The following is a 111,426-nucleotide window of genomic DNA, read 5'->3' on the forward strand; positions in this document are numbered from 1 at the left end:
GGCGGCGGCGGGCGGGGGGCGGGGGGGGGGCCGGGTTTGGGCCGGCCGGCCCCCCCCGGGGGGGGGGGCCCCCGGGGGGGGGGGCGCCCCCCGCCCCGCCCCCCCCCCCCCCCCCACGGCCGATCGGCGGCACGGCCCGCCTCCTGCGGCGGAGTGCCGGGCCACGTCCCCGCCCGTCCTGCCCTCGGCTTGCGAGGTCCGGGCGGCGGCGGAGACTGATACGGACGACGGCACTCCGGAGATTCCCGGACGGATGGGCACGTACGCGGTGCTTCCCCGCGCCGGGACGCGGCACGACCAGCAGGGCGGGGGCTCCGCCGCACCGGGCCCGCCCTGCTCGACGCACGGCCGCACCCGGACCGGAGGGGCGGGTCCGCTGCGGGGCTCGCACGGTGCGGCCGGGCGTCAGCCACTTCCCGACACGAAAGGCAGCCTCATGACGGACACCCCGCCTGCCACCACCACGGATTCCGGCGCACCGGCGGAGAGCGACGAACACTCGCTCACCGCGGGCCCGGCGGGTCCGGTCCTCCTTCAGGACGCCTATCTCATCGAACAGATGGCGCAGTTCAACCGGGAGCGGATCCCGGAGCGCCAGCCGCACGCGAAGGGCAGCGGTGCCTTCGGCCACTTCGAGGTGACGCACGACGTGAGCGCCTACACCAAGGCGGCCGTATTCCAGCCGGGCACCCGCACCGACCTGGTCGCCCGCTTCTCGACCGTCGCGGGCGAGCGCGGCAGCCCGGACACCTGGCGCGACCCGCGCGGCTTCGCGGTGAAGTTCTACACCAGCCAGGGCAACTACGACATGGTCGGCAACAACACGCCGGTGTTCTTCGTCAAGGACCCGATGAAGTTCCAGCACTTCATCCGGTCGCAGAAGCGCCGGGCGGACAGCAACCTGCGCGACCACGACATGCAGTGGGACTTCTGGACCCTCTCGCCGGAGTCCGCGCACCAGGTCACCTGGCTGATGGGAGACCGCGGCATCCCGCGCTCCTGGCGCCACATGAACGGCTACACCTCCCACACCTACATGTGGATCAACGCCGCCGGCGAGCGGTTCTGGGTCAAGTACCACTTCAAGACCGACCAGGGCATCGAGTGCTTCACTCAGCACGAGGCCGACCAGATGGCCGCGGCCGACACCGACTACCACATGCGGGATCTCTTCGAGCACATCCGCGACGGCGACCACCCGAGCTGGACGCTGCACGTCCAGGTCATGCCGTACAGGGAAGCGGCGGGCTACCGGTTCAACCCCTTCGACCTGACGAAGGTGTGGCCGCACGGCGACTACCCCCTCATCCCGGTCGGCCGCATGACGCTCGACCGGAACCCGACGGACAACCACGCCGAGATCGAGCAGGCGGCCTTCCAGCCCAACAACCTGGTCCCCGGTATCGGCCCGAGCCCGGACCGCATGCTGTTGGCCCGGCTCTTCTCCTACGCCGACGCCCACCGCTACCGGATCGGCGCGAACTACCAGCAGCTCCCCGTGAACGCCCCGGTCGTCGACGTCCGCACCTACTCCAAGGACGGTGCGATGGCCTACCGGAAGTCGACGGATCCGGTCTACGCGCCGAACTCCAAGGGGGGTCCGGCCGCCGACACCGAGCAGTTCGGCACTCCGCCCGGCTGGGAGACGGACGGAGCCATCACCCGCACCGCCTACGTCAGCCACGCCGAGGACGACGACTGGGGCCAGCCGGGCACCCTGGTGCGCGAGGTCATGGACGACGCGGCCCGTGACCGGCTGGTCGACAACGTGGTGGACCACCTCCTCAACGAGGTGACCGAGCCCGTACTGCAGCGTGCCTTCGCGTACTGGTCGAACATCGACGAGACCATCGGTGACCGCATCGCCCGGGGCGTGCGGGCGAAGGCGGGCGACAACGACCCCAAGGCCGCCGAGCAGCGCAACCCCGCCCGGCGGTCCATGCAGGAGAAGGCCTGACACCTTCCCCCTCTCCGTGGGAGACCGCTGGTGATTCTGCCGATGGCGCCGGTGCCCCGCCCCAGGAACCTGGTCGGGTCAGGCACCCGAATCCTCTCCTGGAGGGCCCCATGCGTCGTCGTTCCCCACGCCGGCTTCTCGGTGTTCTCGCGGCCGCCACGGTCGCGTTCGGCCTCTTCTCCGCGGGGCCGGCCGCCGGTGCGGCCGTCCCCGCGAGTACCGCAGCCGCCCGGCCGGCCGACACCGCCGCCCGGCCCCTGTCCACCAGCACGCCGGTCGTCTTCGTCCACGGCTACACCGGCAGCGCGTCCAACTGGGTCACCGCGATGAGTGTCTTCCGGCTCAACGGCTGGTCCGGCTCCGACCTCTTCGCCTACGAGTACAACTCCTACGGCGACAACGTCGCCAACGCCCAGGGCCTCGCCTCCTTCGTCAACAACGTGAAGGCACGGACCGGCGCGAGCAAGGTCGCCATCGTCAACCACTCGATGGGCGGTCTGGTCAGCCAGTACTACCTGAAGGTGCTGGGCGGGCATTCCAGCGTCAGCCACCTCGCCTCGATCGCCGGCGCGAATCACGGGACCACCTACGCGGGCGCCTGCCTGATCTACACCACCTGCCGGCAGATGTATCCGGGCTCGTCGTTCATCGACCGGATCACGTCGGGCGACGAGACACCGGGCAGCACCAGGTACGCGACCTGGTACTCGGCGTGCGACGGCATCATCCTTCCCTACACCAGCACCCGGCTGAGCGGCGCGACCAACAACAACGTGCTGTGCCAGACCCACATCGGCTACCTGGCGGACACGGTGGTGCTGGGCCGGATAGCGCGCTTCGTGGCGTCCTGACGCGCCTCGGGTAACTCTGTCCGGACTGCCGGGCACCCGCGCGGTGCTCAGACCGGTTCGGGCCGCGGCTCGGCGGGGCGTGGCGGTTCCGGCCGCCTTGCGGGCGCGGCCTTCGGCTCCCAGAGCCTGATGGTCCGCACGTAGGCGAGGATCACGGAGCCCATCGCGAGGACGAGCAGCGGCCCGGCGGCCCACGGGTGCTCGGCCATCTCGTCCGGCAGGTAGCGGTACGACACCAGCAGCACGGCGAAGACCGTCGTGCCATGGGCGACCAGCCGGACACCCGCGCGGTCCCAGCCGCGCGCGAACGAGCGCATCGCGGCCTCGACCGTGAGCGCGAAGACCACTCCGGCGATGAGATCGGCACCGTAGTGGTACCCGAAGCCGAGTGTCGCGGTCAGGGTGGCGACCAGCCAGAAGGCGCCCGCGAACCGCATGGCCCGCGAACCCCTGCGTGAGTGGATGAACAGTGTCGTGGCCCACGCCGTGTGCAGACTGGGCATGCAGTTGCGCGGGGTGATCCCGTCGAACGGCATCGAGTGCGCGGTGCCGGCGGGCGGCAGCGTGTCCGGCCACAGGTTGGCCGCCGCCCACTGTCCGCCGTCGGCGCCGTAGGCGAACACCGGCCCGACGACCGGGAAGATCATGTAGATGGCGGGCCCGAGCAGGCCGATGACGAGGAAGGTGCGCACGAGGTGGTGGCCCGGGAACCGGCGCTCGACCGCCACGTGACGCAGCTGGTACAGGCCGACGAGGGCCGCGGCCAGGGGAAGCTGACCGTAGACGAGGTGGAGGACATGATCGCCGACCGGCCCGGTGGCATCGACGAACCGGCCGACCAGCCACGCGGGGTCGCCCAGCGCATGGTCGGCGGTGGCCACGTACGGGTCGAGCACCGCCCTGCGGGTCTCCGACGTGATGAGCAGCCAGGTGTCGCCCGTCTTGTGTCCGGCGACCAGCAGCAGGCCGAGGCCGGCTCCCTTCAGCAACAGGACACGCTCACTGCCCGTGCGGCGCGTCGCGGCGAGGACCGCACAGCCCAGCACCACCCACAGCGCGCCGTTGCCGAAGTTCATGTCGGCGCCGACCGCCCAGCGCACCAGCCAGAAGACGACGTCGATGCCGATCGCGGCACCGGCCGCGACCAGGCGCTGCCGCCAGGTCAGCACCACCATCGTCAGGGCGAGGCCGGCGTACAGCAGCGGCCCCGAGTCGGGCGCGAAGACCACCTCACGCGCCTGATGGGTGATCGGGCCCCGCTCGCCGTAGTGGCGCGCGGCGAATTCCAGCGCGACGAGGAAACCGAGGGTCACCACACCCGCCGCGGTCCACAGCAGGGCCCGCGGCCGACGCCACGCGGCGAACAGGGAGCCGCGGTCCCCGCGCGACGATATTCGTGTTGGTATGGTTTTCACTTGTTTGGCCCGTTTGCTAGGGGTCGGACAATTAGGTCGCTCGTACGGATCGTCACGAGTTCGAACATGCTAACGGCACGGTGCGGGGGCCCGAATCGCCCGTTCCGCGTACTCGGTGTACTCGGTGTACTCGGCTCGCACAGGCACCGGATCAGCGCGGCGCGACCCCGGGCGACGCGGGAGTGGACGGTACCGACCGGGCAGTCGATCGGCCCCGCCGCTTCCGCGTAGGGCAGGCGGCAAGCGGAGTCGGCATGCGGGGGTCCGGATTCCGGGCCGGGCGGCAACGGAGTTGGCGACGGGTCCGGTGAGGGCGTAGGGGTGGCGGGCGTACGCGCGCGGCGGCGTACACCCGTTGCCCGGGACCGGCCTGGCGGGGGAGCCCGGCGCGGCGTCGGGAGACCGGCTGTCTCAGACCGCAGCGGTCCCCGTGGGCGGTCCTCCCCGGTAAGTGATCGCGTACACGAGGAACAGCCGACGCGGCCGGTGCGCCGCGCGGCCGCGCCGGGCGACGGCGCGTGGGCGGTGCGGTGGTGCGGGGAGGGTGAGGGACCATCCCCGGACCCGGCCACCGCGGCGACAAGGGCCCACCAGGACACGGGGACGCCCGCCATCAGGACCGCTCCGGGGTGGCGAGCAGCACGCGGACGGCCGCGAACACCGCGGCCCGGGTCAGGCGGAAGCACCGCCCCGCGTTCACTGCGGCCTCCCCGCGTTCCGGCCGTGCCGTCGTGAGGGACCGGAACTTCCTCGCCCGGCGGGCACCCCTTACCCTGTGACTCACACCACTGCCGTGGGGCTGGATCAGCACCGTTCTCAGCCCGCCACCGCGAGGATGCGTGGAAATGGTATGAGCAACTCTCACCCCGAGGTGCCGGCACCTCGCCAGGACGGCGGGGCCGACCGCCGCGGCGCTCCGGTGGGACGGCGCGTGCTGCTGGGCATGGTCGGGCTCGGAGCCGTGGGCGTCGTGACCGGGGGGCCGCTCGAACGTCTGGTCTCCGGCGGCCTCGACGTGGTCGCCCGCAAGGACCCGACCGGCCTGTCGGACCTGCTTCCGGGCAACCGTTTCCGGTACTACTCCGTGACCGGCTCCGTTCCCGAGCGGGACGAGACCGACTACCGCCTGAAGATCGACGGGCTCGTGGCCGAGCCGAGGACCTACCGTCTGTCCGACCTGGCGGCCCTCCCCCGGCGGAGGCTCGTCCGTGACGTGCAGTGCGTGACCGGATGGCGGGTGCCGCGGACACCGTTCGCGGGGGTGCGCCTGTCCACGCTCCTCGACGCCGCCGGAGTGTCGCCCGAGGCCCGGGCCGTCCGCTTCACCTGCTTCGACGGCGAGTACGCGGAGAGCCTCACCCTGGCCCAGGCGCGCCGAGCCGACGTACTGGTCGCCACGGCCATGGAGGACGAGCCGATCAGCCACTCCCACGGCGGCCCTGTACGGCTCTACGTGGCCCCGATGTACTTCTACAAGTCCGCCAAGTGGCTGTCCGGCATCACCGTGACCAAGGAGGTGGTCCCCGGTTACTGGGAGCGTCTCGGCTACGACGTGGACGCGTGGGTGGGCCGCTCGAACGGCCGTGACGATGCCCCGACCGTCTGACCGTGCCGGGCGGCCGGCGCCGCCCCGGCCCGCCCGGTTCCCTCGCTTCACGCCCGCCGAACGCTGGGTCCACCAGACCACCGCCCTCCTGGCCGGGGTGTGCATCGCCGCCGCGGCGTGCCTGTACGTCGCACCCCTCGCCGAACTCGTCGGCCGGCGAAGGCTGGTGGTCACGGTGCACGAGTGGTCCGGGATCGCGCTCCCCCTGCCGGTGCTGCTGGGCCTCGCCTCCCGGGCACTGCGCTCGGACCTGTCCCGGCTCAACCGCTTCGACGCCCACGACCGCCGTTGGCTCGGCGCCGCCCTCGGACGGCGGGGGGCGTCGAAGATCCCTTCGGGCAAGTTCAACGCGGGCCAGAAGGTCTACGCGGCCTGGACCGGGGGCGCCGGTCTCGTCATGGTGGGGACCGGACTCCTGCTCTGGTTCCCTGACCTCGTGTCACTGTCGCTCCGCACAGGGGCGACGTTCGTCCACGACTGGCTCGCTCTGGCCATCGGGGTGGCCGTGGCCGGTCACGTCTGGAAGGGGGCCAGTGACTCGGGCGCTCTCGAAGGCATGTGGCGCGGGTCCGTGTCCCGGGCCTGGGCGGATCGGGAGCACCGGTTGTGGCGGCAGGAGATGGAGCGGGACCAGGGCTCCGGCAGCCCGGCGGACCGTCCGGCTCCGGCGCCGATGTCGGAGCCGGTGTCGGCGTCGGAGCCGGCGTCGGAATGACCCCGGCGCACCGGCGCCGGAGTGCCGACCGCCCTCAGGCCGTGTGCTGGTACGACGCCGGGAGGCCCTGCGCTCCGCGGGCACGGCCGAACGGCAGGACACGGTTGCCTAATCCTGTTAGGCAGGCTCATAATCGTCCACGGCTGCTCGGCGAGCGATGCGGAGGACTGGTGTGGCTCGGGTAGGACTGACGACCGAGGGCCTGGTCAGGGCCGGTGCCGAGACGGCCGACGAGATCGGCTTCGAGCGCACCACTCCCGCGGAGCTCGCCCGGCGCTTCGGCGTCAGGACGGCGAGCCTGTACTCGCACGTGAAGAACGCCCACGACCTCAAGACCGGCATCGCGCTGTACGCCCTGGAGGAGCTGGCCGACCGGGTCTCCGAGGCGGTGGCGGGCAGAGCCGGCAAGGACGCGCTGATCGCTTTCGCGGACGTCTACCGCGAGTACGCCCTTGAGCACCCCGGCCGCTTCGCCGCCTCCCGGTTCCCCCTCGACGCGCAGACGGCGGCCTCCAGCGCCGGTGTGCGGCACGCCCAGATGTCGCGGGCGATCCTGCGTGGCTACGACCTGGCCGAACCGCATCAGACGCATGCCGTACGGCTCTTGGGCAGCGTCTTCAGCGGTTACGTCGGACTGGAGAGCGCGGGGGCCTTCAGCCACAGTGCTCCCGACCCGCAGGAGAGCTGGACGGAGATCCTCAACGCGCTGGACGCCCTCCTGCGGACCTGGCCCACCCGTTCCTGAGCCGTCCCGGGCGCGCTGCGGACGTTCGCCCGACCGTCAGGTCCGGGCAACCGTGAGGGAGAGCGCGTACAGAGCCGTCGAGGCGAAGTCGTCCGCCGGTTCCACCGTCTGCCAGGCCCGGACGTCGTCGACGTAACCGGCGCCGTGGCCGTCGAACTCCGACCACGGCATGCCGTCCGGAGCGAAGGAGCAGGACCGCCCCGCGTCGAAGGTCTCCGGTCTTCTCAGCAGGCCCGCGTCGTTCGGCCCGTTGACGACGGCTCCGCGCAGGATGTCGCCACGGCCGGTGTGGCTCATGGCCAGGTTGGCGACCTGGTGCTGGAGACAGTGCGGATACAGGTCGCCCGCGCCCACGACGAAGCTGGTGCCCCAGGCGTTGGCCCCGAAGACCCACGCCAGCTGTTGTGCGGCGAAGTCGTCGTAGCGGTGGTCGCCGGTGACGCGCGCGTACAGTCGGGCGGTCGCGAGCAGGCCGAAGGAGTTCGGCACGGCGTCGAAGTCGCTGGGTATGACGCCCGACCGGAAGGGGTCCCCGGCAGCCCGCTTCCTTCCGGTCTCCAACTGCCGCCTCAGCTCCGCCTCGAGTTCGGCCGTCAGGCCCGCGTCGGGGTCCGCCGAGGAGAGCACGTCGGCGTGGGCCAGGGCACTGACGTCCGCGGGGCCCAGGGTGCCGCCGTGCTCGTCCCGGAGCGCCGCGCGGGCCCAGGTGAGCGCCTCGTCGCTCCACCGCGAGCCGCGTGTGTCGCCCAGGGCGTCCGCGGCGCGGGCGAGTTCGACGGCCGCCCACTCCATGTCGTCCCGCCAGGAGCGCTCCTGGTAGTAGTCCGCGGGCGTGGTGGTGGCCAGGGCTCCGTCGTCGGGCCGGGTGTCGGCCCGTGCGTGGACGGCGGCCGCCTTGTCCAGCCACTCACGGGCCCGCGCCGGGTGCTTCTCGGCCTCGGTCTGCGCGGCGAGGGCGAAGGCCGCGCTCACCCGGCCCGCGAGGTTGGGGCTGATGGGTTCCCCCGGTTCGTTGACGCGGAACACGGGCCGGTACTTGATCAGGTAGTCGGCGTCCCCCGGCCGCACGGTGAGATGGTCGTCCTCCTCCGGCAGCCGCCACACGTCGTGATCACCGCGGACCTCCTTGCCGCCGGACCCGAGCCCGACCTGTGCGTAGAGGGTGCCGGTCTCCTCGTCCCACATCCTGTCCAGCCAGCGCAGACCGTGCTGTGCCTCCTCGCGCAGACCGGGCACCGACGGGGCGTCGCGGACGGTGCTCAGCATCTGAGCGACGACGTAGGAGGTGGTGTGCGTGAATTTCAGGAAGTCCCCGGCGTCGAACCAGCCGCCCGACACGTCCACGGGGCCGCCGGCCTCGGACAGTGCCGGGGCCGCCGTCGTTCCGTCGGCCGACTCCGGGTCGGGGGTCTCGTAGACACGGGCCCGCTCGTCGGCCAGGTGCGAGGGCACCCGCCCGGTCGCGTCGGGCAGTACGTCCCTGCCGTCGCGCTGGGTGCCGAAGAAGTGCACGGTGTCCGCGCGCAGCGGGTCCAGCAACTGCCTGGCCGGTGCCACACGGAAGCGGACCGGCGGGCCGGCGTCCGCGCCGACGAGCCGCAGTCGGTAGGTGCCGGTGCGGTCGAGCGGCGAGAGGTCGATCGGATGCACGGCGGTGTACGTGCTGTTCCAGTCACCGAGTGAAGGGCCCAGACTGCCGTGTTCGGCCGTCCTGCCCCGCTCGTCCAGGACCTCGAACTCCGCGTCGGCCAGCTTGTCCCCGTCCCCCATGACGTAGGCGAACTTCTTCTCGCCGGCCACGTATCCGACCTGGTTGACGCGTATGGCCGCCGGGGCCTCGTTCCTGCCCTCGGAGCACGCGGTGAGACAGCAGGCCGCCAGTACGGAGGCGGCCACGGCTGACACGGTGCGAGCCGACGGCGAGAGGGAATGGTTCATGGTGGACAGTCTGGTCGATGACACCACCCTGCCGTGGGCCGAGGTGCCGGCCGGGGTGCGGCGACGGAAGTGGACGTTTGTTCGTTTGTGCGGGGGCAGCGCCGAAGGGGGCGTCCTGCCCGGGAGATTCCGCTGTCCAGGTTCACCGCGCAGACGCGGCTGTTCGGCCCGATCGATGTCGCCTCAACGAACGGATCCACCACCGACGGGCGCCCCGCCGCCGCGAGCGCTCTGCCGATCCTGACCCAGGTGCCGGGGAGCTCCCCCGCCCAACGCCCGGCCGCCGGACGCGAGGTGCCGCACCTGGTCGACCCGGACGCCAAGGAGGCCCTCGACCTCTCCGACACCATCGACGAGCTGGAGACCCACCTCGACGCGATGGCCGGGCAGTCTCGCGAGGTACGGAGCGAGCGGGTCGTCAAGAAGGGCCGCAACCGGCCGGCCACGGCCGGCAGACGCCTGGAGAGGCTGGCACGAGGAGGCGGTGGGCGCGGGCCGGCCCACCCCCGCCGTCGGCCGGGCCGCCGGGTCAGCCCTGCGGGGCCGTCACGGCTTGCGCGCCACCGCCCCGTACATCGCGATGTCCTCGTCCCGGATGCCCTGCTCGCCCGCGCCGTCCGGATGCCATTTGTGGACCTGGACGATGCCGGGCCCGGCCAGCTCCAGACCCTCGAAGAACTCGTGGGCCTCTTCGATGGTCCGCAGCCGCATCGGCATGTCGCGGGCCGCGTACTCGCGGGCGACCCGTCCCACCTCCTCGGGGGCGAACTCGGCGGTGCCGATGGTCATCGCCAGATAGCTCCCCGGGGGCAGGGGCTCCAGGAGGCGGCGGACGATGCCGACCGCGTCGTCCTCGTCCAGGACGAAGTGGACGATCGCGATCACGGTGAGTGCCACGGGCTCGCTCAGATCGAGGGTCCTGCGGAACTCGGCGGATCCGAGGACTGCCTCCGGACGCTGGAAGTCCGCCTCGATGTACGTCGTCCGGCCCTCGGGCGTACTGGACAGCAGCCCCTGGGAGAGGGTGAGGACGATCGGGTCGTTGTCCACGTAGACCACCCGCGACTCGGGAGCCACCGACTGCGCTATCTCGTGCAGGTTGGGCGACGTGGGGATGCCGGTGCCGATGTCGAGGAACTGGCGGATGCCCGCCTCCTCGGCCAGCCACCGCACCGCGCGGTTCATCCAGTCCCGGTTGGCGCGCATGTGGACGGGCAGCGCGGGCCACTCCCCGGCCATCGCGTCGCCCGCCTCGCGGTCGGCGGGGTAGTAGTCCTTCCCTCCCAGGATGTAGTCGTAGATCCGTGCCGAGTGCGCGTGCTCGGTGTCGATTCGGTCGGCCGGCCATCCGCTGTCGGACAACGTTCGCCCCTCTCCGTCGGGTCGTGCGGTACGAGTGGACTGTCGGTCGCCGGAGGTCCTCACAACTCCTTGCGCAGCGCACCGAGGAGCCCCTCGGTGCCCCGGGCCGGCACCGCCTGGGCACCCAGCCGGTCCAGGGCCTCGCGGTAGACGACCACGTCGTCACCCTTGTCCAGGTAGACCGCGCCCACGAGCCCGCCGAGGTAGACGATGTCGGGCAGTTCGGGCGCACGGAACCGGAAGAGGTCGAACGCGCCGGCCCGCATGGCGGGGTGCGGGCCGCCGGCGAACGGCATGATCTGGACTGTCACGTGGGGCAGCCGGCCCACCTCGATCAGATGGTCCACCTGCTGCCGCATCACCTCTGAGCCTCCGACGGGCCAGCGCAGGACCGTTTCGTCCATCACGACCCACAGACGGGGCGGGGAGGGGCGGGTGAGGATCTCCTGACGCCGCATGCGCAGGGCCACCCGCCGCTCGATGGCCCCGGAGGAGGCGTGCGGGTGGCCGGCGCTCAGCAGGGCCCGCGCGTAGGCCGGAGTCTGCAGCAGGCCGTGCACCAGACCGGCCTCGTAGGCGCGAATGTGCAGGGCCGCCTGCTCCAGACTCAGGTAGGCCGCGAACCAGCCCGGCATGACGTCGCGGTAGGTGTGCCACCAGCCCCGTTTGTTCGCCTCGCGCGCCGATTCCAGGAAGGTGTCGATCTCCTGCTGGTCGCGGACGCCGTAGATCTGGAGCAGCTTCTCCACCTCCGGAAGCCGCAACCGGGCCACCTTCGCCGCCTCCAGACGACGGATCGTCGAGTGGCTCACCCCGATGGCCTCGCCGGCCTGCTCGAACGTCAGGCCGGCGCGGGTGCGCAACTCCTCCAGCTGTCTGCCGAGGATCATCCGCAGCACGGAGGGGGCGCCGCCCCAATGCGTCTCCGCGGTCACACCGTCTTCCCTTCGCCGTCCCGCGCCAGGGGCCGGACTCGCAAGTCTGCCATGAGCGCCGGTCCGTCCGAGGGAGCATGCATCCACGCGGCTGCAATTTTCAACTTGGCTGTTGCGCAGGGTTGTTGACGAATGACACAGTGGGTTCACCGCCCCCTGCATTTCGCAACCGACGACCAGACCCGTCCTGTTGGAGGCACCTCCCCACCCACGGGACGGTCCCGCATGACAACGTTCTCCCGCTGTCCGTCGATTGCGCGCGCCGGCAGACCGTCCGCGCGTCGAAGTGGAGCAGTTCGGCCACGCCGGCCCGCCCGGCCCGGCCGCTCCCCGCCCGGCCGAAGGACACCCCCCATGGACCTGCAGCACGCCCGTGACCCACGTCCGTCCGCAGCCACCGCCCGTGACCGCTCGCGCACCTCCGTCACCTCCGGCCCGCCCCGCCGACGCCGCCCCGACCCGGCCTCGCTCCCTCTTCCCGCCGGGCTCCGCGACGGCCTGGGCCACGACGCCGTGGGCATCCCCGCGGAACACGGTGAACGCATCCTGGCCTGCCTGCCCCGCGCGGGCTGTGTGTTCGCCGACGGGGGACGCTGGTGGTGGATCGTCCCCTCCGGATCCGACATCGGGGTCGCCTGGCCGCCCAGCACCCACTACGTCGCCGGCGACCCGTCCTGGACCCGGCCGCGCCTCGCCGACCGGGTGCCCGGTCCGCGCCTGATCCACGGCCCCGACGGCGACTCGCCCTACACCGCGCCCATACCGCTGTACTTCCTCGTCTGCCGGCTCACCGGTGTGCCACCCCGCTGGTCCCTGGCGCCCTGATCGGGTCGCGGGCCCGGCCGACGCGCTCTACTCGAAGAACTTGAGGCCCCAGCCGGTGTCGCTGGTCGGCCCCGGGACGTTGGCACGGCTGTAGGTGGTCCCGCCCCACCAGCAGAAGGTGCCGGTGTACCAGTACCGGTTCTCCCAGGCATACGGCGTCCCCTTCGCGACCGCGTGGAACATCAGGGGGAACCGGGGACCGGCGGGCGGGCTCGTGGCGATGTCGCCGTCGAGCAGGACGAAGCTGTGGTGGCCGGGCCCGTCGACGTACCGGGTGGGGTCCCAGCCGGCCATCATCGTGGCGCGGTGGGAGCCGAAGAGGCAGCCGTTGGACTTGTACCAGTCCCACACGTACGTCGGGTCGCCGCCGGCCCGCAGCCTGAGGTCGGCCACGCAGTACTGGTCGCTCCAGCTGCCGTTGGCGGAGTACGCGATGTGCAGCTGTCCGTTCGGGTCCCTGACGGGCTCGGGGCCCTCGTTGATGAACGGGGTACCGACCACCCGTTCCCAGCTCTCCCTCGGCTGCGAGATGACGTACCGCGGGCCGGCCGGCGTGGTGGGGCTGCTCATCCGCGCGATGTAGAGGTTCTGCTCGACGTTGGTGTCACCGGCCCAGCCCGACCAGACGAACCACCGCTGCCCCTCGAAGGTGAACAGGGTGCCGTCGATGGCCCACTTGTCGTCGGGCAGCGCGAGCTTCGTCTCGGCCGTGTACCCGCTGTCCGCGGCAGTGGAGCTGATCACGTACATCCGGTGGGCCGCTCCGCGTCCGGCCGAGAAATAGATGTAGTAGCGGCCGCCGTCCCGCACGATCTCGGGGGCCCACACCTCGCCGCGGGCGTGGGTGTCCGACCAGACCTGACGGGCGGGTGCCGCCGCCAGCGCGGCCGTGGACCCGGCCCGGCGTACGGCGATGCCACCTCCGGTGGACTGCACCGAGACGTAGGTGCCGCCGACCCTGATCACGCTCGGGTCGGCGGCCCGGAGACCGGTCCGGTCGGCCTGCGCCGAACCGGCTGAGGCCACGAGCAGCAGAAGGACGGCGAGGACGCCGGCCGACAGGGCGGCGACGGCACCGTGAAGGGAGCGGGAGAGCTTCCTGGTTCCGTTCGGTGGGCTTTCGGACCGGGTCGACATGTCCCTCCGCTTCCACGGGCCGTCACTTACATCGATGGAAGAAGGCAGGTCCAGCATCGTAATTGGCGGCGGACATGTCAAGAAGCAGGTCCGGGAGGCCGACGACCCGCTACGGGAAGCGCTTGACGTCGGCCCCCACCGGGCGGCCGGCGACGCTTCGCCGCCTGACGCGCCGGGGTCCCGGTCACCGCACCGCGAAGACTCCGGTCGTCGACGCGCCCTCCGCTGAGTCGAACGCCTCGCGCGCACGTAGGAAGGAAGGGAGGGATTACGGGAGGGCTCTCGCCCGGCCGTCCGGCCCGTGCCCGTGACCGTGCGAGCACGCACACCGTTCGACTTGAGGAGAGCGCACCGATGAGCACCGCACGCCTGAACGACCGCCTGACCAGGCAGCAGCCCCTGGCCCTCGGCCTGTACCGCATCGTCCTGGGCCTGCTGTTCACCAGTGAGGGCGCTGCGACGGTCTTCGGGCTCCTGGACCGACGGGCCAGCCCTGTAGGTGACTGGCCGTTCTGGTATGCCGGAGTGACGGAGCTGGTGGCCGGTGCTCTCGTGCTCGTCGGCGTGGCGACGCGCGGCGCGGCGTTCCTCAGCTCCGGAATCATGGCCTTCGCCTACTTCACCGAGCACCAGAAGGACGGGATCTTCCCGCTCCAGAACGGCGGACTGGCCCCCGCCCTGTTCTGCTGGGGCTTTCTGCTGCTGGTCTTCTTCGGGCCGGGTGCCCTTTCCCTGGCAGGACTGATCCGCCCCGGCCACACCGCCCGGCGCGCCCCTCGTCCCGCGGCCGGACGGGTCTCATGACCGGGCGAATCGTGTCCGTCACCCGCTCAGGGGAGCGTCGTCCCGGCGATGTCGGTGCCGGGAGCATCCTCCTCCGGGGCTGCCGGGGGCGGGAACATCAGGTCCTCGAGAGCGTCCGCGGCGAAGAGGAAGGCCATCATCACAACCGGTAGGAGCAGCGCGAGCAGAATCACAGGACCTCCCGGTAGGTCGGTCTGTGGGCTTCGTGGCCCGGCTTTCAGGATGGGCCCGAATGGCGGAACACGCACGGCGGAACCGGTGGGAGTGAGGCAGGCCAGGTGTGTCCGGGGCGCTCGCCCGGGTCGTCGATGCGCATACGTGTTCGCCGCGATGTGCCGGTCACGCGCCGGCCGAGCCGCGCGCCGCGCGTCCTGCGCGAGCCGGCTGGCGCTCGTTCCGTAACACCGGTACTACCTCCGGTGATCCTTTGGCCAGTCGTTCACGCATATGCAGAACGAATGTGCGGTGCCACCTCTGCCCAGGACATGCCGTTGGGTAGGTATGGAACCTCCCATCGAGATCAGCCACAGCGACGTCGGGGACTGGACCATCGTGGAGATCCACGGAGAGGTGGACGTGTACACCGTTCCGACGATCAAGCAGTACATGATCGAGCGGCTCGCGGACGGAGACCGCCGGTTCGTCGTCGATCTGCGCGGGGTGGCGTTCATCGACTCCATGGGCCTGGGCGTTCTGGTCGGCGCACTGAAACGCGTCCAGTCGGTCCACGGCGAGCTGAAGCTGGTCATCTCCGACGCCAACACCAAGCAGCTCTTCGCCCTGACCGGCCTGCGGCACGTCTTTCCCATCTACGACTCGGTGTACCAGGCGAGACGAACGTCCTAGGCGCGGATGGCCTTCGGGCCACGTCATCCGGCCGGCCTGCCGTGCACGACGGCGCCCTCAACGGCATCGGTGCCACGATGGTCGGGGGCTTCCTCGGGGAGCGGGGCCCCGGGGTCCCGGCCCGCCATCACCGGCTGGCTCCGGGTACGAGGGTGCGGATCGGCTGAGGACCTGATTTGTCCGCGACGGTGATCCTCGTCCTCACCGGTGCGTTTCCTCGCCACCGGTCCGCCCGCTCCCGCGCCCGGCCGGGAGAGTCGTGACAAGCAGATTCACCGCACCGCACCGCACCGCACCGCACCGCACCTGCCACAACGACCTGTACAGCGCGTCGGCGCCGTCCCTCGTCCAACCGCCGTCACCGCGGCGCCGGCCGCCCGAGGGGCCGGTGAAACCGGGACGACCCGCGTTGTTCCGCCGCGCACATTGACATGGACCCATCCCGGCGCAACGCTGAGAGCGCTCTCACAATCGGTACGGACCAATTCCCCCACACCCGCACGGAGGTGGAGAGTGCTCTCCCGACTCAGACACCGTCTGCTCGCCGTGGCCGCGGCCGCAGGCCTGACCGGCGCCCTGCTCACGTTCGGCGCCGCACCGCCAGCGGACGCCGCGGTGCCCGCCACCATCCCACTGAAGATCACCAACAACTCCAGCCGCGGCGACGCCGTCCACATCTACAACCTGGGCACCTCGCTGACGACGGGTCAGCAGGGCTGGGCAGACCAGAACGGCACCTTCCACGCCTGGCCCGCCGGTGGAAATCCCCCCACCCCCGCACCCGACGCGTCCATCCCCGGGCCTGCCGCCGGACAGACCAAGACCATCCGGATCCCGAAGCTGTCGGGACGCATCTACTTCTCCTACGGCCAGAAGCTGGACTTCCGGCTGACCACCGGCGGGCTGGTGCAGCCGGCCGTCCAGAATCCCAGCGATCCCAACCGCAACATCCTGTTCAACTGGTCCGAGTACACACTCAACAACGACGGGCTGTGGCTGAACAGCACCCAGGTCGACATGTTCTCCGCGCCCTACACGGTCGGCGTGCAGCGCGCCGACGGCAGTGTGACCAGCGCCGGGCAGCTCAAGACCGGTGGCTACAACGGGGTGTTCGCCGCGCTGCGGGCGCAGCCCGGCTGGGGCGGGCTGATCCAGACCCGGCCCGACGGCACCGTTCTGCGGGCGCTGGCGCCGCTGTACGGGGTGGAGACCGGGGCGCTGCCCGCGTCGGTCATGAACGACTACATCAACCGGGTATGGCAGAAGTACACGACGACCACGCTCACCGTCACGCCCTTCGGGGACCAGCCGAACATCAAGTACTTCGGCCGTGTCTCGGGCAACGTCATGAACTTCGCCAACAGCTCCGGCGCGGTCGTCACGAGCTTCCAGAAACCCGACGCCTCCAGCGTCTTCGGCTGTCACCGGTTCCTGGACGCGCCCAACGACCAGGTGCGCGGCCCCATCTCCCGCACGCTGTGCGCCGGCTTCAACCGCTCGACGCTGCTGACCAACCCCAACCAGCCCGACCCCTCGGCGGCGAACTTCTACCGGGACTCCGTGACCAACCACTACGCACGGATCATCCACGAGCGGATGGCCGACGGTAAGGCGTACGCCTTCGCCTTCGACGACGTCGGCAACCACGAGTCGCTGGTGCACGACGGCAATCCGGCCGAGGCCCGGCTCACCCTCGCCCGGCTCGACTGACCCGGCAGCGGGAGCGGGCCCGCCCCCTTCCTCCGCTCGTGCGGCGGGCGGGGGCGGACCCGCGGTGCGGCACACGACTGGCTGCTGTCACGTGCCGCACCGGCCTGGTCAGGCGCCGGGCAGTACGCCGGTGCGGGCGACCTCGGAGTACCAGCGGGCGCTGGCCTTCGGGATGCGGGTGCCGGTCGGGTAGTCGACGTAGACGGCGCCGAAGCGCTTGCTGTAGCCGTGGGCCCACTCGAAGTTGTCCAGCAGGGACCACAGGAAGTAGCCGCGCACGTCCGCGCCGTCCAGGATGGCCTGGTGGACGGCGGCCAGGTGACCGCGTACATAGGCGATCCGGGCGGGGTCGTTCACCTGGCCGGCCGGGTCGGCGTAGTCGTCGAAGGCGGCACCGTTCTCGGTGATGACCAGCGGCAGCCCCGGGAAGTCGGCGGTCAGCCTGCGCAGCAGGTCGTACAGGCCGGTGGGGTCGACGGCCCAGCCCATGGCGGTGGTGTCGCCGGGGGGCTGGTGGAAGGCGACCCGGTCGGCTCCCGGCCAGGGGCTGTGGGCACTGTTGCCGTGTCCGTCGGATGCGTGGGCGCCGCTGCCGTCGGTCTCCGAGACGACGGTGGGCGTGTAGTAGTTGACGCCGAGGAAGTCCAGCGGCTGGTGGGCCTGCCGCAGGTCGCCGTCCTGGACGAAGGACCAGTCGGTCAGCTCGGCGGTGTCCTTGAACAGATCCTCCGGATAGGCGCCTGTCAGCATGGGGCCGGTGAAGACCCGGTTGGCGAGCGCGTCGATCCGGCGGACCGCGTCGGTGTCGCCGTCGCTGCCGGTGAGCGGGCGGACGTGGTGGACGTTGAGGGTGACCGAGACCTGGGCGTCGGCGCGTACGCGGTCGCGCAGCGCCTGGACGGCCAGGCCGTGTGCCAGGTTGAGGTGGTGCGCGCCGCGCAGGGCGGCGACCGGGTCGGTGCGCCCGGGAGCGTGCACGCCGGAACCGTAGCCGAGGAAGGCGCTGCACCAGGGCTCGTTGAGGGTGGTCCAGGTCTTCACCCGGTCGCCGAGGGCGTCGGCGGCGAGGGCCGCGTACTCGGCGAACCGCTCGGCCGTGGCCCGCTCGGGCCAGCCGCCGGCGTCCTCCAGTTCCTGAGGAAGGTCCCAGTGGTAGAGGGTGGCCACGGGCTGGATGCCCTTCTCCAGCAGCTCGTCGACGAGGCGCCGGTAGAAGTCCAGGCCCTTCTGTACGGCGGGGCCGCGGCCGGTGGGCTGGATCCGGGGCCAGGCGAGGGAGAAGCGGTAGGCGCCCAGGCCGAGTTCGGCCATGAGAGCGACGTCCTCACGTCGGCGGTGGTAGTGGTCGGTGGCGATGTCACCGGTGTCGCCGTTGCGGACCCGGCCGGGGGTGCGGGCATAGGTGTCCCAGATGGACGGCGTGCGGCCGTCCTCCGCTGCGGCCCCCTCGACCTGGTACGAGGCGGTCGCGGAGCCCCAGAGGAAGCCCTTGGGGAAGGTGCGGGCGGCGTCCGGGGCGGACGCGGTCTGCTGTGCTGCGGTGACCACGTAAGTCCTTTCAGAAGGATGGGAGTGTTTCGCGAGGGCGCGAATGACACGGATACGGGGAAGACCGGCGGCCGGTGCGCACTGACCCGGGCCGCACGGCGGCGGGTCAGCCCTTGACGGCGCCCGCCATGATGCCGCTGACGATCTGGCGGCCGAAGACGAGGAACATCGCCAGCAGCGGCAGCGTGCCGAGCAGCGCGCCCGCCATGATCAGTGACTGGTCGCGGACATAGCCCGCGCTGAGCTGGGTGAGCGCGACGGGCACCGTCGGGTTGGTCATGTCGAGGACCACGAAGGGCCAGAAGAAGTCGTTCCACGCGTGCACGAACGTGATCATGAACAGGACGGCCATCGCCGGCCGGGCGACGGGCAGCACGATGCTCCAGAAAATGCGCAGCGAGTGCGCCCCGTCCACGCGTCCGGCCTCGACGAGTTCGTCCGGCAGTGCCTCCGCCAGGTACTGCCGCATGAAGAACACCCCGACCGCGCTCACCAGCGTCGGGAAGATGACGGCGGGCAGCTGCTGCGACCAGCCCAGGTCGGCCATCATCATGAACAGCGGCACCACGGCGAGCTGCGGCGGCACCAGCATGGTGCCGATCACCAGCATGAGCAGCGCGTTGCGCCCCTTGAACCTCAGCTTGGCGAAGGCGAACCCGGCGAGCGTCGCGAACATCACCGTGGACAGGGCGATCACCCCGGCCACGATGAGGCTGTTGATCATGGCCTTGCCCATCGCCGCCTCGTCCCAGGCCCGGGCGAGGTTGCTGAACAGGTTCGGGCCGGGCAGGAACGGGGGCGGCGTCTGGCTGACCCGGGTGTTGTCGGTGGAGGCGGCCACCATCGTCCAGTACAGCGGGAAGATCGAAAGGATCGCCATGATGGCGAGCAGCACGTAGGCGAGGGGCCCGGCGTGGTGCTGGCGGCCGGCGCGCTGGCGCAGCAGCCTGCGGCCACCGCGGCCGCCCGCCTGCACGGCGGGGGTCCGGGCCGGGGCGTCGGTCCGGGCCGGGAGACTTTGAGTGGTCATGGCGACTCCAGGTCAGGACGTGCGGGTTCGCAGGCGCTTGATGACGCGCTGCACGACGAAGACGAGGACCAGCAGCAGGAACATCGCCCAGGCGACGGTCGCCGAGCGGCCCATCTGGTAGTTCTTCCACCCCTCCTCGTACAGCAGCAGCCCCAGCGTCTGGTACTGGTTGTCCGCACCGCCGGTGACGCCGTTGGGCCCCTGTCCGAAGATCAGCGGCTCGCCGAAGAGCTGGGTGGCGCCGATGGTGGAGAGCACGATGGTGAAGACGATGGTGGAGCGGATCCCGGGGATGGTGACGTGGGTGAACTGCTGCCACCTCGAGGCGCCGTCGAGGGAGGCCGCCTCGTACCGGTCGGCGGGGATGGCCTGCATGGCGGCCAGGTAGAGCAGCGCGTTGTAGCCGGTCCAGCGCCAGATGACGATGCTGGAGATCGCGACCTGGGCGGGCCACTTGTCGGCCTCCCAGTCCACCGGGTCGATCCCGACCGAGCCGAGTGCCCAGTTGATCATGCCGAAGTCGCGCTCGAAGATCATGGTGAAGACGAGGGCGGCCGCGGCGACCGAGGTGGCGTAGGGCACCAGGGAGGCGACCCGGAAGAACAGCGACGCGCGCATCCGGTAGTTGAGCAGGTGCGCCATGCCCAGTGCCATGAGGAGCTGCGGCACCGTGGAGATGATGCCGATGGTGATGGTGTTCTGCAGCGCGTTCCAGAAGCGGGAGTCGCCCCACAGCTCGACGTAGTTGTCGAACGCCACCCACTCCATGACATCGAGGGTGGCCAGCTCCACGTCGTGCAGGGAGATCCACGAGGTGTAGATCAGGGGGTAGAAGCTGAACGCCGCGAAGACCACGAAGAACGGCGCGACGAAGACGTACGGGGCGCCCTTGATGTCGAGCCGGTGCAGGAGCGCGCCGCGCCGCCGGGCGGTGTCCTTGCCGCCCGTCTCGCGGGACGGACCCGGAGGCTCGTCCCCGGCCAGGGCCTTGGTGGTGGAAGTGGCCACCGGACTTCCTTCCTGAGAGCAGATGGGTGAGCCGGCCGTCCGGGCCCGCCGGCGAGACGCGGGCGGGCCCGGACGGCCTCGGGAACGGACGGTCAGCCGACCGCCTTCTCGATGCGCTCCCCGGTGGTCTTCCACGCCTCGTCACGCGTGGTGTCTCCCTGCTCGATCAGGGCCAGACCCTGGGAGAAGGTGTCCTTGATCGTGCCGTCCTTGCGGCCGAGGACCTGCTTGTCCGGGATCTCCTGGGCGGCGGCACCGAAGATCTGGCCGATCGGCGCGTCGCTGAAGTACTCCGACTTGGCGTTCTTCACCTCGGGGCTGTCCAGCGCCTCACGGGAGGACGGGATGTTGCCGATCTCCTTGAAGATGTGGGCCTGCTGCTCGGGCGCGGTCAGCCAGGCGACGAGCTTCTTGGCCTCCTCCTTCACCGGGCTCTGCTCGACCACGCCGAGGAAGGAGCCGCCCCAGTTGGCGCCCTTGGGGGCCTTGGCGACATCCCACTTGCCCTTGTTCGCCTCGCCGGCCTTCTCGCTGATGTGGCTGAGCATCCAGGCCGGGCACACCGCGGTGGCGAAGGTGCCGTTGGCCAGGCCCGGGTCCCAACCGGGCTGGAACTGGCGGAGCTTGGCCGTCAGACCGTCCTCCGCCGCGTCGGCGGCGAGGTTCCACGCCTCCTTGACGGCCGGGTTGGTGTCGTAGATCAGCTCGCCCTGGTCGTCGTAGTACTGCTCGGGGTAGCCGTAGACCATGGCGTTGAACAGGCCGCTGGCCGCGTCCATGTAGGCCACGTCGCCGCCCTTGTAGCCCTTCTTGAAGGTGCGGCCGACCTCGACGTACTTGTTCCAGTCGCCTTCCCACAGCTTGGCGACCTCTTCGCGGTCGGTGGGCAGGCCCGCCTTCTCGAAGTAGTCCTTGCGGTAGCAGACCGCCATCGGGCCGATGTCGGTGCCCAGACCCAGCACCTTGCCGTCCTCGGTGCTGATCTGGGACTCCTTCCACGGCAGGAAGTGGTCGGTGCCCGCGACGTCGGAGAAGTCCGCGAACTTGTCGGCCTGGGTCTCGGTGATCTCCTTGGCCCGGCCGATCTCTATGCCCTGGATGTCCTTCAGGCCCTTGCCGGCGGCGAGCCTGGTCTGCAGCGCGGTGTAGTACGTCTGCTCGTCACCGGCGATCTCGGCCTTGATGTCGACATCGGGGTTCTCCTTCTCGTACTGCTCGAGAAGGCCCGTCTCCTTGATGCCCATCACCCCGTACATGCCCATGGTGATGGTGACCTTGCCGTCCTTCTTGCCACCGCCGGTGGCCGAGTCGTCACTGCTGCCGCAGCCGACCACCAGAGCCAGCGCGCCGACGGCCGCGGCTGTCGCCACCGTCCTTCTGCGCAACGAACCGAGAGTGCCCATGAATCTCCTCCTAGCGACGGCGCTGACACATCGGAGTGACGAGTTGCGCGATGACTACTGCGATGGCTACAGCGATGAAAGACAGCGGCTCGAACATCGGGTGGGAACGTGCCCATTTTTTGTGGGCACGTTCCCACCCGGCGCATCGAAGACTCGTGGGAACGAGCCGATCTGTCAATGACTTGAAACCAAGTCGTCACCGCGACCCGCAGGCCGCGTTCGCCTCCCCGAGCCCCTGGGGTGCTTCGCCGGCGGCGGTGTCTGCAAGAATTGCCGCAGGTCACCTCCGCGGTAGGCACCGCCACCGCGGCCGCCGAGGGGGGAGTACATGACCGGCAACCGCCGTCCAACGATCAAAACGGTCGCCGCCCGCGCCGGGGTGGGCCGCACCACGGTTTCCCGTGTCGTCAACGGCTCGGACCTGGTCAGTGCGGACGCACGGGCCAGAGTGCTTGCGGCGATCAAGGAACTCAATTATGTTCCCAACTCGGTCGCCCGCGGCCTGGTGACCAACCGCACCAACGCCGTGGCCCTGGTGATCCCGGAGTCGGAGAGCCGGCTCGGTTCGGAGCCGTTCTTCGCCGCGCTCATCCGCGGTGTCAGCGGCGCCCTGGCCGAGAGCCGGACCCAGCTGCAGCTGATGCTCGTCCGCGACCAGGCGGAGCGCGACCAGCTGACCCAGTCCGTCGCCACCCGCCGCGTGGACGGCGTGCTCCTGGTCTCCGTGCACGCCGAGGACCGGCTGCCGGGCATGCTGGAGGAGATGGGCCTGCCCACCGTGCTGGCCGGCCGCCGCGACGCGGGCGAGCGGCTGAGCTACGTCAACTCCGACAACGCCGGCGGGGCCACCGAAGCGGTGCGGCATCTGCTGAGCAGCGGACGGCGGCGGATCGCCACCATCACCGGTCCGCTGGACATGGATGTCGGCCGCAGCCGGCTCGCCGGCTGGCACACCGCGCACCTGGAGGCGGGCGTACCCGCGACGGAACTCCTAGTGGAGACGGGCGACTTCACCGAGGAGGGCGGCGCGAACGCCATGCGTTTGCTTCTTGAACGCTCCCCCGACCTCGACGCCGTGTTCGCCGCCTCCGACCTCATGGCGGTCGGCGCCCTGGCCGAACTTCGCCGGCAGCGGCGACAGGTGCCGGGTGACGTCGCCGTCGTCGGTTTCGAGGACTCCGTCCTGGCCCGCCACACCAATCCGCCGCTGACGACGGTGCGTCAGCCGGTGGAGGAACTGGGCCGTACCATGGCCCGCATTCTCACCGACATCACGCAGCACGGTGCGCCCCGGCAGCAGATGACGCTGCCGACGGAGCTGGTGGTACGCGAGTCCTCGTAGGGCCGGTCGGAAAGGCTCCGGGGGCCGCGCGCTCAGCGCAGGGAGCGCTCCGCGGGTGTCCCTGTGGCCCACGCCCCGGTGGTACGCCCGCCGCGGCTCGGCGGCCACACCGGCGCCGCGGAGTTCGCGCATCGCGCCGTCACCGGCGTCCGCGGCCCTCTCGACGCCCCGCCCACGGCGGTCCTGCCGCCACAGGAGCGGTCACCCGACGTCGGGCAACGCCCCCGGACAGCCGCTCTCGTCCGTCTGCCGCCATGCCCGGCGGGTGTTCTCCTCGCGTACCGCGTCCAGCCACCGCCACGGTTTGATCTCGTCCAGGGTGAGGCCCGGGCAGGTGAGCTGGTGGGGGATGCGGCAGGTGGTGCCGGGCGGGGGCTCGCCCAGGCCGCCGTTCCAGGCCTGCCCGCCGGGGTCGACGTGCCAGCGGTGCCCGCCGGGGACGAGGTGGGCGGGGACGGTGAGCCGGGGTTCGAGCAGGACGTGCCGGCCGGTGTAGGTGAGGCGGCGTTCACCGGGCAGGCCGCAGTGCGGACAGACGGGACGGGCCGGCGGCTCGGGCCCGGTGGCGCCCTCACGGGCGGCCTGCCTGCGGTCGGTGCCCTCCCAGGGCCTGGGCGCCCCGGCGGGCGGCTGTCGGTGTCCGTCGGGGCCCGGCACCGGGAAGAGGTTCGGTTCGTGTGTGTCCCCCATGCCTGTGAGTGTGCGGCGCCGTACCGGGGCCGGGGCAGGGCGCAGGGCGGGCGCACCGGCTGCACGGTGGAGTCATGGCCGGCAGGCCGGATGGATACGGGATCGGGGAAGGGGCGGGTGGTGACGGTGAGCGGTGATGGTGAGCGGCCGGGAATGCGACGAGCCGCCGTTCCTCCGGTTCCGCCGCCTTCTACCGGCGCGGGAGACTCCCGTACGCCCCCGGCCTGGCGGACGTGTCGGCGAGGTGCTGGACCTGGACGGGCGCGGCCGGCTGAACGACCTGGTCTCACCGTCCGGCTGGCTTCTCCGAACGCCGGCCCGGTACCGAGGTGTTCGTCTGGCCACGCGCGGCGGACCGAGCGTGATGCGGCACCGCCGCCGGGACAGTTCCTGCGGAGGACGCGCTGGAGAAGACGCCCAGTGGACCCCGCGGGCCTTCCCGCGCTGCGCGGACGGTCGCGAGCTGACACCGGCCGCGCGGGACCTGATGGCCGAGGATGCGGACGGGGCGATGCCGGACCGGCGACCGGTTCGGTCCGGCCCGGGCGAGGGCTCACGTGCCCGGTGCACACGCCTCGGCGATGGACAGGCTGTTCTCGTAGAGGTGGTGCCGGGTGATCCGGCCGCCCTCGACGGTCAGGCGCAGTGCGAACGGCCCCGCGAAGGACTTGCCCGTCGCGCGTACGGTCCCCGACAGCCACCCCATCAGGACGGCGTCCGTGCCGTCGACGAGGAAGGTGTCGACCGAGGCCCGTGCGTCCCCGGGCACGGTGTACTCCGTCAACTCCGTGAACTGGGAAGCTGCTTCGACGCCCGTGGCACGGGGTCGGATCCACGGGACCGCGGGGTTCTCCGCGAGCAGCCAGTCGACCTGGTCGGCGAAGATCTCGACCAGCCGTCCGGTGTCGCCGGCCATGCGGGCGGCGAGGAAGTCTCGTACGACGGAGCGGGTGGACTCGGCGACCTGGTCTTCCGTGGGTGCGGTGGGGGTGGCGGGCATCGTGTGCTCCTCGCTGCCGTGGGCCGGATACCGGCGGAACGTTTCCGTCGACGTGCCTGATCCTGCCGAGCCGCGGGGGAATGGTCGATTACCCCGCGGGTAGGGCCGCGGGCGAGCCCGGCCGGACACCGGTCCGGCGTCCCGAGGTGTCACGACGGTTCCTGCTCCCGGTGGAGCCCGAGGTGATCGTGGTGGAGCGCTCCGGCGCCGACGTCGCCCGTCGCGGTGAAGCCGGTGTCGCCGACGTGGCCGGATGGCTCCCGGTCACCGTGAACAGGCGGCCGCCCGCGTCGCGGCCTCCCGGCGGGATCGCCGCGCTGGTGGTCCAGGCGTTCCGTGCCTCCCCCGAGCCCGCGCCGCTTCCGCCGGTTGCCTCGGTCGGCGCCCGTGTGCACCCGACTGGCCCAGCCGGCCCACGGCGAGCGTTTCCCCCGGGGCCGCCGTTCGTTGGGACGGGCATGATCAAGAAGCTCGCATGCGTCTCCGCCATGGCCACCGCTCTGCTGGTCTCCGCTCCCGTCGCCGAGGCGGCCCCCGTGCCCGGTCCGTCCGTCGGCGTTCCCGGTGCTCCGCTCCTGAACGGTCTCCTCGGATCGCTGGAGGTGGGGCATCCTGCCACCTCTCCACAGTCCCTCCTTCCCCAGGGCATCCTCGGCAGGTGAAAGGCACGGGGTGGGAGGGGGTGATCGCACGCATTCACCCCCTCCGCCTCTGATGACTGGTTCGTTGCTCCCGCCCGTCGGCCGGTCCCGGACCCGCCGGACCGCGGCAGGCTGCCCGTGACAGCGACGTCTGGACCGTCGACGAACCAGGCGCCGTCCGCACCATGACGGACCTCGGCGTCGACGGCATCATCACCGACTGCCCCGGTCCCTCACCCGGCGGCGACAGGGCACGGGGAAGCCGGTGCTTTGACACACACCGTCCTGGACCGTTGACTGTCAGTACGGCGCAGAGCCATGCCGCTCCGGGGAACCCGGTGATCCAGGCAGACCAGGAAAGCGGCACACGATGATGTACGACCAGACGCGCGCACAGCAGCCCTCGGACCAGCACCCGCGCCGCCCGGAACAGGGGTTCGCGGCGCCGGAGACACTTCTGCCGTCGGCGGAGCGGGGCGCGGTCATGGACCGCCTCCGCAAGGCCATCAACACCTTCGCCGACGCTCCGCACGAGGCGCTGGAGGAGGCGGAGGCCGCATTCGACGACGCCGCGGCCCACCTCGCGCACGCCCTCGCGGAGCGGCGTCGTGCCCTGCACGAGAGCTGGCAGGACAAGGCTCCCGAGACGCATGCCGAGGAACTCAGGCTCGCGCTGCGGCAGTACCGGGAGATCACGCAGCGACTGCTGCGCACATAGCGGGCGAGACAGACACCGGGCTCTGCCTCGACGGCCGGCCGGACTGCGGCACGGCCGGCACACTCCGGCACTCGCGGCCGCGGTGTCGGCCGTGCTCGGTCAGGCCACCGCCCCGGCGCCGTCGTCGGCCCCGGCGTGCGCCGCGTCGTTGACGCCGCAGCGGAAGCCGAGATCGCCGGACGACTCCAGCGCCTCGCGCACCGCGGAGGCCCGATGTGCCCGGTGCCGCACGGCTGGTGGGGCTCGGCCCGGCGGGCGGCCGGCTGTACGTGAAGCGCAGGCCCGGTGGCCCTGCACCCGGCGCTGAGCGGCGGCCCCCCGCGGCCGCGTCCTCGCATGCCGACGCGGCGGGACGGGCGTAGGGTCCAGATATGCGTGATGTTCGGGGTGGCCGACGTCGGGCAGTGGACGGCTGATGGACTCCACGATGACCGCCGTGGTGCGGGCGAGTGGTGCGTTCGGAGGGATTCTGTACGTGCTGCCGCCGGGCGAGAGTGCCCTGTGGCAGGTCCTGATCACGGGGGTCCCGCAGGAGATGGCCGTTCCGTGGCGGCGTGTCGGGCTGAAGGACCCGATGCCCGTGGCGGACGCCGTCCGCGAGCGTCGCCTGGTGTGGGCCGGCGACCGGGAGGAGATGGCCCGTGAGTATCCGCGGCTGGCGCTCGTACTGCCGTACGACTTCGGGCTGGCGGCCGCACCACTCGTCTCGGGCACCGCGCTCCTGGGCGGGCTGGTGCTGCTCTGGCCCGGGAACCACCAGGCCCGGCTGAGCACCGGTGAGCAGGAGGTCATCCGGGAGGGCTGCCGCCGCCTCGGCGAGAGCCTGCATCGGGCGGTCGACCGCGGCGAACCGCTGCTGCCCACGGAGCGGCCGCGGACCCTGCCACCACCGGCCCCCCGCACGCCCTCCCCCGCCGAGGCGGTCGCGCTGTCCGCCTTCGTGGACCGCCTGCCGGGCGGCTCCTGCACGCTCGACCTGGACGGACGCATCGCCTTCGTCACTCCGGCGGCGGCCGAACTCCTCGGTGCCGACCGCTCCGTCCTGGTGGGCGCGCTGCCGTGGGAGGCGCTCCCCTGGATGGACGTGCCGCATGTCGAGGACCGCTACCGGGCCGCGCTGGTCAGCCGGCGCCCACAGGCCTTCACGGTCCTGCGGCCCCCGGATACGTGGCTCGCCTTCGAGCTGTACCCGGACGCCACCGGGCTCAGCGTCCGCATCACTCACGGCAGCCCGGACGCGGACGCGCCCCCGTCCCGGTCCGTAGCGCCCTCCGGGCCCAGCCGCGCCACCGTGCTCTACCACCTGATGCACCTGGCCTCCACCCTCACCGAGGCCGTCGGTGTGCAGGACGTGGTCGAGCAGACCGCCGACCAGCTGATGCCCGCCCTCGGCGCGCAGGGCATGGTGGTGATGGCCCAGGAGGACGGCCGCCTGAAGATCGTCGGTCAGCGCGGCTACCGCCCGGATCTCCTGGAGCACTTCGACGGGGCTCCCCTCACCTCGCCCATCCCCGGCGCCGACGTCCTGACCACGGGCGTCCCGGGTTTCTGGGCGACCTTCGACGAACTCCACGACGCCTACCCCACCATGACGCACGAGGACGGGATGGCCGCATGGGCCGTGCTGCCGCTGATCGCCTCCGGCCGCCCCATCGGCTCCCTCCTCCTGTCCTACCGACGGCCCCACGTCTTCCCGCCCGGCGAACGGGCCGCCCTCACGTCGCTGGCCGGCCTGGTCGGTCAGGCCCTGGACCGCGCCCGGCTCTACGACGCCAAACACCACCTCGCCCACCGCCTGCAGTCCGCCCTGCTGCCGCACACCCTGCCCCGCGTGCCCGGCCTGGACGTGGCCGCCTGTTACCTTCCGGCCGCACGGGGCCTGGGCATCGGCGGCGACTTCTACGACGTCATCCGCCTCGACGACCACACGGCCGCGGTCACCATCGGCGACGTACAGGGCCACAACGTGGACGCCGCGGCACTCATGGGCCAGGTCCGCACCGCCGTGCACGCGCACGCCACCGTGGGAGCGCCCCCCGGGGACGTCCTGGCCCGCACCAACCGTCTGCTGACCGATCTGGACCCCGGGCTGTTCACCAGCTGTGCCTACGTCCACCTCGACCTGGCCACGCATCGCGCCTGTGTGGCGCTCGCCGGCCACCCACCGCCTCTGGTGCGCCACACCGACGGGCGCGTCCAGGCCCTGCGGGTACCGCCCGGCCTGCTGCTGGGCATCGAGCCGGACACCGTGTATCCCTCGCTGGAGTTCTCGCTGCCGCCGGGCAGCGTGCTCGCGCTCTACACCGACGGACTCGTCGAGGCCCCCGGAGTCGACCTCGACGACGCGACCGCGGCCCTCGCCGGGCTCCTGGAACACGGCGACCCGGGCGACCTCGACGCCATGGCCGACGCCCTCATCCGGCACGCGCCCACCCCGGGCGACGACATCGCCCTGGTCCTGGTCGGTCCCCACGCGGCGGCGTCGGGGCACTCCCACGGCCGGCCGATCGTTTTCACGGACAAGAAGGACGAACGCCGGTCGACGCGGGCCGGCAGCGGAGGAGAAGACCCCTGATGACACACCAGAGGGTGGGCGATCTGATGAGCGACGCCGTGGTCCGCGTGCAGCGGGGCACACCGTTCAAGGAGATCGCCCACCTGCTGCTGGAGTACGACATCACCGCGGTGCCGGTCGTCGACGGGGAGAACCGTCCCGTGGGGGTGGTGTCGGAGGCCGACCTCCTGCAGAAGATGTGGGGTGCGGAACCCGACGGCTCCTCCGAGTACGCCGAGTGGTCCCGGTCGGCGGGTGCCAAGGCGGGCGCCACGGACGCGGCCGGGCTCATGACCTCGCCCGCGCTCTGCGCCCACGAGAGCTGGAGCGTCGTGGACGCCGCCCGGGTGATGGCGCGGCACGGCATCAAACGGCTCCTGGTCGTCGACGAGGGCGGACGGCTGGCCGGGGTTGTCAGCAGGAGCGACCTGCTGCGGGTCTTCCTGCGCACGGACCGCGCGATCCGCACCGAGATCATCGAGGAGGCCCTGGTCAAGGTGCTCGGCCTGGCTCCCTCGTCGGTGCAGGTGGACGTGACGCACGGACATGTCGTACTGAGCGGCCGGCTCCCGGGTCATGTGTCCGCCCCGCTGCTGGAGGAGCACTGCAGGAGTGTGGACGGGGTCGTCGCCGTGGAGTTCAGACCGGCCGGAGAGGCCGGCGCCGAGGACCCCGCCGCCGTCGGTTCCTGATCTCCCGCCCGGGAGGCGGGCCCCCGCCCGTGCCCGCCTCCCGGGCGGGAGGGGGACAAGAGCAGAACGAAGGTGGTGAGGGCGACCAGGCCGAGGGCGAGCGGGAGCCGACCGCTGATGGAGTCCTCGGAGTCGATCAGCTGGGCGTCCCCGCCGCCCACCAGGGGCCCTGGTCCCGGCGGGCGGCGCGACGGCCCGCACCTCTTCGACCAGCTCCTGTGCCTGGTCCGACCGAAGGGTGAGGCCGCTCACCACGGTGATCCGCTGGGCGTCGGGGCGGCTGAGGGCCGCGTTGCCGGGACCGGCCGCCGCGAGCCGTCCCCCGACGTAGGTTCCCGTGCCGGTCTCGACGCGGACCACCCCTTCGAGACCGGACAGTCCGGCCGCGTAGGAGCCCAGCGGCGCCCCGTCCACGGGCTCGTCGATGACGACGTGGAGGGCGGCGTCGTCGTTGCCGTCGGACTTCTCCCGCCGCACGGAGGCCACCTGGCGGCTCTGCGCGTCCTCGGCCAGCACGCGTTCGTCCGGGGTGCCCAGGGTGATGCCCGGCAGCGGGCTCGCCGCCACCAGCAGTACGGCCAGCACGGGCAGCGCGGTGAGCGCCGGGGCGCCGCATCACGGTGCCGGCCGGCCGTCCCCACAGGGACGCCCGGGTGCCGGTGCGCTCTCGCTTCGCCCACGGCAGCCGCCCGCTGTTGACCCGGTGCCCCAGGACGACGAACAGAGCCGGCATCACCAGCAGCGTGCCGATGGCCGCGATGGCGACGACACCGACCCCGGCGCAGCCGAACGAGCGGAGGAAGGGGGCCGGGGTCTCGGGGTGGTCGCGGAGCGCGGCGACGACCGCGTTCACCGCGGGGCGCCGCGCCACGACGGCCGCACTGCGGTGCACCGGTGGGCTCGGCCGCCGGGTGACGACGGCGTGGCCCGCCGCGACCGCCGGGGCGGGCAGCGGGGCGATCGACCCGGCCGTCTCCACGTCGTCCTGGACGAGGCGCTCACCCGCCCCGCGCGGGACCTGTGAAGCGAAGGCCCCGGTGTCCTGGACGTCCAGGGCACCGGGGCCGTGTGCGCTGCCTCGGAGGGCCGTGTGCGCGGGGGTTCAGACGCCGGCCGTCTCCGGCTCGCGCGCGGGCTGCCCGGGCGGGGTCGTGTCGCCCAGCTCCTTGTGCAGCTTCTCGCCCTCGACGTCGACGTTCGGCAGGATGCGGTCCAGCCACCTGGGCAGCCACCAGGCCTTGGTGCCCAGCAGGGCGAGCACCGCGGGCACGACCGCCATGCGGACCACGAAGGCGTCGAAGAGGACCGCGATCGCGAGGCCGAAGCCCATCATCTTGATCATGGCGTCGTTCTCCAGGATGAAGCCGGAGAAGACGCTGATCATGATGATCGCGGCCGCCGCGACGACGCGGCCGCCGTGAGTGAAGCCCGTGGTGACGGACTCGGCGGCGGACGATCCGTGGACGTACGCCTCACGCATGCGCGTGACGAGGAAGACCTCGTAGTCCATGGCGAGACCGAAGACCACGCCGATCATGAAGATGGGCATCATCGACATGATCGGGCCCGGCTGGTCCACGCCGATCACGTCCGCGAGCCAGCCCCACTGGAAGACCGCGACCACCGCGCCGAGCGCCGCTGCCACCGAGAGCAGGAAGCCCAGGGCCGCCTTCAGCGGGACGAGGATCGAGCGGAACACCAGCATCAGGAGCAGGAAGGCCAGCCCGACGACCAGTGCCAGGTACGGGATGAGCGCGTCGTCCAGGGTCTGGGAGAAGTCGATCGTCATCGCGGTCGCGCCGGTGACCAGCATGGTCGCGCCCGTGTCGCCCCTGACGCCGCCGGCCAGCGAGCGGATGTCGTGCACCAGCGACTCGGTCGCGGCGTCGCTCGGGCCGGTCTTGGGCACCACGGTGAGGACGGCGGTGTCGCCGCTCTCGTTGAACCTGGCCGCGGTGACGGCCGCGGCCTTCCCCAGTCCGGTGATCTTCTCGCCGACGGTGTCGGCGGCGGCCTTCGGGTCGTCCGCGTCGCGGGCGTCGACGGTGACCATCAGCGGGCCGTTGAACCCGGCCCCGAAGGACTCGGACAGCATGTCGTAGGCCTTGCGCTGCGTGGTGTCGGGGGCGGAGCTGCCCTCGTCGGGCAGGCCCAGCTCCATGCCGGCGGCGGGCACGGCGATGACGCCGAGGCCGAGCACCGCGGTCAGCAGTACGGTGACCGGGCGCCGCTGTACGAAGCGGGCCCAGCGGGTGCCGAGCTTGGGCCTGGCGGACGCGGCCCGCGCTCCCGCGGGCGCCTTGCGGTCCTTGCGGCTCAGCGCCTTCCTGCCGGCGAAGCCGAGCAGCGCCGGGGTGAGGGTGAGGGCGATCAGCACGGCGATGCCGACCGTTCCCGCGGCGGCCAGGCCCATCTTGGTGAGGATCGGGATGTTCACGATCGCGAGGCCGGACAGGGCCACGACGACCGTGAGTCCGGCGAAGACGACCGCGGAGCCCGCCGTGCCGACCGCCCGGCCCGCGGCCTCCTCGGGAGTGCGGCCCTCGGCTATCTCCGCGCGGTAGCGCGAGACGATGAACAGGGCGTAGTCGATGGCGACCGCGAGGCCGATCATCATGGCGAGGGTGGAGGTCGTGGCGGACAGTTCCAGCGTGCTGCCGAGCGCCCCGATGGCGGAGATGCCGATGCCGACACCGATGATCGCCGAGATCAGCGGCATGCCGGCCGCGACCAGCGAGCCGAAGGTCAGCAGGAGCACGATCGCGGCCACCCCGATGCCGATCAGCTCGGCGGTGCCGCCCATCTCCTGCTCGGCCACGACCGCGTCGCCGCCGGTCTCCACGGTGAAGCCGTCGGTGCGCGCGTCATCGGCGGCGGCGGTGAGCGAAGCACGGGCCTGGTCGGTCAGCTCCATGGCGTTGACCTTGTAGGTCACGGAGGCGTACGCGGTCGTGCCGTCCTCGCTGACGGCGTCCGCCTTGAACGGGTCGTCCACCGAGGCGACCTGCGGGCCCGCGCCGAGGGCCTTCACCAGTTCCCCGACCTGCGCCTTTCCGGCCGGGTCGGAGATCTTTCCGCCCTCGGGGGCGCGGATCACGACGCGTGCGGTGGCACCCTCGGCACTGGCGGCCGGGAACTGCTCGTCGAGCAGGTCGAAGGCCTTCTGGGACTCGGTGCCGGGCATGGAGAAGGAGTCTTCGGGCGGGGTGGGCGCGGTGGACGCGGCGACGCCTGCGCCCACGAGTATGGCCACCCACAGCAGGGCGACGAGACCGCGGCGCCGGAACGCGCGCCGGCCGAGTCGATAGAGAAACGTAGCCACCTGGGACCAATCCGTCGGGTTACGGGCAGGACGAAGACCCGGCACATGGGGGGAGGCCGAGGCGCTGACCGGGGTACTCATCCATGCTCACCCGGACTCGTCCGCGATTGATCCGACCCTGGGTCTGGACTGGTGTACTGCATCGGGTGTAGTGCGCCCCCGTGCCCCTCTCCCCCTGGTGTAGGTCACGGAGATGGGTGTACGCCGCATTCCGTTGCCGCGGGCAGCCGACGGGTCAGCCGGTCACCGGGGCCGCGTTGCCGCCCGGACCGCAGCGGACCGTCCAGGAGGTGCGGGAGCGGGTCGGGTTCTCGTGGATGCGCCTGTCGACCCGGGTGGCGGGCCGGTCGCCCGGGACGGCGGCGTGGGCGGCGGCGCAGGCCAGTTGGCCGACCGCTGCGACGTCGAGCTCGCCGGCGCGTGGCCGCCGCAGCCGTGGCCGGTGCCGGCGTGTCGCTGACCCTGATGGTCCTGCTCACCACCCCGGCCGACACCGCCAGGATCTACGAGGGCACCGACACCCGCGCGTTCTCCCTCCTCCTCGGTGCGTGACGGCGCGCGGCTCCGGGTAGGGCACGGTCCACCCGCCGGTCAGGGCGGGGCCGTCCCCACCCGGGCCCGGTCGCTGTCACCCTCGGAGAGGAAGGACGCCAGGGCCCGCCCCTCCTCGCCGACTTCGCTGCGCTCCGCCCGGGTGAGCCGGCGCAGCGGGGTGACGGTCACCGTGTCGTCCTCGACGGTCCAGGTCGCCGAGACCCGGCCGTCGACGAGGACGACACGGGCCCCGGTGACCGACAGACCGCGGTGCGCGTCGTCGATGACGCGGCCGCGGTCCCGGTAGCCGAGGATCGCGTTGTCGAACGCCGGCAGGAACCGCACCGGTGCCGGGGTGCCGGGATCGGGGCGGGGTGCGCCGGGGAGGTCCAGCAGTGCCCTGCCCCGTTCGTCGCGGAAGGCGACCAGTTCCCCGCGTACCGCGGCGACAGCGGCGGGCAGTCCGGCGAGCCCGCACCAGGCGCGCAGGTCCGCCGAGGCGGCCGGTCCGAACGCGGCGAGGTAGCGGCGCACCAGCGCCTCGCCGACCGGATCGGTGCCCGGCGGGGCGGGCGGGTCGACCTCACGGCCCAGCCAGGCCTCGACCGGGGCGTAGCGCACCCCCGCTCTGGTGCGCCAGAGCCCGCGCGGCGGCAGTTGCACCATCGGGATCAGCGCGGCGACCAGCATCTCCCCCAGTGGGCGGGGCCCCGCCTCCGGCCGGCGTCCGGCCACCGCCCGCGCGAGTTCACCCATCGAGCGGGGCTCGCCGTCGGCCAGGACCGCCCGGCCCGCCGCCGTGAGCTCGTCGAGGTCCACTCCTTCGAGCTCGCGCCGGTAGGTGCCGAGGACGCGTCCGCGCAGCATGGCGTCGTGGCGGGAGCGCCAGGCCAGCACGTCGTCGGCGGTGACGAGATGGACGGTCCGGCGCATCAGGTGGGTGCGCACCACCCGACGCCCGGTCAGCAGGTCCGAGAGCGCCGGGGGCGTGAAGTCGCGCAGCCGCGACCAGAGTCCGACGAACGGTTCCTGCGGCTCCTGGGCCTGCATGCCGCCGAGGTGCGCGACGGCGTCCAGGACCGGGTGGTCCGCGCGGTCGAGCAGCAGCTGCCGGGCGAGTGCCGCCCGGTTCAGCGACCGGGCGTCGAGCACGGTCATGCGCTGTACTCGCTCACCACGTCCAGGACCCAGGTGACGCCGAACCGGTCCCGCAGCATGCCGTAGAGAGGCGCCCACTGCGCGGCCCCCAGGGGCCGCAGGACGGTCGCGCCCGCGGACAGCTTCTCCCAGTACGCGGCGATCTCCTCGGTCGTGTCGCCGCGCAGGGAGACGAAGAACGCGTTCTCGCCCTGGTTCCAGGGCAGGCCGGCCGGCACGTCGTAGGCCATCACGCACGGACCGTCGGCGGCGGACACCTGGCCCCACATCACCTGGTCGGCCTCCGCGGGGTCCTGGACGTCGCCGGTGTCCTCGTACGTCACCACGGTGAGGTCTCCACCGAACACCGTCCCGTAGAAGGTGAGGGCCTCGCGGGCGTCACCGCGGAAGTTCAGGTGGGTCACGGCTCTGGCGGTCACGATGGGCTCCTCGCCTCGGGGACAACAGCATGGAAAGCGTGGGACGGCCCTCGGAGCGGGCCGGCCGCGGGGCCCGTCCGGCCTCGCGCCGCTCACTCTGCCGCGGGTAGCGGTCAGGTAGTGGCCGCTATCCGCGGCAGCATGGCGGTCATGCAGAAGACCTCGGCCCGGCTGCTGTTCCTGCTCTCGCTGCTCCAGGCACGCCGGGACTGGCCCGGCGCGGTGCTGGCCGAGCGGCTGGACATCAGTGCGCGCACACTGCGCCGCGACGTCGACCGGCTCCGTGAGCTGGGCTATCCCGTCCTGGCGGTGAAGGGCCCCGACGGCGGCTACCGGCTCGACGCCGGGACGCGGGCCCCCGCTGCTCTTCGACGACGAACAGGCGGTCGCGCTCGCCGTCGCGCTGCGGACCGCCGCCGCCACCGGCGCCGGGATCGAGGACGGCGCGGCGCGTGCCCTGACCACCCTGCGCCAGGTCATGCCCGCCCGTCTCCGGCACCGGATCGACGCCCTGCACGTCACCTCCGTCGCACGGTCCGCGCCCCGTCCGCAGCCCCAGGCGGACAGCGGCGTCCTCATGGCGCTCGGCGCCGCCGTCCAGGCCCGTGAGGTGCTGCGCTTCGACCACACCCCGGTCCACCCGCCGGACACCGGTGACGACGCGGCACGGCCACCGCGCCGGGTGGAGCCGCACCACCTCGTAGTCCGCGGCGGGCGCTGGTACCTGGTCGCCTGGGACCTCGACCGCGAGGACTGGCGTGTCTTCCGTGCCGACCGGATCACCCCGCGCACTCCCACCGGGCCCCGCTTCGCGCCGAGGGAACCGCCCGGCGGGGACGTGGCCTCGTTCCTGACCGGCAGGTTCCGCGGCTCCGACGGCTCCCCCGACTGGCCCTGCCGCGGTGAGGCCGTACTCCGCCTGCCCGCCTCCGCGGTGTCCCCGCACGCCGCCGACGGCACCGTCGAGAGACTCGGTCCGGACCGCTGCCGGCTCACGCTGGGCTCCTGGTCGTGGCCCGCCCTCGCCGCCGCCTTCTGTCTCTTCGACACCGACATCGAGGTCGTCGGCCCGCCCGCGCTCAAGGAGGCGTTCGCCCGGCTGGCCGACCGCTGCGCCGGGGCCGCGGCCGGCCCCACGGCCCCTTGACGGGGCGCCAGGGTCCGCCCTGCCGGGTGTGGACGCCGGGTGAGGGGGCGGGGCGGGGCGGCCGGATTCGGACCGCGCCCTCCGAGATGCTGTCGCGGCGCGCTGCCGCCGTGCCACGACCCCGCCCCCTCACCCGCCCCCTCACCCGCCCCCGCCCTTGCCCTTGCCCCTGCCCTTGCCCTTGCCCTTGTCCTTGCGATGATCATGGGTGACGCCGGTTTCACGCCCCGGCGGGAGCCCGACTCCCGTGTGGTTTCCAGACACCGGCGAGTGTCCGGACTCGCGTGGGTGTCCGGACTCGCGTGGGCGTCACACCCGCTGGGTACGGTCCACGCCCGCGGTCTCGTGGGCCATGCCGCTCATCACGACGCGCGAGCGGGTGTGCAAGCGCAGGGAGACGGCGACGAAGGCGATCGCGACCAGGGTCATCGCCGCGCCCGCCCAGGCCGTGGCGGCGTATCCGAGGTCCGCGTCGATCACCGTGCCGCCGAGCCAGGGGCCACCGGTGTTGCCCAGGTTGAAGGCGGCGGTCGTCGTCGCGCCGGCCAGGGTGGGCGCGGCACCCGCGACGTTGAACATGCGCGCGTTGAGCGCGGGTGCCGTGTAGAACGCGGAGACGCCGAGCAGCAGTGACAGGGCGATCACGACGGCGGGGCTGGAGGCGAACAGCGCCAGCGCGGCCAGCAGCACCGTCGAGGCCGTGATGCCGGACAGGAGGACGCCGAACAGGTGCGCGTCGGCGACCCGGCCGCCGATCGTCGTGCCGATCAGGGCGCCGACGCCGAACAGCGCCAGCACGGTCGGCACCCAGCCGTCCGCCAGTCCCGCCACGTCGGTGAGGAGCGGCGCGAGGTAGGAGAAGGCGCAGAACACCCCGCCGGCGGCGAGCGCGGTCACGACGATGGACAGCCAGACCTGGCGGTCGCGGTAGATCGCCAGCTCGCCCCTGAGCCGGGGCCGCCGCTCGGGCAGCGGAATACGGGGGATCAGGGTCACCACACCGACGAGCGCGACGGCGGACGCGCCGCCCACGGCCCAGAACGCGGACCGCCAGCCCAGGTGCTCACCGAGGAAGGCGCCCGCCGGGACGCCGAGAACGTTGGCGACGGACAGTCCTCCGATCATCACGGCCATGGCGCGGGCCCGCGCGGTCACCGGCACCATCGCGATGGCCACGGCCGCGCCCACGGCCCAGAATCCGGCGCAGGCGAGCGCGCTCACGACCCGGGAGACGAACAGGACCTCGTAGCCGGTCGCGAGCGCACCCGCGACCTGGCCGAGGCCGAACACGGAGATCAGTGAGACCAGCGTGGTCCTGCGCGGCAGCCGCAGGGTCGCGACCGCGAGCAGCGGCGCACCGATCACCATGCCGATCGCGAACGCCGATATCAGCAGCCCGGCTTGCGGGATCGACACGTCCATGTCCTCGGCGATGGGCGGCAGCAGTCCGGAGAGCATGAACTCGCTCGTGCCGAGCGCGAAGACGGACAGGCCGAGGATGTAGACGGCGAGCGGCATGCGGGCAGCCGCGGGTCGTGGCGAAGTGTCGGGCATGACAGGTGTCAACGGTGCCCTGCTTCCCGCCATTCCCGCGCCGGGGCCGGTGTCCGGCGCGGCCACGGTGCCGTGCGCCACAGCCGGACGGCGATGCCCCTCGATGGGGCCGGTCGCCGATGTCGGAGCCCGGTTCGCCGTGTTGCCGTCCGCGGCTCGGCCCACGGGTCAGATCACCACCCGGCTCCGCGGCGCTTCCGGCTCCCCCGGCCGTATCTGCCCGCCCCGGATGGTCCCCGCCGGGCGCCACTCGCGTATCCGTGACTCTCGAAGCCCGTCTCGAAGGCCGTCTCGAAGCCCGTCTCGAAGGCCGTCTCGAAGCCCGTCTCGAAGGCCGCGAGCTCGGGCCGCACGAGCCGGCCGGCCGCCCCGGGGACCGCGGTGAGTGCGCCGGTCGGTCCGCGCGGCTGGACCGACGTCCGCACGGTCATCGACGTGCCGCCCTCCCCGACGGGCCGGAACCTCACCTCGCCCCGGCGGGCGTGGCGCCGTCCGAGGGTCCGCCGGGTCAGGCGCGAGTCGGGCACCCGGTCCAGGAACTCGGTTCGGGCGGGCCGGTGGACGCTCCTCCTCCGGTGTCTCCGAGAACACGGCGTTCGTCGTCGCGGGTGAGGGAGCGGGTTCGAAGCGCGCCAAGGCGGAGCAGCTCGGCATCCGCCCGGCCGTCCCGGAGGAGTTCGCCACGCTGGTCGCCGAGCTGCTCGGCCGGGCTCGCGGCGGATGGCGTCCGGCACTCCATGTCCTACGGGGTTCGCCGGCCCCGCCAGACGCACGTTGACGACGTGCGACCCTTGACATGGTGATCACCTGGCCACACCATCGATGGCGGCGTCATCCTGGGCGATCCAGGGAAGGACGTGCCTCGTGGCCACGGCACGCGTCATCGACGTCGACGTGGTCGACATCCGCTTCCCCACCTCGCGCTACGTGGCTCCGACGGCGCCCGGCTTCTCCTCCCAGCCGCATGCCGACTCGATCGCGGCCCACCGGTGTCCGGACGGTGTCTTCCGGGCCGCCGACCTCGCCCAACGGCGGAAGGGGACGAACCGATGAGTGAGCTGTCCGTGCTCAGGGCCCCGTTGGCCGGCGGTGAATCCGGCATCGGCGGGGCCACCGCGGGGCTGCTGGCCGCCCGGGGCGCGGAGGTCGCCGTACTGGACCACGACCCGGCACCGGTGGACCAGCCCGTGCGGGGTCACGCCGCGGACGTGTCCGACGACGCCTCGGTGCGCTCCGCCGTCACCGCAGCGGCCCACGACCTCGGCGGTGTGGACACCCTGGTCAACAACGCCCGTGTCGGCGCGATCGGCACGGTCGAGGACAACGAAGACGCCGAGTGGCACCGGGTCCCCGACGTGAACGTCCTCGGCATGGTCCGCACCGCCCGTGCGGCCCTCCCCCGTCTGCGGGCCTCCGCGCAGGCGGCGGTCGTCAACACCTGCTCCGTCGCGGCCACGGCGGATCTGCCGCAACGGGCCCTGTACAGCACCAGCAAGGGCGCGATCCTGTCCCTGACGCCGGCCATGGCCGCGGACCACATCCGGGACGGCATCCGCGTCAACTCCGTGACCCCCGGCACGGCGGACACGCCCTGGATCGGCCACCTCCTCGACCGTGCACCCGGCCCGGCGGCCGAGCGGGCCGCGCTCGAGGCCCGTCAGCCCCTGGGACGGCTGGTCAGTGCCGAGGAGGTCGCCGCGGCCATCGTGTACCTGGCGAGCCCGTCCGCCACCTCGGGCACGGGCACCGCCCTCGCGGTGGACGGTGGAACGCAGGGGCTGCGGTCGCGGCCGGAGGGGCGGTGACACGGCCGGGCGGGACCGGTGCCGGTCCGTCGCTGCCGAGCCGCACCCTCGGCCGCAGCGACGTGTCCGTCACCGCCCTCGGCTTCGGCGCCGCGGCCGTCGCCGGTCTCTACACGCCCGTGGGTGAGGAGGAGGCGGCGGCCACCGTGGACGCCGCCTGGGCGGCGGGCGTCCGCTACTTCGACACCGCCCCGCACTACGGGCTCGGCCTGTCGGAACGCAGACTCGGGGCGGCTCTGCGGGACAGGCCCCGGGACGATTTCACCCTGTCGACGAAGGTGGGACGGGTGCTCGTCCCGCACGACGGCGGCGGGGACGACCTGGCCAACGGCTTCGCCGTACCGGCCACGCACCGGCGGCGGTGGGACTTCAGCGCCGACGGTGTGCGCCGCTCTCTGGAGCAGAGCCTCACCCGTCTCGGGCTCGACCGCGTCGACCTGGTCCTGCTGCACGATCCGGACGACCACGAGGAACAGGCGTTCCGGGAGGCCTGTCCGGCGCTGGAGGATCTGCGGGCACAGGGCGTGGTCCGGGCGATCGGCGCGGGTATGAACCGGACCCGGATGCTGACGCGCTTCGTCACGGACACGGACGTCGACGCCGTGTTGTGCGCCGGGCGCTACACCCTGCTCGAACAGGGCGCGCTGGAGGACCTGTTGCCGGCCGCGGCGGCCGCCGGCAAGAGCGTGATCGTGGGCGGTGCCCTCAACTCCGGCCTGCTGGCCGACCCGTCGCCGGGTGCCACGTACGACTACGCCGCGGCGCCCGCGCAACTCCTGCGCCGGGCACGGCGGATGCGTGATCTCACCGAGGCACGCGGGGTGCCGCTGCGGGCGGCCGCGGTCCGCTTCCCCCTCGGGCATCCGGCCGTCGCCTCCGTCCTCGTCGGGCCGCGGTCGGCCGCGCAGGTCCGCGACGCGGTCGAGCACTTCAACCGGCCTCTGCCGGACGCCGTATGGGAAGGTCTGCGCACGGAGGGACTGCTGCGGGCCGGGGTGCCGGTGCCTGCCGCGACACCTGTCGGAAGGCAGGCCTGACCGGCGTCCGCGACGGCAGGCCGGCCGCGGGCCGGAGTCACTTCTCCGCCGGCCGCGGCCGGCCCCCCTCTCACCACCACGCACCCGCGCGCTCCCCGGCGGTCCGTGCGGCAGACGCCGTCGCCCGGCTCGGGACTCCGCCCGGGCCGACCGGCGGCCGTAGCCACAGGCCCGCCCAGGTGCGATCCCGCCTCCTGCCGACGTGCCCGGCATCGAGGCGAACCGGTGGCACACGGTGTCCACCGCGCCCCTTGGACCCGGGGTGTTGCGGCGACCACCGGAACCCGAGACCGCCTCGGGCCCCATGACGTGACCGGGCGCGGGTGCGGGTGGGGGGCGGGTGCTACACGGTGCGCTCCAGGCGGTCGGCCATCAACTGCACGAACCTGGCGGGCTCCTTGGGCCGGCCGCCCTCGGCGAACACGGCGAGGGCGTGCAGCAGTTCGGCGGTCTCGGTGAGTCCGGTGCGGTCCGCCCGGTCGGTCCAGGCCCGGTTCAGGGTCCTCACCAGCTGGTGCTCCGGGTTGAGTTCGAGGATCCGCTTGGCGCCGGGAACCTCCTGGCCCATCGCCCGGTACATGTTCTCCAGGGCGGGCGTCAGCTCACCCGCGTCGGAGACGACGCAGGCCGGCGAGACGGTGAGGCGGGAGGAGAGACGGACCTCCTTGACATCCTGGCCCAGGTGCTGAGTCATCCAGCCGAGCAGCCCGGCGTACTCCTCGCCCTGCTTCTCCTTCTCGGCGTCGCTCTTCTCGTCCTCGGTGCCGGAGAGGTCGATCTCGCCCTTGGCCACCGAGCGCAGCGTCCTGCCCTCGTACTCCCCCACGGCGTCGACCCAGACCTCGTCGACGGCGTCGGTGAGCAGGAGCACCTCGACGCCCTTGGCCCGGAAAGCCTCCATGTGCGGGGAGTCCTCGATGGCCCGACGGGACTCGCCCGTCATGTAGTAGATGTCGTCCTGCCCGTCCTTCATCCGCTCCACGTAGCTCTTCAGCGAGGTGGGCTCGTCGGCGTCGTGCGTGGACGCGAACGAGCACGCGGCGAGGATCGCGTCCCGGTTCTCGGAGTCGGTCACCAGCCCTTCCTTCAGCACCGCGCCGAACTCGCGCCAGAACGTGGCATAGCGGTCCGGAGCCGACGTCCTGAGGTCCTTGACCGTCGAGAGGACCTTCTTCGTCAGACGGCGCTGGATCATCCGGATGTGGCGGTCCTGCTGGAGGATCTCGCGGGAGACGTTGAGCGAGAGGTCCTGGGCGTCGACGACGCCCTTGACGAAGCGGAGGTAGGGCGGGAGCAGTTCCTCGCAGTCGTCCATGATGAAGACGCGCTTCACGTAGAGCTGGACGCCGCGCTGGTAGCCCTGCGTGAACAGGTCGTGCGGGGCGTGCGCGGGCACGAAGAGCAGGGCCTGGTACTCGAAGGTGCCCTCCGCCTGGAGCCGGATGGTCTCCAGCGGGTCGCGCCAGTCGTGGCCGATGTGCTTGTACAGCTCGTGGTACTCGTCCTCGGACACCTCGTCGCGCGGGCGCGCCCACAGGGCCTTCATCGAGTTGAGCGTCTCGGCCTCGCGGGCCCCGGCTGCGTCGTCGCCCGGCTCCGGCACCAGGCGGACGGGCCAGGTGATGAAGTCCGAGTACCGCTTGACGATCTCCTTGATCTTCCAGGCGGACGTGTAGTCGTGGAGCTGGTTGTCGGAGTCGGCCGGCTTGAGGTGCAGGGTGACGGCGGTTCCCTGCGGGGCATCGTCGAGCCGCTCCAGGGTGTAGGTGCCCTCGCCCTTCGAGGTCCAGCGGGTGCCCTGGGTCTCGCCGGCGTGCCGGGTGACGAGGGTCACCTCGTCCGCCACCATGAAGGCGGAGTAGAAACCGACGCCGAACTGGCCGATGAGCCCGTCGGCCCCCGCGGCGTCCTTGGCCTCGCGCAGCTCTTCGAGGAACTTGGCGGTGCCGGAGTTGGCGATGGTGCCGATCAGCCGGGTGACCTCGTCGTACGACATGCCGATGCCGTTGTCCCGCACGGTCAGTGTGCGGGCGTCCTTGTCGGTCTCCAACTCGATGTGCAGGTCGCTCACGTCGGCGCCGGGGGCGTCGTCGCGCAGGGCGGCGAGGCGGAGCTTGTCCAGCGCGTCGGAGGCGTTGGAGACGAGCTCGCGCAGGAAGACATCCTTGTTCGAGTAGACGGAGTGAATCATCAGCCGCAGGAGCTGACGCGCCTCTACCTGGAACTCAAACGTTTCGGTCGACATGGCTGGTGAGTACCTCACAGGTCCGCAAATCGTCTGCACTGGCCTGAGTAACTCTAGAACAGCGCGGGCGGCCGTCGAGGCCGGTCAGAGCCTTCCGGCCGGGCAGCCTCCGTCATCGCCACCACGACGGGCGCCCGCCTCAAGGACGTCACCTGCGGCGCGGCCCGGACCGCCGACTTCACCCGGGCCCAGTACCCGGGCGTCGCGCCGGGTGGAGGCGCTGAACGCCGGCACGGACCTGGTCACGCTGACCGTCGGCGGCAACGACGACAACACGTTCGCCAACGCCGTCACGGCCTGCGGATCGGCCGGTGTCCTCAGCGGCGGCGAGAGCAGCCCCTGCAAGGACAAGCACGGCACGTCGTTCGACGACCGGATCGAGGCCGACACCTACCCGGCGCTCAAGGCCGCCCTGAGCGCGGTGCGCGCCGAGGCGCCGGGCGCCCGGGCGGCGGCCCCGGGGTATCCGTGGATCACCCCGGCGACCGCCGAACCGTCCTGCTTCGCGAAACTGCCGATCGCCGCCGGAGACGTGCCCTACCTGCGGAGCACCCAGGCGCACCTCGACGCCGTCGTCGAGCGCGCCGCCGGGGACACCGGCGTCACGTACGTCGACTTCTCCGGGGTCTCCGACGGCCATGACGCCTGCGACGCCCCCGGCACCCGCTGGACCGAGCCCCTCCTGTTCGGCCGCAGCCTGGTGCCCGGCCACCCCAACGCCCCCGGCGAGCGGCGCATGGCCGAACACACGATGAGCGTCCTCGGCCTGGACCGACTCCCGTACGCCCCCGCGTACGCTTTCCCCGTGCCGTCCTCCCGCCTGCGCCGCGTCGCCGTCCTCGTGCTCGAAGGCGCGAAACCGCTCGACGTCGGCATTCCGGCGCAGGTCTTCACGACGCGCGCGAGCATGCCGTACGAGGTGCGGGTGTGCGGTGCGACGCCCGGCCTGGTGACCGGCGGCGACGGCCTGTCGTACCACGTCGCCCACGGCCTCGACACGCTGGCGTGGGCCGACGTGGTCTTCCTCCCCGGTTACCGGACCCCCGACGTCGACGACCCGCCGCGGAGCGCCGTCGCGGCGCTGCGGGCGGCCCACGGCCGGGGCGCGCGGCTCGCCGCCATCTCCACCGGTGCGTTCGCACTCGCCGCCACGGGTCTGCTCGACGGCAGGCGGGCCACCACGCACTGGCACTACACGCGGGCGCTCGCGGCGAAGCATCCGCTCGTGCGGGTCGACGAGAACGTGCTGTTCGTGGACGAAGGCAGCGTCCTGACGTCCGCGGGCGCCGCCTCGGGCATCGACCTGTGCCTGCACATCCTGCGCGGCGACCTCGGGGTGGCCGCGTCGAACCACGCGGCCCGGCGCCTGGTGGCGGCCCCCTACCGCAGCGGCGGCCAGGCCCAGTACGTGCCGCGCAGCGTGCCCGAGCCGCTCGGTGAGCGGTTCGCCGCCACCCGCGAGTGGGCACTGCGCCGGCTCGGTGAGCCGCTCACCCTGGAGACGCTTGCCCGGCACGCGGCGGTGTCGGCGCGCACCCTCTCCCGGCGCTTCGTCGAGGACACCGGGTACACGCCGATGCAGTGGATCATGCGTGCCCGTATCGACATGGCCCGTGAGCTGCTCGAACGCTCGGAGCGGGGCGTCGAACAGATCGCCGCCGACGTCGGCCTGGGCACCGGTGCGAACCTGCGGCTGCACTTCCAGCGCATCCTCGGCACCACGCCCAGCGAGTACCGGCGCACCTTCGCCCAGGGCGAGTAGCCGAGCCTCGCACCGTCACGCGTGCCGTCACGCGTGTCTGGCGGGATCCTTTCGAACCGTGGCACTCACGCCGCTGCCAGGCGCGGGCGGCGCGCGCGAGCCTGGTGACGTAGAACCTGTGACGGACGAAGGGACATATCACTCATGACTCGCATCGGTATCAACGGATTCGGCCGCATCGGGCGCAACGTGCTGCGCGCGCTGCTGGAACGCGACACCAAGCTCGAGGTCGTCGCCGTCAACGACCTCACGGAGCCCGCCGCCCTGGCCCGCCTGCTCGCCTTCGACTCGACGGCCGGCCGGCTCGGCCGCCCGGTGACCGTCGACGGGGACACCCTCGTCGTCGACGGGCACCGCATCAAGGTGCTCGCCGAGCGCGAGCCGGCCCGGCTGCCGTGGGCGGAGCTCGGCGTCGACATCGTGCTGGAGGCGACCGGCCGCTTCACCTCGGCCGACGCCGCCCGCGCCCACCTCACCGCGGGCGCCCGGAAGGTCCTGGTCAGCGCGCCGTCGAGCGGTGCCGACGTGACGCTCGCGTTCGGCGTGAACACCGACGCCTACGACCCGGCCACGCACACGATCGTCTCCAACGCGTCCTGCACCACCAACGCCCTCGCGCCGCTCGCGGCGGTGCTCGACGAGCTGGCCGGCATCGAGCACGGCTTCATGACGACGGTGCACGCCTACACGCAGGAACAGAACCTCCAGGACGGTCCGCACCGCGACCCGCGCCGCGCCCGCGCCGCCGGGGTGAACATCGTGCCGACCACGACGGGCGCCGCCAAGGCGATCGGTCTCGTGCTGCCGGGCCTCGACGGGAAACTGTCGGGCGACTCGATCCGCGTGCCGGTCCCGGTGGGTTCGATCGTCGAACTCAACACGACGGTCGCCCGCGACGTGACGCGCGAGGACGTGCTGACGGCCTACCGCACCGCGGCCGAGGGGCCGCTCGCCGGTGTGCTGGAGTACTCGGCCGACCCGCTGGTCTCCTCCGACATCACGGGCAACCCGGCCTCGTCGATCTTCGACTCGGCTCTCACCCGTGTCGAAGGCCGTCACGTCAAGGTGGTCGCCTGGTACGACAACGAGTGGGGCTTCTCGAACCGCGTGATCGACACCCTCGGCCTGCTCGCCACACGCTGAAGGGGCAGCCGGTTCGGCATCACCGGGGGTCGCACGTCACAATGGTGCGATGAGCAATTCCAAGGTTTACTTCGACATCGACATCGACGGCCAGGATGCGGGCCGCATCGTCTTCGAACTCTTCGAGGACGTCACCCCCAAGACCGCCAGGAACTTCATCGAGCTGTCCACCGGCGAGCACGGCTTCGGCTACGCGGGTTCCCCCTTCCACCGCGTGATCCCGCAGTTCATGCTCCAGGGCGGTGACTTCACCCAGGGCAACGGCACCGGGGGCAAGAGCATCTACGGCGAGAAGTTCGCGGACGAGAACTTCCAGCTGAAGCACACCGACCCGTACCTGCTCTCCATGGCGAACGCGGGTCCGAACACCAACGGCTCGCAGTTCTTCGTCACCACCGTCCCCACCCCGTGGCTGGACGGCAAGCACGTCGTCTTCGGCAAGGTCGTCGAGGGGACGGACGTGGTCGACAAGATCGAGGGCTACGGCTCCTCGCCGTCGGGCCGCACCTCCGCGAAGATCACGGTGCGGGAGTCCGGCAGGCTCTGAGGGCCGGTGGCCACAAGAGGACCGGAACCGACGGGGTCCGCCGCACACGGTGCGGCGGGCCCCGTCCCGTCTGGTGGGGTGGGCCGGGTGGTGCGACGCTGGGGTGGAGAGCGTCCGATGAGGGCAACCCGGGAGGACCGATGGGACGGGACGTCCCGGCGCTGGTCTTCACCCGTGAGGACCGCCGCCGGTACCGGATCAAGATGCAGGAGTGCCTGGAGGCCTTCGCCCAGATGCTGCGCGAGTCGCGGTTCGAGGCCGAGCGGCCCCAGGTGGGTCTGGAGATCGAACTGAACCTGGTCGACGACCTGGCCGAGCCGGCGATGCGCAACAGCGACGCGCTCGAAGCGATCGCGGACCCCGCCTGGTCCACCGAGCTGGGCCGCTTCAACCTGGAGATCAACATCCCGCCCCGGCGGCTGACGGCTGGGGGCCCCGACGCCTGGGAGACGGAGATCCGCGCCGCCCTCAACCACGCCGAGGACCGCGCCCGGTCGGTCGGCGCCCACCTGATCATGGTCGGCATCCTGCCCACCCTGCGCCAGTCGGACGTGGGCGAGGCTGCCCTGTCGGAGAACCCGCGCTACCGGCTGCTCAACGACCAGGTGTTCGCGGCCCGGGGCGAGGACCTGCACATCGAGGTGGACGGTGTCGACCGCCTGCGCACCTACGCGGACACGATCACACCGGAGGCCGCCTGCACCAGCACCCAGTTCCACCTCCAGGTCACCCCGGAGGAGTTCCCTGACTACTGGAACGCCGCGCAGGCCATCGCGGGCGTCCAGGTCGCCCTGGCGGCCAACTCGCCCTTTCTGCTGGGCAAGGAGCTCTGGCACGAGAGCCGTATCCCCCTGTTCGAGCAGGCCACGGACACCCGGCCGCAGGAGATCAAGGCCCAGGGGGTCAGGCCCAGGGTGTGGTTCGGCGAGCGGTGGATCAACAGCGTCTTCGACCTGTTCGAGGAGAACCTGCGCTACTTCCCGGCGCTGCTGCCCCTGTGCGACGAGCAGGATCCGGCCGAGACCCTCGACCGCGGCGACATCCCCGAACTGGGCGAACTCACCCTGCACAACGGCACCATCTACCGCTGGAACCGGCCGGTCTACGCCGTCGCCCACGACAAACCGCACGTCCGCGTGGAGAACCGGGTCCTGCCCGCAGGACCGACCGTCGCCGACACCCTCGCCAACGGCGCCTTCTACTACGGGCTCACCCGCGCCCTCGTGGAGGAGGAGCGGCCGGTGTGGTCGCGGATGTCCTTCTCGGTCGCCGAGGACAACCTGCACACGGCCGCCCGGCACGGCATCGAGGCCCGGCTGTACTGGCCCGGTGCGGGCGAGGTGACCGTGCCCGAACTGGTCCTGCGCCGGCTGCTGCCGCTGGCGCACCGGGGGCTGGAGCTGTCGGGCATGGACTCCGCGTGGCGGGAGCCGCTGCTCGGCATCATCGAGCAGCGGTGCGTCACCGGCCGCAACGGCGCGGTCTGGCAGAAGGAGATGTTCCACCACATCGACGCCACCGCCCGGCCGGGCCGCCACGAGGCCCTGCGCCGGATGACCCAGCAGTACATGGACTACATGCATCTCAACGCCCCGGTCCACACCTGGCCGGTCGACTGACGTCCGGCATCCCGCGCGGCACCGCCCACGAGAGGGAGGCTGCAGACGATGTGCCGATGGCTCGCCTACTCGGGAACCCCCGTGCTGCTCGAGACCATCCTGTACGAGCCAGAGCACTCGCTGATCGACCAGAGCCTGCACTCCCGCCTGGGCGTGGAGACGACCAACGGGGACGGGTTCGGCGTCGGCTGGTTCGGCCCGGAGATGCGCACACCCGCGATCGTCCGGGAGGTCGGTCCGGCGTGGAGCAACCGCAACCTGCGGGAGATCGCCGGTCATGTCCGCTCGCCCCTGTTCTTCGCGCACATCCGCGCCTCGACCGGCAGCGCGGTGCAGCAGACCAACTGCCATCCGTTCCGGCACGGCCGCTGGATGTGGATGCACAACGGCGCGATCGCCGAGTTCCACCGGGTACGGCGCGATCTCGCGCTCGCCGTCGATCCGCGGCTCTTCCTCGACATCGAGGGGTCGACGGACTCGGAGATGATGTTCTTCCTGGCGCTCACCCTGGGTCTGGAGCGGGATCCGCCGGGGGCCGTCGCGCGGATGGCGGGGCTGGTGGAGGAGATCGGTCACGAGCACGGGGTGGAGTACCCGCTGCAGATGACCGTCGCCGTGACCGAGGGGCGGCGGCTGTGGGCCTTCCGCTACTCCAGCCAGGGAGCCTCGCGCTCACTCTACTACAGCACCGCCGTCGAGACGCTGCGGGCCCTCCATCCCGGGATGCCGTTCCTGCGGCAGGCGTCCGACGACACCCGGCTGATCGTGTCGGAACCGCTGGGCGACCTGCCCGGCGTATGGAACAAGGTGCCCGAGAGCAGCTACGGGGTGGTCCAGCCGGAGGGCGACGACCTGCTGCCCTTCGTTCCCCGGCAGCCCTGAACCGCTTCGGCCCCGTTGACAGGGGCGGGGGGAGGATCACACAATCGGTGCCATGACCACATACCGGTTCGGCACCACGGCGGGCTGTCCCCGCGTGCCCGAGCGGACCGGCTGTGAGCGCTCCGGCCGATAACGGCCCTCTTCGCACCGACGACCCGACGCCCGACGCGTCGTAGTCCGTCGGTCTTCTCTCCGGCCCACGGCCCGGAGCACCCGTAGCACCTTCGTTTCCCCGGCCGTCCGGCGGCGGCCCCTCGCCGCCCCATGGCCGGACCTCACGCGTACCACCACCCGAGGAGAGGACTTCCATGTCCGTCACGGCCACCGGCCCGAGCACCGTCCTGCGCGAAGCACGCATCCCGGCGGACGGCATCTACGAGGGCCGGCGCACGTTGCGCCGACTGCCCGAAGGGTGGGAGGACCGCCCCTACGAGCGCTTCGAGGCCGTCCCGCAGGCGCGCACCATCGGCGCCGAGATCCGGGGCGTCGACCTCTCGCGCCCGCTCACTCCCGCGCTGCGCGAGGAGCTGAACCGCGCCCTGCTGGAATGGAAGGTGCTGTTCTTCCGCGCCCAGCACCTCACGTCCGGGCAGCAGCGCGACTTCGCGGGCCGCTGGGGGCCGCTGGAGACCAACCCGCTGCTCGCGGCCGGTTCCAGCGCGGACGTCGTCCGGTTCGACAAGGGCGCCGGGGCGGCCCCGACGTACGAGAACGTGTGGCACACCGATGTCACCTTCCGCGAGCGGCCCGCGCTCGGTGCCGTGCTCCAGCTGCGCGAGGTCCCGCCGTTCGGCGGGGACACGATGTGGGCGGACATGGCTGCGGCCTACGACAACCTGCCCGCGGAGGTGAAGGACCGCATCGACGGTGCGCGGGCCGTGCACGACTTCATCCCGGGCTTCGCGCGGTTCTACGGGCCCGAGCGGCTGCTGCCGCACCAGGACCTCCTGCCGCCCGTGGAGCACCCCGTCGTGCGCACGCACCCCGAGACGGGGCGGCGCATGCTGTTCGTCAACACGTCCTTCACCACGCACATCACCGGGATGGACCGGGACGAGAGCGACCGCCTGCTGCGCTTCCTCTTCCAGCAGGCGCACGTGCCGGAGTACCAGGTGCGGTTCCACTGGCAGCCCGGCGACGTCGCCTTCTGGGACAACCGGGCCACGCAGCACTACGCCGTGGGTGACTACGGGTCCGAGCGCCGCGTCGCCGAACGCGTCGCCATCGAGGGCGACCGTCCGTTCTGACCCCGCGCGGCCGGGGGCCGGCGGCGGCGGTCCCGGGCCGGTCTCCGGCCCCCGGCCCCCGGCCGTGCTAGGCCTCCGGCTCCTCGATCGCCGCCGGACGCAGCTGGGCGGCGCGGATGCGGGCGACGTCGAGCTTCTCGCCGCGGTCGAAGCGGTAGATGCCGTTCTGCTCCTGGAAGACGTCGGTCAGCTGGGTGTAGCAGTAGCCGAACATGTCACGGTCCCCGAGCAGCACCTCGGTCAGGCCGCTGAACCGCTCGTGGAACTCGTCCTCGTCGCGCACCCGTTCCCCGTACCCCCAGGAGGCGGTGCGGTCCTCGCCGGAGCGGTCGGCGGCCGCCTCGGGGTCCCACCAGATGCCGCCGAACTCACTGACGAAGTACGGCTGGCCGCGGTAGTGCCGGGAGTAGGGGGTGCCGTCCTTGTGGGCGTTGGCGAACGGCGCCTCCTTGGCCAGGCCGGACATCAACTGACGGAAGGCGGCGGGGTCCTGCTCGTAGTGGTGGGAGTCGTAGATGTCCGTCTCGGCGACCCGGTGGGCGTAGCCGGACGCGTCGACGACCGGGCGGGTGGTGTCCATGGCCTTGGTGGCCAGGAACATCGCGCGGGTCACGTCGTCGAGCTGTGTGATGCGGTCGTGCAGCTTCTGGTAGGTCTCGTTGAGCGGGCACCAGCCGATGATCGAGGGGTGCGAGTAGTCGCGCTCCAGCGCCTCCAGCCACTGGGCGACGTAGGAGGCGTCGGGTTTCTGGTTGTCGCCCGAGGAGCCGCCCGTCTCGCAGCCCCAGTCGCCGAACTCGCCCCAGACCAGGTAGCCGAGGCGGTCGGCGTGGTGCAGGAAGCGCTCCTCGAAGACCTTCTGGTGCAGCCGGGCGCCGTTGAAGCCGGCCGCCATGGCCAGCTCGATGTCCCTCGCCAGGGCCTCGTCGGTGGGGGCGGTCATCAGCCCGTCCGGGTACCAGCCCTGGTCGAGGACGAGACGCTGGAAGAGCGGGCGCCCGTTGAGGAGGACGGCCTTGCCCCGCAGCCCGACGGCGCGCAGGCCCGCGTAGCTCTCGGCACTGTCGGCCACCTGGCCGGCGGTGTCGAGGAGTTCGAGGCGCAGGTCGTACAGGTGGGGGTCGTCCGGGCCCCACTCGCGCCGCCGGTCGTGCGGCACCGGCAGGTGCAGCCGCGGGGCGAGGTCCAGGTCGGCGCGGGCCTCGGCGCGGCTGACCTCGCCGTCGGCGTCGCTGAGGACGGCGCGTACCCGGTGTCCCGGGCGGTTGCCGGACAGGGGCAGTTCGAGGTGGAAGGCGGAGCCCGCCAGGTCGGGGGTGATGCGGGGGCGGCGCAGGTGGGTCTCGGGGACGGGCTCCAGCCACACGGTCTGCCAGATGCCGGTGACCCGGGTGTAGTTGCAGTCGTGGTTGGCGTACCGGATCGCCTGCTTGCCGCGCGCCTGCGGGCCGGACTTGGGATCGCGGGCCCGCACGGTGACGACGACCTCCTCCCCCGCCCCGGCGATGTCGCCGAGGTCGGCCGTGAAGGGGGTGAAACCGCCGCGGTGCCGGGCGACCTCCCGGCCGTCGGCCCACACGGTGGTGTCGTGGTCGACGGCGCCGAAGTGCAGCAGCACGCGGCGTCCGGCCCAGGCGGCCGGCGGCGTGATGGCCCGCCGGTACCAGACGGCCTCCAGGAAGTCCGTGTCACCGATGCCGGACAGCTCGGACTCGGGCGGGAAGGGGACGAGGATCTCGTCGCGCAGCTCGCGTTCGAGCAGACCGCGTTCGAGACCGCTGTCCCCCCGGTCGGTCTCGAACTGCCAGGCGCCGTTCAGGTTGAGCCAGTCGCGGCGCACGAACTGCGGTCGCGGGTACTCCGGGCGCGGTACGGAGTGAGAGGGCACACATGCTCCAGTCGATCGGCGGCCCGGCGCGAGCACCGGACCGGGTGTACAGCCGTGGGGATGTCGCGGTTCAGGAACCGCCGAAGCCGGTGGTGGCGACGGAGTCGACGATGCGGCGCTGGTAGAGGAGGAAGACCACGACCAGCGGCAGCGCGGCCAGGAGCGCGGCGGCCATGGACTGCGCGTACTGGATGCCGTAGGCGTCCTTCACGGTGGCCAGGCCCACCGGGAGGGTCATCAGGTCGGGGTCGTTGGTGACGATGAAGGGCCACATGAAGTTGTTCCAGGCGCCGATGAAGACGAAGATCGCCACGGCGGCCACGACCGGCCGCGAGAGCGGCAGCACGATCGACCGGAACACCCGGAGTTCGGAGGCGCCGTCGATCCGGGCCGCCTCCTCCAGCTCCTTGGGAATGCCGTCGAAGAACCGCTTGAGGATGAACACCATCATCGGGGCGACGACCTGGGGCAGGATGACGGCCGCGTAGGTGTCGACCATGTTGAACAGGGTCATCTGGTCGAACAACGGCACGACGAGCAGCTGCGGCGGGACCATGATGGCGGCCACCGTGACGCCGAGCAGCGCCCGGCGGCCCCGGAAGGTGCCGCGCGAGAAGCCGTAGGCGGCGAGGGTGGAGACCACCACGGTGATCAGCGTGACCAGACCGGCGATCAGAAGACTGTTGAAGGCCCAGACGGGGACGTTCCCGCGTTCCAGGATCCGCTGGTAGGCGTCGAGGGTGAAGGCGCCCTTGAACGGGGACAGTCCGGTGGTGTTGATGTCCTCCTCGCTCTGGACGGACGTGATGATCGCCCAGGCGAACGGCACCAGCCAGACGACGGCGAGGACGACGAGGGCCGTTCCGGCCAGGAGGCGGGGCGTCCGGCCGTGGCCGAGGAGCAGGGGGGAGCCGGCCGCTTCGCGGGGTGGACGGCGCCGGGCGCGGAGGGTGGGGACGGTGGCGGACACGGTCAGTCCTCCCGGCGGAAGAGGCGGAGCTGCACGAGCGAGACGAGGACGATCAGGGCGAAGAAGAGGTACGAGACGGCGGAGGCGTAGCCGAGGCGGTAGCCGGTGAAGCCGACGTCGTACACGTACTCGAGGACGGGGCGGGTGGAGCCGTTGGGTCCGCCCTTGGTGAGGATGTAGATCTGGTCGAAGACCTTGAGGGAGGCCAGGACCTGGAGCATGGCCACGAGGCCGGTCGTCCTGCGCAGCTGCGGCAGGGTGATGGACCACAGGCGGCGCCAGGCGCCGGCCCCGTCGAGCGCCGCCGCCTCGTCGAAGGTCGTGGGCAGGGACTGGAGGGCCGCGAGGTAGAGCAGGAAGTTGAAGCCGACCGTCCACCAGACGGTGAGGGCGGCGACGGACCACATGGCGACGGACTCGTCGGACAGCCAGCCGACCGGTGCCATGCCGAGGGTGTCCAGAAGCTGGTTGCCCAGGCCCAGTTCCGGCTGGTAGAGCCAGGTCCAGATCATGGTCACGACGGTCACGGGCAGCAGGTAGGGGGCGAAGAACGACAGCCGCCACGCCCACTGCCCGGCCAGTCCGCTGTGCACCAGCAGGGCCATCGCGAGCGCGACGAGTACCAGCGGCACGCTTGAGATGAGGGTGAAGAAGACGGTGTTGCCGAGGCTGCTCCACACGTCCGGATCGCCGAGGGCCTCGGTGTAGTTGTCGAAGCCGACGAAGTGCGTGTCGCGCAGGGCGAGCGAGCTGTCGGTGAGGCTCATCCAGAGGCCCTGCACGACCGGCCAGACCATGAAGAGGCCGAACACGAGCAGGAACGGCAGGACGAACACGAGCCCGTTGCCGGAGCGTACGCGGCTCAGGGCGGTGCGGCGACCGCCCGCCGGAACAGCGGGCGAGCCGGTCCGCTCCTCGGTGCCCGGGGTCGCGGTGGTGGTCACGTCGGTCACTCCTTCTGCTGGTCAGGCCACCGGGTTGGGCTGCCGCAGCAGCGTGTCCGCCTCACGGACCATCTGCCGTACCGCCTTTTGGGCGGACGTGTTGCCCAGCAGCGCCGACTGGAGCGGCTGACACATCCGGTTCTGGAAGTTCGAACCGGCACCGGCGAACCAGTTGGGCGGGTCGAGCACCGCCACCTTCGCGGCGTCCGCGTAGGAGGACTGCGGGTCGAGTGCCGCGTACTCCGGCTCCGCGAGGACGGGCTGGTACGCGGGGATGTGTCCGGCGCCCGCCCAGGTGAGGCTCTGCTTGAGTATCTGCGCGACGTACCGGTGGGCCTCGCGGCGCCGGGCCGGGTCGGGGCTGTCCTGGTGCGGAAGGACGAAGCTGTGGCTGTCGGTGTAGACGGCCGGCTTGTCGAAGACCTGCGGGAAGGGCGCGGCACCCAGCTCGATGCCGGACTTCTTCAGCGTCGGCAGTTCCCACTCGCCGAGCATCGCCATGCCGCCGCGGCCGCTGGTGAAGGCGGCCAACGCCCCGTTGTAGTCGAGGTTGTCGGGGTTGGTCTTCCCGTCGAAGAGCCGCGTCATGAGGGTTACGACGCGGACGGCGGCGTCGACGTCGATCTTCGGCGGCCCGCCGTCCGGCAGGCTGAACTCGGCGCCGGTCTGCGCGTAGAGGCCGGCGAACAGGCGCCAGTTCTGCGCCGTGTCGGTGACGTGGCCGAACAGGACGCCCGACTCGCCGGTCGCCTCGGCGAGGGCCTTGCCCGCCTCCAGCAGGGCCTCGGGGGAGCCCATGGGGGCCAGTTCGCCCGAGGGGTCCAGGAGCCCGGCCTTCTCCGCGGCCTTCTTGTCGTAGAACACGATGAAGGGGTGGACGTCCAGCGGGATCGCGTAGACGGTCCCCTCGTGCTGCGTCCGCGACCACACCGCCGGTGTGAAGTCCGTGCTCGTGACGCCGAACTCGGCGAGCAGGTCCAGGTCGAAGGCGTCCAGCAGGCCGCCGGGCGCGTAGCCCGCCAGCCGGGACAGGTGCAGGGCGGCCACGTCGGAGGCCCGGCCGCCGGCCGCGGACATGGCGAGCTTGGTGTAGTACGAGGGTCCCCAGTCCAGGATCGTACGGTCGATCTCGAAACCCCTGGCGCCGTCGGCCCCCTTGGACACGGCCTCGATCATGTCGTCCATCAGCATGCCGTCGCCGCCCTGGAACAGGTCCCAGACGCTCAGCGCGGACGCCCCGGAGGCCGAGGCCGGTGAGGCGCAGCCGGACAGCGGCCCGGTGGCGAGCAGGGCTCCCGCCCCGGCCGTGGCGTGACGCAGCAACCGGCGGCGGCTGGGGCGGCGGACCGGGTCGGGCACGGCCGGCACCCCCTGAGCGGGCAGACGGGAACTCATCGCGGACCTTTCGACGGCCGGAGCTCATGCGGTGGCTCGTTTTTACATCGATGTACATCGGCTGTAAAGAGCTGAGACCGCTGATCCGTGCCGGTGACCGGAAGATCGTTGCGGTGCGGACCTGCGCCGAGGCCACCACCGCACCGGGACATAGACTCGGGCAGCGCGAAAGAGGCAGGGAGGTCTCGGTGGCACGGCCCAGGATCAAGGACGTCGCACGTCATGCCGGCGTTTCGGAGAAGACGGTGTCCAACGTCATCAACGACTACGCCCACGTCTCCGACCGGACCAGGCAGGTGGTGCGGGAGGCCATCGAGCAGCTCGGCTACCGCGTCAACCTGGCCGGCCGCCACTTGCGCAAGGGCCGGACCGGCATCATCGCGCTCGTCGTCCCGGAACTGGACATACCGTACTTCGCGGAGCTGGCCCGGCATGTCATCCGCGAGGCCGAGGAGTGCTCCCTGACCGTCCTGATCCACCAGTCCGGGGCGGACCGCGCCCATGAGCTGGCGGCACTGGCCGGGTTCGGCTCCACCTTCGTGGACGGGATCATCCTCAGTCCGCTCGCGCTGACCGCCGACGACCTGCGCGACCGCACGGGCTTCCCGCCCACCGTGCTGCTCGGGGAGCTGCTGGAGGAGGGCGCCGACCATGTGGCCATCGACAACGAGAGCGCGGCACGCGAGGCGACCCGCCACCTGATCGGCCTCGGGCGGCGCACCGTCCTCGCCGTCGGCGGGACCGACGCCCCGGGCCTGGGGACGGCTCAGGCCCGCACCCGGGGCTATCGTGCCGCCCTGGCCGAGGCGGGCATCGCCTTCGATCCGGCCGCCCTGCTGCCGGTCGGCTCCTTCCGGATGCCCGACGGCGCGCGGGCCGTGACGCGGGCACTGCGGGAGGGCGCGCGACCCGACGCGCTGCTCTGCCTCAACGACCAACTGGCGCTGGGGGCGTTGCGCGCGCTGCACGAGCACGGGGTGAGGGTGCCCGAGGACGTCGCCGTCGTCGGTTTCGACGACGTGGAGGGCGGGCGGTTCAGCGTACCGACGCTGAGCACGGTGGCTCCCGACAAGGCGGCGGTGGCCAAGGTGGCCGTGCAACTGCTCCAGCACCGCATCGAGGAGGCGACGGCACCGGACGGCGTGCGGGACGGCGCCGATGCGCGGATGCAGGCGCCGCAGGACCGCATCGTGGCGCACCGGCTCGTCCTGCGGGAGAGCACGGAGGGCCACACCCGGCGCTGACGGGCCGACCGGGCGGCCGGCCCGTGTGGGCCTCGGCGCGGTCGGCACTCACGGAGGAGGCCCCGGTCCGGGGGCCCGCCGCGGGGTCGCGTCCGGTCCGGCGCCGTCAGGCGATCACGGTCTCCCAGGTGTCGACCGCGAAGTGGAGTTGAGACGCAGGTGGACGACGGCGCGCTCCGCGCCGTTCGCCCGTGCCTTGGCCAGGGCGCGGGCTTCCATGGCCACCAGCATGCGCAGCCCGGTCAGCTGGTGGTCGGGCAGCACGTCGTGGTCGATGCCGACGCGCTCGCCGGACTCCTCCCACAGCAGCCCGTACGCCACCAGCCGGCCGTCGTCGAAGGCGAGCCAGGAGTCCTCGGCCGGGTCGGTCCGCGGATGCTTCAGGTCGGCCTCGACGGTGAGGTGGTCGGCCTCGGGCCTGCCGATCTCGATCCGGTCTATCTCGTTGAGGAGTCCGGTGATGGCGGGGGCGTCGGCAAGAGTGGCCGGCCGCAGGTCGGCGGGGGACATGAGGAACAGGGTCGGGGGCGGCGGTCGGCGCCGCAACGGAATTCCCCCCGCGAGGGAGTGACGTAGTGCGGCGAACCGGGGGCATACGGATGTCCCGAGGCCCTCTCCCCCGACCCCCGGGAGTTCCCTGTGACGCCGAGCCTGCGCACCGCCCGCGCGTGCCGTGCCGCCGCCGCGCTCCTCATCGTCGCCGCCGGATACGCGGCCGCCCACCACCCCTGGCTGGCCCTGCCCGGCCTGTACGCCGCCGCCGTGTTCGCCTGGTGCGCCGCCCGTGAGGGCGCGGAGCACCGGCGAAGGACCGTACGGGCACAGCGGGCCGAGCTCTTGGCCCGCCCCCGTCTGCGCGACCCGCTCGGACCCGGTCTCCAGCCGTGCTGCGCGTTCTGGCGGTACTCCGACGCGGTCCTGCACGGTCCGGAGTGCACCCGCCCCGCCGCGGCCAGCCTGTCCCCGGGCGACGGCTGCTGCGAGCGGTGGTGGACGTCTCTCGGCGCACGGCACGACGTGGACTGCCGCCGTCACACCGGCGCCCCGGACCCTGGCCGCGCCCGGCCTGCCCCGCAGTAGCCGTCGGCGGCCTGTTGCGCCGCCCGCGCGGCGGCTCCGGACCGGCCGCCGCCGGTCCGGGACCGGCTGTCTCCCTTCGCCTCACCGCTACGGTCGAGGGTCAGCACCTGCTCGCCGGGGCCACGCCAACGGCCGGCCCCGGTCTCCGGTGGCGTGGGGGCGGGACGGGCCGCTCCCGGGCAGGGCGACCGGGGAGCCCGAGGGTGACCAAGACCGGGTCACGCGAGGCGTCCCGCGGCGGCTTCGGTACCTGACGCACCGGGCCGGCGCGTGCGGGGCCCGGCGGCGGAGGGTCAGCCGCGTCGGTGTCCGGGGACCCGGAAGACGGCCATCCGCAGGACGACGAAGCGTACGACGGTGACGGCGACGGACGTGACGGCGAGGACCGCGGTCTCGGCGGCGGGCGAGGTATCGGGGTGCTGGCGCCTGAACCACAGCACGGCGCCGGAGGTGACCAGATAGCCGAGCAGGAAGAGGCCGCCCGCTCCCAGGTGGGCACGCCCCGGCCCGGTGGCGGCGTGCCGGAACGTCAGCCGCCGGTTCGCTTCGGTGTTCAGCACCGTCAGTACGAGGAGGGAGACCAGGTTGGCGACGGCCGGGGGCCACCACACGCGCATCCCCCAGTACAGCAGCGCCTGCCCCGCGGTCGACACGACGCCGATCGCGACGAACCAGCCGGCCTCCCGCGACCACACCGTCCGCCGCGCGGCGGGAGCGGACCGCGAGACAGGGGACCCGGCCACCGAGGGCCCCTTCAGCCAAGCCACACCACACGCCCCCACCCGGTAGACCGACCGCCAACTCCCTGGTCGCGCAGCCTACTACGGCACCACCAGGAGCTTTGCCTTTTCTTTGCTTTTGGGGAACCCTGTGACCCCCGGGCACGTTCGACAGGGTGACCGCCGGAGATCGCGGCCGGGGGCAGACCGATACGCAGCAACAGAGGCCGAGGTGGCACGCGTGGCGATGTGGGACAAGATCAAGGACCAGGCCAAGACCTTCCAGCAGTCCCAGGGGGCTCGGGGAGCAGGCGGATCCGGGCAGGGTTCGCACGGACCCGCGGGCGTCGGCAGGTCGGGCTCGCCCTCCGGCGGTTCCAAGGCTCAGCTGATCGGGATGTTCAAGTCCCAGCTCGCCTCGGCCAAGGCCGAACTGAAGAGCGGTGCCTACCGGGACGCCAGCATGGCCATGTGCGCGCTGGTCGCCGCGGCGGACGGACAGGTGGAACCGGCGGAGCGGCAGCGTGTGGAGGAGCTGATCGTCTCCAACGAGGTGCTGCAGAATTTCCCGGCGGACCAGCTCCGCCAGCGGTTCAACCAGCATGTGGACCGGCTCCTCGCCAACTTCGAGCAGGGCAGGGCGGAGACCCTCCAGGTGATCGCCAAGGCCGCCAAGAAGCCGGCGGAGGCCCGTGCGGTCGTCCAGACCGGCATGGTGGTCGCCGGGGCGGACGGCACCTTCGAACCGTCCGAGCAGTACGCCATCCGCGAGGCCTGCACCGCGCTGGGCATCGCACCCTCGGAGTTCGGCGTCTGAACACTCGCTCCCGGGCTCGACCGCCGCACCCTCTCCCGGGCGCCGATCGCGCTGCCGTACTACCGGAAGACCAACCCCGCGATGGCCGGCAACGCCCGCCACGTCATCCGGGCGGTGCGGACGGAGCAGGGCCGCTAGGGGGCGATCCCCACGCCGTCGATCCTGCTCCACGCCCGCTCCTGAGCGGCTGTCATGGCGGGCCAGGCGAGGCCGCCCGGCCGGGGCCGCACCCGGGAGGCGTACGAGGAGGGGCGGAAACCGGGGTCGTAGAAGCAGCCCTCGCCGTACGTCACGTCGAAGGCGGCGCAGGAGGCGGCGAGCGAACGCGGGCTCGGCTTGCGGCCCGTGCGCGCCCAGGCGTCCAGCGCGACGATGGAGTTGGCGTACTCGGAGTCGCTCAGCGAGCTGTGCTCGTGCTCCTTCGTGAACGTCTGGACGAGGTTCCCGCCCCGGCCGGCGCCGCGGAGGGTGGCGCGGTAGGCCGCCTCGTGCTCCACGAACGCCGTCGGGTCGTCGATGGCGTGCAGAGTGAGGACGGGAAGGTCGACCTTGCCGGTGAGGTCACTGTCGTAGGAGAGGTCACGGCGTGCCGAGGGGTCGGCCGAGAAGCGCTCGACGCCCGCGTTGAGCGCCTTGTCGTCGTGCGAGCCCGTGTACCGCACGCCCCGGTTGCTCCACGGGTTCCGCCCGCCGAGCCGGTTCGTCACGATGTCCCGGAACGTGAAGGTGGCGAATCGCAGGTGTGATTCCAGGGTGCGCTCGGGAATGCCCGTGACGGCGAGGATGTCGTCGAGGTTGCGCTGTTGCGACGCGGTCCGCTCCGCCGGTTCGGAGGCGTAGCCCGTGCACTCCTGCAGGCGGGAGCGCAGCCCGGCCGACGTCATGGTGGAGCCGGGGCGCACCCCCTGCCACAGGGGGTACTGCGGCTCGGTCGGACGCGGATGGTTGTGGCAGTAGTACTGGTAGACCGCCCGCAGGTCCACGCGGTAGTCGTAGCCGCGCGAACCGCCGCCGAGGACCCCGCTGGTCAGCAGTACTCCGTCGTAGGCGCCGGGCCGCCTGCCGTAGGTCTCCGCGACCTTGGCGGCGACGTCCCCGCCCCAGGACTGGCCGTGCAGGTAGGTGCGTTCCGGCCGGCCGAACCGGTCGGCGAACAGGCGGCGCACGCTCTCGGTGTCGGCGGCCGCCATGCGGGCCCCGTAGCCGCCGCGCCGGTAGGAGGAGCCGGCCCAGGCGTATCCCTGGTCGACCATCACCGCCCAGCGTTCCAGGTCCTCGGTGCTGCGGGCCGGGTCGGAGGCGTCGCCGAGGCCGGGTCCGCCGTGGGCGTGCACGACGAGTGATCCGTTCCAGCGGTCCGGCACGGCCATCGTGTAGGAGGCGCCGTTGCTGTCCTGGCCGGTGTAACAGGTGGCCTTTTCGGCCAGAGCCGGCGGACAGTCGGCGGCCACCGGCTGCCCGGCCCCCACCTGCCCGGCCGCGTGTGCGGGGGCGGCGGTGACGTTGCCGAGGGTACAGAGGAGGACGGCGGCGAGGGCCGCCGCGGCCACCGCCGGGCGGCTTCCGCGGTGCGTGGCCCGGGTGTCGTGCCGGTGAGCGTCGGGTGTGGTCAAGGTGCGGCTCCTGTACGTGCTGCGTGCGGTGCGAAGTTGCCCTGCGAGCCGGGATGTTAGGAAGCCGCCGGTGCCGGGGCCAGCCCTTCGATCATTGCGTTCATAGTGTTCGTCCGCCCCCGTCGCCCGGACCTCCGGGCATTCCGTGCGCGGCCTCTTGACGCCCCATTGGTCTCTACCTATCGTCACCGCCCAGCCGAACGTTCAGAACACCACTCAGCGTTCACATAGACGAACGGATGGACCCCCCACATGTCCTCTGCTCCCCCGCGCCGTCACCGCGGATCCCGCGCCGTCCTCCTCGCGACCGTCACCGCCGCACTCGTCGGCACCCTGCTGGCCGGACCCGGTTCGACCGCTCCCCGCGCGGACGCCGCACCGGCCGCGTTCACGCATCCCGGAGTCACCGTCTCCCAGGGCCAGCTCGACTTCGCCCGCGCCAAGGTCGACGCCGGGGCCCAGCCCTGGAAGAGCGCCTTCGACCAGATGATGGCGAGCAGGTACGCCGACCTGAACCGCACCCCGAGGCCCCGCGCGGTGGTGGAGTGCGGTTCCTACTCCAACCCCAACTACGGTTGCACCGACGAGCGCGAGGACGCGATCGCGGCCTACACCAACGCACTGGCCTGGTACTTCACCCGCGACGAGCGGTATGCCCGCAAGTCCATCGAGCTGATGGACGCCTGGTCCGCCGTGATACGGGACCACAGCAACAGCAACGCACCGCTGCAGACCGGATGGGCCGGATCCTTCTGGCCCAAGGCCGCCGAGATCATCAAGTACACGTACGGCGGGACCTGGGCCGGCTCCGGCCGCTTCGCCGCCATGCTCCGCGACGTCTACCTGCCCGAGATCATCAACGGCTCCCACTCCAACGGCAACTGGGAGCTGACGATGATGGAGGCCGCGGTCGGCATCTCCGTCTTCCTGGAGGACAAGTCCTCCTACGACAAGGCCATGGCCAAGTTCCGCACCCGCACGGCCGCGTACGTCTACCTGGAGTCCGACGGCGCCCTGCCCAGGACGGTGCCGGGCCAGAACCTCAACACCCGGAACAAGATCATCGGTTACTGGCAGGGCCAGTCGACGTTCGTCACCGGGCTCACCCAGGAGACCTGCCGGGACTTCACCCACACCGGGTACGGCATCTCGTCCATTTCGCACGTCGCCGAGACCAGCCGCATCCAGGGGCAGGACCTGTACGGCACCGACGTCGGCGAGCGACTGCGGCACGCGCTCGGCTTCCAGGCGAAGTACCAGCAGGGCGCGGCCGCACCGAGTTGGCTGTGCGGGGGCGACCTCGACCTCGGCCTGGGCCCGGTGACCGAGGTCGGCTACAACGCCATGCACAACCGCCTCGGCTTCGCCATGACCAACACCCAGGCCCTGACCGAGCGCACCCGCCCCTCCGGTACGAACAACCTCTTCGTCGCCTGGGAGACCCTCACCCACGGCGACAACCCCGCGTGAGGCCGAAGGCGGTGCCCTGCGCTCAGCTGTCGTAGTCCACGGTCAGCTTCTCGGAGACCGGGTACGACTGGCAGGTCAGAACGTAACCGGCGTCGACCTCGGCCGCTTCGAGCGCGTAGTTGCGGCGCATGTCGACACGGCCGTCGGTGATGAGGGCCCGGCAGGTTCCGCAGACCCCGCCCTTGCAGGCGAAGGGCAGGTCGGGCCGGGTCTGCTGGGCGCCGTCGAGGACGGGCCGCTCCCGGGAGAGCGAGGAGGTCGTGGAGCGGCCGTCCAGGGTGATGGTGACCTCGCTGACGGGTCCCTGCGGGCCGCTCTCCTCGTGGCGCACCTCGCGGACGGGCTCGTCGTCGGCGTAGAACAGCTCCCGGTGGACGCGCTCCGCCGGAACGCCGAGGCCGGTCAGGACCTGCTGGGCGTCGGCGACCATGCCCTGCGGGCCGCACAGCCACCAGTGGTCCGCCGCATCCACGTCCAGCAGCGAACCGATGAGCGCCGTGAGGCGACCGGCGTCCAGGCGGCCGGAGAGCACTTCCGCCTCGCGGGGCTCACGGGAGAGCACGTGGGCGAGGTGGAAGCGGGCCGGGTGGAGGTCCTTCAGGTCGGCCAGCTCGTCGGCGAACATCACCGTGTCGGTGCGGCGGTTGCCGTAGAACAGGGTGACGGTGGAACGGTCGTCCGCGGCGAGCACCGACTCGGCGATGGACACCATCGGCGTGATGCCCGAACCGGCCGCGATCAGCACATGGTGGCCCGGCGTGGTCAGATCGGGCGTGAAGAGGCCGGTGGGCGCCATCACCTCGACGGTGTCGCCCGGCCGCACGTCCTCGACCAGCCATGCCGAGAACAGTCCGCCCGGCACCACACGGACCCCGACGCGCGGCACCGAGCCGGCCGGTGCGCAGATCGAGTACGAGCGGCGCTCGTCCCGGCCGTCCACCTCGCGCCGCAGGGTGAGCGACTGACCGGGCGCGAAGGCGAACTCCCCGGCCAGCGCGTCCGGGATCTCGAAGCTCACGGCCGCCGCGTCCGCGCACAGCCGCTCGACGGCCGCGACGCGCAGGCGGTGGAAGGCGGGCCGGCGGCGGGTGCGCACCGGTGGCGCCGGGACGGGGGCGGTCGGGGCCATCAGATCTCCTTGACGTACTCGAACGGCTCGCGGCAGGCCCGGCAGCGCCACAGCGCCTTGCAGGACGTGGCGGCGAAGCGGGAGGTCTCCTCGGTGTCCGCCGAGCCGCAGCGGGGGCAGGGCACCGTGGGCCGGGTGGGCGACAGCACCAGGGGGACCGAGCCGCGGGGTGCGGCCCCGGGCGGCGCGATGCCGTGCTCGGCGAGCTTGCGGCGGCCCGATTCGGTGATCCAGTCGCTGGTCCAGGGCGGGTTCAGAACCGTACGGATCTCCACGCGCGGGTACCCCGCCTCCCGCAGCCGCGCGGCGACGTCCGCCCGCATCTCGGCCATGGCCGGGCAGCCCGAGTAGGTGGGGGTCAGACTCGCGACCACGGTGCCATCCCCGCCCACCTCGACGTCGCGCAGGACACCGAGGTCGGCGAGGGTCAGCATGGGCAGCTCGGGGTCGGGCACCTGCTCGGCGACGTGCCGGGCCCGACGGGCGTCCGGGAGTGCGGGGCCACCGGTCACCATGTCGCCTCCGGGTGGGCGCGGGCGACGCCCTGCAGCTCGGCGAGGAGCGGCGCGAGGTGTTCGGTGTGCTCGCCGGCGCGGCCCGAGCCGGGCAGCGGCCGGTGGACGGGCAGGGGCAGCCCGGCCGCCTCCGTGACCTGGCGCAGGACATCGCCGACCTCGTCCCCGACGTCGTAGGCCGCCTGCAGCTCACCGAGGTAGGGAGCGACCGCGTCCAGTGCCGCACGCGTCCGGCGGTGCGACTCGTCCGTGCCGTCGCCCAGGCGCACGGCCCACTCGGCGGCGTACTGCCGGTGGTACGTCAGCTCCTTGACGCCCTTGGCGGCGACTGCGGCGAGCACCGGGTCGGGATGCGTCACCAGCCGCTGGAAGCGGGCCAGACGCCAGCTGGAGAGGACCAGCAGCCGCATGACGGCGAACGCGAAGTCGCCGCCAGGGAGTTCGGCCAGGCGGACGTTGCGGAAGTCGTCGGCGTCCCGGAAGTAGGCGTAGGCGTCCTCGCTGCGGCCGGTGCCGTCGGCCTGGCCGGCGCGCGCGTACAGCAGGCGGGCCTGGCCGAGGAGGTCGAGGCCGATGTTGGCCAGCGCCACCTCCTCCTCCAGCTCGGGCGCGCGGGTGACCCACTCGGCGAGCCGCTGGGCGCTGACCAGGGCGTCGTCGGCCAGCGCCACGCAGTCCGCGGTCAGTTCGGCCGCGTCGACGCCCTCGGGCACGGTGGTGTCGACGCCGTGCAGCGGGTCCTCGAAGCCGGTGCCGTAGGCCCAGCGGGTGTCGTCCTCGTGACCCTCGGCCAGGGTGAGGTAGACGCGGTCGTCACTCATGCCCTGCTCCTAGATGTGGGGGACGTCGTCGGGTATGTCGTAGAAGGTCGGATGGCGGTAGACCTTGTCGGCACTGGGGGCGAAGAAGGGATCCTTCTCGTCGCGGGTGGAGGCGGCGATGTGCTCGGAGCGCACCACCCAGATGCTCACGCCCTCGTTGCGCCGGGTGTAGAGGTCGCGGGCGTGGGTGAGGGCCATCACGTCGTCGGCGGCGTGCAGCGAGCCGACGTGGACGTGGTTGAGGCCGCGCTTGCCGCGCACGAACACCTCGTACAGCGGCCAGCCCTGCTTCTGCGTGCTCATGCCGCCGCTCCCTTCCGCGCACGGGCGGCCTGCTTGGCGGCGTGGGCGGTGGCCGCCTCGCGCACCCAGGCGCCCTCCTCGTGAGCGGCCCGCCGCCGCTCCATCCGCCGGTCGTTGCAGGGGCCGTCGCCCTTGATGACGCGCATCAGCTCGTCCCAGTCGGGGGTGCCGAAGTCGTGGTGCCCCTTCTCCTCGTTCCAGCGCAGCTCCGGGTCGGGCAGGGTGACGCCGAGCTTTGCCGCCTGCGGGACGGTCATGTCGACGAATCGCCGGCGCAGCTCGTCGTTGCTGTGCCGCTTGATCTTCCAGGCCATCGACTGCGCCGAGTTGGGTGAGGCGTCGTCGGGCGGACCGAACATCATCAGGGACGGCCACCACCAGCGGTCGACCGCGTCCTGGACCATCTCGCGCTGGGCGTCGGTGCCGCGCATCATCGTCATCAGCAGCTCGTAACCCTGCCGCTGGTGGAAGGACTCCTCCTTGCAGATGCGCACCATCGCGCGCGCGTACGGCCCGTAGGAGCTGCGGCACAGCGGCACCTGGTTGACGATCGCGGCGCCGTCCACGAACCAGCCGATCACGCCGACGTCGGCGAAGCCGGGAGTCGGGTAGTTGAAGATCGACGAGTACTTCTGGCGCCCTTCGATCAGCCGCTGGGTGAGGTCGTCGCGGTCCGCGCCGAGGGTCTCTGCCGCGGAGTACAGGTACAGCCCGTGCCCGGCCTCGTCCTGGACCTTGGCGAACAGGATGGCCTTGCGGCGCAGCGACGGGGCCCGGGTGATCCACTCACCCTCGGGCTGCATGCCGATGATCTCCGAGTGCGCGTGCTGCGCGATCTGCCGGACCAGCGTCCTGCGGTAGCCGTCGGGCATCCAGTCCCGCGGCTCGATGCGCTGGTCGCGCGCGATCGTCGCGTCGAAGTGCTCCTGCAGCCCGTCCGGCCCATGCGGGGGCGGCGCCTCGGCGGCGTGTGTCGTGGTCATCGTCACCAGCTTCCCAACCGACCATTCGTTCGGTATCAGTGTGACGTGTTTCCGGGCGCCGGGCAAGAGCCGGGCCGCCGCCGGTCACACCCTTGACAGTGCCGCCGCGTGGCTGGATTACTTGGCCTTGCCGCGCGCTAACCGAATGTTCGGTCGGGAGACAAGGGTGGTGGGAGAGGTGTCGCAGGCCACGGGGCAGACGCCCACGGAAGCGATGTTCGCCGCGGACGAGGCCTCCCGGGGGCTGGGCATCGAGCTGGTGGAGCACGGCGAGGGGGCCGCCGTGGTCCGGATGACCGTGACCCCGGCGATGGTGAACGGACACCGGATCGCCCACGGCGGCTTCCTGTTCCTGCTGGCCGACACCGCGTTCGCCTGCGCCTGCAACAGCCGCGGCCCGGTGACCGTCGCGGCCGGCGCCGACATCGTCTTCGTCGCCCCGGCCCGCGAGGGCGACGTGCTCGTGGCCCGCGCCGAGGAGCGCGCCCGGTACGGACGCAGCGGCATCTACGACGTGAGCGTGCGGCGCGGTGACGAGGTGATCGCGGAGTTCCGCGGCCGCAGCCGCAGCGTGCTGGAGGACAGGCGCAGCCGAGGCGTGCGGGACGACACGGCGCGCGAGACGCCGGGCACGACGACGAAGGAGTCGCGATGAGCAGCGAGCCGACGACCGGGGAGGCCCCGGCACCCCGACCGGGCGAGCCCCTGCCCCACGACCTGCTGGACGACGCCGAGCGCCTGTCAGGTGAGCAGCTCCGGGAGCTCCAGCTCGACCGCCTGCGCGCGACCCTGCGGCGCGCCTACGACAACGTGGAGCTGTACCGCAAGAAGTTCGACGCCGCCGGGGTGAGGCCCGACGACTGCCGCAGTCTGGCGGATCTGTCCCGGTTCCCCTTCACCACCAAGGCAGACCTGCGGGACACCTACCCCTTCGGCATGTTCGCCGTCCCGATGGCCGACGTACGGCGCGTGCACGCCTCCAGCGGCACCACCGGCCGCGCCACCGTCGTCGGGTACACGGACAACGACCTGTCCATGTGGGCGGACGTCGTCGCCCGCTCGATCCGCGCCGCCGGCGGCCGTCCCGGCCACAAGGTGCACGTTTCCTACGGCTACGGCCTGTTCACCGGCGGCCTCGGCGCACACTACGGCGCCGAACGCGCCGGCTGCACGGTGATCCCGGCCTCCGGCGGCATGACGGCGCGTCAGGTGCAGATCATCCAGGACTTCCGGCCCGAGATCATCATGGTCACCCCGTCCTACATGCTCACCCTGCTCGACGAGTTCGAGCGGCAGGGCATCGATGCGCGCACCAGCTCCCTCAAGGTGGGCATCTTCGGCGCCGAGCCGTGGACCGAGGAGATGCGGCGCGAGATCGAGGAGCGCGTGGACATCCACGCCGTCGACATCTACGGACTGTCCGAGGTGATCGGTCCCGGCGTGGCGCAGGAGTGCGTCGAGACCAAGGACGGGCTGCACGTGTGGGAGGACCACTTCTACCCCGAGGTGGTGGACCCGCTCACGGACACCGTGCTGCCCGGGGGCGAGGAGGGGGAGCTCGTCTTCACCTCCCTCACCAAGGAGGCGCTCCCGGTGATCCGCTACCGCACCCGCGACCTGTCCCGTCTGCTGCCCGGCACCGCACGGCCCGCCTTCCGCCGGATGCAGAAGGTCACCGGCCGCTGCGACGACATGATCATTCTGCGCGGGGTGAACGTCTTCCCCACCCAGATCGAGGAGATCGTGCTGCGTACGCCCGGCGTCGCCCCGCACTTCCAGATCCGGCTCACCGAACGCGGCCGCATGGACCACCTGACCGTGCGGGTCGAGGCGCGCTCAGACGCCGGTCCCGAGCAGCGCGATGCCGCCGCGAGCGCGATCGCACAGGGCGTCAAGGACGGCGTGGGCGTCACCGTGGAGGTGGAGGTCGTCGGCCCCGAGACCCTGGAGCGCTCGCTCGGGAAGATCCGCCGGGTGTGGGACCTGCGGGGCGCGTGAAACGTGAGGACGGACACGTCCGTTCGTCGGTCGTGCTGGTGTGCGGGGAGACGGGAATGGGCAGTAAAGGCGTGATCGGGGGAGGTTGAGTGCATCCTGGGGGGAATTTCCGTGCGTGTGTGTGTGATCGGTGCGGGTCTGTCGGGACTGGCGGTGGCCCACGCCCTCAAGGAGCGCGGCATCTCCTTCGTCTGTCTGGAGAAGGCGCCCGACGTCGGCGGGATCTGGCGTCAGCCGCAGGCCGGCGAGCGGGGGCCGGGTTATCTGTCCCTGCACCTCAACACCGCCAAGCAGCTGACCGGTTACGCGGACTTCCCGATGCCGGACTCGTACCCGCTCTACCCCCGGCACAGCCAGGTCGCCGCCTACCTGCGCTCCTTCGCCGAGTGGGCGGGCCTGCTCGGCCACGTCGAGCTGCGGACCGAGGTGGTGTCCGTCCGCCAGGACGCGGACGGCATGTGGAGCGTCGTCAGCCGGGCGGTGGACGGCGCGCGGACCTCGCGGCGGTTCGAGCAGGTGGTCGTCGCCTCGGGGCATCACACCGATCCGGCGCTGCCCGACCCCCTGCCCACCGGTGCCGACTCCTTCACCGGAACGATTCTGCACTCCCTCGACTACCGCGACGGCGGCGACTTCACCGGCCGCCGGGTCGTCGTGGTGGGCCTCGGCGCGTCGGCGGTGGACATCGCGGCGGACCTCTCCCGGCACGCGGCGCAGACCATGCTGTCGGTGCGCCGGGGGCTGCACATCGTGCCCAAGCAGCTTTTCGGGATGTCGGTCGACGAGATCGCCGAAGCGCCCTGGTGGAACGAGATGTCCTTCGCCGAGCGGCGCCAGTGGGTGGAGCAGGCGCTGCTCGTCGCCCGCGGCAGACTGTCGGACTACGGCCTGCCGGAGCCCGACCACCCGGTCTTCTCCTCCGCCACGACACTCTCGGACGAGATCCTCAGCCGCATCCGGCACGGGGCGGTGCTCCCGAAACCGGCCATCGCCTCGTTCGACGGTGACCGGGTCGTCTTCACCGACGGCGGCTCCGCGGCCGCGGACGCGGTCGTCTACTGCACCGGCTTCCACATGACCTTCCCCTTCCTGCCCGCCGGCTGCCCGGTGGCGGCGGACGGCTCGGTCCAGCTGTACCGACGGGTCGTGCCGGCCGGCCGGCCCGGTCTGTACTTCGTCGGGCTGGTCCGGCCCGTGGGTGCCATCACCCGGCTGGTGGAGGCCCAGGCGCGGTGGGTGGCGCGCATCGTCGACGGCGCCGCCGCGCTGCCCGCGGCCGAGGAGATGCGCGAGGAGATCGGTACGTACCTCACCTCCATCGTCCAGCGCTACGGCAGGACGCGAGGCGCCTCCATCCAGGTCGACGTGGGCCCCTATCTCGCGGAGTTCCGGGAGTCGCTGACCGTGTAGCCGTCCCGCCGGTAGCGCCGGACGGTCCCGGCCGGACGGTCGGCGACCCCCCACCTCCGGACGGGTCCGGCGCCCAGGGCTCCCCGTGTGTCGCACCGGGAGCCCTTTCGCGTCCGCGTGCGGACGGACCGCTCAGCGCACCGACAGCGGCGTGCGGACGCTCTCCACGAACGGCGGCCGGACGGTGTACGCCTCCGAGGAGAGGTAGGCCGTCACCCGCGGCGGGCAGTCCCGCTGGTGGGCCAGGGCGAGGTAGGCGATCAGGCCCACCCCGTCCTCGGGCCGCCGCCGGGTGAGGGCGGTCAGGGCGCGGTCGAGCACGGCAGCGTCCATGCCGTGGTGGCGCAGCACTCGCTTGGCCCGGGCCAGGGCCTCACCGTCGTGCCGGGCGTAGTCCCTGACGGGGATGTGCAGGGTGAACCCGCTCGGCCGCGCGGTGCCGGTGTCGGTGAAGGAGTGGCACGACAGGCCGGGTCTCCTGCCGAGCCCCGTCGTGTCGGGGCCGAGGCCGGCGGCCGTGCGGAAGAACCCCTCGATCGCCGCGGGCCCGGGGCCCGGGTCCATCCGGGACAGACGCCCGGCCTGGCCGGCCGTGAGGTTGTCGTGGCGCACGTAGACCTTCGCCCGGGGCTCCGACCAGTCCCCGAGGTCCAGGGCGAGGAACGGATGTCCGCCGCCCGGGGGCAGGCTGTCGAAGGCCGGCCCGTGGCCGAGCCGGCGCAGGGCCTCCCGCACCGTCGTGGCGGAACGTTCCGCCCCGTTCGCCGCCGGGTTGAGATAGACCTTGACCCTGGGCACTCCGCCCGGCATCAGCTCCAGGGCGCACCACAGGGCGAGGGGGCCCCGTGGAGCGGCTGGCAGGAACAGGTCCTGGAGGGTGTCCAGGGCTTCGGTGGCGAAGTGCCAGCGCCGCGCCATGTCCCGGATCACTTCGAGTCCGGCGCGGCCGTTGTGAGCCAGGCTGTCTGCGCCGCAGCCCGGTTCCAGGAGCACCCGCATGGAGGGCTCCGCGTCCGGCCGGAAGGAGAGTGAGAACTCCACGGGGGTGTGGTCGTCGGACAGGAAGGTACGGGCGGGCGGCGGGAGGCTCAGCGGCCGCTCGGCCACCGCGCCCAGTGAGTCGGTCAGGATCTGTGCGTAGGTCTCCGCGTCGGCCCCGGACAGGCCGGCGACCGCGCCGAGTCTTCGCAACTGGCCGCCCGTGTGGGAGCCGAGCGTCGGTGTGCCCCGCGGGCCCGCGCCCGTCGGTGCGGCGGTCACCGGCCTGTCCTCGGCCTCGGCCGCACAAAATGATACCCGCCTCGGGAGGCGGGTATCGGGGGTTTCGGCGGCGGGAAAGCGGCGTTCGTGGATATGTGGTCCACGACACCTCCTTCTACTCGTAAGCAACTTGAATGCCGCGTTGCTCACTACCCGTGCCGTTCAGCCTTCATGCGAATGGGGCGGGTTGGAGGATGTTGCGCAAATCACCGTGTGAGCCAGTTGAGGAACTGGCTCCACATGCCGCTGCGTTCGGCCGGACGAGCCGGGTTCGCCGCTCCTTCCGGCTCGGCGGCCGGGGCCGGTCCCGGGTCGGCACGCCGTACGGACCGCACCGGGGTGAAGCGGGCCGGGAGGGTGGCCAGCGCCCGGTTGAAGGGACCCGGACGCCACGTCAGGCTGTCCTCGGGAACGGCGAGTTCGACGTCGGGCAGCTCGTTGAGCAGGTGCTCGATGGCCGTGACCGTGATGTGCCGGGCCGGTTCCTTGGACGGGCAGGCGTGCGGGCCGGCGCTCCAGGCGAGGTGCGCGCGGTTGCTGCCGGCCTGGCGTGAGGCCTTCAGGGCCGGGCCGGTGTTGGCCGCGGCGAAGCTGACCAGGACGAGGTCACCCGCCTGCAGTCGCTGTCCGGCCAGTTCCGTGTCGGCGGCCGGGTAGTGCGGGGCGTAGTTGGCCATGGGCGGGTTCTCCCACAGCGTGTCGTCGAGCGCCTCGTCGATGAGACCGCCCTCACGGGCGTACCTCTCGTGGGTGAGGAGCCGGTGCAGGGTGTTGCCGAGGAGGTTGCGCAGGGGCTCGGCTCCCGCGCCCAGCAGCAGGGCGAGCTGGTGGACCATCTCCTCGTCGTCGAGGCGCGCCTCGTGCCGCATCAGCCAGGAGGTGACGTCGTCACCGGGCTTGCTCCGCTTGAGCGCGACGAGCTCCCCCACCGCCTGGAAGAGCACCGCGGTGGCCTTTTCGGCGTTGACGCCGTCGAACATGCCGGAGATGCCGAACAGCACCCGGTCACCGATGTCGGCGGGGCAGCCGAAGAGTTCGTTGAACACGAACAGCGGCAACTGCTTGGCGTAGTCCCCGAGCAGGTCGGCCGAACCGCGGGAGCCGAACTGGGAGATGAGGTAGCCGGAGATCTGCTCGGTGCTGCGGCTCAGCCGCCGGGCGTCCACCCGCGCCATGCTGTCGGTGACCGCCTGGCGCAGCCTGAGGTGGTCGGCTCCGTCGGCGAACATGCAGTTGGGCCGGTAGGCCAGCAGCGGCGCGACCGGGCTGTCCGGGCTCACCTTGCCCTCGTTGAAGGCCCGCCAGCGACGCGCGTCCTTGCGGAAGGAACCGGAGTCCTGCAGCAGTTGGAGCGCCGCCGCGTAATCCGTGACCAGCGTCGCCTCGACCCCCGGGGCCAGTTCGACGGGGGCCGCGGCCCCGTAGTGGCGCAGGTACTCGTAGTACGCCTGCGGGTGGGCGGCGAACTCCGGGCCGTGCAGCGGCACCCGGGCGCCGGAGCCGTGGGCCGGGCAGCCGGGCGGCGGCACCGGGGCGGTGTCGTGGGCGTTCATGTCTGCTCCCAGCTCCTAGCGGGTGCGGTCCAGCAAGTAGCGGACGAGGGTGGTCAGTGCGGCGGCCGAGGACTTCTCGTCGCGGGCGTCGCAGGTGACGACGGGGGTGTCGTCGAGCAGGTCGAGCGCGTCGCGCAGCGCCCGCTCGTCGCGCAGCGGCGCGCCGTCGAAGTGGTTGACGGCGATGGCGTAGTCGAGCCCGTAGTGCTCGATGAGGTCGATCACCGGGAAGGAGTCCGCCAGCCGTTCCGGGTCGACCAGCACCAGGGCCCCGAGCGCGCCGCGGGCCATGTCCTCCCACATCTGCACGAAGCGCTGCTGGCCGGGGGTGCCGAAGAGGTAGAGCACCACGCGGTCGCTGATGGTGAGGCGGCCGAAGTCCATGGCGACCGTGGTGGTGGTCTTGCCGTGGACCCCCTTGAGGTCGTCGACCGACTCGGCGGCCTGCGTCATCGTCTCCTCGGTGGACAGCGGCTCGATCTCGGAGATGGAGCCGATGAGGGTGGTCTTGCCCACCGCGAAGTGCCCGACCACGAGGATCTTGACCGCCGTCTGGGTCGCTCCCTCGCGTACGTAGTCCCGTTCACCCAAACTTGGCGCGGAGCCCATTGAGCACCTCCTCCAGGATCTCCTTGTCCGCGAGACGGGCGCGGGCCACCGGCGGGCGGGTCATCAGGTGTCCGCCCTCCATCAGGGAGGCCAGCAGGATCCGCACCACGCCCAGCGGAAAACGGGTGTGTCCGGCGATCTCGGCGACCGAGAGGTAGCCGGCGGAGCAGAGGTCGAGCAGGCTCTGCTCCTCGGGGGACAGCCTGGTCGGCCGCCGCGTCTGCCCGGCGGCCGCGGTGACCAGGGTGATGAGGGAGAGATCGTCCTCGTCGGGCAGGCCGCGGCCCTTGGTGATGACGTACGGCCGCACTAATTCGGGCGCCTCCGGCTGCCAGCCGTCGTGGCCGCTCATGAGCGGGCGCCGAGGTTCTCGCGCGGCGGTGTCGTCAGCCGCTTGCCGAGCTGGGCGACGAGCTGCTGCATCCGGAAGGTGATGTCCGCCATGTCGACCTCGGGGGAGGCGGACACGCCGAGGTAGGCGCCCTCGCCGGCGGAGATCAGGAACACCCAGCCGCCGTCGAACTCGACCAGGGTCTGCCGCCAGGCCTGGCTGGGGTCCTCACAGAAGAAGGCGAGGGTGCGGCTGAGCGACTGCACGCCGCTCATCGCGGCGGCGACCCGGTCGGCGTCGTCCTTGTCGAAGTCCTGTGTCCGGGCCATCAGCAGGCCGTCGGCGGATATCAGGACCGCGTGCAGGGCACCTGGAATCTCCAGGGCGCTGTCGAGCATCCATGACAGATCGTCGTTCACGAGTCCTCATGTCCTTCGCTGCTAGCACCAGGTGTTCTGCGCGTCCGGTCGGTGTTCTCCGGGCTCCTCGGTTCGTTGCCCCGGCCGGACTGCGTTCCGCGTTGGAAGGCGCCCATGACCTGTGCCTGCTCGGAGTCGGAGCGGCCCGCCGGGCGCGAGGTGGGCGCGCTGCCGGGCACGATGGCCATCGGCCGCTTGCGGCGGCGCCGGGGCAGACCGTCGCCGGTCTGGGACGGGGCGAGCGCGGCGTCCGGTCCGCCGTCCTGGACCGGCCGTGCGGTGGCGCGGGCGGCCGGCGCGGGGGCCTTCTTCTCCGGCATGGCGGTGAGCAGTTCGTGCGGCAGCAGGACCACCGCCCGTACACCTCCGTAGGGAGAGGAGGAGTCCACCGACACCTCGAAGCCGAAGCGCTCGCACAGCAGGCCGATGACGGCGAAGCCGAACTGCGGCGGATTGCCGAGCCCCGCCACGCCCGAGGCGCGCTCGGTGACGAGGAGCCTGTCGGCGCGGGCCCGCTCCTCGTCGCTCATGCCGACACCGGCGTCGTCCACGACCACGCAGATGCCCTTGGGCACCGTCCGGATGTTGATCTCGACGACGGTGTCCGGGCTGGAGTAGCTGGTGGCGTTGTCGAGCAGCTCGGCCAGGGCCAGGGCGACGGGCTCGACGGCCCGGCTGGTGATGCCGAAGTCCACCTGGGAGAGGATGTCCACCCGGCGGAAGTGCCGGATACGCCCCTGGGCGCTGCGCACCACGTCGTACACCGAGGCGGTGTCGCGCCGCCCGCCCAGCCAGCCGTCGCACAGTACGGCGATGGACTGGGCACGCCGACCGAACTGCGAGTTGGTGTGGTCGATTTCCAGCAGGTCCTGGAGGAGGGCCGAGTCGCCGTACTTGTTCTGCAGCCGGGAGAGCACCAGCTGCTGTTCGGCGGCGAGGCCCTGAAGGGTCCGCATGGCGGATTTCAGCACCGTCTTCGTCTCGTCCTCGGCCCGTTCCTGAGCTGCCTGTACGGACTTCCCGTAATCGTTCTCCAGCTCGGTGTAGTGGTCCCTGAGCCCCTGGACCTGCTGCCGCAAAGCTCGCGCCGCCCTGCGCTGGCGGCTGATGAGCACGGCGGCGGCGACGAGGGCGACGAGGGCGACCCAGAGCAATGGGTTCCCTGTGTATTCCGTCATATGACTCTCTTCAGGCGACTGACAGCCGGCTTGCTGCATTCCCGTCTACGCGGGCGGCCCGGCGGACTGCCCGCACCGGGGGTAGCTGCCCGGGCTGTCCCTGAAGTCGGGGATGCCGTCTTTCACCCATCCGCCCGCCCCGCAAACGCGGTGATCGTATCACCGCATGATCAGGTGAATTAACGTCAAGAAGTGTCCATCCAGGACGGGTTGAGACCGGCGCTCGCACGGACTCGGACGGTGGGTACAGTCGGCCCCGTGAAAGATGCACAAGACACCTTCCGGCCGAGTACGGGCCCGGTGCGAGGCGGCACGGGGTGACGCCGGAGGCCATGGCCGCGGTGTTCGCGGCGGGAGTCGGGGCCGGCGCCATCAACAGCGTGGTCGGCTCCGGGACTCTGATCACCTTTCCCGTGCTGCTGGCCACGGGGCTCTCACCGGTCACCGCCACCGTTTCCAACGCCCTCGGCCTGATCCCCGGCTCCATCAGCGGGGCCATCGGTTACCGCAAGGAGCTGAGCGGCCAGCGTCGGCGCCTCCTGAAGCTGGGCTCCGGTGCGCTGGTCGGCGGCCTCGCGGGCGCCACGCTGCTGCTGTCGCTGCCGGCCGACGCCTTCGAGACGATCGTGCCGGTGCTGGTGGGTCTCGCCCTGGTGCTGGTGGCGCTCCAGCCGCAGATCGGCAGGCTGGTCCTGCGCCGCCGGGCGCGCACCGGCGCCTCCCCGCGCCGGGACGGCGGCCCGCTGCTCTTCACCGGCCTGACCCTGGCCAGCGTCTACGGCGGCTACTTCACCGCCGCCCAGGGGATCATCTACCTGTCCCTGATGGGCATGCTCCTGGACGAGCCCCTGCAACGGCTCAACGCGGCCAAGAACGTCCTCTCCGCCGTCGTCAACACCGTCGCCGCGCTCTTCTTCCTCTTCGCCGCGGACTTCGACTGGACCGCCGTGGGGCTCCTGGCGGCCGGCTCGGGTCTCGGCGGGTACGCCGGGGCCAGGGTGGGCCGCCACTTCAGTCCCGTGGTCCTGCGGACCCTGGTCGTGACGGTCGGCACGGTCGCTCTCGTGCAACTCCTGCTGCGCTGAGGCTTGCAGGGCGGCCGGTGGTGGAATCTGCCCCGCCGCTTCCGCCTCCACACCGTCACCGCACCCGCGGAGGACGTGGCATGTACCACGCCCGCACACGGATTGCCGCGCGGAGCGATCGGGGAAGCCATGCAAGCGCCCATGATCGACTCGAAGGGACACGCCCTCGTGACGCTCGTAGCGCCTCCCCCCATACCCAGGGCAGCCGGTTCACTGCCGTTCCTGGGGCACGCGATACAGCTCGTGCGCGACAATCTCGGTTTCATCGCCGCCCTGCGCACCACCTACGGACCACTCGTCGAGATCACCCTCCAGCCCGGCACCCGCACCCTTGTCGTCCAGGACCCCGGCCTCGTCCGCACCATGCTCACCGACCTCGGACCGAGCCTCGACAAGGGCCGGTTCTTCGAGAAGATGGGGCAGTTGCTGGGCGACTCCGTGGTCACCGCGGCAGGCCAGGTCCACGTCCGCAAGCGACGTCAGCTCCAGCCTGCCTTCGGCCGTGAACGGATCGCCCGCTACGTCGGCACCATGCGCGCCGAGACGGACACCGCCGTCGACGGCTGGGTCCCCGGCGAGCTGCTCGACGTGCGCGAGGCCATGGTCGGGCTCAGCCTGGACATGCTGGCCAAGACGGTGTTCTCCGGCAGCCTCGACGACGCCACCTTCCGTCGGCTGCGCGCCGACCTGTCGGTCGTGATGAACGGCGTCGGCGCCCGCGTCATGCTGCCCGACTGGATCGAGCGGCTGCCGCTGCCCGCCAACCGCCGCTTCACCGCCGCGCGCGACGCCGTGCGGGCCACCGTCGACCGGGCCGTCACCGACCTGCGGGCCAAAGGCCACGACACCGGCGACATGCTCTCCCTGCTCCTGCGCGCCACCGACGAGGAGACGGGCCGGCCGCTCTCCGGACGCGAGATCTCCTCCGAGGTCCTCACCCTCGCCGTGGCCGGCACCGAGACCACCGCCTCGGTGCTGTCCTGGGTGCTGTACGAGCTCGCCCGCGCGCCACGGATCGAGGCGCGGGTGCTGGCGGAACTCGACAAGGTCCTCGGCGACCGTCCGGTGGCGTTCGACGACCTCGGCCGGCTGCCGTACCTCGGGCGGGTGATCGAGGAGGCGCTGCGGCTGCACCACACCGGGTGGCTCGTCACCCGCCGCACCGTCACCGAGACCCGGCTCGGCCCCTGGACGGTGCCCGCGGGGACCGAACTCGCCTACTGCCAGCACGCCCTCCACCGTGACCCCGTGCTGTTCCCCAACCCCCTGGTGTTCGACCCCGACCGGTGGCTGGACGACACCCGGCCCCGGCCCACGGAGGCGTTCCTGCCCTTCGGCGCGGGCAAGCACAAGTGCATCGGTGACCGGTTCGCCCTCACCGAGCTCGTCACCGCCATCGCCACGATCACACGGCGCGTACGTCTGGAACTCGCGCCGGGCCGGACGGTACGGCCCGTCGCCGCGGCCACCGTCCGGCCCCGGACCCTGCTGATGACCGTCCGCCCGAGAGCGGACGCCGCGCCCCGCGCGGCGGGTTGAGCCTTCGGGCCGGCCGGCGTGCTCCCCGGCCGGCCCCGCCCCCTCCGGCACAACGCCGCGTTGTGCGAAGTCGGGACTGTTCGTGTCGTCGCCGGGCCGCCACACCCCCGTTCCCGCCCCGCCACTCGTCACGGTGTCCGGGTGTACGTCGCGCGCGGTGCGGGGAGGACCGAGGCGTCGATCCGCCGGGAGAGGCCCTCCTTCTCCTGCAAGGGCGACACGGTCCGCAGGCGGGCGGAACCCACTTCGACGGTGTGGCGGGCGTCGTTCCCCACCGGGTACGCCGCCACGTAGTGCGGCCCCGTGCACCAGGCGGCGAGCCTCGGGCCGTGGGTGAGCCGCAAGGCGGTGGGCAACGCGGTCCTCGTGGCCGGGAGGTCCTCGGCCGCTCCGGGGGCCACGAGGTTGGCGGGCACCCGCGGCGCGGTCTCGTCCGCAGGTCCTGCTCGGCGCGCGCGGTGACCCAGCGCTGCGCGCAGGCGCCGACGCGGCCCAGGACGTCGTCCACCGTCCCCTCCGGCGCCCGTGCCGCGTCCCCCATGGCCCGCCCGCGACGGTGTCGTTGCCGTCCCGGCCAAGCGGCCGCCGGTACCTGACCGCGTTTCGCCCTCGCTTGCCGGCCGCCGCGTCCCGGGAGCACTGCGGTCTGCCCGCGGCCCGGCGCGGCCGCGGTACGCCGAGGGGGCGGGGGCGGCCACGGACGTATCGGCGTACGCGACGTCCGGGACCGCCACTCGGCTCCCCCGCCGGGGACTGCCCAACCGCCGCGCGAGGGAAACGGGACGCACGGTGATCGGTCGCGAGTGCACGCCCACGGGTCACCCCGGTCGACCCGGCGCGGACGAGGGGCGGCCGGCCGTCGTCAGGAGCAGCCCCAGGCCCCCATCCCCTGCATCCGGGCCAGGCGTTCCGCCACGGCGATCTGCTCGGCACGGCTGGCGAGGTCCGCGCGCGGGGCGTACTTGAGGCCACCTGCCGCGATCCAGCTCGACCGCGCGAACTGCAGGCCGCCGTAGTAGCCGTTGCCGGTGTTCGCCTGCCAGTTGCCACTGGACTCGCACGCGGCGATGGCGTCCCAGTCGGTGCGCAGGGACACCGACGGTGCGGCCACCGCTTCGCCGGCCGCACCCAGTGCGGTGGCGGCGACCAGGACCACCGCGGCGGTCCGGACCCCGCGGCCACGCGAACCACGCACATCGCTCTTATGACCATTTCGTCTACAGATCATAAAAAGACTGGTACACCACGCGGCCGCCGGACGCCGCGCCGGCCGCCGCGCCTTGGGCCGGTCGGAGCACGCCCCTTCACCCGGCTCACGGCGTCGGCCGTATGCGATCCGGGCTGTCCGCACCGCCGCTCGGTCCTGAGACAGGTGGGCGGCAGCGCCTGGACCGGACGGCCGCCCGACGAGGTCCGGGCCGGGCTGGACGCGCCGGTGGAGGGGGGCACACGGAGGTACGTGAGGTGCCCGAGGCGGGCGAGGTGCGCGAGGCAGGCGAGGGCGGGCACCCCTCGTTCGTGTGAAGAAACGCGAGGGTGTCGTCCGGGCGGGTGACAGCCGGGCGGGCAGGTCCCCGTGTGCGCTTACGGTTTCGCGGTGACTTCGATCTCCACTGACCCGCGCCCCCTGCGAACCGCCGACCTCGGCACGCTCGTCATCATGTCCTGGAGCCGTGAGACGCCCGACGGCGACGTGCCCTTCCTCCTCGCCTGCTCCCTCGGCGACGGGGAGGGCGGCCCTGAGGCGGCCCCGGCCGCCGTCGAGGGGCTGCTGAGCCGTTCCGGACTCGCCGTGGGCGGCGACGGCGTCCTCGACGCCACCGTCCTGCCCAGCCTGCCGATCGGTCTGCTCGTCGTGCCGGGCGCCGCCGCCCTCACCATGCCGGGAGTCAACGCCCAGTTCATCCCCACCCCGCAGTGGCGGGCGGCCGTGGACGCACGGGGGTACGCCTGTCTCATCTTCGCCACGCGCCCCTGGTCCGGGGGTGAGCCCGGCGACGGCGAGGCGGTCGCCGCCTTCGCCAACCACGAGGACACGCTCTCGTCGGCGGCCCAGGTCGTCCTGCCCGTACGCAGCCTGCGGAGCTGACACGCCGGACGCCTGCCCCGCTCACGACGTGGCGGCGGGTCGCCTCACGTCCACAACTCGCCGCTGTCGCACACCCGGGCGCCCATGTTCCGCTCCATCATGCGCAGCGCCGCGTCCGCCAGATCGGCGTGGATGTGGGCGACCGCGTCCCGGGGAACGATGACCTGGAGATGGCGGATGTGGGCGTCGAGCGCCGAGTAGAGCACGCACTGCTCGGTCACCTGCCCGCACAGCACGAGCCGCTCGATTCCCTGCTGGTGGAGCAGATAGGTCAGCGGGGTCTCGAAGAAGACCGAGTGGCGTGCCTTGACCACGAAGAGGGACGAATCATCGGGCTTCAGCGGCTCGACGAGCCGGGCGTGCGGCCCCGAGAGGGCCTTGTCGAGGAGTTCGCCGTGGTGCGAGCGCCACTCCCCGAAATTGTCGTTGCCGTAGATCACGGGGACGCCCTGCCGCCTCGCCCGGTCCAGCAGGCCGGTCATGTTCGGCAGTTTGGATTCCACGGCCGGGATGAGGACCTCGGCGTCCTGGTGATCGTAGGTGTTGATCATGTCGATGACGATCAGTGCGGTCTTGCCCATATCGCTCAGATTGCCACCACACGGCGGGGAATCCTCTCTCCACCCGCCAACCGCGGGCGGACGAGCCGCCCGGCTCACCACAACGCCCGATCGGCCGGCTCCGTCCCGTCCTCCTCGGACGGAAGCAGTTCCCAGGGCGCCGGGCCGGTGCCCTCGCACCAGTCGCGCAGCCGCTCCCCGTCCACGCAGAGTATTCCGCTCCGCTCGGCGTATTCGACGGCCGGTGCGGTGAAGTCGGTGCTGGTGACGAGGACCGCCACGTCGGCCTCGTGCACGGTGAAGCAGGTGCCGCCGAAGCGCTGGAGGTCCTGGGAGCCGACCTTGTTGTCGTCGCTGTAGCGCTTGCACTGGATGACGACCAGCCGGCCGTCGGGCGCCACGGCCAGCACGTCGGCGCCGAGATCGCCCGCACCGCCCACGACCTCCACCTCGGTACAGCCGTCCCGCCGGCACAGGCCGGCTATCGCCTCCTCGAACTCGTCGGGGCTCAGCTCCTCGTACCGGGTGGGGACGACCAGGGTGGTCTCCTCGCCACGCGGGTGCTCCGCCCCTCGGGCCGCTTGCCCGTCCTCCAGTTCGTCCAGCGTCGTCGCCGTGGCCACCGCCAGGGCGTCCGTGGGACGCAGGGCCGCCCTCGCGGCGGAGTTCCGTTTCCGCGCCCGCAGGCGCAGGAGGCAGGCGGTGGCCGCCCCGAGCACCAGGACGAGCACCCAGGCCGGCCGACGTTCCGCGACGTCGAACGCCATGCGCACGACCCACCCCACCAGGATCAGCACGATGGCCGCGAGGCCGAACGTCACGGTCGTCGCCCGAAGGTCGAAGCGACGCCTTGCGTGTGTGCCGCGGACACGGCGTTCAGGCACGGTCACGTTGATCGTTCCTCCCCGGGTGGCCGATACGAAGATCACATACGCCATGTGCCCAAGAACCACCGGTTCAGCGTCCGTTCATGACACGCCGTCGGATGGCTCATCCCGGCGCCCTGGGAGTATTTCCGGCATATCTTTCAGAATATGAAGAAATGCCATGTCGTGTACCTGGTGTGCACCGCAGCGATGATCGGGGCGGGGCTCGGTGCGGCTCCGGCGTCATCCGTCGCCATGACCCACGTGGTCCACCCCGGAGAGTCGATCCAGAAGGCGGTGGACGCCGCCGAGTCGGGCGACACCGTCCTCGTCACTCCCGGCACCTACCACGAGAGCGTCAGGGTGAGCACCCCCGGGCTCACCCTGCGGGGCGTGGGCCGCAGCACGGTCATCAGGCCCAGCCCGAAGAAGGCGGTCGACAACACGTGTGCCGAGGGCGGCAACGGCGTCTGCGTGATCGGGACCGGGGACGAGAACGTCAAGGGCGTCACCGTCGCGGACCTGACGGTGACCGGGTTCACCCGCTCCGGCGTGTTCTCCATGGCCACCGACGGGCTGACGGTCCGCAACGTGACCGCGGTGAAGAACGGCGTGTGGGGCATCGCCCAGGAGCAGTCGGTCCACGGCATCATCCGCGGCAACACCGCCCGCGACAACGGCGACGCGGGCATCTTCCTCGCCAACACCGTCAAGACCGAGGCGGGCGCCGCCGACACCGAGGGCACGCTCGTCGCACACAACCGCCTAGAGGGCAACCGCATCGGTGTCACCGTCCGCCGCCTGCGCAACCTCGCCGTCGCGGACAACCACATCACCGGCAACTGCGCGGGCGTGTTCGTCGTCGGCGACGAGAACAAGCCCAAGGCCGGCGACCTGGTCGTGCGCGACAACCACATCGTGCGCAACAACAGGTCCTGCCCGAAGACCGAGCGTCTCGACGCGCTCCAGGGCTCCGGAATCGTCCTGACCGGCACCGAGAAGGTCCTGGTCGCCGACAACGTGGTCGAGGGCAACTCCGGCAGGTCCCCGCTGTCGGGCGGCATCGTCCTCTTCAAGAGCTTCGTGGGCGTCACCAGCGAGAAGAACGAGATCAACGGCAACACGCTGCGCGACAACTCCCCCGCGGACCTCGTCAACACCGAGACCGCGGCCACCGGCAGGAACAACACCTTCCAGGGCAACACCTGCGGCGTCTCCAAGCCCGCGGGTATGTGCTGAGCCGGCCGTAATCCCCGTCGACCCGAGAAGGAAGGAAAGCGGCACATGACGACCGCACAGACTGCCCCACCCCCGCCCATGCGGCTGAGGGAGCTCGTGTTCGGGGCGGCATGTGCCGCCGCCCTCCGCGCGGCCGCACGGCTCGGCGTCGCCGACGCGCTCGGCGACTCCCCCAAGGCCGTGGAGGACCTCGCGGCCGCGGTGAAGACCGAGCCCAAGCCGCTGCGCCGGCTGCTGCGGGCGCTGACCTGCTACGGCGTCTTCACCGAGCACAAGGACGGGACGTTCGGGCACACCGACATGTCCCGGCTGCTGCGCGAGGACGACCCGCACAGCCTGCGCAGCATCACCCTGTGGTGCACCGAGCCGTGGACCTGGGACGCGTGGCCCCTGCTCGACGAGGCGGTGCGCACCGGCGGCAACGTCGTCGAGGGCCTGTACGGCAAGGAGTTCTTCACCTACCTCAACGAGGACGCCCCCCAGTCGGCCGAGGTCTTCAACCGTGCCATGACGACGTCGAGCCGGCAGTCGGCCCAGGACGTCGCCGCGCTCCTCGACCTGTCGGGAAGCTCGTCGGTCGCCGACATCGGCGGCGGCCAGGGACACGTGGTGGCGAGCCTGCTGGAGAAGTACCCCGCCATGCAGGGCACCCTGCTCGACCTGCCGCGGGTGGTGGACAACGCCGACCCCCGGCTGCGCGAGGGCGGCTCGCTCGCGGACCGCGTCCGGATCGTGCCGGGCGACTGCCGCGAGGCCGTCCCGGTGCGGGCCGACGTGTACGTCATCAAGAACATCCTGGAGTGGGACGACGACAGCACCGCCCGCGCCCTGCGCAACGTCATGGAGGCCGGCGGCCCCAAGGCACGGGTCGTCGTCATCGAGAACCTCGTCGACGACACCCCGTCGATGCGGTTCAGCACCGCCATGGACCTGCTGCTGCTCCTCAACGTCGGGGGCGCCAAGCACACCACCGACAGCATGGTCGGCCGGCTGACCGACGCGGGCCTCGTCATCGACGACATCCGCCCGGTCAACCCGTACCTGCACGCCTTCGACTGCACCGTGCCCGCATGAGCTGACCGGGAGTCACCCAGCGGATCGGCCGCCGGACCGCGCCCACGTGGCGGTCCGGCGGCCGACGCGTGTGCGGGCCTCGCGGGCGGGTCAGGCGTCCGGCGCCCGCCGGTCGGTGACCAGCTCCATGCGCGCGCCCTCGAGCGCGCGGACGAGTCCGCCGCCCGCCGGGGAACCGGCGTCCGTGAAACCGTCCAGCAGGGTCGTCAGCTCGGCCACCCGGTCCGCGTCGGGAAGTCCGAGGGTCGCCGCCGGATCGCCGTCGCGCAGGTCGCCCCGTACGTCGACCAGCCGCACCACGACGTCGTCGCGCTGGAAGATGGTGCTGCACAGGACGGGGCCGCGCGGATCGTCGGCCGCCGCCTCGTCGCGCTCGGCGAGGAGCTGGGCCAGCCGCATTCCGCAGCCCGGCCGGACCGGGTACGACAGCGCGTGCCGCTGTGCCGCGCCGCCCTCCTCCCCCGCGCTCACGTGGTGGACGGCGGGCAGCGCCGCCCGCGTGTAGAACACCCGGGCGGACTCCGGGTCGCCGAGGTCCCGGTTCTGCTGCAGGTAGGGGTTCAGTGCCTCCTCGACGGCGCGCACCTCGGGCTGCTCGGCCACGTGCCGCAGCGCCGCGAGCAGGTCGCCGCGCACCTCGATGGCCCGCACCACCCGGTTGCCGTGCAGGAACAGGGACGTACGGCACAGCCGGGTGGTGTCGTCGACCCGCGGTTCGGGCGAGGCGTAGTCGGCGAGGATCCTGCCGACCGCCTCCTCACTGCCGGGCTTCACCGTGAAGGTGAGCGCGTGCCGGATGACGCCGTCGCCGACGCGGGGGGCGGCCTGGAGCCCGCCCCGGGCCTGCTCGGCGCCCGCCGCCGCGCGGCCGGTCTCGCGGACCACGTGGAACCGCAGCGACCTGGTGTCCCGGACGCAGCTGTGCAGCGGCTTGACCATCCGCACGTGTTCTTCGCTGTTCACCCAGTTCAGGAACGGCGGTGCGCTCTCCCACTCGCTGGTGATGAGCCACTGGGAAGGGTTCTCGATGGACTGGCACAGCTGCTCGCCGGTGTGCCCGGGGACGGACTCGACGTGGCTGCGCAGATTCTCGTACGTCTCGAGGAACTGCTGCTGCGCTCCGTCGTAGACCTCCACCAGCAGGACGACCCGGAGTCGGGAGCCGTCGAACACGGACTGGGAGACCTGCTGCGACAGCTGTCGCGTCAGCGGTTCGGAAGCGGGGGTGGACGTGGTGGTCATCCTGCGCACATCTCCTTCGCGGGGGCGGAACTGAAGGTCGGCCGCGGTGATGCGACGCCGGCTTGCCTCGATCCTGTGCCCGGCCCCGACGGCGCGCGACCCGTATGCACTGCGCGGGTGACCGGCGCGGTGCGCCGCGGACATCCGCCGGCACCCGGGACGGCCGGCGGCCTCAGGCGAGGTGCGCGAAGACGACCAGGTTGTCCGTGTAGTCCTTGGCCTTGTGGTCGTAGTCGCCCGCGCAGGTGATGAGCCGCACCTCGGGCCGGTCGGCGTCGCCGTACACGCGTTCGCTGGGGAAGTCGTCCTTCTCGAAGGTCTCCAGGCTGTCGACCACGAAGGACGCCTTGCGGCCGTCGGCCCGCTCGACCTGGAACGTGTCGCCCTCGTCCAGCTGGTCGAGGCGGGCGAAGACTGCGGCGGACGTCTTCGTGTCCACGTGCCCGGCGATGACCGACGTTCCCTTCTCGCCGGGGGACGCGCCCTGGGCGTACCACCCGACGAGGTTGGTGTCGGCGGCCGGCGGGGGCCGGAGCTGCCCGTTGTCACCGATGGCGAGCTCGGTGAAGGGGGCGTCGACGGAGATCTCCGGGATCAGCAGGCGCACCGGCTTCGACCGGGACAGCGCGGAGTCCGCCGGGCCGGTCGCGGGCGGGGCGGAGGAGCCGGGCTGTGCGGGCAGCGGGGGGCGGGAGGAGCCGGCCGACGTGTCGTTGCCGCCGACCAGGCTCACCGCCAGGATCAGCAGCGCCACGGCGCACAGCACCGTCAGACCGGAACGGGAACCCTGCCCGGCCGTCGCCGTCTCGTCGTCGGCCGGGGCGGGGGCGGAAGGGGGGACTGCCATCGGGGACCACCTCACTAGGGCACGGCAGCAGGCGGACAGGTGGGCGGAAGCGAGCCGGGCCGCCCCGCGGTTCCTGGGTGGCGGCCCGGCTGCTATCGCGCCCGGCACGGCTTACGCCACTCCGCGAGCCGACTTCTTGCGTCGGACGGCGTACAGACCGGTCGCGGCGACGGCCAGGACGGCCAGCCCGCCCGCGGTCGTGGTCGGCGTGTCCAGTCCGCCGCCACCGGTGTGCATCCCGCCGCGCGGCTTCTCGTGCTCGCCGCCGCCCCAGGACTTCTCGCCCTCGTCCTGCTGGTAGGTCTCCGAGCCCTGCTTGGACTCGCGGCCGCCGCCGTCCCAGTCGCCCTCGCTCACCGCGGCCAGCGCACCGCCACCGGTGTGCATCCCGCCGCGCGGCCCCTCGTGCTCGCCTCCGTCGTCGTGCTCCTTGCCGGAAGAGGCACCGTCGTGCTCCCAGTCGCCCTCGCCCACCGCGGCCAGCGCACCGCCACCGGTGTGCATCCCGCCGCGCGGCCCCTCGTGCTTGCCTCCGTCGTCGTGCTCCTTGCTGTAGGAAGAGTCGTCGTGGTCCCAGTCGCCACCGGCCGCCGCGTAGGCGCCGGGAGCGCCCAGGACGAAGACGGCCGAGGCCGCCGCCGTGGTCAGAAGCATGCGAGCAGAACGCATCTGAGTTCCTTCCGTCACGACCGGGCAGCTGGTGCTTCGTCAGCTGAGGTGACCCGGCCCCGACGTGAATCACCGTCAGCCAGCCGTCCGTCTCGCACCACTCAAGGCGCTCAGCCGGGTGAACACCCGACCCGTTCGGGTGCCGGACCCCCTGCACGGCAAGCCGTCGAACACGGCGTGGACGCCGTGGCGTTGGGGCGGTCCGGACGGGATGTCACCCGCGGGATCCCGTCCTCCCCGCCCGCTACTCCTCCGGGTCGGCGTGGGTCGGGTCCTGCACCTCGGCCCCTTGGCGGCGGGAGCCGGGAGCGGCCCGGTCGGGGGTGGCCTCGCTGTGCCCGGACTGGGGCGGTGGGGGCGGCGTGGTGTCGCCGGGGGCACCGACGCCGGCGGCGGGCAGGCGCAGGGCGAGCAGGGCTACGTCGTCGCCGCGGGGCGCGATCCGCGCGAGCAGCTCGTCGCAGAAGCCGTCGACGCTCCAGCTGTCCAGCCGCTGGGCCAGGACGCCGGCATGGTGGCGGAGCTGGTCCATGCCCACGTCGATCGGGCGGTCGCGGCTCTCCACCAGACCGTCGGTGTAGAGCAGGAGCATGCTCTCCGGCGGGAGTTCCTCGCGCGTGTCGGGCCAGCTCAGGCCGAGGCGCAGGGTGGCGCTCATGCCGATGAGCGGGCCGTGGCCACCCTCCAGGAAGCGGGTCCCGCCGTCCCGGGTGATCAGCAGGGGCGGCGGGTGGCCGGCGTTCACCCAGTGCAGGCGCCAGGGGCCGCCCTCGGCGCCTTCGACGCGGGCGAAGACGAGGGTGGCCATGGGCGCGTCACTCGTGTTGGTCACGGCTTCGTCCAGCCGGCGCATGATCACGCTGGGCGGCTCCTGGTGGTCCCAGGCGAGGGCGCGCAGCATGTTGCGGACCTCGGCCATGTGGGCGGCGGCCTGCAGGTCGTGTCCGACCACGTCCCCGATGACCAGGGCCATCACACCGTCGCCGAGGAGAAAGGCGTCGTACCAGTCGCCGCCCACCTCCATGGCGCTCTCGGCGGGCCAGTAGCGGGCGGCCATCCGGAGGTGGTCGACCTGCGGCAGGGGGGTCAGGAGCTGGCGCTGCATGGTCTCGGCGACGTTCTGCTGCTCGTGGTAGAGCCGGGCGCTGTCCAGGACCAGTCCGACGCGGCGGCCGATGTCGGCGAGCAGGGCGATCTCGGCCGCGGTGTGGGCGGGGCGCTCGCCGGTGCGGGCCACGGTCAGGATTCCGTAGGACTGTCGCCGGGTGCACAGGGGCACGACGACGGCCGTGTGCCCGCCGAGCCGTTCGAACAGCACCCGGTGGGTGGCGGCGAGCGGGTTCTCCGGGTCCCGCAACAGCTCGTCCGCTCTGAGCGGGACGGGCCGTTCGCCCTTGACGAGCAGGGTCAGCGCGGCGCGGGCCTGGTCGGGCAGCGAGGTCACGGGGCCGCGCAGTGGTCCGGCCCGGTCCGGGTGTGTGCTGCTGCGGACGGCCACCCGTTCCAGTACGTCCGACTGTTCCGGGTAGATGTCGACCGCCGCCCACTGGCCCAGTTCCGGCACCAGCAGCCGTACGAGGCGGCGGAGCGTGGTGGAGGTGCGCTCGGTGGGCACCAGGACCGTGGAGATCTCGGCGACCAGGTGCAGCTGGGCGGTGAGGGCCTCCAGGGCGGTGGTCCGCGCGTCGGTCTCCTCGGCGGCGCTGCGGTGCAGGCTGAAGTCGTGGAAGACGAGCACCAGCCCATCCTGCCGTCCGTCGCGCACGAGCGGGGTGGCGGCCCAGATGATGGGGACCGTGGTGCCGTCGGCCCGCTGGAAGTACTCTTCGCTGCCCTCCTCGGCGGGCACTCCGTGCAGGGGGCTGCGCAGCGCGCAGCGCTCGCGCGGCACGGGGGTGCCGTCGGCGTGCCGGTGCAGGAGGTCGTGCGCGTCGTGCCCGAGCATCTCCTGTTCCGGCCGTCCGAGCAGTTGCTCGGCCCAGGGGTTCACCGAGGTGATGCGGGCGGTGGGGCCGAGGGTGAGGACGCCGGCGCCGAGGGCGCGCAGGACGGCGCCGGGGAAGTTGGGCTCCGCGGGCCGCGGCGCGCCGACCGCCTCGTCGTGCCCTGGCTCCTCGCCGTCCCGGTGGCCCACCCAGCGTGGCGTCACGACCCTCACAGCCTTCCGATGCCGTCCCTTGCGCCAGGTTCCCCCGGCGGGTGCGGACGAACCGCTCCGCGGGGCCGAAGGAGGGAGGCCCCGGGGGCGTAATCCGGTCGCCGGCCGGGCCGGTTCCCCGTGCGTTCACGGGATGTCCGAACTGCGAACCGATCGTCTTGTGCTCCGCGACTGGCGGGCTTCCGACCTGGGCCCCTGGGCGGCCATGAACGCCGACCCGGTGGTCCGCGCCTACTTCCCGGGGTACTCACCCGGGAGCGGAGCGAGGCGTCCGTGGCCCGATTCCAGGCCGGTCTCGAGCGGCGGGGCCGGGGCTGCTGGGCCGTGGAGATCGCCGCCACCGGCGGGTTCATCGGATTGGCCGGGCTCGATCCGGTGGAGGAGGGCACGCCGTTGCCCGGAGTGGAGGCGGGCCGGCGTCCGGCCCGCCCGGACTGGGGGCACGGCTGTGCCGCCGAGGCCGCGCGGGCCGCCGTCGCCCACGCCTTCGAGGACCTGGCGCCGGCGGAGGTGCTCGCGGTGACGGCGGCGGGCGGTCTGCGCTCGCGCGCGGTGACGGACCGTCTCGGCATGACTTACGGCCCGGCCGACGACTTCGACGACCCGGAGGTCCCCGAGGGCCCGCTGCGACGCTCCGTCGTGTACCTGCTCCGGGCCGGGGACCGCCGGCCCGGCGGGCGGTGGCCGGGGCCGGCCGTGGGCGCGAGGGACCGGGCAGCCCGGGCCGGACGGTCCGGCCCACCGGCCGGGCGGCCGGGCAGGTCGTCGGCGGGACCCCTGGCGCGGGGCGCCGCGCACCGGCTGCGGGACCGGTGGGCGGCGTCGAGCCGGGGCCGCGTCCCGTACGGCGGTGGTCGTGTCGGTCGGCGGATCAGTCCGGGTCGCTGAGAGCGGCCGTGCCGTGCAGGTGGTCGGCGAGGCCCACCGCGGCCCTCATGCGCTTGCCGTCCGGTTCCCGGTGCACCTCGAAGCTCTGGCATACGGCCATGACGATCTCCAGTCCGTGCCGTCCGACGCGGCCGGGGTCCGCCGTCTCGGGCGCGGGCAGCACCGGTGCGCTGTCCCACACCGTGACCTCCACGTGGTCCTCGGCCAGCTCGAGATCGACCAGTGAGGGGCCGGGCGCGTATTTGCAGGCGTTGGTCAGCAACTCGCTGACCACCAACTGCACCACTTCCACCGCCCGGTCGGACACCGGGACCCCCTGGGCGGCCCGCACCTGCGCCAGGAACCCCCGGGCCAGCTCCCGGCCCCGGGCGATGTCGCCGGGGATGCCCTCGTACTCCGCCGAAACTCTGATTGGCTCATGCCCCAGCCCATCCCCGTTGTGGGCAGCCCCGTTCATCCGATCCGCCCTCTTCCTGAGCCTTGACCGTTACGCCTGCCCGTCTACCCCGGAATCCGGGAAACATCACCCGCCCCACCGCGACCCCTGTGTCAGCGGCGTCAAGCGTCCGTCGGGCGCAGGACCAGGCAGAGGAAGCCCAGCGCGTCCCGGTAGCCCCGGAGCCACGAGTCGCGGTGGGCGGTGGCCGTCCCGAGTGCCTGGGTACGGTCCGGGTGGGTGGGGTGGTCCAGGGCCCACGTGGCCAGTGCCCCGGTCCAGGACCCTCGTGGCCGTCGAGCTCCCGCCGGGTGCTGATGTGCCCGCCCACGGGCGTCCAGCCGTCCGCGACGACCCGGTCCAGCGTGGTCGGCAGGCCGGCGAGGTCATCGAGCATGCCGACGGCCTCGGCTGACGGCTCGCGATCCCGGAACCCGTCGCCGACCAGGACGCGGCCCCCGGGTGCCAGGTGCTCGCGTGCGGCGGCGAGGGTGGCGGGCAGGCCGCCGAGGCGTGCGTGGAGCCGACGCAGAGGACCGGGTCGAAGCGGTGCGCGGCGGCGAAGCTCGCGGCGTCCTGACGGTGCAGGGTCAGCCGGTCCCCCGCCCCGAGCCGGGCGGCCTCCTCGCGGGCGTGACCGAGCGCGCTCTCGGAGATGTCGACGCCCTCGGCCGTGAGGCACGGGTGGATCCGCCGCAGGCTGGAGCGGTTCTTCCCCGCGGAGTCCGGCGAGCCGGGACCGACCGGTGTCCGGGGGCTGTACTGGCTGGTGCGGCAGAACACCGACTGGCTCCGCATCCACCTGGCCGACGTGCGCCGCGCGATCCGTGCGCACCGCCGTTGTGCGCACCGCCGCCGTGCGCACGACGATCTGATCTCCCACCTGATCGCGGAAGGCCGCTCGGACGCCGAGATCCTGGGTGGGTGCCGGACGTTCGCCACGGCCGGCGTGGTCACCACCCGCGAGTTCGTCTGCCCGGCCGCCTGGCACCTGTTCCCGGACGCCGAGCTGCTCGGCCGCTACCGGTCGGCGGACGAGGCGGGGCGCCCCGGCGTGCTCCAGGAGCTGCTGCGGCTGGAGCCCGTCATCGGGCGCCCTCCCGGGCAGGGTAGGTCCACCGGGACCGTGGACCTGCCCTGCCCGGGAGGGCCGGTGACCGTGAGGACCGGGCGAGTACGTCGAGGTCCACCTGGACGACGCCGGCGCCGACCCGAAGGCCGTGGGCGTCGATCCGCTGCTCGTTCGCCCGGACCGCGCGGAGGGGATCGGTGCGGGGCTCTCCTTCGGCGACGGGCCGCGCCGGTGCCCCGGGGCGCACATCGCGCTGCTGGAGACCGACGTCTTCCTCAGCCGCCTGTTCGCCCTCGACGGCGTCCGGATGAGCGGCGAGCCGCGTGTCGCCTTCCGGGAGGCGATCGGCGGCTACGAGATCCGCGGGCTGACCGTGGCCGTTCCCCGGGCCGGCCGTCACCGACCGCCCGGGGACTCCGTTGAGGCGTCGGCGGTACGGTGTCAGCCGCCCAGGGCGCCGAGGACGACGAGCTTGGCCTCGTCCTGCACCTGCCGGAGGTGGCCGGCGCCGAGGAAGGACTCACCGTAGATCTTGTAGACGTCCTCGGTGCCGGAGGGGCGGGCCGCGAACCAGGCGTTCTCGGTGGTCACCTTGATGCCGCCGATGGGGGCCCCGTTGCCCGGCGCCTCGGTGAGGACGGCGGTGACCGGCTCCCCGGCGAGGGTGTCGGCGGCGACCTGGGCCGGGGACAGCTTGGCCAGGCGGGCCTTCTCCTCGCGGGTCGCGGGTGCGTCGATGCGGGCGTAGGCGGGTTCGCCGAAGCGGGCGGTGAGCGCGGCGTAGTGCTCGGAGGGCGTCCTGCCGGTGACGGCGGTGATCTCGGAGGCGAGCAGGGCGAGGATGATGCCGTCCTTGTCGGTGGTCCACACGGAGCCGTCCCGGCGCAGGAACGACGCCCCGGCGGACTCCTCACCGCCGAAGCCGAGGGAGCCGTCGACCAGTCCGTCCACGAACCACTTGAAGCCCACCGGCACTTCGACCAGCCGTCGGCCGAGGTCGGCGGCGACCCGGTCGATCATGCCGGAGGACACCAGCGTCTTGCCCACGCCCGCGTCGGCCGGCCACTCGGTGCGGTGGGCGTAGAGGTAGGCGATGGCGGTGGCGAGGTAGTGGTTGGGGTTCATCAGACCGCCGTCGGGGGTGACGATGCCGTGGCGGTCCGCGTCGGCGTCGTTGCCCGTGGCGATGGTGAAGCGGTCGCGCTGCCCGATGAGTGAGGCCATCGCGTGCGGCGAGGAGCAGTCCATGCGGATCTTGCCGTCCCAGTCAAGGGTCATGAACCGCCAGGTCGGGTCGGCGAGGGGATTGACCACCGTCAGGTCGAGGCGGTGCTGCTCCGCGATCCGGCCCCAGTACGCGACGGACGCGCCGCCCAGCGGGTCGGCGCCGATGCGCACGCCGGCCGAGCGGATGGCGTCGAGGTCCAGAACGCTCGGCAGGTCGCGGACGTAGGTGGCGAGGAAGTCGTAGCGTCCGGTGCCGGGCGCGGCGAGCGCCCGCGCGTGGGTGACCCGCCGTACGTCCTTCAGTCCCGCGGCGATGATCTCGTTGGCCCGGTCCTGGATCCAGGAGGTGGCGTCGGAGCCCGCGGGGCCGCCGTTCGGCGGGTTGTACTTGAAGCCGCCGTCGGCGGGCGGGTTGTGCGAGGGGGTGACGACCACGCCGTCGGCGAGGCCCGAGGTGCGGCCCCGGTTGTGGGTGAGGATGGCGTGCGAGACGGCGGGGGTGGGGGTGTAGCCGTCCGTGCTGTCGATGAGGACGGTCACGTCGTTGGCGGCGAACACCTCCAGTGCGGTGACCCTCGCGGGCTCGGACAGGGCGTGCGTGTCGGCGCCCAGGAAGAGCGGGCCGTCGGTGCCCTGTGCCGAGCGGTACTCGCAGATGGCCTGGCTGGTGGCGGCGATGTGGTCCTCGTTGAAGGCCGCCGCCAGGGACGAACCCCGGTGCCCGGACGTGCCGAAGGTCACGCGGTGGGCGGGTTCGGCCGGGTCCGGGTGCAGGGCGTAGTAGGCCGTCACCAGCCGGGCTACGTCGATCAGATCCTCGGGGCCGGCCGGCTTGCCGGCTCGGTCGTGCTGCATGCGCCCACTCCTCCGCGTCGGTCGGGATTTCGCTCGCGGTCTCATCTTCCCCTGTCCGGGCAGTGGTGCCGCGCGTTCCGGCCGTGTCCGGGACGAGCGCCGGGGGCGGGAAGGGTGCCGGGAGCGACGGTCCCGCCGTGCGGCCGGGCGGCCGGTGTCAGATCCGGCCGCCGGTGAGACGGGTGAGGGGTCCGTGGGTGTGACGTCCGGCGCGGCGGCCCACGGCGTACGACGCGGCACTCACGGCGGTGATGCCGGCGCCCACGCCGGCCGCGACGAGCTTGCGGTCGGCGATGACGGTCCAAGCCGTCTTGGCGGTGGCCGCGACCTGGCCCGAGGTGGCGACGGCGGCCCGGCGGCCGGCGGCGACACCCTTGGCGGCCGTCTGCACGGCACCGTTCGCGGCATCGGCCGAACGCTGGGCGCCGGCCTTGGCCGCCGACGCGGCGCCACCGGCCTTGTCGGTAGCGGCCCGGCTCGCCCGCGAGACGGGTGCGGTCGCCTTCTCGGCGGCGCCCCGAGCCTTGGACTCGGCGGTCCGGGTACTGGTGGGGTTCTTGTTCGTGTTCTTGTTCGGATCGCTCATGGACACCGCCTTGCCCCGCACCGCGACGGCAAACACGAACGCCGCGTCCGGGTGCGCGAAGGCCGTCGGACGCCCAACGGCACTGTGGGGTCAGGGCCCTGACGCACCGAAGGGTGAACACGGCCTTCGCTGTGTGCGGAGCCCGGCGGGGCGAGGACGGTCGGTTCCGGTGCCGTCACGGCGGTGATCCTGACCGCGCCCCGGACGGCGGCCGGGCGGTGTCGTTCCGACCGCCCGTCAGCGGGCCGCGGTCGGCGGCAGTTGTGCCGGACTCACCCGCTCGCCCAGCTCCTCCGCCACGAACCGCACCAGCCAGCGGCCTCAACACCTGGCTGCCGAAGCTGATGAACGACGCCGGGTACCCCGTGCCGACGGCCGTCACCCAGCTCCTCGTGCTCAACATCGGCGGCGTCGTCGGTCTGGTCCTCGGCGGGTTCGTCGCCGACCGACGGGGCATCAGGGCATCAGGGCATCACCATGGTCTGGTTCGCCGTCTCGGTGGCCATGCTGGCGTGCCTGAGCATCAGGATGGAGAGCGACCTGCTGCTCAACGTCGTGGTCTTCTTCACCGGCGTGTTCGTCTTCTCGGCCATGGTGCTCGTCTACGCCTGCGTGACGCACTTCTACCCGGCCTCCGTGCGCGGCACCGCGCTCGGTTCGGCGTCCGGGATCGGCCGGATGGGCTCGATCGTCGGCCCGTCGATCACCGGCGCGCTGGTCGCCTCGGGGGTCGCCCATCCGTGGGGCTTCTACTTCTTCGCGGCGATGGCGGTCCGCGGTTTCCTGGCCGTGACGACGCTGCCGCGCGGCACGGGCGGCGAACCGGCGGAGGCCGCACCGGCCACCGCGCCCGCGGCGCCCGCCGTGTGAGGCCCTGACGGTCGGCGGCTGTGCGGGGCCGTGACGGCTTTGACTGCGCCGGCGGCACTGAGGGCACTGACCGCACGAAGAACGGGAGCGGCGGGCCCGTGCGGCCGGCCGCTCCCGTCGGTGTCCGGGGAGGTGTGTGTCAGTCGCTGTCGACGTCCTGGCTCAGTACCTTGCCGTTGGCCGCGTCGACGTCGACGGTGGTCTTGTTCCAGTTGTCGGTCGACACCACGTCGACACCCCAGACGACCTGCTGGTCGTCGTTGTCGCCGAGTTCGACGTGGGTGACGGTGCCCTTGGTCTTGGCGGTGGCGGCCTTGACCGCCTGCTGCGGCGTCTGCTTGGCCTTGTCCAGCCAGTTGGACATCTGGGTCTTGTCGTCGGCGTCCTGGTCCGGGTCGACCTGGGTACGGAAGACCTTGCCGGTCACCGCGTCGATGTCGATCCGGTGCACGGTGCCGTCGGACTCGGCGACCTTGGCCTCCCACTCGGGAGCGCCCTGGCTGGGGGCCGGGTTCGGCATGCTGGGGCTCGGCGAACCGGTCGGCGACGCGGTGGCATCGGCCTCCGTGCGCTTGAGTTCGAGGTCCACGAGCTTACTGTCGGGGACCTCCTTGACGGCGGTGTCGGCCGCCTTGTCCCAGGTGACCTTCGTCGCCGTGACGAGGTCCTTGCGCTCGGTCCGGTCCTCGTTCATCGAGGCCGACGGAGAGCCGGACGAGGCGGAGGGTGACGCGGACGTGGAATCGGTGGCGGACGCGGAAGGGGAGGCGGTCGGGGCCGCCTCGGCGACGCTGGAGCGTGTCGTGTCGGCGTTCGTACAGGCGGTCAGCAGCAGAACGGAGGTGCCCAGGGCACCCATCACGGCCAGCGAACGCAGCGGCGGGAGTCGTCGTGCAGAGCTCATGATGCTGTCCGTAACCATTCCGTCACGGAGACACACCGGTCCGGTGTGAAGATCACTCGATTGGCCGGGGGCGGGGCCGCTCAGCGAGCCCGCACGAACTCGACCCGTCCGCTTCCCGCGGCGCCCACCGGGCAGCCGGGCAGCATCCGGACCCCGGCCCCTTCCAGCCACTCCCGGTACGCGGTGGACTGGCGGGCGACCTCCCAGTACGCGTCCTCCAGCGCCGGGAAGACGGCGTCCAGCTCGGCCCGGGTGCGGGCGGCCAGCAGCAGGCGTACGCCCAGGGGATCGCCGTACAGGCGTCGTACCGCCATGTCGGGACGGGCCTGGGAGCTGGGCTGGCAGACGGTGACGACCTCGCCGGTGGCGACGAGGGAGGCGGCGGTGTGGTAATCGCCGTGCAGTACGCGCGGGTTGAGGCCGACGGCGCGCAGCATGCGGTGCACGCCGTCCCATTCGCCGTCGACCGTGGGGTCGATCATCCACCGGTCGTCGGCCAGGTCGGCGAGCCTGACGACGGGCCGGACGGCCGCGGGGTGGTCGGCGGGCAGCATGACGAACTGCGGTTCGCGCTCGACGAGGACCCGTGGTCGCAGGCCCTCGGGGATGTGCAGGGGGCTGCCCTCGACCTCGTGCACGAAGGCGACGTCGAGCTGTCCGTCGGCGACCCGGCGCAGCAGGGCGTTGGCGGAGACGTCCATCTGCAGGGTGGGCTCCAGGCCCGGCCGTCTGAGCCGGCGCAGCCAGCCGGCGAGGGCGCGGCTGGCCGTGGAGCCGATCCGCAGCCTGCTGTCGCCGCCGGCCGCGGCGGCGCGGGCCTCGCGGACCAGGGTGCTCATGTCGGTCAGCAGCGGGCGGGCCCGGCCGAGCACGGTGCGGCCGAGCGGGGTGGGGCGGCAACCGGTGCGTTCGCGGGTGAACAGGGGGCCGCCCAGGGCGTGTTCGATGCGGCTCAGCTGGGTGCTCAACGTGGGCTGGGCGACGCCCAGTTGGCGCGCCGCCCGGTGCAGGCTGCCGGCGTCGGCGATGGCGCACAGCGCGCGTAGATGCCTCACCTCGAGCTCCATGCAGGGAGCGTAAAGCGGAACAGTTGGTTGCGCCAGGTGAACAAAAGGCGTCGGATCAGGGCGAGTTCTGCACTCCGGTCGAAGCGGCACCCGGTGGGTCGCGCGCGGGTGATAGCCCGGCCCTATCGCCTGTTGCCATCATCACAGCGGGCTCATGGACGCTCCACACTCACCGGTGACGACTTCTCCCCACTCCCCCACGCAAGGAGTCATCGATGCGCATCAGCCTTCCCCTGCTCTCCACCGCGGTCGGTCTCGGCCTGACGGCCGCCGTGCTCGGCGCCCCGGCCGCGACGGTCGCCGCGCCCCAGGCCCCGGCCCAGGGCGCCCACCTGGGCTACGAGCCCAAGGCCGGCTCGGGTGAGGACGCCGCGGCCAACCGGGCGTTCTTCGAGGCGGTCATCAAGTCGGTCGCCAAGAAGCGCGCCGTCAACCCGTCGGCGTCGGCGGCGGCGGCCGTCACCGTCTACTACAGCACCGCCTACGCGCCCAGCTTCCGCTCGCAGATATCCCGCTCGGCCCAGATCTGGAACGGCTCGGTGTCCAACGTGCGGCTCGCCGAGTCGAGTTCCGGCGCGGACTTCGCGTACTACGAGGGCAACGACTCGCGCGGCTCGTACGCCTCCACGAACGGACACGGCAGCGGCTACATCTTCCTCGACTACCGGCAGAACCAGCAGTACAACTCGACCCGCGTGACCGCCCACGAGACCGGGCACGTGCTCGGCCTGCCCGACCACTACTCCGGACCGTGCAGCGAGCTGATGTCGGGCGGCGGCCCGGGCACGTCCTGCACCAACCCCTACCCGAACTCCAACGAGCGCAGCCGGGTCAACCAGCTGTGGGCCAACGGCTTCAAGGCCGCCCTCGACAAGGCGCTGCAGAAGACCTCTCAGCGCTGACCACTGGAGGCGGACACCCGCGTGGGCGGCCCGGCCGGGCCGCCCACGCGCACGCGCACGCGTGATCCCTTGCCGCTTGCGCAGCCTCCCCGCGATTGGCGGGAGTTCACCTTCCAGTGACACCTCCAAGGGGCCCGGCGTGGCCGAGCGGAAGGCCCCGCGGGCAGCGGTCTCGGCGATCCGTGGCCGGGCACCGGGCAGCGCAGCCGCGTCGCCGACATCACCTGGACCGCGTGGTGCGTGGTGCTCGGCGGTCGGCGCTGTGGGCCGGGTGGAGCGCCGTCGGTCCCGCGCGGGGTGCGACGGCGTGGGTGCGCCGCGCCGTGGCCCGGGTGCTGCCCGCCGTGGCGCTGACCCCGCGGGTGCTGCCCGCCGCGGCGCAGACCCCGCGGGTGCTGCCCGCCGCGGCGCAGACCCCGCGGGTGCTGGCGGTCCGGCACGGGACCTCTGCAACGGCCCCGGGCTTCACGAGACGGCGGGCAGCGCGTCTCCCACGGCCCGGTGGACGGCCCGGGCGAGCCGGGCGCCCCACTCGGAGCGGGGGCCGGCGAAGGCGTGCCCCTCGGCCCCCTCGCGCGGGGTGCGGGCGGCGACGCACACGGCGTCGGTGGGCGTGCCGGAGCAGTCGAGACCGGCGTCCAGCAACGCCTGGACCTTGGCCTCGGTCGCCGTCATCACCGCATTGACCAGGGCGGCGTCGCTCAGCGCGACGGGCAGCGCGGCGACGATATTGATCGTTCCGGGCGGCGCGGCCCGGGTGGCGCCCTCCTCGGGCCCGGCCGCCCAACCGCGGACCGAGACGCCGGCGGTCACCACGGCCTCGGCCCCGCCGTCCCGCGCCCGGGCGAAGGCGGACACGTCGGCGGCCGTCAGCAGGCCCACCCCGGACCCGCGGGCACCGGCGGCACGGGCCAGGCCGGCCAGGTGCCGGGCGGGATCGGTGCGCCGGTAGCCGTGGGCGACCTGGGCGTTGAGCACCCACGCGTGCTCGGCGAGCCCGCCGCCGAGCACGGCACTGCTGGCCATCCGCCAGCCCGGCCCCGGGCGCCACAGCAGGGCGTGCAGCCGCTCGCCGTCCTCCACCCGGGTCAGGCGCTCCGGGTCCAGCAGACGGGCCCCGGTACGGGGCGGAGGCAGGAGGGCGGGCACGGTTCGGGGGCTCCCAGCGGCGATCGGCGGAGGTCGGGGGCGGACCGGACGATCGTACTCAGTGCCGGAGGGGCGGCGGGCCGCCCGGCCCGGCGCGCGGGGCGCATTGCGGACGCGGGACTGGGCACCTTCACTGAACACAACTTCGCCACCAGGCGACGGATCGGAGGCCGCAATGCTGTCCCACACCCTGGAGCATGGGGTCCTGGTCATCACGGTGGACCAGGACCCGGGAATCGACGGGCGGGCCGCGCTGACCACGTACATCACCAACCTGGTCGACGCCCATCAGCCGACCCCCGTCGTCATCGTCCTGACCGATGCGGCGGCCGGACACGCCGCGGTCAGCGCCGTGCTCAGGGCCCATCAGTGGTGCGGGCGGCTCGGCGTCCTGATGTCCGCCGTGACCCACAGCGCGCCGGTCCGGCGGCTGCTGGAGAACAACGCCGACACCGTCGGCCCGCGCCTGGTCGTGCACGCCCGGGTCGACACCGCGATCAGTACCGCGTTCACCGCGGCGGCCTAACGCGCGTGCGGGACTTCCGCGGCGGCCGGGTGCCCGGCCCGTGGGCACCCGACCGCCCTCCCGCTCCTCGTGCCGCTACTGCCGCTACTGCCGTCCGAGCCAGAGGTCGGGGCCGAAGACCTCGTAGTGGATGGACTCGGCGGGCACCCCGCGGCGCAGCGGATCGCCGCGGACGGCGCGCATGAAGGGCACCGGGCCGCGCGGGTAGGCCGTGAGATCCTCCGGCAGGTCGACGCCGGTGGGGTCGGCGCGGCCGGTCGACGCCTCCGGTGCCCGGTCGCCGGGCTCCGCGTACCACAGGTGGAGCCGGGCGTCGGGCAGCGCGCGTATCAGGTCGAGCTGCTCCCGCCGGTCGGCGTGGTGGTCCGGGGCGCGGTCGGCGTGCACGACGGTCACCGGGCGGGTGGCGCCGACGGCGGCCAGGTGGCCGAGCATCGCCAGCACGGGGGTGACGCCGATGCCGGCGGAGGCCGGCAGGAGCGGGCCGTCCTGCTCCGCCAGGCCCAGGTCGCCGAACGGCGCGGACCCGGTCAGCGCGTCGCCCCTGCGGGCGTTCGCGTGCAACCAGGAGGAGACCTCGCCGTCCGGCTGCCCGTCGCCCCGGACGCGCTTGCCGGTGATGCGCCGATCGGGCCGGCCGGGCGCGGCGGACAGACTGTACTGGCGCATCTGCCGGGCGCCGCCGGGCAGTTCGGCCTGGACGCCGACGTACTGACCGGGACGGACGGTGCCGCGGTGCGGTCGTCGGCCGGCCGTCACCCCGAGGGGCGGTCCGTCAGGCCGACCAGAACCGGACCGGTCGGTGAGGCCACCAGGTCGGTCACGGTCACGGGGTCGAGCGCGGCGTAGAACGCCCCTTGGGCGTCGCGCAGCGCGCCACGCAGCCGACAGGCCCCGCGCAGCGGGCACGGACTGCCGCCCTCGCAGTCGACCACCTCGGCGTCGCTCTCGAGTTCGCGCACCAGCCAGCCCACCGAGGCATGCCGCCCCAGGTCGGTCAGCGTCAGCCCGCCGCCGCGACCGCGCCGCGCCTCCACCACGCCGAGGTGCTGCAGGCGGGTGATGGCCTTCGCCGCGTGCGTGTACGGCACACCGACGACCTCGGCCACCTCTCGGGTGGCCAGTGGTTCGTCACCGTCTCTCACGACCGCCAGGCGCATCACGGAGCGCAGCGCCAGGTCGGTGAACTTCGTCAGCCGCACACCAGGACGCTATCAAATACGCATGTTAGATTCGCCTTTGCCCCGGACACCGTCCCTGTGGAGTGCGCCACTCGACCGGCCGCCCGGAGCGCACCGCCCGACAGGGCGGCGTACAGGCACGGTTGGGCACTCGGAACGGCGGTACCTGATGGCAGCGCAAGACGGCGGTTCCTCCGGCAGGGCGGCCGCCCCTCCTCTCCCCCGGGTCTTGTGCGACACGGGGGAGCTGGCGTCCCTCGGCGACGGCGAAGCACCGGCCGGCGCCCTGTGGAAACTGACGGAACCCGGTCGGCAGCTCGACTCCAACGTCGTCCGTCTCCCCGGCGGGGGACGGGTGGACACGCACACGGAGCCGGACCTCGACGTCCTGCTCCTCGTCCTCGGCGGCGAGGCCCGCCTCGACTGCACCGACGGCGAACACCCCCTGCGCACGGGCGTCCTGACCTGGCTGCCCCACGGCTCGGCCCGGGCCGTGCTCGCCGGGCCGGACGGGGTGACGTACCTGACCGTGCACCGGCGCCGCCCCGGTATGCGCGTCCAGCCGCCGAAAGCCGCCGGCCGGCTGCGGCCGGCCGGGACTGACGCGGAACGAGACCGGCCCCTGTGAGCCCGTCACCGGCACCGCCCCGGTGACGGGCTCATGACCCGGGACGCCCCCTTGGCCACCGCACCGGCCGCTCGGCCGGCCCGCCTCCCGCACCGGCCGTTCAGCGCGACTGGGTACGCAGCTCCGTCAGGGAGCGTGCCGTCAGGGGCCGGGGGTCCTCGTCGGGGTCGACGAGGACGACGGTGCAAGGGGCGGCGTGGGTGAGGGCGCCGGTGAAGCTGCCGTCCGCGAACTGGGCCAGCGGACCGCGCGGCGAACGGCCGACCGCGACCGTACGGGCCCCCGCCTCGGCGGCGTGCCTGGCCAGGGCGCGGCCCGCGGCGGCGTGATCGCCGGTACTGGTGAGGATCTGGCCGGTGGCGGCGGCACCGGTGCCGCTGATCCGGTCGAGGTGCGCGCTGACGGCGGCCTGCGCCTCCGCGTCGGTCTCGGTGTCGGCGGCCTGTTCCTCGACGACGGTGGTCTGCCGCACGTGTACGACCTCGACGGGGCTTCCGGTGTCGCGGGCGAGACGTGCCGCGCTGTCGACGATGGCGGCCGCCGCCGGGTGGGCACCGACGGCGACGACGACGGGCCTCGCGCCGGCCGGGGCAGTCGCGCCGACGGGGGTGAGTGACGGTGCCACCGGTTCGGCGTCACCGGCGCCCGCCTCCGCCTGCCGGAGCAGCCGGTGACCGCCGCCGGCACGGGGACGGCGAGCACGAAGGTGGCCGCGCCGAGGTAGAAGGGGACGCTCAGGTCGGTGGCGTCGGCGAGCCTTCCGGCGACGTAGGGGGCCAGTCCGCCACCGATGAAGCGCAGGAAGCCGTACGCTGAGGAGGCCACGGGGCGCTCGACCGGTGAGACCAGCATGACGGCCTGCGTGGTGAGGGTGTTGTTGATGCCGATGAAGGCACCGCTGACGATGACCGCGACGACGACGGTCGTGGGACTCCCGACGCCGGCGGCTATGACGGCCATCACGATGCCGAGGCCGAGCAGGTTGGCGTACAGGACCGGTGCGGTGCCGAAGCGGGCCTGCAGGCGCGGGGCGAAGAAGACGCTGAAGGCGGCCACCAGCAGTCCCCAGGCGGTGAAGACCAGGCCGAGCCGGTGGGCGTCCAGCTCCATCGGGTACGGGGCGTAGCCGAGCATGGTGAAGAAGCCCCAGTTGTACAGCAGGGCCATGATGCCCAGGGTGAGCAGGCCGCGGTGGCGCAACGCCCTCAGGGGGGCGAGCGGCGAGGTGACCCGCTCGGGCCTGGGCAGGTCGGGTACGAAGGCGATGGTGGCAATCAGGGCGACGGCCATGAGAACGGCGACGCCGAAGAAGGGGCCGCGCCAGCTGATGGCGCCGAGTTCACCGCCGAGCAGGGGGCCGACGGCGATACCGAGGCCCAGGGCGGTCTCGTAGAGGATGATCGCGCCGCCGAAGCCGCCGCTCGCGGAGGCCACGATGACCGCGAGCGAGGTGGCGATGAACAGGGCGTTGCCCAGTCCCCAGCCGGCCCGGAAGCCGACGATGCCGTTGATGGAGTCGGTGGTGCCCGCCAGGGCGGCGAAGACGACGATGATCGCCAGGCCGGTGACCAGGGTGCGCTTGGCGCCGATGCGGCTGGAGACCCAGCCGACGATCAGCATGGCGACGGCGGTGACGATCAGATAGCTGCTGAACAGCAGGGAGACCTGGCTGGGGGTGGCGTGCAGGCTGTCGGCCAGCGCCGGCAGGATCGGGTCGACCAGGCCGATGCCCATGAACGAGATGACGCAGGCGAAGGCGACGGCCCAGACCGCCCCGGGCTGCCGGAAGGGGCCGGCGGGCCTGCCGTCCGGTGCGCCCTTTCCCCGCGCCGGGCCCTGTCCTTGCGGTGCACTCATGCGCGGTCTTCCTCCGTGGTGTCCTGACGGTGGCGGATGACCCGGGCCAGGGCCGGGAGCGCGGTGCCGGTGGCCTGCTGCTCCGGCCCGGTCATGTCCGCCATGAGCTCCTGGAGAGCCCGGGCGCGCTCGGCGCGTCGCCGCGCGAGGACCTCCAGCCCGGTGGAGGTCACGGCCACGAGTACTCCACGGCCGTCGCTCGCGTCGGCGGTGCGCCGGGCCAGTCCCGCGCGTTCCAGGCGCGTGACGAGCTGGGTCATGTTCGGCTGGGAGACGGCCTCGGCCCTGGCGAGTTCGGTCAGGCGCTGCGGCCCCTCGCGGCTCAGCCTGGCCAGCGTCGAGGAGGCGGCGGTGCTCAGGCCGCCGGCCCTGGCGCTCTGGCGTACGTACCGGATCATCTGCTCCACGGCGATGATCAGGCCGTCCGGTGTCGTGCCGTCCGGGGCCGGGTCCTCGGGGGTCACGCCCTCCAGTAGCGTATCCATAAGCACCTTATGCATTTAGATGTAGCATGAACAAGACTGGCCTTCAGCCCCTCTCTGTTGCGTCCGGCCGTACGGTGGGCACTCCTCCAGGGAGCGAGGGAGAGGACACCATGGACGACTGGCGCGAGTTCGCCCAGCAGATGGCCTCGTTGGCCCGCGATCTGCTGGCTCAGGAATCGCTGGACGACACCCTCGAACGGATCACCGCCTCGGCCACGGAGCTGGTGGACGACTGTGACGCCGCCGGCATCCTCATCCTGCGCCACAACCGGGTGCGGTCGCTGGCCCCCACGGCACAGGTGGTCATCGACAGCGACGCCCTGCAGGGACGCGTCGGGGAAGGCCCGTGCTTCGACGCCGCGCGCACCCCCGAGGGGGAGCGCCAGTTCCGGATCGCCGACTTCACCGACGAGGCACGGCGCTGGCCCAAGTACGTGCCCGAGGCACGCAAGCTGAACCTCGGCAGCATGATGGGATTCCTGCTGTTCACCGAGGACGAGAACCTCGGCGCACTGAACCTGTACTCCTATCGGCCCGGCGCGTTCACCGAGGCCGACCAGACGGCCGGCTGGCTGCTGGCGTCCCACGCCGCGGTCGCCTTCTCCAGCGCCCGTACGCACGCCCAGCTGCAGGAGGCCATCGGCACCCGCCACACCATCGGCGAGGCGATGGGCATCCTCATGGGCAGCCACCGCCTCAGCGAGGAGCAGGCTTTCGCCGCCCTGCGCCGGTACTCGCAGGATCACAACGTCAAACTGCGGGACGTGGCCCGAAGGGTCTGCGAGCGGGGCGGCCTGCCCTGAGCGGTATGCAAGAGAACGAGCAGGGATTGCACGAGTTCCTCTCGTTTCGATCACGAACTCTCGTATAGTGATCGCCAGTTGAGTGCCGTGTGAGAGCCCGCTGCTCGCACGCGCCCCGTTGGACGACACGAGGGCCGCTCCGGCGGCCTGGCGAGGACCCGATTGATGACCGCGCCCGCCCGCCCCGGCGACCGACCCGCTCCCCGCGCCCTCGCGGCAGTGGCCCTGCCGTGCGCCGTCGTGGCGGCGCTCGTCGTCGCCGGTGCCGTCGCCGCCGCGCCTTCCTCCGTACGCCTTCCGCTGGGACTGGGCGCCGGTACCGGGGCGATCCTGCTCTGCGCGGCCGTGACGCTGGCCGTGCACGCCGTCCGTGCGCAACGGGCCACCCGCCGGCTGCTGGAAGCCGCCCGCACGGACGCGGACGGCCTCGCCCGGGAGCGGGGGCGGCTGGCCGAGCGGGCACAACGGGAGCAGCAGCGGCTGCGGACGGAGGCGGACGCCGAACGGGCCCGCCTCGTCGCGGAGGCCGAGCGGGAACGGAGCGTCCTCGCCGCCGACTTCGAGCGCGAGCGGGAGCGACTCGCGGACGGTTTCGAGCAGGAGCGCGCACGTCTCGCCGGGCAACGGGACCAGGAGGTCGCACGGCTCACCGAGGAGGCCGCCCGACTGCGCGCGCGGCTCGCGAAGGCGACCGGGGAGCGCGCCGCCGCCGTCTCCGCGACCGCGAACGCGGCCGGCCGGATGCAGGCGCTGGCCACCGGGATGCTCGCCGACCTGCGCGCCATGGAGGAGCGGCACAGCGACGAGGAGGTCCTCGCCGACCTGCTCCACCTCGACCACCGCACCGCGCAGGCGGGCCGGCTCGCCGACTCCGTCGCCGTCCTCACGGGCGCCCGCTCCGGCCGCCGCTGGGCGCGGCCCATCGGCATGGAGTCCATCCTGCGCGGCGCCATGGGACGTATCGCCGGTTACCAGCGGGTGCGCGTCCACTCCGCCAGCGACACGGCGGTCGCGGGTCACGCCGCCGAGGGCGTCATGCACGCCCTGGCCGAACTGCTGGACAACGCCGCGAACTTCTCCCCGCCGACCGCGGAGGTCCACGTGTACGTGGAGGAGGTGCCTGCCGGGGTCATCGTGTCCGTGGAGGACAGCGGACTGGTGATGGGTGAGGTGCAGCTGCGGCGGGCCCGGCAGGCGGTGGCCGGTGAGACGGCGGGGCTCGGCGGCCTGACCGGCACCCGGCTGGGCCTCGCCGTGGTCGGGCGGCTGTCGGCCAAGTACGGGCTGAAGGTGTCCTTCCGCCCGTCCGCGCGCGGCGGGACGGGCGTCCTGCTGCTCGTCCCCCAGGACATCCTGAGCGGCCCCGCCGTCTCCGCCGCTCCGGCGGCGGCCCCGGCTGCCCCGGCCGGCCTGCCCCGTACTCCCACACCGCCCGCCGCCGAACCCGCGCCCGGGTTCGAGCCCTCCCCCGTCGGTACGGCCCCCGAGCCGCTGCCCGTCCACGGCCTGGCGGACCGGGACCGGAGCCGGGACCGGGACCACGGCTGGGGCCAGGACCCGAGCCGGGACCGGGACCAGGCCCCGGAGGCAGTGCCGGACGAGGCGTCCGCGGGGCTGCCCAAGCGCCGCCGCGGCCGTACCCTCGCCGCCGCCGAACGCGCCCGGGCCGCCGCCCGGGCCCCCGAGCCGCGCGCCACGCCGCCCGCCGACGACGCGAAGGCACGCGCGGCCCGCTTCAGCAGCTTCCGCCAGGCCGTGAGGACGACCACCGCGCCCGCGCGGGACAGCGGCCCCCGGACGGAACCCGCCGCCCCCGAACCGGCCGAGACGGCCCCCGACCAACCGTCCCACTCACACGCGCACCCGGAAGGCGACACCACTTCATGACCGGCTCGACCACCGCCGACGAGAAGCTCACCTGGCTCATCGAGGGCCTCCTGGAGCGCACGCCGGACGCGCGCCACGCGCTCGTCCTCTCCCGTGACGGACTCAAGCTGTGCCGCACTCCGGAACTCTCCGTCGACCAGGCCGACCAGCTGGCCGCCATCGCCGCCGGCATCCAGTCGCTGTCCCACGGCGCCTCCGTCGAGTTCGGCGACGGCAGCGGCGGGGTGCGCTCGGCCATGACCGAGTTCTACGGCGGAATCCTGTTCATCGTCGAGGCCGGTGAGGGCGCGCACCTCGCCGTCGTCACCTCCGAGGACGCGGACGCGGGGCTCGTCGGGCACAACATGAGCGAACTCATCGAGCAACTCGGCGAACACCTCACCGCGCAGCCGCGCACGTCATGAGCCGCCCCGGCAGGGACGACGCGCCCGACCGTCTGTACACGGTCACTCAGGGACGCAGCAGCTCGGGCCCCGACAACCCCTTCGACCTGGTCACCCTCGTGGTCGCCGAGTGCGAGCCGACGCCCGGCATGCAGTCGGAGCACACGGCGATCCTGAGGCTGACCGAGGCCCCCACGGCCGTGGTGGAGATCGCCGCCGAACTGCGGCTTCCGGTGAGCATCACCAAGATCCTGCTCTCCGACCTGCACGCCGCCGGCCGGGTGAGCGCACGCCACCCGTACACGGCAGCCGTCCCCGATCCCGACATCCTGGAGCAGGTGCTCGTTGGACTCCGCAATCTCTGACGCCCGTACCCCAGCGCGCAGCCCGCTGGGCGCGACCGCCGACAACGGCCTGAAGATCGTGGTCGTGGGCGGGTTCGGCGTCGGCAAGACGACCATGGTCCGCTCGGTCAGCGAGATACGTCCCCTCAACACCGAGGAGACGATGACACAGGCCGGCGAGGCGGTCGACGACACCAGCGAGGTGCGCGGCAAGACCGCGACGACCGTCGCCTTCGACTTCGGCCGCATCAGCCTCGACGCGCGCAACGTGCTGTACCTGTTCGGCGCACCCGGCCAGGAGCGGTTCTGGTTCCTGTGGGACCGGCTGTTCTCCGGCACGCTCGGCGCGGTGGTCCTGGTCGACACCCGCCGCATCGACGACTCCTGGTACGCCATCGACCGCCTGGAGCACCACGGCACGCCGTTCATCGTGGCCTGCAACGACTTCGGTGGCCCCGAGCACCCGCCCGGGGCGGTCCGCGAGGCCCTCGACCTGGACCCGCGGGTGCCGCTGGTCTCCTGCGACGCCAGGTCCCGCGAGTCCAGCAAGCAGGTGCTGATCGCGCTGGTCGAGCACCTGCGGGCCCGCTACGCCGGTCAAGCCGGCCCACCCCGACAGGAGTTCGTGTGAGCACCGACGCCGGCGACGTCAAGGACGCCGTACCGCTCAGTGGCCCCCGCTTCCAGACCGAACCCGCCCTGCTGTACCGGCAGATGCGGCGCGAGCACGGTGCCGTCACGCCCGTGCTGCTGGACGGGGACGTCCCGGCCTGGCTGGTGCTGGGTTACCGCGAGCTGCACCAGGTGACCGGCGATCCGGTGCTGTTCAGCCGGGACTCGGACCTGTGGAGCCAGTGGGAGAACATCCCGGACGACTGGCCGCTGCTGCCGATGATCGGCCGCAAGCAGCCGTCGATCCTCTACACGGTCGGCGAGCGGCACCGCGAACGCGCCGCCATGATCAGCGGCGCGCTGGAGGCCGTCGACCCGCACGTCCTGCGCGGTCACGCGGAGCGGTTCGCCGACGAACTCGTCGACCGGCTGTGCGCGAAGGGTGAGGCGGACCTCGTCGGCGACTACGCCATGCTGCTGCCCGTCCGGGTGCTTGCCCGCCTGTACGGCTTCTCCGACGAGCAGGGTCCGGGACTGGTCACCGCGCTCAACGACATGATCGACGGCAGGGAGCGGGCCATCGCGGGCCAGACGCACCTGGCCACGTCGATGGCGCGGCTGCTGGCCGACCGGAAGGCGGCGCCCGCCGACGACGTCGCCTCCCGGATGCTGGCGGACGAGAGCGGTTTCACCGAGGAGGAGGTCGCCCAGGACCTGATGGTCATGATGGCCGCGGGTCACCAGCCCACGGCGGACTGGATCGGCAACTCGCTGCGCCTGATGCTGACCGACGACCGCTTCGCCGCCTCGCTCTTCGGGGGCCGCAACAGTGTCGCGGAGGCCATGAACGAGGTGCTGTGGGAGGACACGCCCACACAGAACGTGGCCGGCCGCTGGGCCGCCCGCGACACGCAGCTCGGCGGGCGCCGCATCCGCGCCGGCGACCTGGTGCTGCTCGGGCTGCAGGGCGCCAACTCCGACCCGCAGGTCCGCACCGACGGCTCCGCGCTGACCGGCGGCAACAACGCGCACTTCTCCTTCGGCCACGGCGAGCACCGCTGCCCGTTCCCCGCGCAGGAGGTCGCCGAGGTCGTCGCGCGCACGGGTATCGAGGTCGTTCTCGACCGGCTGCCGGACATCGACCTGGCGGTGCCCGCCGGGTCCCTCACCCGTCGTCCCTCGCCCTGGCTGCGGGGACTGACCGCGTTGCCCGTGCGGTTCACCCCGACCACTGCCCTGGGAGGCACGTCAGCATGACCACCGGCACCGAAGAAGCCCGGATCCCGCTGGACCCGTTCGTCACGGACCTGGACGGCGAGAGCGCCCGGCTGCGCGCGGCCGGACCGCTGGCCGCCGTGGAGCTGCCCGGTGGCGTGCCCGTCTGGGCGGTCACCCGGCACGCGGAGGCCAAGGCACTGCTCACGGACCCCCGGCTGGTCAAGGACATCAACGTGTGGGGCGCCTGGCGGCGCGGCGAGATCCCCGCGGACTGGCCGCTGATCGGGCTGGCCAACCCGGGCCGCTCGATGCTCACCGTGGACGGCGCTGAGCACCGCCGGCTGCGTGCGCTCGTGGCGCAGGCGCTCACGGTGCGCCGGGTGGAGCACATGCGGGGGCGGATCACCGAGCTGACCGACCGGCTGCTCGACGAGCTGCCCGCGGACGGCGGCGTCGTCGACCTCAAGGCTGCCTTCGCCTACCCGCTGCCGATGTACGTCATCGCCGACCTGATGGGCATCGAGGAGGCGCGGCTGCCGCGTCTGAAGGTGCTGTTCGAAAAGTTCTTCTCGACGCAGACTCCGCCCGGGGAGGTCGTGGCGACCCTCACCGAGCTGGCCTCGATCATGGCCGACACGGTCGCCGCGAAGCGCGCCGCGCCCGGCGACGACCTGACCAGCGCGCTGATCCAGGCCTCCGAGAACGGTGACCACCTCACCGACGAGGAGATCGTCTCGACCCTGCAGCTGATGGTGGCCGCCGGACACGAGACGACGATCTCGCTCGTCGTCAACTCCGTGGTCAACCTGTCCACCCACCCCGAGCAGCGGGCCCTGGTGCTCTCCGGCCGGGCGGAGTGGTCCGCCGTGGTCGAGGAGACGCTGCGCTGGTCGACGCCGACCTCGCACGTGCTGATCCGGTTCGCCACCGAGGACGTTCCGGTGGGCGGCCGGGTGATACCCGCCGGGGACGCGCTGATCTTGTCGTACGGCGCGCTGGGCCGCGACGAGCGGGCCCACGGGCCGACGGCGGGCGCGTTCGACATCACCCGGACGTCCGGGAACCGGCACATCTCCTTCGGCCACGGCCCGCACGTGTGCCCCGGCGCGGCCCTGTCCCGGCTGGAGGCCGGTGTGGCGCTCCCCTCGCTCTACGCCCGCTTCCCGCACCTGGACCTGGCGGTGCCGGCGGCGGACCTGCGCAACAAGCCCGTGGTCACCCAGAACGACCTGTTCGAACTGCCGGTCAGGCTCGCCTGACCGCGTCCGGTCACGGCCGGGCCCTCTCCCGCGGGGCGTTTGCTTCCCGCCCCGCGGGTAACTCCGGCATTCCGGACGCCGACCCTGCACCGGCACAACCGGCGTCGACACCGCTGTGTGGCATCCCGGGAGTGACCATGTGGAAGATGTGGAAGCCCAAGGGCAGGAAGGGCCGCCGGAGCGAGCGGCCGGTCCCCGTGGAGCTGTGCGACCTGTGCGCCAGAGTTTTTCCCGAGGACGAGTCCGTGCGCGGCAACGTGCCGGACTCCTCCGCGGTGCACGCCACCAACGAGTGGTTCGACGGGCTGCGGCTCGTCACCACCTGCTCGGACGAGCATTTCGACGTGATCAAGGAGGAATACGCGCACCGGTCCTTCGTGGACGAGGAACTGTGGGCGGCGAAGCTCACCCGGGCTCTGACCACCGGCCCGCCGGCCCTCTCCATGGACCAGCTCGGCTGCCGCACGGGTCTGCAGGAGCCGCAGATACGCGCCGCCATCGCCTGGCACAACGAGCGCATGCGCGAGCAGCAGCGCACGGACCCCTGAGCGCGTGGGCCGGTTCCGTGCCGGCCGGCCCCGGGCCGCCGTCCGGGTGTACCCACGTTTGTCCGAGCGTCCCTCGGGTCACTCAGTTTCCCGTCGGCGAGCCATCGAAAGGACGCCCGAGGAGCACCCGTGAACCGGTTGTGGCGGCCGTTCCACCGCGTGTGGGACCGGCTGGCGGCGTCCGCCCTCGTCCGGCGCGGCCGGGATCTGGAGCTGATGCACAGGGCCATGGGCTTCGCCACGCTCGCCCTGGTCACACTGGCGCCGTTGCTGATCGTGGTGGCCGCCGCCGACCCGCTGGAACGCGGGGGCTTCGCCTCCTGGCTGGCCGACGGCATGGGGCTGTCCGGGCGGTCGGCCAGCGTGCTGACCGACATCATCAGCCCGCCGACCAAGGTCGTCGGCACGACGAGCGTGTGGGGCGGTGTCCTGCTCGCCGTCTTCGGCGTGTCCTTCGCGGCGAGCGTCCAGAACGGTTACGAGCGCATCTGGGGGCTGCCCTCGGGCCCCTGGCACCGCATCTGGCGCCAGATGACCTGGGTGGTGCTGCTGACCGCCTACCTCTACCAGGAGGTACTGACGCGGACCGCTCTGCACGGGCCGGCGCGCATCGCGCTGTCCACCGCGAGCGGCATGCTGTTCTTCTGGTGGGGACAGCACTTCCTGCTGGGCAGCCAGGTCCGCTGGCGTGACCTGCTGCCGGGAGCGCTGGCCACGATCGTGGGCCTGATCGGCCTGCGCGGCTTCTCGTACCTCTTCTTCACGCCGCTCATCCTCAACAACGCCATCAGTTACGGCACGGTCGGCATCGTGCTGGTGGTGGAGTCGTGGCTGATCGGGGTCGGGTTCGTCGTCTTCGGCGGCGCGATGGTCGGGCACTGGTTCTGCGAGCACCACTGGTGGACCCGGAACATCGACCGGAAGCCGGACTGACCCCGAGGGGCGGCCCGGCTTCCGGTGTGCTGTCTCCGGGGCGGTCAGCCGGCGCGCCGACGCACGCTGCCCGCCAGTGCCGCGGCGGCCGCCCCGGTCACGGCGGTGGCCAGGGCGAGTGGCCGGCGGTGGCGGGAGAGCCAGAACTGGAGGCTGCGCGGATGGGCCTCGTCGTCGAAGACCCCGTGCGCGCCGTAGTCGGCCGGAGCGGTGTCGTCCGGCGGTTTCCAGAGGTTGACCGGGCGGGAGGGGTCGACGGGGTCATCGGTCTGCTGGCCGTCGTAGCCGGTGCGGGCCAGGTAGCGGTCGAGGAGTCCCGGGGCGAGCTTCTGGCCGAGCAGGGTGGCTACGGTGGAGCCGCCGACCCAGTACATGCGCCGCTCGGGATGGTCCGCCGCGTACAGGACCGCCTCGGCGGCGACCTCGGGCTGGTAGACGGGGGCCACCGGGCGCGGATGGCGGGGCAGCCGGGTGAGGACCCAGCTGAACTGGGGAGTGTTGAGCCCGGGCATCTGCACCATGGTCACCCGCACCCCGCTGCGGTCGTGCAGCAGTTCGCAGCGCAGCGATTCGGTGAAGCCCTGGATGGCGTGCTTGGCCCCGCAGTAGACGGCCTGGAGCGGGACGCTGCGTTCGGCCAGGGCCGAACCGACCTGGACGATGGTGCCTCGGTCGCGCGGCGTCATGTGCCGAAGGGCGGCCTGCGTGCCGTGGACGAAGCCGAAGTAGGTCACCTCGGTGGCCCGTCTCAGTTCCTCGGGCCTGATCTCCGGCACGGGCGCGAAGACGGTCGAGAAGGCGGCGTTCACCCACACGTCGATCGGGCCGAGCTCTTCCTCCACCCGGGCGGCCGCGGCGTCCACGGCCTCCGCGTCGGACACGTCCACGACCAGGGG

General features: G+C 72.4%; 102 protein-coding genes and 11 pseudogenes (1 of these 113 cut by a window edge). 55 read left to right on the top strand and 58 right to left on the bottom strand.

Features of this window, described 5'->3' with window-relative positions; all coding sequences use genetic code 11:
- Nucleotides 1–436: 436 nt before the first annotated feature.
- Together ACGFYH_RS24945 and ACGFYH_RS24950 are read left to right on the top strand one after the other, a co-directional pair.
- Nucleotides 437–1,957 (top strand): catalase, encoded by a 1,521-nt coding sequence (locus tag ACGFYH_RS24945; protein WP_393805390.1) that lies wholly within the window; start codon nt 437–439, stop codon nt 1,955–1,957.
- 110 nt (nt 1,958–2,067) lie between these two features.
- Nucleotides 2,068–2,808, top strand: a complete 741-nt coding sequence (locus ACGFYH_RS24950) for an esterase/lipase family protein (protein ID WP_393805391.1) — start codon at nt 2,068–2,070, stop codon at nt 2,806–2,808.
- Nucleotides 2,809–2,855: 47 nt separating this feature from the next.
- Here ACGFYH_RS24950 and ACGFYH_RS24955 read toward each other — a convergent pair whose 3' ends face one another.
- On the bottom strand, nt 2,856–4,223 hold the full coding sequence (locus ACGFYH_RS24955; protein ID WP_393805392.1) for a phosphatase PAP2 family protein: 1,368 nt from the start codon (nt 4,221–4,223) through the stop codon (nt 2,856–2,858).
- Between the two features lie 850 nt (nt 4,224–5,073).
- Here ACGFYH_RS24955 and ACGFYH_RS24960 point away from each other — a divergent pair.
- The 3 genes from ACGFYH_RS24960 to ACGFYH_RS24970 all read left to right on the top strand — a co-directional run bounded on the left by ACGFYH_RS24960 (nt 5,074) and on the right by ACGFYH_RS24970 (nt 7,289).
- Nucleotides 5,074–5,829 carry a molybdopterin-dependent oxidoreductase gene (locus ACGFYH_RS24960; RefSeq protein ID WP_393805393.1) on the top strand — a complete coding sequence of 252 codons (756 nt, stop codon included), beginning with the start codon at nt 5,074–5,076 and terminating at the stop codon, nt 5,827–5,829.
- Nucleotides 5,813–6,544, top strand: coding sequence for a cytochrome b/b6 domain-containing protein (locus ACGFYH_RS24965; protein WP_393805394.1), 732 nt, complete (start codon nt 5,813–5,815; stop codon nt 6,542–6,544). Before ACGFYH_RS24960 ends, ACGFYH_RS24965 begins: the two co-directional genes overlap by 17 nt.
- 172 nt (nt 6,545–6,716) lie before the next feature.
- A complete protein-coding gene (locus ACGFYH_RS24970; protein WP_393805395.1) occupies nt 6,717–7,289 on the top strand; it encodes a TetR/AcrR family transcriptional regulator in 573 nt (190 codons plus the stop codon).
- A gap of 36 nt (nt 7,290–7,325) precedes the next feature.
- Here ACGFYH_RS24970 and ACGFYH_RS24975 read toward each other — a convergent pair whose 3' ends face one another.
- Nucleotides 7,326–9,227: a glycoside hydrolase family 9 protein gene (locus ACGFYH_RS24975; protein WP_393805396.1), complete on the bottom strand. Its 1,902-nt coding sequence runs from the start codon at nt 9,225–9,227 to the stop codon at nt 7,326–7,328.
- Nucleotides 9,228–9,431: 204 nt separating this feature from the next.
- On the opposite strand from ACGFYH_RS24975, the pseudogene ACGFYH_RS24980 reads away from it, so the two are divergent.
- Nucleotides 9,432–9,774 (top strand): annotated as a pseudogene (locus ACGFYH_RS24980) (ATPase); the annotation flags it as partial.
- On the opposite strand, the gene ACGFYH_RS24985 reads toward ACGFYH_RS24980, so the two are convergent.
- A complete protein-coding gene (locus ACGFYH_RS24985) occupies nt 9,774–10,589 on the bottom strand; it encodes an SAM-dependent methyltransferase (protein WP_393805397.1) in 816 nt (271 codons plus the stop codon). The pseudogene ACGFYH_RS24980 and the gene ACGFYH_RS24985 sit on opposite strands and share 1 nt — an antisense overlap.
- Nucleotides 10,590–10,648: 59 nt before the next feature.
- Complete coding sequence (locus ACGFYH_RS24990; RefSeq protein WP_393805398.1) at nt 10,649–11,524, bottom strand: helix-turn-helix domain-containing protein; 876 nt, start codon at nt 11,522–11,524, stop codon at nt 10,649–10,651.
- Between the two features lie 354 nt (nt 11,525–11,878).
- Between ACGFYH_RS24990 and ACGFYH_RS24995 the strand changes: the two genes are divergently transcribed.
- A complete protein-coding gene (locus ACGFYH_RS24995; protein ID WP_393805399.1) occupies nt 11,879–12,349 on the top strand; it encodes a hypothetical protein in 471 nt (156 codons plus the stop codon).
- A gap of 27 nt (nt 12,350–12,376) precedes the next feature.
- Here the strand turns inward: ACGFYH_RS24995 and ACGFYH_RS25000 are convergent, their stop codons facing one another.
- A complete protein-coding gene (locus ACGFYH_RS25000) occupies nt 12,377–13,486 on the bottom strand; it encodes a glycoside hydrolase family 43 protein (RefSeq protein WP_393805400.1) in 1,110 nt (369 codons plus the stop codon).
- Between the two features lie 354 nt (nt 13,487–13,840).
- On the opposite strand from ACGFYH_RS25000, the gene ACGFYH_RS25005 reads away from it, so the two are divergent.
- Nucleotides 13,841–14,290: a DoxX family protein gene (locus ACGFYH_RS25005; protein WP_393805401.1), complete on the top strand. Its 450-nt coding sequence runs from the start codon at nt 13,841–13,843 to the stop codon at nt 14,288–14,290.
- 26 nt (nt 14,291–14,316) lie between these two features.
- On the opposite strand, the gene ACGFYH_RS25010 is transcribed toward ACGFYH_RS25005, so the two are convergent.
- On the bottom strand, nt 14,317–14,463 hold the full coding sequence (locus ACGFYH_RS25010; RefSeq protein WP_393805402.1) for a hypothetical protein: 147 nt from the start codon (nt 14,461–14,463) through the stop codon (nt 14,317–14,319).
- A gap of 328 nt (nt 14,464–14,791) precedes the next feature.
- Here ACGFYH_RS25010 and ACGFYH_RS25015 point away from each other — a divergent pair, with 328 nt between their 5' ends.
- Both ACGFYH_RS25015 and ACGFYH_RS25020 read left to right on the top strand, forming a co-directional pair.
- Nucleotides 14,792–15,136 carry an STAS domain-containing protein gene (locus ACGFYH_RS25015; protein ID WP_393805403.1) on the top strand — a complete coding sequence of 115 codons (345 nt, stop codon included), beginning with the start codon at nt 14,792–14,794 and terminating at the stop codon, nt 15,134–15,136.
- 513 nt (nt 15,137–15,649) lie between these two features.
- Nucleotides 15,650–16,846 carry a glycoside hydrolase family 64 protein gene (locus ACGFYH_RS25020; protein WP_393805404.1) on the top strand — a complete coding sequence of 399 codons (1,197 nt, stop codon included), beginning with the start codon at nt 15,650–15,652 and terminating at the stop codon, nt 16,844–16,846.
- 108 nt (nt 16,847–16,954) lie between these two features.
- Here ACGFYH_RS25020 and ACGFYH_RS25025 read toward each other — a convergent pair whose 3' ends face one another.
- From ACGFYH_RS25025 to ACGFYH_RS25040, 4 genes are all read right to left on the bottom strand, one after another.
- Nucleotides 16,955–18,394 (bottom strand): GH1 family beta-glucosidase, encoded by a 1,440-nt coding sequence (locus tag ACGFYH_RS25025; RefSeq protein ID WP_393805405.1) that lies wholly within the window; start codon nt 18,392–18,394, stop codon nt 16,955–16,957.
- 106 nt (nt 18,395–18,500) lie between these two features.
- Nucleotides 18,501–19,424, bottom strand: a complete 924-nt coding sequence (locus ACGFYH_RS25030; protein ID WP_393805406.1) for a carbohydrate ABC transporter permease — start codon at nt 19,422–19,424, stop codon at nt 18,501–18,503.
- A 12-nt stretch (nt 19,425–19,436) separates the two neighbouring features.
- Nucleotides 19,437–20,432, bottom strand: coding sequence for a carbohydrate ABC transporter permease (locus tag ACGFYH_RS25035; protein ID WP_393805407.1), 996 nt, complete (start codon nt 20,430–20,432; stop codon nt 19,437–19,439).
- Nucleotides 20,433–20,524: 92 nt separating this feature from the next.
- Nucleotides 20,525–21,835, bottom strand: coding sequence for an ABC transporter substrate-binding protein (locus ACGFYH_RS25040; protein WP_393805408.1), 1,311 nt, complete (start codon nt 21,833–21,835; stop codon nt 20,525–20,527).
- Nucleotides 21,836–22,163: 328 nt separating this feature from the next.
- Here ACGFYH_RS25040 and ACGFYH_RS25045 point away from each other — a divergent pair, with 328 nt between their 5' ends.
- Entirely contained in the window at nt 22,164–23,177 is a 1,014-nt protein-coding gene (locus ACGFYH_RS25045; protein WP_393805409.1) for a LacI family DNA-binding transcriptional regulator, read from the top strand.
- A 201-nt stretch (nt 23,178–23,378) separates the two neighbouring features.
- Here the strand turns inward: ACGFYH_RS25045 and ACGFYH_RS25050 are convergent, their stop codons facing one another.
- Together ACGFYH_RS25050 and ACGFYH_RS25055 are read right to left on the bottom strand one after the other, a co-directional pair.
- On the bottom strand, nt 23,379–23,867 hold the full coding sequence (locus ACGFYH_RS25050) for a DUF6083 domain-containing protein (RefSeq protein ID WP_393805410.1): 489 nt from the start codon (nt 23,865–23,867) through the stop codon (nt 23,379–23,381).
- A gap of 553 nt (nt 23,868–24,420) precedes the next feature.
- Nucleotides 24,421–24,867, bottom strand: coding sequence for a nuclear transport factor 2 family protein (locus tag ACGFYH_RS25055; RefSeq protein WP_393805411.1), 447 nt, complete (start codon nt 24,865–24,867; stop codon nt 24,421–24,423).
- Nucleotides 24,868–25,325: 458 nt separating this feature from the next.
- Here ACGFYH_RS25055 and ACGFYH_RS25060 point away from each other — a divergent pair, with 458 nt between their 5' ends.
- The 5 genes from ACGFYH_RS25060 to ACGFYH_RS25080 all read left to right on the top strand — a co-directional run bounded on the left by ACGFYH_RS25060 (nt 25,326) and on the right by ACGFYH_RS25080 (nt 29,472).
- On the top strand, nt 25,326–25,529 hold the full coding sequence (locus tag ACGFYH_RS25060; protein WP_393805412.1) for a hypothetical protein: 204 nt from the start codon (nt 25,326–25,328) through the stop codon (nt 25,527–25,529).
- 56 nt (nt 25,530–25,585) lie between these two features.
- On the top strand, nt 25,586–25,882 hold the full coding sequence (locus tag ACGFYH_RS25065; protein WP_393805485.1) for a hypothetical protein: 297 nt from the start codon (nt 25,586–25,588) through the stop codon (nt 25,880–25,882).
- Nucleotides 25,882–26,226: a hypothetical protein gene (locus ACGFYH_RS25070; protein WP_393805486.1), complete on the top strand. Its 345-nt coding sequence runs from the start codon at nt 25,882–25,884 to the stop codon at nt 26,224–26,226. The genes ACGFYH_RS25065 and ACGFYH_RS25070 overlap by 1 nt, the downstream gene beginning before the upstream one ends.
- Nucleotides 26,227–26,641: 415 nt before the next feature.
- The gene (locus ACGFYH_RS25075) at nt 26,642–28,801 is read left to right on the top strand and encodes a SpoIIE family protein phosphatase (RefSeq protein WP_393805413.1); all 2,160 of its coding nucleotides are present in this window, start codon (nt 26,642–26,644) and stop codon (nt 28,799–28,801) included.
- Entirely contained in the window at nt 28,801–29,472 is a 672-nt protein-coding gene (locus tag ACGFYH_RS25080) for a CBS domain-containing protein (RefSeq protein ID WP_393805414.1), read from the top strand. Before ACGFYH_RS25075 ends, ACGFYH_RS25080 begins: the two co-directional genes overlap by 1 nt.
- Before the next feature lie 59 nt (nt 29,473–29,531).
- Here the strand turns inward: ACGFYH_RS25080 and ACGFYH_RS25085 are convergent.
- Nucleotides 29,532–30,328: pseudogene (locus tag ACGFYH_RS25085) on the bottom strand (MMPL family transporter); the annotation flags it as partial.
- A gap of 246 nt (nt 30,329–30,574) precedes the next feature.
- A complete protein-coding gene (locus ACGFYH_RS25090) occupies nt 30,575–32,794 on the bottom strand; it encodes an MMPL family transporter (RefSeq protein ID WP_393805415.1) in 2,220 nt (739 codons plus the stop codon).
- Nucleotides 32,795–33,214: 420 nt separating this feature from the next.
- On the opposite strand from ACGFYH_RS25090, the gene ACGFYH_RS25095 reads away from it, so the two are divergent.
- Nucleotides 33,215–33,346, top strand: a complete 132-nt coding sequence (locus ACGFYH_RS25095) for a hypothetical protein (protein ID WP_393805416.1) — start codon at nt 33,215–33,217, stop codon at nt 33,344–33,346.
- Between the two features lie 39 nt (nt 33,347–33,385).
- On the opposite strand, the gene ACGFYH_RS25100 is transcribed toward ACGFYH_RS25095, so the two are convergent.
- The 3 genes from ACGFYH_RS25100 to ACGFYH_RS25110 all read right to left on the bottom strand — a co-directional run bounded on the left by ACGFYH_RS25100 (nt 33,386) and on the right by ACGFYH_RS25110 (nt 35,150).
- Nucleotides 33,386–34,486, bottom strand: a complete 1,101-nt coding sequence (locus ACGFYH_RS25100) for a winged helix DNA-binding domain-containing protein (RefSeq protein WP_393805417.1) — start codon at nt 34,484–34,486, stop codon at nt 33,386–33,388.
- Complete coding sequence (locus tag ACGFYH_RS25105) at nt 34,483–34,905, bottom strand: VOC family protein (protein WP_393805418.1); 423 nt, start codon at nt 34,903–34,905, stop codon at nt 34,483–34,485. The genes ACGFYH_RS25100 and ACGFYH_RS25105 overlap by 4 nt, the downstream gene beginning before the upstream one ends.
- Nucleotides 34,906–35,018: 113 nt before the next feature.
- Nucleotides 35,019–35,150, bottom strand: coding sequence for a hypothetical protein (locus ACGFYH_RS25110; RefSeq protein ID WP_393805490.1), 132 nt, complete (start codon nt 35,148–35,150; stop codon nt 35,019–35,021).
- Here ACGFYH_RS25110 and ACGFYH_RS25115 point away from each other — a divergent pair.
- Nucleotides 35,095–36,052, top strand: a pseudogene (locus tag ACGFYH_RS25115) (helix-turn-helix transcriptional regulator). The gene ACGFYH_RS25110 and the pseudogene ACGFYH_RS25115 overlap by 56 nt on opposite strands.
- Nucleotides 36,053–36,361: 309 nt before the next feature.
- On the opposite strand, the gene ACGFYH_RS25120 reads toward ACGFYH_RS25115, so the two are convergent.
- Together ACGFYH_RS25120 and ACGFYH_RS25125 are read right to left on the bottom strand one after the other, a co-directional pair.
- Nucleotides 36,362–37,570, bottom strand: a complete 1,209-nt coding sequence (locus ACGFYH_RS25120; RefSeq protein WP_393805487.1) for a Cmx/CmrA family chloramphenicol efflux MFS transporter — start codon at nt 37,568–37,570, stop codon at nt 36,362–36,364.
- A gap of 209 nt (nt 37,571–37,779) precedes the next feature.
- Complete coding sequence (locus tag ACGFYH_RS25125; protein WP_393805491.1) at nt 37,780–38,133, bottom strand: hypothetical protein; 354 nt, start codon at nt 38,131–38,133, stop codon at nt 37,780–37,782.
- Between the two features lie 337 nt (nt 38,134–38,470).
- Here ACGFYH_RS25125 and ACGFYH_RS25130 point away from each other — a divergent pair, with 337 nt between their 5' ends.
- From ACGFYH_RS25130 to ACGFYH_RS25140, 3 genes are read left to right on the top strand one after another with little or no spacing between them, the layout of a single operon-like run.
- A complete protein-coding gene (locus ACGFYH_RS25130; RefSeq protein WP_393805419.1) occupies nt 38,471–38,659 on the top strand; it encodes a hypothetical protein in 189 nt (62 codons plus the stop codon).
- Nucleotides 38,656–39,411: an SDR family NAD(P)-dependent oxidoreductase gene (locus tag ACGFYH_RS25135; RefSeq protein ID WP_393805420.1), complete on the top strand. Its 756-nt coding sequence runs from the start codon at nt 38,656–38,658 to the stop codon at nt 39,409–39,411. Before ACGFYH_RS25130 ends, ACGFYH_RS25135 begins: the two co-directional genes overlap by 4 nt.
- Nucleotides 39,408–40,448 (top strand): aldo/keto reductase, encoded by a 1,041-nt coding sequence (locus ACGFYH_RS25140; protein WP_393805421.1) that lies wholly within the window; start codon nt 39,408–39,410, stop codon nt 40,446–40,448. The genes ACGFYH_RS25135 and ACGFYH_RS25140 overlap by 4 nt, the downstream gene beginning before the upstream one ends.
- Before the next feature lie 343 nt (nt 40,449–40,791).
- Here the strand turns inward: ACGFYH_RS25140 and htpG are convergent, their stop codons facing one another.
- Nucleotides 40,792–42,693 (bottom strand): molecular chaperone HtpG, encoded by a 1,902-nt coding sequence (htpG, locus tag ACGFYH_RS25145; RefSeq protein ID WP_393805422.1) that lies wholly within the window; start codon nt 42,691–42,693, stop codon nt 40,792–40,794.
- A gap of 111 nt (nt 42,694–42,804) precedes the next feature.
- On the opposite strand from htpG, the pseudogene ACGFYH_RS25150 reads away from it, so the two are divergent.
- From ACGFYH_RS25150 to ACGFYH_RS25180, 7 genes and pseudogenes are all read left to right on the top strand, one after another.
- Nucleotides 42,805–43,465: pseudogene (locus ACGFYH_RS25150) on the top strand (SGNH/GDSL hydrolase family protein); the annotation flags it as partial.
- 33 nt (nt 43,466–43,498) lie between these two features.
- Entirely contained in the window at nt 43,499–44,455 is a 957-nt protein-coding gene (locus ACGFYH_RS25155) for a GlxA family transcriptional regulator (protein WP_393805488.1), read from the top strand.
- A gap of 144 nt (nt 44,456–44,599) precedes the next feature.
- The gene (gene gap, locus ACGFYH_RS25160) at nt 44,600–45,598 is read left to right on the top strand and encodes a type I glyceraldehyde-3-phosphate dehydrogenase (RefSeq protein ID WP_393805423.1); all 999 of its coding nucleotides are present in this window, start codon (nt 44,600–44,602) and stop codon (nt 45,596–45,598) included.
- A gap of 49 nt (nt 45,599–45,647) precedes the next feature.
- Entirely contained in the window at nt 45,648–46,145 is a 498-nt protein-coding gene (locus ACGFYH_RS25165) for a peptidylprolyl isomerase (protein WP_393805424.1), read from the top strand.
- A 140-nt stretch (nt 46,146–46,285) separates the two neighbouring features.
- Nucleotides 46,286–47,764 (top strand): glutamate--cysteine ligase, encoded by a 1,479-nt coding sequence (locus ACGFYH_RS25170; RefSeq protein ID WP_393805425.1) that lies wholly within the window; start codon nt 46,286–46,288, stop codon nt 47,762–47,764.
- A gap of 48 nt (nt 47,765–47,812) precedes the next feature.
- Nucleotides 47,813–48,646, top strand: coding sequence for a class II glutamine amidotransferase (locus ACGFYH_RS25175; protein WP_393805426.1), 834 nt, complete (start codon nt 47,813–47,815; stop codon nt 48,644–48,646).
- Between the two features lie 308 nt (nt 48,647–48,954).
- A complete protein-coding gene (locus ACGFYH_RS25180; RefSeq protein ID WP_393805427.1) occupies nt 48,955–49,893 on the top strand; it encodes a TauD/TfdA dioxygenase family protein in 939 nt (312 codons plus the stop codon).
- A gap of 67 nt (nt 49,894–49,960) precedes the next feature.
- On the opposite strand, the gene ACGFYH_RS25185 is transcribed toward ACGFYH_RS25180, so the two are convergent.
- The 4 genes from ACGFYH_RS25185 to ACGFYH_RS25200 all read right to left on the bottom strand — a co-directional run bounded on the left by ACGFYH_RS25185 (nt 49,961) and on the right by ACGFYH_RS25200 (nt 55,090).
- The gene (locus tag ACGFYH_RS25185; protein WP_393805428.1) at nt 49,961–51,781 is read right to left on the bottom strand and encodes a glycoside hydrolase family 2 protein; all 1,821 of its coding nucleotides are present in this window, start codon (nt 51,779–51,781) and stop codon (nt 49,961–49,963) included.
- A gap of 70 nt (nt 51,782–51,851) precedes the next feature.
- The gene (locus ACGFYH_RS25190; RefSeq protein ID WP_393805429.1) at nt 51,852–52,751 is read right to left on the bottom strand and encodes a carbohydrate ABC transporter permease; all 900 of its coding nucleotides are present in this window, start codon (nt 52,749–52,751) and stop codon (nt 51,852–51,854) included.
- A gap of 2 nt (nt 52,752–52,753) precedes the next feature.
- Complete coding sequence (locus ACGFYH_RS25195; RefSeq protein ID WP_393805430.1) at nt 52,754–53,695, bottom strand: carbohydrate ABC transporter permease; 942 nt, start codon at nt 53,693–53,695, stop codon at nt 52,754–52,756.
- Nucleotides 53,696–53,716: 21 nt separating this feature from the next.
- Nucleotides 53,717–55,090: an extracellular solute-binding protein gene (locus ACGFYH_RS25200; RefSeq protein WP_393805431.1), complete on the bottom strand. Its 1,374-nt coding sequence runs from the start codon at nt 55,088–55,090 to the stop codon at nt 53,717–53,719.
- A gap of 188 nt (nt 55,091–55,278) precedes the next feature.
- Between ACGFYH_RS25200 and ACGFYH_RS25205 the strand changes: the two genes are divergently transcribed.
- A complete protein-coding gene (locus ACGFYH_RS25205; protein ID WP_393805432.1) occupies nt 55,279–56,334 on the top strand; it encodes a LacI family DNA-binding transcriptional regulator in 1,056 nt (351 codons plus the stop codon).
- Nucleotides 56,335–56,478: 144 nt separating this feature from the next.
- On the opposite strand, the pseudogene ACGFYH_RS25210 reads toward ACGFYH_RS25205, so the two are convergent.
- Nucleotides 56,479–56,844 (bottom strand): annotated as a pseudogene (locus ACGFYH_RS25210) (GNAT family N-acetyltransferase); the annotation flags it as partial.
- A 129-nt stretch (nt 56,845–56,973) separates the two neighbouring features.
- Between ACGFYH_RS25210 and ACGFYH_RS25215 the strand changes: the two are divergent.
- Nucleotides 56,974–57,414: a hypothetical protein gene (locus ACGFYH_RS25215; protein ID WP_393805433.1), complete on the top strand. Its 441-nt coding sequence runs from the start codon at nt 56,974–56,976 to the stop codon at nt 57,412–57,414.
- Between the two features lie 293 nt (nt 57,415–57,707).
- Here the strand turns inward: ACGFYH_RS25215 and ACGFYH_RS25220 are convergent, their stop codons facing one another.
- Nucleotides 57,708–58,157, bottom strand: a complete 450-nt coding sequence (locus ACGFYH_RS25220; RefSeq protein WP_393805434.1) for a GtrA family protein — start codon at nt 58,155–58,157, stop codon at nt 57,708–57,710.
- Nucleotides 58,158–58,374: 217 nt separating this feature from the next.
- Between ACGFYH_RS25220 and ACGFYH_RS25225 the strand changes: the two genes are divergently transcribed.
- Complete coding sequence (locus ACGFYH_RS25225; protein WP_393805435.1) at nt 58,375–58,950, top strand: tellurite resistance TerB family protein; 576 nt, start codon at nt 58,375–58,377, stop codon at nt 58,948–58,950.
- A 24-nt stretch (nt 58,951–58,974) separates the two neighbouring features.
- Nucleotides 58,975–59,088 (top strand): annotated as a pseudogene (locus ACGFYH_RS25230) (phosphotransferase); the annotation flags it as partial.
- Here ACGFYH_RS25230 and ACGFYH_RS25235 read toward each other — a convergent pair.
- Complete coding sequence (locus ACGFYH_RS25235) at nt 59,085–60,563, bottom strand: alpha/beta hydrolase family protein (RefSeq protein ID WP_393805436.1); 1,479 nt, start codon at nt 60,561–60,563, stop codon at nt 59,085–59,087. The pseudogene ACGFYH_RS25230 and the gene ACGFYH_RS25235 sit on opposite strands and share 4 nt — an antisense overlap.
- 252 nt (nt 60,564–60,815) lie before the next feature.
- Here ACGFYH_RS25235 and ACGFYH_RS25240 point away from each other — a divergent pair, with 252 nt between their 5' ends.
- A complete protein-coding gene (locus ACGFYH_RS25240) occupies nt 60,816–62,033 on the top strand; it encodes an alginate lyase family protein (RefSeq protein WP_393805437.1) in 1,218 nt (405 codons plus the stop codon).
- 22 nt (nt 62,034–62,055) lie between these two features.
- Here the strand turns inward: ACGFYH_RS25240 and paaE are convergent, their stop codons facing one another.
- The 5 genes from paaE to paaA are packed head-to-tail and all read right to left on the bottom strand — an operon-like array spanning nt 62,056 to nt 65,784.
- Nucleotides 62,056–63,162: a 1,2-phenylacetyl-CoA epoxidase subunit PaaE gene (gene paaE / locus ACGFYH_RS25245; RefSeq protein WP_393805438.1), complete on the bottom strand. Its 1,107-nt coding sequence runs from the start codon at nt 63,160–63,162 to the stop codon at nt 62,056–62,058.
- Nucleotides 63,162–63,677 (bottom strand): 1,2-phenylacetyl-CoA epoxidase subunit PaaD, encoded by a 516-nt coding sequence (gene paaD / locus ACGFYH_RS25250; protein ID WP_393805439.1) that lies wholly within the window; start codon nt 63,675–63,677, stop codon nt 63,162–63,164. The genes paaE and paaD overlap by 1 nt, the downstream gene beginning before the upstream one ends.
- Nucleotides 63,671–64,498 (bottom strand): 1,2-phenylacetyl-CoA epoxidase subunit PaaC, encoded by an 828-nt coding sequence (gene paaC, locus ACGFYH_RS25255; RefSeq protein ID WP_393805440.1) that lies wholly within the window; start codon nt 64,496–64,498, stop codon nt 63,671–63,673. Before paaC ends, paaD begins: the two co-directional genes overlap by 7 nt.
- 9 nt (nt 64,499–64,507) lie before the next feature.
- Entirely contained in the window at nt 64,508–64,801 is a 294-nt protein-coding gene (gene paaB / locus ACGFYH_RS25260) for a 1,2-phenylacetyl-CoA epoxidase subunit PaaB (RefSeq protein ID WP_393805441.1), read from the bottom strand.
- Nucleotides 64,798–65,784, bottom strand: coding sequence for a 1,2-phenylacetyl-CoA epoxidase subunit PaaA (paaA, locus tag ACGFYH_RS25265; protein ID WP_393805442.1), 987 nt, complete (start codon nt 65,782–65,784; stop codon nt 64,798–64,800). Before paaA ends, paaB begins: the two co-directional genes overlap by 4 nt.
- Before the next feature lie 145 nt (nt 65,785–65,929).
- On the opposite strand from paaA, the gene paaI reads away from it, so the two are divergent.
- From paaI to ACGFYH_RS25280, 3 genes are all read left to right on the top strand, one after another.
- On the top strand, nt 65,930–66,439 hold the full coding sequence (paaI, locus tag ACGFYH_RS25270; protein WP_393805489.1) for a hydroxyphenylacetyl-CoA thioesterase PaaI: 510 nt from the start codon (nt 65,930–65,932) through the stop codon (nt 66,437–66,439).
- Complete coding sequence (paaK, locus tag ACGFYH_RS25275; protein ID WP_393805443.1) at nt 66,436–67,782, top strand: phenylacetate--CoA ligase PaaK; 1,347 nt, start codon at nt 66,436–66,438, stop codon at nt 67,780–67,782. The genes paaI and paaK overlap by 4 nt, the downstream gene beginning before the upstream one ends.
- A 111-nt stretch (nt 67,783–67,893) precedes the next feature.
- Nucleotides 67,894–69,192 carry a flavin-containing monooxygenase gene (locus ACGFYH_RS25280; RefSeq protein ID WP_393805444.1) on the top strand — a complete coding sequence of 433 codons (1,299 nt, stop codon included), beginning with the start codon at nt 67,894–67,896 and terminating at the stop codon, nt 69,190–69,192.
- A 132-nt stretch (nt 69,193–69,324) separates the two neighbouring features.
- Here ACGFYH_RS25280 and ACGFYH_RS25285 read toward each other — a convergent pair whose 3' ends face one another.
- The 6 genes from ACGFYH_RS25285 to ACGFYH_RS25310 form a co-directional block, all read right to left on the bottom strand.
- Nucleotides 69,325–70,452 (bottom strand): tryptophan dimethylallyltransferase family protein, encoded by a 1,128-nt coding sequence (locus tag ACGFYH_RS25285; RefSeq protein WP_393805445.1) that lies wholly within the window; start codon nt 70,450–70,452, stop codon nt 69,325–69,327.
- Nucleotides 70,453–70,658: 206 nt separating this feature from the next.
- On the bottom strand, nt 70,659–72,005 hold the full coding sequence (locus ACGFYH_RS25290) for a cytochrome P450 (protein WP_393805446.1): 1,347 nt from the start codon (nt 72,003–72,005) through the stop codon (nt 70,659–70,661).
- Between the two features lie 15 nt (nt 72,006–72,020).
- The gene (locus tag ACGFYH_RS25295) at nt 72,021–72,614 is read right to left on the bottom strand and encodes an ATP/GTP-binding protein (protein WP_393805447.1); all 594 of its coding nucleotides are present in this window, start codon (nt 72,612–72,614) and stop codon (nt 72,021–72,023) included.
- Complete coding sequence (locus ACGFYH_RS25300; protein WP_393805448.1) at nt 72,589–72,966, bottom strand: DUF742 domain-containing protein; 378 nt, start codon at nt 72,964–72,966, stop codon at nt 72,589–72,591. The genes ACGFYH_RS25295 and ACGFYH_RS25300 overlap by 26 nt, the downstream gene beginning before the upstream one ends.
- Nucleotides 72,963–73,364, bottom strand: coding sequence for a roadblock/LC7 domain-containing protein (locus ACGFYH_RS25305; RefSeq protein ID WP_388779196.1), 402 nt, complete (start codon nt 73,362–73,364; stop codon nt 72,963–72,965). The genes ACGFYH_RS25300 and ACGFYH_RS25305 overlap by 4 nt, the downstream gene beginning before the upstream one ends.
- Entirely contained in the window at nt 73,361–74,542 is a 1,182-nt protein-coding gene (locus ACGFYH_RS25310) for a sensor histidine kinase (RefSeq protein ID WP_393805449.1), read from the bottom strand. The genes ACGFYH_RS25305 and ACGFYH_RS25310 overlap by 4 nt, the downstream gene beginning before the upstream one ends.
- A 332-nt stretch (nt 74,543–74,874) precedes the next feature.
- Between ACGFYH_RS25310 and ACGFYH_RS25315 the strand changes: the two genes are divergently transcribed.
- Complete coding sequence (locus tag ACGFYH_RS25315; protein ID WP_393805450.1) at nt 74,875–75,627, top strand: sulfite exporter TauE/SafE family protein; 753 nt, start codon at nt 74,875–74,877, stop codon at nt 75,625–75,627.
- A gap of 141 nt (nt 75,628–75,768) precedes the next feature.
- The gene (locus ACGFYH_RS25320) at nt 75,769–77,166 is read left to right on the top strand and encodes a cytochrome P450 (RefSeq protein ID WP_393805451.1); all 1,398 of its coding nucleotides are present in this window, start codon (nt 75,769–75,771) and stop codon (nt 77,164–77,166) included.
- A gap of 128 nt (nt 77,167–77,294) precedes the next feature.
- Here ACGFYH_RS25320 and ACGFYH_RS25325 read toward each other — a convergent pair whose 3' ends face one another.
- Both ACGFYH_RS25325 and ACGFYH_RS25330 read right to left on the bottom strand, forming a co-directional pair.
- On the bottom strand, nt 77,295–77,582 hold the full coding sequence (locus ACGFYH_RS25325) for a hypothetical protein (RefSeq protein WP_393805452.1): 288 nt from the start codon (nt 77,580–77,582) through the stop codon (nt 77,295–77,297).
- Nucleotides 77,583–78,028: 446 nt separating this feature from the next.
- Nucleotides 78,029–78,394 (bottom strand): transglycosylase family protein, encoded by a 366-nt coding sequence (locus tag ACGFYH_RS25330; RefSeq protein ID WP_393805453.1) that lies wholly within the window; start codon nt 78,392–78,394, stop codon nt 78,029–78,031.
- Between the two features lie 369 nt (nt 78,395–78,763).
- On the opposite strand from ACGFYH_RS25330, the gene ACGFYH_RS25335 reads away from it, so the two are divergent.
- Nucleotides 78,764–79,255 carry a DUF5949 family protein gene (locus ACGFYH_RS25335; protein ID WP_393805454.1) on the top strand — a complete coding sequence of 164 codons (492 nt, stop codon included), beginning with the start codon at nt 78,764–78,766 and terminating at the stop codon, nt 79,253–79,255.
- A gap of 44 nt (nt 79,256–79,299) precedes the next feature.
- Here ACGFYH_RS25335 and ACGFYH_RS25340 read toward each other — a convergent pair whose 3' ends face one another.
- Nucleotides 79,300–79,836: an isochorismatase family cysteine hydrolase gene (locus ACGFYH_RS25340; protein ID WP_393805455.1), complete on the bottom strand. Its 537-nt coding sequence runs from the start codon at nt 79,834–79,836 to the stop codon at nt 79,300–79,302.
- A gap of 74 nt (nt 79,837–79,910) precedes the next feature.
- A complete protein-coding gene (locus ACGFYH_RS25345) occupies nt 79,911–80,705 on the bottom strand; it encodes a restriction endonuclease (protein WP_393805456.1) in 795 nt (264 codons plus the stop codon).
- Nucleotides 80,706–80,849: 144 nt separating this feature from the next.
- On the opposite strand from ACGFYH_RS25345, the gene ACGFYH_RS25350 reads away from it, so the two are divergent.
- Complete coding sequence (locus ACGFYH_RS25350) at nt 80,850–81,920, top strand: nitrous oxide reductase family maturation protein NosD (protein WP_393805457.1); 1,071 nt, start codon at nt 80,850–80,852, stop codon at nt 81,918–81,920.
- A 45-nt stretch (nt 81,921–81,965) separates the two neighbouring features.
- Complete coding sequence (locus ACGFYH_RS25355; RefSeq protein ID WP_393805458.1) at nt 81,966–82,994, top strand: methyltransferase; 1,029 nt, start codon at nt 81,966–81,968, stop codon at nt 82,992–82,994.
- Nucleotides 82,995–83,084: 90 nt separating this feature from the next.
- Here ACGFYH_RS25355 and ACGFYH_RS25360 read toward each other — a convergent pair whose 3' ends face one another.
- From ACGFYH_RS25360 to ACGFYH_RS25375, 4 genes are all read right to left on the bottom strand, one after another.
- Nucleotides 83,085–84,236, bottom strand: a complete 1,152-nt coding sequence (locus ACGFYH_RS25360) for a SchA/CurD-like domain-containing protein (protein ID WP_393805459.1) — start codon at nt 84,234–84,236, stop codon at nt 83,085–83,087.
- Between the two features lie 172 nt (nt 84,237–84,408).
- Nucleotides 84,409–85,083, bottom strand: coding sequence for a class F sortase (locus tag ACGFYH_RS25365; RefSeq protein WP_393805460.1), 675 nt, complete (start codon nt 85,081–85,083; stop codon nt 84,409–84,411).
- A gap of 111 nt (nt 85,084–85,194) precedes the next feature.
- On the bottom strand, nt 85,195–85,752 hold the full coding sequence (locus ACGFYH_RS25370) for a hypothetical protein (RefSeq protein ID WP_393805461.1): 558 nt from the start codon (nt 85,750–85,752) through the stop codon (nt 85,195–85,197).
- A 244-nt stretch (nt 85,753–85,996) separates the two neighbouring features.
- Nucleotides 85,997–87,901, bottom strand: coding sequence for a SpoIIE family protein phosphatase (locus ACGFYH_RS25375; RefSeq protein WP_393805462.1), 1,905 nt, complete (start codon nt 87,899–87,901; stop codon nt 85,997–85,999).
- A 142-nt stretch (nt 87,902–88,043) separates the two neighbouring features.
- Here ACGFYH_RS25375 and ACGFYH_RS25380 point away from each other — a divergent pair.
- Nucleotides 88,044–88,579, top strand: a pseudogene (locus ACGFYH_RS25380) (GNAT family N-acetyltransferase); the annotation flags it as partial.
- Between the two features lie 202 nt (nt 88,580–88,781).
- Here ACGFYH_RS25380 and ACGFYH_RS25385 read toward each other — a convergent pair.
- The 4 genes and pseudogenes from ACGFYH_RS25385 to ACGFYH_RS25400 all read right to left on the bottom strand — a co-directional run bounded on the left by ACGFYH_RS25385 (nt 88,782) and on the right by ACGFYH_RS25400 (nt 92,974).
- Nucleotides 88,782–89,255, bottom strand: coding sequence for an ATP-binding protein (locus ACGFYH_RS25385; RefSeq protein WP_393805463.1), 474 nt, complete (start codon nt 89,253–89,255; stop codon nt 88,782–88,784).
- A 101-nt stretch (nt 89,256–89,356) separates the two neighbouring features.
- A pseudogene (locus ACGFYH_RS25390) lies at nt 89,357–89,921 on the bottom strand (SAM-dependent methyltransferase); the annotation flags it as partial.
- Nucleotides 89,922–90,747: 826 nt separating this feature from the next.
- A complete protein-coding gene (gene pgm / locus ACGFYH_RS25395; protein ID WP_393805464.1) occupies nt 90,748–92,388 on the bottom strand; it encodes a phosphoglucomutase (alpha-D-glucose-1,6-bisphosphate-dependent) in 1,641 nt (546 codons plus the stop codon).
- A 157-nt stretch (nt 92,389–92,545) separates the two neighbouring features.
- Complete coding sequence (locus ACGFYH_RS25400) at nt 92,546–92,974, bottom strand: hypothetical protein (protein WP_393805465.1); 429 nt, start codon at nt 92,972–92,974, stop codon at nt 92,546–92,548.
- Between the two features lie 317 nt (nt 92,975–93,291).
- On the opposite strand from ACGFYH_RS25400, the pseudogene ACGFYH_RS25405 reads away from it, so the two are divergent.
- A pseudogene (locus tag ACGFYH_RS25405) lies at nt 93,292–93,844 on the top strand (MFS transporter); the annotation flags it as partial.
- Nucleotides 93,845–93,983: 139 nt separating this feature from the next.
- Here ACGFYH_RS25405 and ACGFYH_RS25410 read toward each other — a convergent pair.
- Both ACGFYH_RS25410 and ACGFYH_RS25415 read right to left on the bottom strand, forming a co-directional pair.
- Nucleotides 93,984–94,748: a PepSY domain-containing protein gene (locus ACGFYH_RS25410; RefSeq protein WP_393805466.1), complete on the bottom strand. Its 765-nt coding sequence runs from the start codon at nt 94,746–94,748 to the stop codon at nt 93,984–93,986.
- An 80-nt stretch (nt 94,749–94,828) separates the two neighbouring features.
- Nucleotides 94,829–95,815 carry a LysR substrate-binding domain-containing protein gene (locus ACGFYH_RS25415; protein ID WP_393805467.1) on the bottom strand — a complete coding sequence of 329 codons (987 nt, stop codon included), beginning with the start codon at nt 95,813–95,815 and terminating at the stop codon, nt 94,829–94,831.
- Nucleotides 95,816–96,030: 215 nt separating this feature from the next.
- Between ACGFYH_RS25415 and snpA the strand changes: the two genes are divergently transcribed.
- Nucleotides 96,031–96,717 (top strand): snapalysin, encoded by a 687-nt coding sequence (gene snpA / locus ACGFYH_RS25420; protein ID WP_393805468.1) that lies wholly within the window; start codon nt 96,031–96,033, stop codon nt 96,715–96,717.
- 465 nt (nt 96,718–97,182) lie between these two features.
- On the opposite strand, the gene ACGFYH_RS25425 is transcribed toward snpA, so the two are convergent.
- Nucleotides 97,183–97,866: an adenosylcobinamide amidohydrolase gene (locus ACGFYH_RS25425; RefSeq protein ID WP_393805469.1), complete on the bottom strand. Its 684-nt coding sequence runs from the start codon at nt 97,864–97,866 to the stop codon at nt 97,183–97,185.
- A 175-nt stretch (nt 97,867–98,041) separates the two neighbouring features.
- On the opposite strand from ACGFYH_RS25425, the gene ACGFYH_RS25430 reads away from it, so the two are divergent.
- Nucleotides 98,042–98,392, top strand: a complete 351-nt coding sequence (locus tag ACGFYH_RS25430; RefSeq protein WP_393805470.1) for a hypothetical protein — start codon at nt 98,042–98,044, stop codon at nt 98,390–98,392.
- 84 nt (nt 98,393–98,476) lie between these two features.
- Here ACGFYH_RS25430 and ACGFYH_RS25435 read toward each other — a convergent pair.
- Nucleotides 98,477–99,175 (bottom strand): annotated as a pseudogene (locus ACGFYH_RS25435) (hemin transporter); the annotation flags it as partial.
- A complete protein-coding gene (gene nsrR / locus ACGFYH_RS25440; protein ID WP_393805471.1) occupies nt 99,148–99,594 on the bottom strand; it encodes a nitric oxide-sensing transcriptional repressor NsrR in 447 nt (148 codons plus the stop codon). The pseudogene ACGFYH_RS25435 and the gene nsrR, both read right to left, overlap by 28 nt.
- Nucleotides 99,595–99,742: 148 nt before the next feature.
- Here nsrR and ACGFYH_RS25445 point away from each other — a divergent pair, with 148 nt between their 5' ends.
- The gene (locus tag ACGFYH_RS25445) at nt 99,743–100,201 is read left to right on the top strand and encodes a hypothetical protein (protein WP_393805472.1); all 459 of its coding nucleotides are present in this window, start codon (nt 99,743–99,745) and stop codon (nt 100,199–100,201) included.
- 100 nt (nt 100,202–100,301) lie between these two features.
- Here ACGFYH_RS25445 and ACGFYH_RS25450 read toward each other — a convergent pair.
- A pseudogene (locus tag ACGFYH_RS25450) lies at nt 100,302–102,058 on the bottom strand (MFS transporter).
- Nucleotides 102,055–102,543, bottom strand: coding sequence for a MarR family winged helix-turn-helix transcriptional regulator (locus tag ACGFYH_RS25455; RefSeq protein WP_393805473.1), 489 nt, complete (start codon nt 102,541–102,543; stop codon nt 102,055–102,057). The pseudogene ACGFYH_RS25450 and the gene ACGFYH_RS25455 overlap by 4 nt, the downstream one beginning before the upstream one ends.
- A 110-nt stretch (nt 102,544–102,653) precedes the next feature.
- On the opposite strand from ACGFYH_RS25455, the gene ACGFYH_RS25460 reads away from it, so the two are divergent.
- The 9 genes from ACGFYH_RS25460 (at nt 102,654) to ACGFYH_RS25500 (ending at nt 110,530) form a co-directional block, all read left to right on the top strand.
- Nucleotides 102,654–103,346, top strand: a complete 693-nt coding sequence (locus ACGFYH_RS25460; protein WP_393805474.1) for a GAF and ANTAR domain-containing protein — start codon at nt 102,654–102,656, stop codon at nt 103,344–103,346.
- A gap of 165 nt (nt 103,347–103,511) precedes the next feature.
- A complete protein-coding gene (locus tag ACGFYH_RS25465) occupies nt 103,512–105,233 on the top strand; it encodes an ATP-binding protein (RefSeq protein ID WP_393805475.1) in 1,722 nt (573 codons plus the stop codon).
- On the top strand, nt 105,230–105,637 hold the full coding sequence (locus ACGFYH_RS25470; RefSeq protein WP_393805476.1) for a roadblock/LC7 domain-containing protein: 408 nt from the start codon (nt 105,230–105,232) through the stop codon (nt 105,635–105,637). The genes ACGFYH_RS25465 and ACGFYH_RS25470 overlap by 4 nt, the downstream gene beginning before the upstream one ends.
- Complete coding sequence (locus tag ACGFYH_RS25475; RefSeq protein ID WP_393805477.1) at nt 105,634–105,981, top strand: DUF742 domain-containing protein; 348 nt, start codon at nt 105,634–105,636, stop codon at nt 105,979–105,981. The genes ACGFYH_RS25470 and ACGFYH_RS25475 overlap by 4 nt, the downstream gene beginning before the upstream one ends.
- Nucleotides 105,962–106,591, top strand: a complete 630-nt coding sequence (locus ACGFYH_RS25480) for an ATP/GTP-binding protein (RefSeq protein ID WP_393805478.1) — start codon at nt 105,962–105,964, stop codon at nt 106,589–106,591. The genes ACGFYH_RS25475 and ACGFYH_RS25480 overlap by 20 nt, the downstream gene beginning before the upstream one ends.
- Nucleotides 106,588–107,829 carry a cytochrome P450 gene (locus tag ACGFYH_RS25485; RefSeq protein ID WP_393805479.1) on the top strand — a complete coding sequence of 414 codons (1,242 nt, stop codon included), beginning with the start codon at nt 106,588–106,590 and terminating at the stop codon, nt 107,827–107,829. The genes ACGFYH_RS25480 and ACGFYH_RS25485 overlap by 4 nt, the downstream gene beginning before the upstream one ends.
- Complete coding sequence (locus tag ACGFYH_RS25490) at nt 107,826–109,049, top strand: cytochrome P450 (protein ID WP_393805480.1); 1,224 nt, start codon at nt 107,826–107,828, stop codon at nt 109,047–109,049. Before ACGFYH_RS25485 ends, ACGFYH_RS25490 begins: the two co-directional genes overlap by 4 nt.
- A gap of 146 nt (nt 109,050–109,195) precedes the next feature.
- Nucleotides 109,196–109,597: a hypothetical protein gene (locus tag ACGFYH_RS25495; protein WP_393805481.1), complete on the top strand. Its 402-nt coding sequence runs from the start codon at nt 109,196–109,198 to the stop codon at nt 109,595–109,597.
- 129 nt (nt 109,598–109,726) lie between these two features.
- Nucleotides 109,727–110,530, top strand: a complete 804-nt coding sequence (locus ACGFYH_RS25500; protein ID WP_393805482.1) for a ribonuclease BN — start codon at nt 109,727–109,729, stop codon at nt 110,528–110,530.
- Between the two features lie 44 nt (nt 110,531–110,574).
- On the opposite strand, the gene ACGFYH_RS25505 is transcribed toward ACGFYH_RS25500, so the two are convergent.
- On the bottom strand, nt 110,575–111,426 hold the 3' portion of the coding sequence (locus tag ACGFYH_RS25505; RefSeq protein WP_393805483.1) for an SDR family oxidoreductase. It continues 210 nt past the right edge of the window; 852 of the gene's 1,062 nt are visible here — the last part of the coding sequence; the start codon falls outside the window, past its right edge; the stop codon is at nt 110,575–110,577.

This window comes from Streptomyces sp. NPDC048392 (assembly GCF_043200575.1).
Taxonomy (GTDB): Bacteria; Actinomycetota; Actinomycetes; order Streptomycetales; family Streptomycetaceae; genus Streptomyces.

What these genes read in the sequence shown, in the direction of transcription:
- ACGFYH_RS25465 (WP_393805475.1), top strand. Translation starts at nt 103,512, where the DNA reads ATGACCGCGCCCGCCCGCCCCGGCGACCGACCCGCTCCCCGCGCCCTC.
- paaC (WP_393805440.1), bottom strand. Translation starts at nt 64,498, where the DNA reads ATGAGTGACGACCGCGTCTACCTCACCCTGGCCGAGGGTCACGAGGAC.
- ACGFYH_RS25040 (WP_393805408.1), bottom strand. Translation starts at nt 21,835, where the DNA reads ATGGGCACTCTCGGTTCGTTGCGCAGAAGGACGGTGGCGACAGCCGCG.
- ACGFYH_RS25445 (WP_393805472.1), top strand. Translation starts at nt 99,743, where the DNA reads ATGGCAGCGCAAGACGGCGGTTCCTCCGGCAGGGCGGCCGCCCCTCCT.
- ACGFYH_RS25240 (WP_393805437.1), top strand. Translation starts at nt 60,816, where the DNA reads ATGTCCTCTGCTCCCCCGCGCCGTCACCGCGGATCCCGCGCCGTCCTC.
- paaI (WP_393805489.1), top strand. Translation starts at nt 65,930, where the DNA reads ATGTTCGGTCGGGAGACAAGGGTGGTGGGAGAGGTGTCGCAGGCCACG.
- ACGFYH_RS25355 (WP_393805458.1), top strand. Translation starts at nt 81,966, where the DNA reads ATGACGACCGCACAGACTGCCCCACCCCCGCCCATGCGGCTGAGGGAG.
- ACGFYH_RS25315 (WP_393805450.1), top strand. Translation starts at nt 74,875, where the DNA reads ATGGCCGCGGTGTTCGCGGCGGGAGTCGGGGCCGGCGCCATCAACAGC.
- ACGFYH_RS25290 (WP_393805446.1), bottom strand. Translation starts at nt 72,005, where the DNA reads ATGAACGCCCACGACACCGCCCCGGTGCCGCCGCCCGGCTGCCCGGCC.
- ACGFYH_RS25385 (WP_393805463.1), bottom strand. Translation starts at nt 89,255, where the DNA reads ATGAACGGGGCTGCCCACAACGGGGATGGGCTGGGGCATGAGCCAATC.
- paaE (WP_393805438.1), bottom strand. Translation starts at nt 63,162, where the DNA reads ATGGCCCCGACCGCCCCCGTCCCGGCGCCACCGGTGCGCACCCGCCGC.
- ACGFYH_RS25060 (WP_393805412.1), top strand. Translation starts at nt 25,326, where the DNA reads ATGATCAAGAAGCTCGCATGCGTCTCCGCCATGGCCACCGCTCTGCTG.
- ACGFYH_RS25000 (WP_393805400.1), bottom strand. Translation starts at nt 13,486, where the DNA reads ATGTCGACCCGGTCCGAAAGCCCACCGAACGGAACCAGGAAGCTCTCC.
- ACGFYH_RS24950 (WP_393805391.1), top strand. Translation starts at nt 2,068, where the DNA reads ATGCGTCGTCGTTCCCCACGCCGGCTTCTCGGTGTTCTCGCGGCCGCC.
- ACGFYH_RS25430 (WP_393805470.1), top strand. Translation starts at nt 98,042, where the DNA reads ATGCTGTCCCACACCCTGGAGCATGGGGTCCTGGTCATCACGGTGGAC.
- ACGFYH_RS25050 (WP_393805410.1), bottom strand. Translation starts at nt 23,867, where the DNA reads ATGGGGGACACACACGAACCGAACCTCTTCCCGGTGCCGGGCCCCGAC.
- ACGFYH_RS25055 (WP_393805411.1), bottom strand. Translation starts at nt 24,867, where the DNA reads ATGCCCGCCACCCCCACCGCACCCACGGAAGACCAGGTCGCCGAGTCC.
- ACGFYH_RS25360 (WP_393805459.1), bottom strand. Translation starts at nt 84,236, where the DNA reads ATGACCACCACGTCCACCCCCGCTTCCGAACCGCTGACGCGACAGCTG.
- paaA (WP_393805442.1), bottom strand. Translation starts at nt 65,784, where the DNA reads ATGACCACGACACACGCCGCCGAGGCGCCGCCCCCGCATGGGCCGGAC.
- ACGFYH_RS25015 (WP_393805403.1), top strand. Translation starts at nt 14,792, where the DNA reads ATGGAACCTCCCATCGAGATCAGCCACAGCGACGTCGGGGACTGGACC.
- ACGFYH_RS24965 (WP_393805394.1), top strand. Translation starts at nt 5,813, where the DNA reads ATGCCCCGACCGTCTGACCGTGCCGGGCGGCCGGCGCCGCCCCGGCCC.
- ACGFYH_RS25415 (WP_393805467.1), bottom strand. Translation starts at nt 95,815, where the DNA reads ATGGAGCTCGAGGTGAGGCATCTACGCGCGCTGTGCGCCATCGCCGAC.
- ACGFYH_RS25165 (WP_393805424.1), top strand. Translation starts at nt 45,648, where the DNA reads ATGAGCAATTCCAAGGTTTACTTCGACATCGACATCGACGGCCAGGAT.
- ACGFYH_RS25365 (WP_393805460.1), bottom strand. Translation starts at nt 85,083, where the DNA reads ATGGCAGTCCCCCCTTCCGCCCCCGCCCCGGCCGACGACGAGACGGCG.
- ACGFYH_RS25470 (WP_393805476.1), top strand. Translation starts at nt 105,230, where the DNA reads ATGACCGGCTCGACCACCGCCGACGAGAAGCTCACCTGGCTCATCGAG.
- ACGFYH_RS25475 (WP_393805477.1), top strand. Translation starts at nt 105,634, where the DNA reads ATGAGCCGCCCCGGCAGGGACGACGCGCCCGACCGTCTGTACACGGTC.
- ACGFYH_RS25170 (WP_393805425.1), top strand. Translation starts at nt 46,286, where the DNA reads ATGGGACGGGACGTCCCGGCGCTGGTCTTCACCCGTGAGGACCGCCGC.
- ACGFYH_RS25005 (WP_393805401.1), top strand. Translation starts at nt 13,841, where the DNA reads ATGAGCACCGCACGCCTGAACGACCGCCTGACCAGGCAGCAGCCCCTG.
- ACGFYH_RS25495 (WP_393805481.1), top strand. Translation starts at nt 109,196, where the DNA reads ATGTGGAAGCCCAAGGGCAGGAAGGGCCGCCGGAGCGAGCGGCCGGTC.
- ACGFYH_RS25075 (WP_393805413.1), top strand. Translation starts at nt 26,642, where the DNA reads ATGGACTCCACGATGACCGCCGTGGTGCGGGCGAGTGGTGCGTTCGGA.
- ACGFYH_RS25400 (WP_393805465.1), bottom strand. Translation starts at nt 92,974, where the DNA reads ATGAGCGATCCGAACAAGAACACGAACAAGAACCCCACCAGTACCCGG.
- ACGFYH_RS25410 (WP_393805466.1), bottom strand. Translation starts at nt 94,748, where the DNA reads ATGAGCTCTGCACGACGACTCCCGCCGCTGCGTTCGCTGGCCGTGATG.
- pgm (WP_393805464.1), bottom strand. Translation starts at nt 92,388, where the DNA reads ATGCAGCACGACCGAGCCGGCAAGCCGGCCGGCCCCGAGGATCTGATC.
- paaD (WP_393805439.1), bottom strand. Translation starts at nt 63,677, where the DNA reads ATGGTGACCGGTGGCCCCGCACTCCCGGACGCCCGTCGGGCCCGGCAC.
- ACGFYH_RS25460 (WP_393805474.1), top strand. Translation starts at nt 102,654, where the DNA reads ATGGACGACTGGCGCGAGTTCGCCCAGCAGATGGCCTCGTTGGCCCGC.
- ACGFYH_RS25310 (WP_393805449.1), bottom strand. Translation starts at nt 74,542, where the DNA reads ATGACGGAATACACAGGGAACCCATTGCTCTGGGTCGCCCTCGTCGCC.
- ACGFYH_RS25300 (WP_393805448.1), bottom strand. Translation starts at nt 72,966, where the DNA reads ATGAGCGGCCACGACGGCTGGCAGCCGGAGGCGCCCGAATTAGTGCGG.
- paaB (WP_393805441.1), bottom strand. Translation starts at nt 64,801, where the DNA reads ATGAGCACGCAGAAGCAGGGCTGGCCGCTGTACGAGGTGTTCGTGCGC.
- gap (WP_393805423.1), top strand. Translation starts at nt 44,600, where the DNA reads ATGACTCGCATCGGTATCAACGGATTCGGCCGCATCGGGCGCAACGTG.
- ACGFYH_RS25490 (WP_393805480.1), top strand. Translation starts at nt 107,826, where the DNA reads ATGACCACCGGCACCGAAGAAGCCCGGATCCCGCTGGACCCGTTCGTC.
- ACGFYH_RS25295 (WP_393805447.1), bottom strand. Translation starts at nt 72,614, where the DNA reads ATGGGCTCCGCGCCAAGTTTGGGTGAACGGGACTACGTACGCGAGGGA.
- ACGFYH_RS25045 (WP_393805409.1), top strand. Translation starts at nt 22,164, where the DNA reads ATGACCGGCAACCGCCGTCCAACGATCAAAACGGTCGCCGCCCGCGCC.
- ACGFYH_RS25455 (WP_393805473.1), bottom strand. Translation starts at nt 102,543, where the DNA reads ATGGATACGCTACTGGAGGGCGTGACCCCCGAGGACCCGGCCCCGGAC.
- ACGFYH_RS25200 (WP_393805431.1), bottom strand. Translation starts at nt 55,090, where the DNA reads ATGAGTTCCCGTCTGCCCGCTCAGGGGGTGCCGGCCGTGCCCGACCCG.
- ACGFYH_RS25070 (WP_393805486.1), top strand. Translation starts at nt 25,882, where the DNA reads ATGTACGACCAGACGCGCGCACAGCAGCCCTCGGACCAGCACCCGCGC.
- ACGFYH_RS25175 (WP_393805426.1), top strand. Translation starts at nt 47,813, where the DNA reads ATGTGCCGATGGCTCGCCTACTCGGGAACCCCCGTGCTGCTCGAGACC.
- ACGFYH_RS24945 (WP_393805390.1), top strand. Translation starts at nt 437, where the DNA reads ATGACGGACACCCCGCCTGCCACCACCACGGATTCCGGCGCACCGGCG.
- ACGFYH_RS25135 (WP_393805420.1), top strand. Translation starts at nt 38,656, where the DNA reads ATGAGTGAGCTGTCCGTGCTCAGGGCCCCGTTGGCCGGCGGTGAATCC.
- ACGFYH_RS24995 (WP_393805399.1), top strand. Translation starts at nt 11,879, where the DNA reads ATGGACCTGCAGCACGCCCGTGACCCACGTCCGTCCGCAGCCACCGCC.
- ACGFYH_RS25330 (WP_393805453.1), bottom strand. Translation starts at nt 78,394, where the DNA reads ATGATCTGTAGACGAAATGGTCATAAGAGCGATGTGCGTGGTTCGCGT.
- ACGFYH_RS25110 (WP_393805490.1), bottom strand. Translation starts at nt 35,150, where the DNA reads ATGTCCAGCCGCTCGGCCAGCACCGCGCCGGGCCAGTCCCGGCGTGCC.
- ACGFYH_RS25350 (WP_393805457.1), top strand. Translation starts at nt 80,850, where the DNA reads ATGAAGAAATGCCATGTCGTGTACCTGGTGTGCACCGCAGCGATGATC.
- ACGFYH_RS25180 (WP_393805427.1), top strand. Translation starts at nt 48,955, where the DNA reads ATGTCCGTCACGGCCACCGGCCCGAGCACCGTCCTGCGCGAAGCACGC.
- ACGFYH_RS25030 (WP_393805406.1), bottom strand. Translation starts at nt 19,424, where the DNA reads ATGACCACTCAAAGTCTCCCGGCCCGGACCGACGCCCCGGCCCGGACC.
- ACGFYH_RS25320 (WP_393805451.1), top strand. Translation starts at nt 75,769, where the DNA reads ATGATCGACTCGAAGGGACACGCCCTCGTGACGCTCGTAGCGCCTCCC.
- ACGFYH_RS25370 (WP_393805461.1), bottom strand. Translation starts at nt 85,752, where the DNA reads ATGCGTTCTGCTCGCATGCTTCTGACCACGGCGGCGGCCTCGGCCGTC.
- ACGFYH_RS24975 (WP_393805396.1), bottom strand. Translation starts at nt 9,227, where the DNA reads ATGAACCATTCCCTCTCGCCGTCGGCTCGCACCGTGTCAGCCGTGGCC.
- ACGFYH_RS25080 (WP_393805414.1), top strand. Translation starts at nt 28,801, where the DNA reads ATGACACACCAGAGGGTGGGCGATCTGATGAGCGACGCCGTGGTCCGC.
- ACGFYH_RS24960 (WP_393805393.1), top strand. Translation starts at nt 5,074, where the DNA reads ATGAGCAACTCTCACCCCGAGGTGCCGGCACCTCGCCAGGACGGCGGG.
- ACGFYH_RS25340 (WP_393805455.1), bottom strand. Translation starts at nt 79,836, where the DNA reads ATGGGCAAGACCGCACTGATCGTCATCGACATGATCAACACCTACGAT.
- ACGFYH_RS25120 (WP_393805487.1), bottom strand. Translation starts at nt 37,570, where the DNA reads ATGCCGCTCGCCGTCTACATCCTCGGCCTGTCCGTCTTCGCGCTCGGC.
- htpG (WP_393805422.1), bottom strand. Translation starts at nt 42,693, where the DNA reads ATGTCGACCGAAACGTTTGAGTTCCAGGTAGAGGCGCGTCAGCTCCTG.
- paaK (WP_393805443.1), top strand. Translation starts at nt 66,436, where the DNA reads ATGAGCAGCGAGCCGACGACCGGGGAGGCCCCGGCACCCCGACCGGGC.
- snpA (WP_393805468.1), top strand. Translation starts at nt 96,031, where the DNA reads ATGCGCATCAGCCTTCCCCTGCTCTCCACCGCGGTCGGTCTCGGCCTG.
- ACGFYH_RS25100 (WP_393805417.1), bottom strand. Translation starts at nt 34,486, where the DNA reads ATGACCGTGCTCGACGCCCGGTCGCTGAACCGGGCGGCACTCGCCCGG.